Raw genomic sequence first — 115,343 nt, 5'->3', positions numbered from 1 at the left:
AGTAGGCTCTTCAAAGGCAATATGGTGTTCCTGTCCTTTTATCGGACGAACCAGCAATTGTGTCAATCCATTTTTACGTTCGGTCACTACGATATGTGTTTTAAATTCATCAACTCCTTCCAGTAAAACATCTTTGCGGTGAGGAATCACCTCTTTCCAGTTCTCTCTGCCTGGTTTGTCTAGCGGACATTCCATTAGTCGGAAGTTCTTAGCCTCCCAATTGGTTAGAATCAGGAATTTATCATCTAAGGCAATGACATCATATAATACATCTTTTAACCTTGGCTGGAAAACTTTAAATGCTTCATCTGGTCGATCTGCATCCAGAATTCTCATTTCATTGGATTGTGTGGCTTGAGAATAAATGAAAAGGTATTTTCCTGATTTTGACTTCCCAACACCAATATAATTAGACTTGTCTTTTTCTTCATAAACGGTTTCGTCCAATTTAGCATCCGTATTTAACCGATGTTTTTTGATTTTTTCACTCAGTAGGGTGACCGGGTTTTTTGATGTATAGAAAATGGTTTTATTATCGGCAGCCCAAGTCGCATCTCCTTCTGTATTTGGGATGGTATCCTTAAAAAGTGCACCTGTTTCCAGATTTTTAACATGGATCACATATTGACGTCTCGATACTTTATCTACGCCAAAAGCCAGCATTTTATTGTCCGGGCTAATGGTAAATCCTGTTGCAGAGTAGTAGGGTAGGCCTTCCGCCAGTTGGTCTACGTCCAATAAGATCTCCTCTTTGGCCTCGAGGCTCCCTTTTTTTCTACAGTATTTATAATATTGTTTGCCCTCTTCATTTCGGGTATAATAGAAATAACCATTATTAAATACAGGAACGGACTCATCTTTCTCCTTGATCCGGGCTTTCAGTTCTTTAAAAAGATTTGCCTGAAGTTGTTTGGTCCCACTCATCATGGTATCCAGGTATTTGTTTTCTGCGCTTAGGTATTCGACAACTTCCGCACTATCCTTCCCTTTTTTAAAGTAGTCAATCATCCAGTAATAGTTGTCTACTACAGTATCACCATGAATAGTTCTGATATGAGGTTTTACTTCCGCTACTGGTGGAGTAGCATTCGGCCATTTATAGGGTTCCATTTTCTGTGTTTTGTTGTTGCAGGACAAAGCTACGCTGAGTAGTAGTAATCCTGGTAGCGTTTTTTTTATCATAAGTTAGTCAAGCTTAGGTCTAGTTTTATACAAAATAGATTAATTTCTTTAATTTGGGATAATTCCAATTAAAGCTTTATCAAGATGGGAAAGATATTCAATAAATGTAATGTGATAAATGGCCTTTTGGGCATCTTGATTCTGGTGATTCTTTTTGTGCCATCAGCGAAGGCATTAATGATTCAGGGGCTGATGAAGGTGGGCTTATTTGCGCCGGATACTAGCATCGAGCACAGGAAAGCAAGCGAGGCTGAGCAACATACCAGTTTAGAAGGGATAAAGTTTAAAGATGCTTCAGGAAAAGAACTGGATCTGGGAGATTTAAAAGGAAAAGTAATTTTTCTTAATTTCTGGGCCACCTGGTGCCCACCATGTCTGGCGGAAATGCCATCGGTAAACAAATTATATGAGCAATTCAAATCTGATGAAGGAGTGGTTTTCATCATGGTTGATGCAGATAGTGATTTTGCTAAAGCGAAGAAATACATGGATCGGAAGGGATACCAGATGCCAGTTTATGCGGTAGCAAGTCGAATTCCACAACAATTATTTGCCGGCTCTTTACCAACCACGGTAGTGCTCGATAAACATGGTAGAATTTCTTATCATGAAGTGGGTGCTGCGGATTATGGCAATAAGAAGTTTGTTGATTTTATCAAACAGTTAAAAGCGGATTAAACCCTTAATAATTAACATATTTTAACGTTAGGATGGCTCAACTACACCCATTCCTGTTTATCTTTGTATTATAATCCTTGGCATAAATGTTGCCATATTTTTCAGGTCAGATAAAAACATGAAGAAGATGAAAAGAAATTTGATATTTATCTTAGGCTGCATAGCCAGCCTTGTTTATTCTACAATGAGTTATGCGCAAAAATCAGGACTTGTTCATGACCAAAATCCAAGGTATCTGGAAAGTCGTGCGAAATATATGAACCTGGCAGATTCATTAAACCTGACACAGGGAAGCACGGTTCAAAACACCTATAAAGCTTACGACTGGTATACGGCCAGGGAAGAACGTAGACAAATGCGCAGAGAAAGAAACAATAGTGGATGGTACAGCCCATACGACTATAGTAGTTCCTATTATTACCCATCCTTTAATTATTATCCTCGTTTTGGTTATTCTTTAGGACTAGGATATGGTCATTATGGTCGATATGGAGGGTTTAATATTGGGTTAAACAGACATTGGGGTGCCTGGTAAGCTAAAAACACACAGAAAAATTTATCATTTAAATATATGCAGTTCAAAAAGATAATCACCTTAGTGGCGATTGCCGCCTCTGGAATCATGATCAGTTCTTGCTCCAGACAAGTTACACGCGTAAACCCAGATCAAACGATCGATATCAGCGGTAATTGGAACAATTCGGATTCCAGGTTAGTTGCCCAGGAAATGACTCAAAGTATTTTGGGGAGTAAATGGTTACCAGAGTTCTTAGAAGCAAAATCGGGAAAGAAACCAGTTGTGGTAGTGGGTGTGGTGACAAATAAAAGTCATGAGCACATTGATGCAGAAACTTTTGTGAAGGATGTTGAACAGGCCTTTATCCAGAGTGGCCGTGTAAGATTGGTTCAGGGTGGTAAAAAAAGAGAAGAACTGCGTGCAGAGAAAGCAGACCAGCAAGACAATGCTTCAGTGTCTACGATGAAGAAATTTGGATTGGAAAATGGTGCTGATTATATCCTTCAGGGATCAATCAATTCTATTGTTGACTCTCATAAAAGACAAAAAGTGGTTTACTACCAGGTGAATCTGGAACTAACGGATATTCAAACCAATGAAGTTGTTTGGATTGGCGATAAGAAAATTACTAAATATGTTAAAAATTAGTCTGGCTTAACAGGCTAAATGGAATATGGTTAATATCAATAATTATACTTTTAGAGCATCAATCCTCCTGGGGTTGATGCTCTTTCTTTTTAGCTGTTCCAGCTATAATGAGATGATTGCGCCATATTATAAGCAGGTGGCAAGCGGTAACTATACCGAGGCGATGAAAGAGTTGGAAAAGAACAAACTGCTGCAAAAGCCAAGGAATAAGCTCCTATTTTTAATGGAAAAGGGGAAAACTGCCCACCTGATCGGCGATTATGAAAATAGTAACCGGTATTTTAATGAAGCCGACCAGCTCCTGGAAAATGGCCTTGGAGGTACCATGGATGCGGTGGTTGGGACATTAGTTAATCCAATGAACCAGGTGTATAAAGGAGAGGACTTTGAGAAGTTCATGATCCATTATTACAAAGCCCTGAACTATGTGTATCTGGGGAAGCCTGAAGATGCCATTGTGGAGGCAAGACGGATTGGCTTACAGTCGCAGGAACAAGGTGATAAGTTCAATAATAAGGATAATCGTTATAGTAAGGATGCCTTTTCTTTAATGCTTCAGGGATTGATTTATGAGTACGATCGCGATATGAACAATGCTTTTATTGCGTATCGCAATGCTGCGGAAATTTACCTGAACAGTAAGGACCAGACGTATTATGGAACTCCGATGCCGGAAGAATTGAAAAAAGATGTGCTGAGAACTGCTGCTGCAATGGGATTCAGTTCGGAACTGAGTCGTTTTGAGGAACTTTTTCATCTTAAATATACACCTGAACCAACTCCTGAAGGAGGCGAACTTGTCTTCTTTTGGGAAAATGGATTGGCACCAATTAAGCAACAGGAGGAGCTTTTCTTTTCTTTGGTAAAAGGGGAAGATGGCAATTTGTTCTTTATCAATGTTGGAGGCACGATCATCATTCCTTTTGGTGATGGCTATGGTGCTGGCAATGACTTTAATCTCAATGCTGTCCAGAGTTTAAGGGCTACTTATCCAAAATATGTAAGTCGGCCGCCGTTTTACAGTAGTGCAACCTTAAGCGACGGAAAAACTACTGTAAGCTTTGAAAAGGCAGAAGATATAAATGAATTGGCCTATAAAACCTTGCAGCAACGCTTCTTAAAAGAAATGGGTAAGATCTTAACTCGACTGGCAGTGAAAAAAAGCGCAGAATATGTATTAAAGGAAAGTTCGAAAGGGACTGGGAAGAACGGAAAAGACAATTCCTTGCTGGAAGGGCTTGGATTTGGTGTCCAGTTGTACAGCTTGCTTTCTGAAAAAGCCGATACCAGAAACTGGCAGTCCTTACCTGCCAGTATCAATTATGCGCGGATCCCCTTACAGAAAGGAAAAAATATCATTACGCTGAAGTTGAAAGCGTCTAATGGAACAGAAGAAACAAAAATAATAGAAGTGATGGGTACAGGAAGGATGCAGTTTTATAACTATTCGACCTTACGCTAATCAGGATAATAAAATCGATAAATTAGAAACAAACGTTATGCAAGAGCCATTTGATATTGAAATAGGAGAGTTGAGTTACGCGGTTTTTCCGGAAGGAAATGATACTTATGTAATTTTTAAGGAAGGCAAAGAATATGCACATATTCAGAAAGATACGGACCTTCAATGGCTGAAACTGGATGAAGAAACTGCACTTCCTTTATTTGAGTTTGATGAAGAAATCAATAACATAGGTAAAGAGATTATGGCCTATGTTCCTGAGGAAGAAGAGGAAGAAGGTGAAGAGCAGGAAGATGAGGACGATTTTAATTAAATCCGTTATTTCATGTACACAAAACGGTATGGTATATTTTAAGAACCAAGCCGTTTTGTGTACAAACTTAAGAAGCCCAGCTATCACGATCTAAACTCCGGTAATTGATGGCTTCCGCCAGGTGTTCCGATTTGATTTCTTCTGTCCCGGCAAGATCTGCAATTGTTCTGGCTACTTTGAGAATCCTATCGTATGCTCTGGCAGACAAACCCAATCTTTCCATAGCCGTCTTTATCAATGCCTGTCCTTTCGCATTGATCTGACAGACTTGTCTGACCATATTTGCAGTCATCTGTGCATTGCAGTGTAGGTTTGGTTTTTCCCGAAAACGCATTCCCTGAATGGATCTTGCAGCCATTACTCTTCTACGTATTTCCTCACTTTTTTCGGCATGTGCTGCAGAGGTTAACTCTTTAAAGTTGACGGGTGTTACTTCCACATGAAGGTCTATCCGATCGAGTAGAGGTCCTGAAATTTTACTCAGGTATTTCTGAACCAGACCAGTGCCACAGGTACATTCTTTTGTCGGATGGTTGTAGAAACCACAGGGACAAGGATTCATGGAAGCAATCAGCATAAAACTGGCGGGATAGCTCACACTTAATTTCGCTCTGGAAATGGTGATATTTCGATCCTCCAGAGGTTGACGCATCACTTCTAATACACTTCTTTTAAATTCAGGGAGTTCATCAAGAAATAAGACGCCATTATGGGCTAAAGAAATTTCTCCGGGTTGTGGGTTTGCCCCACCACCCACTAATGCCATATCAGTTAAGGTATCAATTATGGGGGCAATTAAAATTTACTGTGAAAGCATTTATAAAAACAAAGAAACACTCCGCCGTTAAGACTACTTACTTTGAAACTATTCCTTGAAGGGTTTAACAATATAACATTTAAGTAATTTGTATTCTGATTTAAAAAGCAGCCATGACGACAGAACAAAACAAGGCCTTCTTATTAAAGGACGTTCACATTTTTTATATGAATACTTATTTTTAATTAATATCTTGAAAGCAAAATGTTGAATTTTTGGTTGGTTAACCATCAGGTAAATTCTACAATCTAAAATTAATATACGCTAGCTCAAAAAATCTAAATGAATGAAACACAATCTGCGCCAATAATCAATCTGCTTAATAAAGTAGAAATTATTGATATGAGGTATCAGAAAATCAATGAAAAAGATAATTTTAACATATTTAACCTGCTCAACAGGAAATTTGATGAAGTTCACTTACACTCTAGATTTTTATATGAACTACTTCATCCTAAAGGTATGCATGGGATGGGAACGGCTTTTCTTGAAAAGCTTCTTGAACTTTTAGAAATTAATGAATTCAGCCTAAAAAATGTTCAAATTCAGAAAGAGCATAGAAATATAGACCTTTTGATCACAAACGAAACTCAGGCGATTATTATTGAAAATAAACTCTGGGCAGTTGACCAACCAGCTCAACTGCAGAGATACTATGACCATATTTCTAGCAAAGGTTTCAAAGATATTAGGATCTATTACCTTTCTATTGATGGTAAAGATGCAGAAGCACATAGCATTGGAAACTTAAAAGATCTTCCTAATTTTAAAGAAATACTTCAAAACCTATCATATGTATTTGACATTAATAAGTGGCTTGAAGCATGCATAAAAGAATCATATGACAAGGCTCCTTTAAGGGAAACCTTAATACAATATCGTTTACTAATACAAGAAATTTCAGGCAAAACAATGGGAAGAGAAGAAGAACTTGAGATGGTTAATTTGATCTCTCAAAATGATAACATTATACAGGCACAAAAGGTTGCAGAAAACTGGAAACATGTGAGGTGGCACACGGAATGGCGATTCTGGACGGACTTAGAAGTTATTATTGCAAAAGACTACCAAATAATGGATTTGCAAAAATATTCTGATCAAAAGATTTCTAGTAACATCCATCAGACCCGTAATCGCAATCCATGGTTCGGGATTATGTTCTCAATTGGTGATTTCTTAGGGGATAATTCTTGTATTTTCATTGAACGAGGAGACGAGGATGTTTATTACGGCCTTACGATAATCCGCAATAATTCCAAAAATTTCAATAATGACCAAAAATATCAACCGCTAACGGCCTTAATTAACAGTTTTTCAGAATGGTCAAATAATGATCATTGGATTGGTGGGAATTATTGTTCTCCTAGAATCAATTTTAATATGTTTTCAGGAGAAGATACACTTCGATTACTTAATGAAAATTATCGTACTATTTACTTGTCAAACCTATGGACGCAAATGAAGTTATTTATTAATCAAGTCAATCAGACCATGATACAAGCAAAGGAACCTAAGCCGTCAGAAAGTATTATTTCAACCACTGAGAGTTAAAATTAATCTTATCGGTGAATGAATTTTTGGCAGAAGTAGAATCATTAAAAAGATGAAATTCAACCTCCATCATTATCTGGTCAGGGGCTTTTTTCCTGATCAGGTTTTGATAATCTCGCCATGTTGTTTTTTTTTTTACTTTTGTTCGAGTTACCATTATTGTCGTTACTTTATTGTTTCAAAACCGTAGTAATTTCAAAGGCAAAAAAACAAAAAATGAAAGACCTTCGCTTTGAGCAACTTGGCTCCTCTTATAATTATGCTTTATCTCAGATATTTAGCACTTCTTTATCTAGTAAAATTCATAGCTGTAATGACGAACAGAAGATTAGGTCATTAATGACAGATTGTGATTTGTACCCCGCTAATGAGGAGTGGGATTTAATTAAAGGGTTAGAAATCGCTTACAATTATTTGAAGAAATATTATAGATGTGAATATATTTATAAGAATGAAATAGCAAACCAAATTTTACTGCAATTTCATAACGATAATTCTGCAACCCTACTGAGGGAAGTTTCATCTGATGCATCTATTGCAGATATTGTAATAATCAATGGAAATACTACTGCTTATGAAATAAAAACAGAACTTGATAGTTTTGAGAGGCTTTCTAATCAAATGAATTCTTATAAGTCTATATATGATCAATTATACATCGTTACTCATCCAGGAGCGTTGAAAAACGTGAACAATAGGATACATGGAGATGTAGGGATTATAATCTTTGATCATGACGGAATTTTGAAGTTGGAACGACAGGCACAGGTGCAAAAGAATGAATTTAATCCTAGGAAGGCTGTATTAACACTTCGTCAATCAGAGTTGATGAGTGCTTACCAACAATATGTTGGTAAGCTACCTAAAATGGGAACTGCCTTAATTTATAATTTTTGTTATCAATGGTATGTAGGGCTAGATTCTGTCGATGCACATATCATATTTGCGCAAGCTTTAAAATCGCGTAGGCCATCCGCGCATCAATTTGAGCTTATAAAGAAATGTATACCCGCCTTAAAAATGATTTTCTTAAGCAAAGAATATTCAAAAAAATATTGTTTAACAACAATGGATAAGTTATGTATATTTGGTTAGTAACTAACCATTTAATTAACGCTCCATGTATTTTCCATTTTTAAGAGGGAAGCAATTTGAAATTGAAGCATTGCTTGAAGTTCCCAATTCTGTTTTCAATAATACACTACCAATAATTGAACCTGTCAATCTACCTAGAAGGAAATTTTATAAGACTTTATCGCAGAGTCTGATTCCTTTTGTTTTAATTACGAATCCTTATCATCCAATTAGCAATCGAGTTTCTCCAACATTGATTCAGGATATGATTGATTCCGACTTGGTTTCACATCCGTCGCTACTTTTAGGTTTTATTGTTGATACAAGATTTAATATAACAGAATTAAACGCATTTCTTACATCTAACCCTACGCGACATAAAGTGTTGATCTTTCACTACGATCCCTTAATAAGTGATCTGTCTGCCATTAAAAGCGCGATTACAAGTCACCCAGTTGAATATTTAGTGTTTGATAGTACAAAATCAAATATCTCAACCCGAACAGCGTTTAATACACATTCAAAACATGTTCTTCTGACGGATGGCTTTCAGCGCCAAAATAGGAATTCTGATTATCCCGTAGCTAGTACCTTTGATTCTAATTTTGATACTTGGAGATCTAATGGCTTCGCTGGAATAGGTGATTATTCCATTATAGGAAATCATTTTAAGGCTGGAGGGGGCGCACAAGTTGTAGTTGTCACACTTCATCTAACGATTAAGGATATAAATGGCCTGGTAGTGCATCATTTTTCATCCACTTTTAAGAACACAAAAAGAGGATTTGCTGCTCAAAAATTTTCTGAAGCCAATGGACTGTTATTGAGCTCTGCACATACTTCATCCATTACTTCTGGAGGGCTAGATATTTATCGTGATTTGGATGCAAGATCGCATAATCCTCAACTTGGTATTGCAAAGAAGGCTTCAATTATTCATCATATTGAACTTCTTTCATCAATTATTTAATTGAATTTTTATAAGATGGGTCTACAGGATCCTTTTTTCATTTTACAACGATTTTAATGTTTAATCAAGTTACTAGTCTTCCTGTGATCGTTAACTTGATTAAACAGCCGTTAAATGCTTTTGAGGTACATACAGTCAGTCTGAGTGTCTAAATAGTCCATAAATGCCTCATCTACTATCGGTCTTTCTAAGCCAATTTTGAAGGTGCTGGTATTGGAATAGAAGATGTCTAAATGATTTTCAGGATGTGTGTGTTCTTTACCCTGGCTTTTAGCACTTAAATAGGATACGGGGTCATTATCGAAGCGTAAATAACCATCCTCCATTAATAATAGTTCTTTCATTAGAAGCCATGTATTTTCCTGATCTTCAATTTCAAGGTCAAAAATGGGTTCTACAAAGTCTAAACAATTTGAGCTATTAAATCTAGGGTCTTTTAAAATCGAAAGTAAATCTGAAATTTTCTTGGAATCTAGTTCAATTTCATTTTTATAACTTATATAAACCACATCATCATTTATTATGAATGTGAATGGGAAATTAATCGAGTAGTATTTTTTTTTAACTATAAAAAATATTCTACTCATTTTTTTTATTTGTAAAACCAACTTCGACTCATCTCTGGACACTTTGGCCTCATTGTATAATAAAAACCTAGTAGCTTCTAATAAAATTGTTAAAACTTGAACTTTAGTCTTAATTCGCTCATGAGGAAAAAAAAGATCTACGTTACTTTCAGTAAGCGAGTATTCGAATTTTTTCATTTTTAATAAAAATCTTTAATTGAATTTATGAATTCAATTGTTCGTTCTTCATCGAATTTTTCAATATTGGCATTAACTAGCGCATCCTCAATTTTTTGGCGTTTTGTGGAGTCAATATCTAAATTATCAAATATTTCAATTAGGAATTCTTTATATGATATTTGAGGGTTAGTCCTAAATGAAACTAATTTATTTTTAATTTCATTTTGTTCCTCTATTGTAGGCTCCGTTGTAACGATTGTTTTGGTTTCGTTGATGGTCTTCAGGCCATTTTCCAAATGCTTGATTAATCCTCCTTCAGTTACGTGTAAAAAAGATTTTATAAAAGACCTAGTAAGCATCGTGTACAATACATTTCTATATCTATATGTGGTCTTGATTGAGTTTGTAATGCATATTACAAATGGAAATTCTAATCCTTTAACATTATTCGGGTTTGATATATATATTGCTCCATCAATTATAGTTTTATTTTCATAAGCCCTATTAATCTTCCACTTAAATTCGTCATTGATTGCTTTGGATAAAGCGTCAATGTAATCATAGATTTTCTTACCATCATCTAGAATGATGATCGCAATGTCATTGGGAGTTATATTTTCGTCTTCACTTACTATGCTTTTGATGACATTAACCACATCGGTTGTCTTGGTAGATTTAATTATTTCAACACTTTCAAATTTGTCTGTATCAATGTCTTCAAACCTTCTCAAGGGTTCTCTTTTGAATTGTATGCCTCTGTTGGGTAGTCTTTTAACCTCGTAGCCAAAAGCATTCCATTCTTGATCTTCAAACCAATTCAATTTTTTTTCTTCAAACAAGCCTAAGCCTACAGAGTGAGCAAACATGAGGGTTCTCGGGTCTGTTCTATAGCACTTATTAAGAACAACATCTACATTCAAAACTTTATCACTAATGTTTTCGAAAATGTCTTGAAATATATCGCCAGCTATGTAAACATTTACTTTTGTTATTTTTTCGCAGACTTTGAAAAATACTTCCGGAAAATCTTGACGCTCATCTATTAATAGATAGTCAAATGCATATTTGAAATCTTCTGGTTCGATTTTATCTAAGTATTCAAGCACCAAAGAAAAGATTCTGTTGTAATCAATTCCGGGACTAAATCTAAGGAATGGGATATCATAAAAATTACATATGTAACTATAAATACCAGAGTGCCTATCCCCTTGTGATCCCCAAGCTCTGTTTACCCATAACCTTTTGTTCCATTCAATTTGTTTTTCTACCTTCATAAAGTTGAAAAATGCAGGAACTCTTTCTCTCAAGGTGTTCGCAAGTGCAATGTTATGGCATGTGAAGAATATTTTACTATCATTCCCATGTACATAAAGATCCTTTAATTTATGTAGTAATAATTCAGTTTTACCTGTGCCGGACAGCCCTTGAATAGTAATGATTTTTTTTGAGAAGTCCTGATACATGAATCTAGTTTGATCCCCATCAAATAGCACAATATTTTTCTTAACCTTTTCTAATAACGTCTCAGGAACTTCTGCGCCAATTTTTTGAATGTCATTAATACTACCTATTAATAATGAAATTAGTAAATCACTAATTCTTTGTAGTTTTTTGTCAGTTAAAAAATTGTCATTTATCAATTCTTCAACGGCGCCGATTTCAGTCCGCTCGACTCTTATTGTATTGTTCTTCTTCCAATCTCTAGGCCTACCAATGTAATCCTTATAATTATACTTATCTGAGATGGAGTTAAGATCTTCAATAAAGTCGTCACAAAAATATTGGAAGGCTTCCAAGTCGTTACCAAGGTTTAAAAAAATGATCTTGTGCTTAGGGATTAAGATCACTAGACAATCATCTTCATAAGTATAATTGTATTTTTCTCCTAAGGGCGAAGTGATAATATATATTTGTTTGTCAGTATGTTTTGCTAAATATTCCTCAATCTCTTTAGCAACGTCTTGAGTTCTGTTATTTTCTTTGAAATGTTTAAATAATTGATTAGTCATTTCTTTGGTTGTTAGATTGTCTTTTTAAGAATACTAAGGACTTTAGTGTTTACGTCCGAAGATATGAAACCAAAACCAAATTAATTGAAGTGACAGCATATTTTGTTTCTAAACTTTGGGTTAGCTGCAAGTTGTCTTTTTACTTATGTATGGGATGAATAAAGATTTTAGTTTCCTTTAAAATCTTCTGAATGTTTAAAAAAGTCATGACTAAAAGTAGCACGTTGATTCAAAATTATTAACATCAATATGGTGTGGAAACGAAATATTTGTAATACTTTTAATGTAAGAATTATTTTATAACATGAAAGTCAAATATAATCGGGTATCGACCTTACAGCAAACGGGAATAAGATTTACTGCTGATAAAGAAGCCTATGATAAAATCTTACTTGATAAAGTTTCTGGATCAATCCCATTTAAAGATAGGCCACAAGCAAAAGAATTGGTGAAACTTATTGATAAGGGGCTTGTACAAGAATTAATTGTCGAAGAATTTTCAAGACTTGGACGTAATACAGGAGACGTAATCAACACTGTAGAATGGCTGGATGAAAAAGGTGTGAATGTTATAGTTAGAAATTTAGGTTTACAATCAAGACCTGATGGCAATAAAAATCCCGTTTGGAAAATGATTTCAACGATTATGTCTTCACTATATGAAATGGAATTGGAGAACATTAAAGAGCGTACTACTGTTGGTAGGATGTTATTTGTACAAAACGGGGGGCAACTAGGCAGACCAAAGGGGTCAAAAGAAAACGATGTGGCCTTTTTGAAGAAAAAAACAACTATATCAGCTATAAATTGTATAAAAAAGGGTATGACCATTAGGGAAACCAGTAAGGTGGCTAATATTTCAATAGCCACCGTAATGAAAGTTAAAAAGCTCTTAAAATCAATTTAAAGGTTATTTGTTGACGTTTTCATTATAAAGTGCAATGCTACAGCTATCGAGGTAGGTATTGAATTCTACCAGCTCTTTTGGACTTTCCTTGTACTTTAGTAATTTCTCTGATAATAAAGCTGTGCATTTTAATCCCCCAACATAATCGGCTGCCGCTTTTGCTGGATCCTTGAGTAAATTTTGATTGCAATCGCAAACTTCCTTGGCGTCTGCTTTAGCTTTTGATACAGCGGTTGATTTAGTCCCTGATATGACGTCTGATATGGTTTTAGATTTAAAGTTATTGCATCCAAAAATTATTAAGGATGGAACTAAAACCAAAGGAAATATTTTTATTTTTTTCATTTATTGAGGGTTAATTATTGGATTTTTAGCGAAACCATTAAATTTATTTAATGTTTACTTATTTGTCTTAAAATGGAATAAGTACTTTTATTACAATTACAAAGAAGTGCCTACGCAATCATGACTGCTCTAGACTATTTTCGAATCGATTAATTATTTTTTATACCGAAACAGAAAACTCAAAAGTAGGCTAGGCTACTTCACCTTAAAATTGAAAACAACAACAGCTATCTGCACATCTGGGGCGGATTCTGATGCTGTAAAGCGAGCGTCCATTACTGCTTCTTCACATCTTTTCCATAGTTCCCTGTCGTTTAGAGTAGTTCCCTTAACACCGGCTATCGCATCAATTACAACTCCGCTTTTATCAATTTTTAACCGTACTGCAATTTTTCCAGTTTTTAATCCGGCATCATGTGGGGTAATTAGGTTAACGAACTTTCTTAAACTTATTGGTGTTTTATACTCCGCTGAATCGTTATGCACTAAATCGGCTTGTCTTGAATCACTATGAACATAATTGCTTATTAAGGTGTCATTGCCCTCCAATTCGTATACATTATATTCATTTTCGTTATTTAAGGTCATAAATTGATTTTTTTTGTATAAATACAAATCGGAAATATATTTTCCATTAGGTTCTTTTGTATATATCTTTCCATTCTTTATATAGCCTGTTGTGATTGTAGGTGTTTTATTTTTATGAACCGTATTATTTTTTCCCGGGTAACACTGAATAACTATTGATTGACCTTTAATTGTAACTACATACTCCCAACTCTGGTCATTATCTAAAAAATTTTTTGTTCCAGTAAAGAAGTAATCTTGTTGATCATTAGTTCCTGCATTTACCTTACTCTTAACAATCTGATTTTTAGAGGACTTTGGTTGATAGAGTGCTCTTATAATTTGTCGTTTTGAACTTTTTATGGTTGATGCTTGAGTTTTGTCTTGGGAATAAGCAAAAGATATGCACATCAGGGTGCATAATGTTGTTGCAATTGTTTTCTTCATCCTGTACGAGTTAGCGTTATTAAGATAATCAAATCTAATAACAAAACGCTTAAATTAAGCATGTATGCCTAAAAGAATTTTATTGTTTCATTTCACCTTTGGCGGATGCCATTAAATCCAATTGAAATAATAACCCTTAAAGATTTCGGAGAAAACATCCGTAGGATTAGGTTGGAAAAGCAATGGACAATGGAGTATCTGGCAAATCAAGCCAATGTAGAATTATCACAAATCTATAGAATTGAAAAAGGTAAAATTAATCCAAAGCTTACCACAATTGTTATTCTTTGCAAGGCCTTGGAGGTTAATCCAGACCAAATAATAAGCATTTAGAATATTTACTTTAAGAGCTCATAAAGGTATTAATCAATGCCAACATCATTTTTATTTTTTAATTTAACTAGAAGGCTCTATTGGCGCTTTAATGAATATTTAAGTTCCAATTAATGAGGTCAGATGAATTGATTCCGACCTCATGAGTTGTACTGCTAATAGGATACTTCTGATAAATTTCTGCAATAAGCCATCCTAATTTTATTATGTAGTTCATTTTCAAGCTTACTGGAAGTACACTGACCAAGATTAATAGAATTGATACACCTATTAATATCATGTCTTTGTTTTGCAGTTACAGATTTATCGGCTAATAATTCAGTAATGTAATCTGTTGCAGTAGATGTTCCTAGAAACTGTTTTAAAGCAAGATTTTTAAGTCCTGAAACACTAATCGATTCAATCTGTGGGAATGCATATTTTTTTTTCTTTTGAATCATTAAATATCGATTAAACCAAGCATCTACAAGTTTCAAGTAGCTGTTTTCATTGGATAATTCTCCAAAACTCAATTTCGATAGGCCTATATCATTTAAACCTTCATTGCGAATTCTCATTTCAAATCTCAGTACGTTTTTTTGTTTAAACGGCTGTGGCAATTTTTTACTTTTGGCTCTTTCTTTTATTTTATCATAAAATGCAACAACAATGCCCTTACGTGTAAACTGCAATGTTTCTCCAGGGTGTATATTTGCCTTAAAACTTTCAGGGCAAACTAGGAAATTGAGGTAATTAAATACTGGTTGATTTAAGATGAAATTATATGCTACATCAACCCTTAGGATTGTTGCATTGTCTAAGTTTAGGCAAAATAGCTGTTTTAATTCATCAATTGCTAACTTAATATCTTCATATGTAGAATTATAAATATTGTTTCTTTTGCTTGCAGTTGTTAAGCTACCTACTATTTTAAAATTAATATCACCAAGGTAAAATACCCAATTTGCATAACTACCAATAAGATTTTTCCCTTTGATGCCATCAAGATATTTAGTGTCAGACTTTAGAATTAATTTATCTTTAAAAAATCCTTTTAATTTTTCCTTGTCTTCCTGTTTGTAAGACTGTCTAATTGTTATCGTGTCTATCATATTATTACTCTTTTAGTAATTATTCTAATCTTATTATAGTTTATGTGGATTGTAGAAGTGTGAGTCTGTTCATTAGTCGACATGTTTAAGACCTATTTTTTTAGCTTTGAAATGGTTTTTCTATGATTTTTGATAAGTTCAAATAACTTTGACTGAATTGAACGATTAGTTGAATGTGAATTGGATGCATATAAATCATACAGCTGATTGATATAATTCTCAATTCTTAATGTTTCATCGGATGTGGTTAAATCAGAAATGGTATTGAACCCAGCTTTCTTTTTGGAAGTTTTAGGGGCGGCTAAAAGAATGTCTGCCATCGGTACTTTCGTATAGGCAAAACCATTCGCTATTATAGGCGATTAAGGTTTTGCTAGTCTGTATTGCTCCTACCAGCATTGTTTTAAGCTGGTTATTGCTCCGATTTTTTGATTAGTCGTTAATAACCCAAGCGATTTATTTATATTTAAATGCAAGTTTTGATCAACTTTTTCAAGGTAAGTTATCTCTTTTGCACTAAAAAATTTTTTTTAAAAATATTAAGCCTTGACAGAATAGTATGAAATTAAAACTTGGTATATACGCTCGACAATCACGGGATAAAGGAGCAGGAGGATCAATTGAGGATCAAATTCTGAAGGGTAAAGAGAAAGCTAAGCAATTAGGCCTTGATTTTGAGGTATATATCGATAAAGGAAAGTCTGCCTTCCATCACAATTTTGAAAATCGACCAGAATTTGAAAGGCTGTTAGATGATATTCAAAGAAAGGTAGTTGGTGAAGTTTTTGTTTTTGATAGTTCACGATTATCCAGACATGAAGAGACTAATTTTCTTATTAAAAAGCTATTTAAGTTTCATAATGTTATTGTTCATACAGTATCAGAAGGGCCAACCGACTTTGCTGATACAGGAGCCGTTTTGATAAATGATTTTAAAGCCCTTTTTAACATGAAGTTTGCTATCGATACCTCGTTAAAAATAAAATCTGTATTGAAAAATAATGCAATGAATGGGAGAGCCCCATCAGGAGTTATTAAACCATTCGGTTATACATCAGATGAAAGTAGGATGTTGATTGTTGACGAAGAAGAAGCTAAGATTGTAGTAGAAATATATAACCTCTGTTTAAATGGACATGGAAGTAGTAAAATAGCTAAAGTTTTGAATGAAAGGGGAGTACATACAAAGACACATAGGCTTATCCTGCAAAAGAAATTAGGTCAGGTTGAGGGATCTTCTTTTAACAACGCAAGTAATAACCGTTTTAAGAAGTGGGCTGGAAATACGGTTCTAAGTATATTAAAGAATCCATTATATAAAGGTAGGCGAATGCATAAAGGGGAAGAATTTAATGCTCCTGCAATTATTGACAAGCATAAATGGGAAGAAGTTCAGATCCAAATAAAGAAGAACCAAAATGCACCCGGGCTTTCAAAACACAAGTATTTATTGAAAAATCTTTGCATATGTGGCCGTTGTGGATCTAACTTTTGTGGTAGAACTCGTCCTAGTAAAAGAGATCACTATTATTATTGCTCATCACGGGTAAATACAAAAGGTAGGTGTGGGATTAGAAGTATAAACATCGATACTTTAGAAGATCTAATCTGGTCATTAATTGCAGGGAAGGGTATAATAATTGATAAGGCTAAGGAAGAGGTTAGTAAGTTAAGTAACCCAGATCATATTCAAAAATTATTGCAGGATAAAGCTACTTACGAAAAGAAAATCAATTCCTTAGTAAGATCAAAAGAAACTATTCTGTCATTTGTTAACGATGAAGACATAACAATGGAGGATGCTAGAAACCAGTTGATTGTAAATAAAAATCAAACTAGAGATTTTAATAAATTGCTGTCCGAAATAGATCTAAAGTTACAGGATCATGATCATCTAACGAGAAATATTGATTTTGCTGGAGAATTTTTAAAACAATGGGACAGACTAGTTTTTAATGATGATTTTGAATCAAAACGTTCGTTGGTAAAGTTGTTTATTGATAAAATCGTAATAGATTTTGACGATTTAGAAGAGATCTATACAATAAATGTTTTTGCAAAATTGCCTGATGCCAATAATTTACATACGTTGAAAGTTGATGTTAATGGAAATTTTAAAGAAGATGAACAGAAAGGTGGTGGTAGCAACGGTAATTCGAATAACGGCTTAAAAAGCACTTCCGATCGGGTGATTAAATTAAAAACTAAAGCAGGAATGGAGGTTCAATTTTCAAAAAGTAGGATGAATATTTCAAGTAATAATTTGCCCCCAAAAGAAACAGTGCAACATCTGAAATGGTATGGTGTGGACAACGGTAAGGCCTACTGGTTAATAAGGCATCCAGGCCATTTAGTTTTCCTGCCACGGAATGGATTTTAGTGGTCTCTAAGGCTTCTGGAATACTCAATGGAGGTAAAATACTTGGGAGTCTTTTTGCTAACATTGTTTTTCCAGCTCCTGGCGGACCAATTAGAATGAGGTTATGGCCACCAGCTGCAGCAATCTCCAGTGCACGTTTGATATGCTCCTGGCCTTTTACATCGGAGAAATCGTGTTCAAAACCGGCACAGTTGGAAAAAGAAGTTTCAATGGGCTCCAACAAGTTTGGAGCTGGTTTTTCTGCACTGGGAAGTTTAAAAAAGGCCACCACTTCCCTGAGATTTTGCATCCCATAAACTAAGAGTGCGCCAACGATTGCCGCTTCTCTGGAGTTACTTTGAGGGAGGATAAAACCTTTGAAACCCGCTGTCTGTGCCTGTATGGCGATGGGTAAAGCTCCTTTGATGGGCTGTAATCCTCCGTCTAAGGATAGTTCTCCCATAATAAAGTACTGATCGGTATCGCTCAGTTCAATTTGTCCTGAGGCCGCAAGAATGGCGATCGCAATTGGAAGGTCGTAGGCAGAACCTTCTTTCCTGATGTCAGCAGGAGCCAGATTGATGACGATCTTTTGTCGGGGCATTTTTAAACCTGCCGATTGGATGGCACTTTCTATTCTTCTCAGGCTTTCCCTGATGGCATTGTCCGGTAATCCTACAATGTGATATTTATTGCCGCCGCCAATGCAGACTTCAATCGTAATGGTGAGTGCATCTACACCAAAAACGGCACTACCATAAGTTTTTACCAGCATAATTAACAGATCAAGGTTCTGGTCTAATCTATGCGTATAACCTATAAAGTGGTGAGCATCCGACAAATAAAAGGGAAATAAAATCAAATAAAAAACCCGACACATTCAGGTCGGGTTTTCCATATTTATCAAAAAATATTCTTTTTTAATTGGCGTATTTTACATTCTGCCCATTGGCATTTTAGGCATATTCTTCATCATTTTAGCTGCTGCAGCTGGATTAGAGAATTGCTTCATTACTTTACGCATATCTTCGAACTGTTTGATCAGTTTCGTTACATCTTCAATTTTGTTTCCTGAACCTTTTGCAATTCTTGCACGTCTGCTTTGTTGGATGCTATCAGGATTTTCTCGCTCGTATTTGGTCATCGATTGAATGATGGCTTCCACATTCTTGAAAGCATCATCTTCGATCTCCACGTTCTTCATCATTTTGCTGACACCAGGAATCATGCCCATCAGGTCTTTCATGTTACCCATTTTCTTGATCTGCTGGATCTGGCTGTAGAAATCGTTGAAATCGAATTTGTTTTTGCGGATTTTCTTTTGAAGTTCTGCAGCTTCTTTCTCGTTGAATTGCTCTTGTGCACGCTCAACAAGGGAAACTACGTCACCCATACCTAAAATACGTGAAGCCATTCTGTCTGGATAAAATACATCCAGAGCTTCCATTTTCTCACCAGTACCTACAAATTTAATCGGTTTGTTTACGACTGATTTGATCGATAGGGCTGCACCACCACGGGTATCACCATCCAGTTTGGTTAACACCACCCCGGTAAAGTCTAACCTGTCGTTAAAAGCTTTGGCCGTATTTACCGCATCTTGTCCAGTCATGGCATCTACCACAAACAGGATTTCATGAGGTTTTGTATGTTCTTTTACGGCAGAGATTTCATTCATCAGTTCTTCGTCTATTGCTAAACGACCTGCCGTATCGATAATAATTACATTATTGTGCTGTTTTTTACCTTCAGCAATACCTTCCATCGCAATGGCTACCGGATCTTTGGATTCAGTATTTGCATAAACAGGTACGCCAACCTGCTCTCCAAGGATCTGCAACTGATCTACCGCTGCAGGGCGGTATACGTCGCCAGCTACCAATAAAGGCTTTTTGCCTTTACTTTTCAGGTAATTAGCCAGTTTTCCGGTGAAGGTAGTTTTACCTGCACCATTTAGTCCGGCGATCAATATGATGGTTGGGTTGGTTTTAAGATCTAACTCTGTTACTTCACCACCCATTAAGGCAGTCAGTTCATCGTTCATTACTTTGGTCAGCAACTGACCTGGAGAAACAGCAGTAAGTACATTTAAGCCCAGTGCTTTTTCCTTCACTTCATCTGTGAAGCTCTTGGCTGTTTTGTAATTTACGTCGGCATCTAACAAAGCCTTACGGATTTCTTTCATGGTTTCAGCCACGTTGATTTCTGTAATACTGCCTTGTCCTTTTAAAACTTTAAATGCACGGTCTAGTTTATCCTGTAAATTTTCAAACATTTTCTTTAATGCTTAGTGATCAATTTTTTGTGAAAGCCAAAGTTATTAATTTTGGCTGAATGATATGGGAATATTTGTAAAGTATTACCTCGGGAAAACAAACATTACGCCAATAGCAAGAGTTTGGTTCGCCTGGATCTTCGGATTGGTATCCTTATCCAACAATCCAACACCGTTTATGCTCACATTCATTAACCTGTTTAATTTCGAGGTAAGGGTGACATCCAGACGGTGATCAATGTTGGCCAGAGATCTATCGTAAGGAATAAACATCTGATATCTTGCTTTCAATACGGTATTTGTGAAAATTTCTTTCTCAAAATTACTCACGATCTGAAAAGCCAGCTCATTTCTGAATTTTTTCCCCTTAGGCACCCCATAATTAGTCAAACTACGGTTTACTGAATCAGGAGGGGTAATGAACAATTCCTCTGGCGCAAGCACGAAAGTTTGTTTCGCTGTACCTGTACCAATTCGAGTGGAGAAATATTTATTTGGTTTATACTCAAAACCCATGGATTCAGTTAAGTAGCCTGGCGACATAAATTTGGAAGTCAGTATTTCTCTTTCTACACCTGAGGCATCATTATAATATCTAAAGCCTTTATCAAATTGAGATTCAAAGTTGATGGATCCGAAGAAATACCAGTTTTTAGAAAGCTGAATTGCGGCTTTATTATCCCAAAATATACGATCTCTAGTTTTTTTCTGCAGCTGTCCTTTATTTCTCACCTTTCCGTATTCCAGGATCAGTTCGCTGACATAACTTAAGTTCTCTTTGCTGTATTCTGCTTTGTAATTGATTAGGCCACCTAAAGCGATCGAGTTCACTCCACCACCTGTCCAGTTGTTGGAGAAAGCAGCCTGGGAGAAATTAATGCCTACAGAAGTTCTGGTTTTCCAGTAATTTACTTTAGCATCTACCACCACTGGGCTAAGGGGCACAGGTTTAAAGATCAGGTTTCCCGTTCTGGAAGGCAGAGGGCTACGTTTAAGTTTAATGTCTAAACCTTTAGTATCAATTGGAATGCTATCTACTTCCTGGGCAGATGCGGAATTGAGGGACACGACTAAGGTCAATAAGAAACTGGCGTAAAAAATCTTCATTCCTACAAAGAAAAACAAAAATGTTGCTTATTAAAAGTTTAATAGCAAACTAATTGCAGAAGCAGAGGGATTTACGGCTTTTCTGCCCGGTAAAGCCACCAGGAAAATAGTTTCCGTTTTTTTAAATAGCCTAAATCGGCTTCATTTGCATAGGCTTCACGCTCAAAGCGGATGTTAAAGTAAGCCAGGTAATGGTTTTTAAAACGATACAGGTTTAACAAATAGTTCAGGCCATATAAAAGGTAAAAAGGCAGGATCAGGAGTTCCAGCTGCTGACGCAGGTGAATGCGTTCATGATTGATCAGGCTGGGGTTATTCTTTTGATGTTTAGCTTGCAGAATGATAAAGGGAAAGATGGCCATTGCATTTGCAGACATCCGGGGCCATATCAAAAAGAAATACCTCAAAACTCCTCAATGGTTAGTTTTGGCAGGGATGGTAGCCGGAATGCTGCTGGATTTCGCTTGTAACTGGCATAACTGTTTTTTAAGAATACCACAAAAGCATAATCGGAGGCATTGAGTACAAACTGGTAAGTAGGCCGGTATTGCTGCATAAAATCTGCCGCTTCATAATCCCCGATATGTAATACTTTTTTGACATATTCCGGCTTGAAGCGGTAGTCAATGATGGCTTCTTTATAATCTTTTTCCAGGATCTTTTGCAGGTGCCGGGCATTTTTACCTTCCCGGCTCAGCAGGTTGTAAATGGCATCAATGCCAAGTCCAACTCCGCCTGTTCCTAAATTTAGGAGGTCTTTGGCTTTGCCTTTGTCCAGCGCGTACTTGTACTCTTTTAAAGTAAGCTCATGGCGCTGCTGTGGAGTGTATTTCTCGCCAAGAATAGCTACTTCTCGTAGATTGATTCCCAATGATTTCAATTGAAAATAAACGGCTTTCTGGCCTTTATAAACAATTGTATCCAGGGCATAGCCTTGTAAAACAGCAAATAAAGTATCTCCTACGGCTGCTTTAATGCTAAATTCTCCCTTGGGGTTGTTGTATATCCCTTCGTCTTTACTGGAATTATAGACATACACTTTTGCCAGACGCAATTTTGATTCTTTGTCAATAACAAATCCCTGCACAACAGGTTGCTGCGCAAAAATTCTAAGGCTCAGAAAAAAAAGTATAAGGAAAAAACCTAACCGCTTCATTGAAAACAAAATTACAAGATATCTAGCCTTTGGGATTAAAGATTAACATTATTTAACTAAGATCAGTTTTTGTCCGATTTTAATTCCTTCCTCTGCAAGACTGTTTAGCGTTTTAATGTCTTCAATGCTAATATTGAATCTTTTGGAGAGGTTGTATAGGGTATCTCCTTTTTGTACGGTATAAGTCCTACCAAGGCCTGAATTGTCCACTGAATCTGCTCTGGCGGAGATCGTTCCTGTGGTATCGGTTGGTGTTTTGATGACCTGTTTAGAAGCTGGGGTCGCTACGGGTGTGAATTTTTTCTTTTCCTGGCTGATGCCGGCATTGATTTCAGAGAATACCTTGTCTTCTCTTTTTAGTTTTTCTCTTTCTGTTTCCGACTGGTCATATTGATTCAGTTGGTACTTTTCAATGATGTTGATCAGCATGGTCGGATATTTTGGATTAGTGGCATATCCAGCCTGTTTTAGGCCATAAGCCCAGTTTTTATAGTCATTTTTGTCTAACTCAAAAAGAAAACTATAGCGTTTTCTTTTGAGAAACTGAGAATGGTCTTTATAAGACTCTCTCGCATCTTTATAGACACGAAAGCAATCATCACTTTTATCGTCGTCTTTATAATAAGCTTTTCCTTTCCATTCAGAAGTACATTTGATCCCAAAATGGTTGTTGGCATATTTCGCCAGGCTGCTGTTCCCGCTACCCGATTCAATAATCCCCTGTGCCAGCGTAATACTTGCAGGAATCCCAAAAGCATTCATTTCTTCAATCGCTACTGCTTTAAACGATTCAATATAGTTTAAAGTAGTATAAGAGGGCATATTTGGATTTGCTTTATTGGCTGCTTTCTCTATTTGCTTGTTATTGCGACTGTATTGTTTGGTTTTACAGGCAAAGAATAAAGGCAGGATCAGGGCAAGGAGTCCTATTCTACTTTTCATTAGAAAGTTATTGTTCATTAGATTCTTATTTTTTGTCCGGGTTTCAGCTTGATGCTTTTCAATCCGTTCTTTTTCATAATTGCTTTTGTGCTGGTGTGGTAACGTTTGGCGATGGTACTTAAATTATCTCCACTTTTCACCGTATATCGTCTTCCTGTAGTGCTGGCGGTCTTTCTCTTGGCCGTCCGTACCACAACCGGGGGCTCTATATAATCCTCCGGTCTTTCATCGTACTGGTAAAGTTCGTATTTTTTGACAAGACCAACGATTTGCGATGCCCAGGAACGACTGGCAGCATAGCCTCCACGCTGGATTCCTCTGGCCCAGGCCCGGTAATCATACTGATCGTACTTTTCAAACAGTGGGCTGAAAGTTGCTCTGCTTTTCAAAAACTCAATAAAATGATCATATGATGCTTCTACAGTTTCATAATCGCGATAGGCTGATCGGATTTCCGTATTGCTATTTGGTCCTTTGATGCCAAAATGGTTGTTCATATAGCGGGCAATTTTGCTTTGTCCGGCGGCTGATTCATGAATGGCAACAGCAATGATGACGCTTGCCGGGATGCCATTTTCGCGCATTAACTCTTGTGCATGTTCTACGCGATCAGTAATATAATCTTCTGTACTTTGGGCCTGCGCAGCAAATGTAAAAAGTGTGATGCTGAGCAAAATCGACCATAGTTTTTTAATCATATTTTATTTTTTTCTGATGATAAAAAGTCCGTCCCTAATGGGGAGGATCAGTTTTTCCACACGGTTGTCGGCCGCTATTTTATCATTAAATGTACTTATATTTTTAGTTCCTTTATCCTGGTCTGGCTTTAGCACTTTTCCACTCCAAAGCACATTATCTACGATAATTAGTCCACCAGGACGCACCCGGTCAAAAATCTGATCATAATAAGTACCATTATTTTTTTTATCGGCATCAATAAATACCAGGTCGAAAGTCTCGTCCAGTTCATTGATCGTTTGTGTGGCATCGCCTAAAATGTAGCGGATTTTTGAAGGCTCGGGAGCCGCAGCAAGGTTGCGGATCACCATTTCTTCCAGCTCCTCATTCTTGTCCAGTGTATAAATAATTCCATCCTGGCTCAGGCCTTCTGCCAGACAGATGGTGGCGTATCCTGTAAATGTACCAATTTCTAAAATTCTTCTCGGGCTGATCATTTTACTTAAAAAACTCAATACGCGACCTTGATAATGGCCGGAAATCATTCTCGGCATCAATACTTTCAGGTTAGTTTCGCGGTCTATTTTCTTCAATAAATCCGATTCAGGTTCGCAATAATTGAGCAGCAACTGCTGCATATCGTCATTAATCAGGCTCATAATCTATTTAATCAGCATTTTTATTCTTTAATTGGATGAGGTGTACCATGCTATTATTGCACTATAAACGGGGCTGTTCCATAAAATATTGCAGGATGATAGTCGCCGCAATGGTATCCACACGATCTTTATCTCTACGGTCTTGTTTTTTAAGTCCGCTTTGCATAATGGCCTGATGGGCCAGTTTAGAAGTAAAGCGTTCATCAATCCAGAACTGAGGGATATCAGGAAAGGTTCTTCTTAAGATTTTTGCAAAACCTTTCACATGCTGTTTGGACTCGGAAGGTGTTCCGTCCATTTGTATTGGATCTCCCAGCACAAAAGCTTCCACAGCTTCTGTGAGCATGTATTTTTTCAGGTATTCGATGATGTCTTTCGGGTGTATGGTGTCTAACCCGGTAGCAATAATTTGCAGGGGGTCTGTAACGGCAATCCCGACCCGTTTTGTTCCGTAATCAAAAGCTAGAATTCTCGGCATAAATGCAAATATGCAAATCAATAATCTAAAAAATTGTTATTTTGCACCAAATGCAATTTAAAGACATCATCGGACAGGAACAGATTAAGGCGCAGTTGGTACAGACAGTTGCCGAAAATAGGGTGAGTCATGCTCAGTTATTTTTGTCTGCCGAAGGGAGTGGTGCTTTACCCCTGGCCATTGCTTATGCGCAATACATTAATTGCCTTGATAAGCAGCATGATGATAGCTGTGGAGCCTGTTCTTCCTGCAGGAAGTATGAGCGTTATATCCACCCTGATTTGCATTTTTCTTACCCATTTTTTGCTTCAAAGGATGCCCGGATTGCAGTTGATGTGATCGACGAATGGCGTAGCATGCTTCTGGAAGATCCATATTTTGATATGGATATCTGGCGTTCTAAACTGAATGCAGAGAATAAACAAGCGAATATCAATATTGCCGAATGTCACGACATTATAAAAAAGCTGAGTTATAAAGCTTTTGAAGGAGAGACCAAGGTTTTGATCATGTGGTTGCCGGAATATCTGGATAGAGAAGGAAACTCTTTGTTAAAAATCATTGAGGAACCGCCTGCAAACACTCTATTTCTGTTGGTGGCCAACAATCAGGAGCAAATCCTGTCGACTTTGTTGTCCAGAACTCAAATTGTAAAAATTCCGAAGTTACCACATGAGACCATAGAAAACTACCTTTGTGAAAAGCATGGTATGCCGGAGGAACAGGCGATAGAGTATAGTTTCCTGGCGGATGGAAATTTGATTGAGGCAAAGTTATTATTGGCCAATACCCAAAATGGCAATGCGGATAAATTTGCAGAGTGGTTGAGGATGGGATATGGTAACCGTGTGCTGGAACTGACTACCTTTGTGGAACAGGCCGCTGGTTGGGGAAGAGAAAATCAAAAGAATTTTTTAAAATACGGAATTAATTTTCTGAGGGAATGTAGTCTGCTGTTGAGCGATGCAGAAGTTCTGGTAAAACTGCCCGCAAGAACATTAGATACTGCAAAAAAGCTAAGTGAAAAGGTCCTGGATCTACCGATGGCGGAGGCCATTATTCAGGTGTTGGAACGTGCTCATTACCATATTGAAAGGAACGCCAACCCTAAAATTCTGTTTTTAGATGTATCTTTACAATTGGTAAAAATAATTAAGTTTAAAACGCTCCCGAAAGGGACTCAATATATATACAATTAACTATGGGATGTGGAAGTTGTTCTACAGGTGGCGGTTGCGCCCCCTCAGGCTGCAAAAGTAATGGCTCATGCCTTACCGGAGGCTGCCAGAAATTAGAAGTTTACGATTGGCTGTCGAATTTGGACATGCCCTCAAATTATATACCTTTTCAAGTAGTAGAAGTTAAATTTAAAGGTGCCAGGAAAGAATTTTTCCTGAACAATGACAACATCTATCTTGAAATTGGCGAATTGGTAGCCGTAGAAGGCCCAACAGGTGGTTACGACGTAGGTCACATTTCTCTTACCGGGGAATTGGTGCGTATACAGATGAAACGTCGTAAGACCCCAATTGATCAGGTAACCAGGAGGATTTACAGAAAAGCTACGGAAGCGGATGTAGAGAAATGGAAATTGGCAAAAGGCCTGGAATGGGAAACCATGCACAAAGCCCGTACGCTGGCTTTGGACTTGCGTTTGTCGATGAAAATCTCTGATGTAGATTATCAGGGTGATAAAACCAAGGCGACTTTTTTTTATACTGCTGAAGGGCGTGTAGATTTTAGGGAATTGATCAAGAAAATGGCAGAAACGTTCAGGATCAGGATTGAGATGCGTCAGATTGGTATGAGACAGGAAGCAGGCAGGCTGGGCGGAATTGGCTCATGTGGCCGTGAATTGTGCTGTTCTACCTGGTTAACAAACTTTAAGACAGTATCTACAGCGGCTGCCAGGTATCAGAACTTGTCATTGAACACTTTAAAACTTGCCGGACAATGCGGAAAGTTGAAATGCTGTTTAAATTATGAACTGGATACTTATCTGGATGCTTTGAAAGATATTCCAGATCGCATAGAGAACCTGCAAACGGAAATTGGCGTTGCCCGTCATCAGAAAACAGACATCTTTAAGAAGCTAATGTGGTTCAGTTATCCTAACATGGAAGATTGGATTCCTTTAAAAGTGGACCGTGTGAAAGAGATCATGGCCATGAATAAGAAAGGATTGAAACCAAATAACCTGAAGGAAGAAGCGGTTGAACTGGTGTCGACTACAGTGATTGAGAAGATCCCTGATTATGAGAATGTGGTTGGTCAGGATAGCTTAACACGTCTGGACGATAAGCCTAGAAATAAAGGCAACCGCAATAATAACAACAGAAATAACCCGCCTCGTACTGGAGAGCAAAGGCCAAACAATCATCAGAATAGAGGTGATAAAACGGCCAGACCAGAGAAGCAGGCAAGACCTGGACAGCCTTCTAAGATACGTCCAGAGGGCAATAAAAACACCCAGTCTGGTCAACCTGCAGCTCAACAACAGCCAAAGGGCCAGGGTCAGGCTGGAAATGCAAACCCTGCTAAAGCTCAGCAAAGGGCTGCTCAAGGTGGACAGGCAAAGGGTCAGTCTAAAGGACCAGGTAAGGGACAGGGCAATCCAAATAAACCTGCTGGAACACCTGGTAATGCAGGGCAAGCTCATTCCGGACAGCCTAAGGGGCAGGGACAGCAGAAAGCTGCTGGACAGCAAAAAGGAGCGCCAGCCGCTCAAACACCAGAAGCAACAGGAGCTGCTGCTGAAGGGGCTAATCCTGGAACACCAAAGCCGAGCCGTAATAACAGAAACAGAAATAATAACCGCAGAAAAAAACCAACGGATAAGCCTGCAAATGAATAATTTTAAAGCCGTTTTAGTGCTAATTACGGGGATCTTAACTACTCTTTTGAGTGGTTGTGATCCCCATAATGTGATTGATAATAATGTTTCTATGCCTTCCAGAAACTGGAGCTATGACCATAAGGTAAAAGCGGTAATTGAGATTACCGACAGCAGTAAGCCTTATGATATTTACTTCAAACTTCGCCATACCGCTGATTATGGTTATTCCAACATTTTTGTGTTAATGCACCTGCGCAAGCAAGGTGAAAAAAAGCAGAGCAGACGATACGAATATCGCCTGGCTCAACCTGATGGACAATGGAATGGTTCCGGTTCTGGTAATCTTTATACCTATACTTTGCCTTTACTGACCAATTATAAGTTTCCCGCTCCGGGAAAGTATGAGTTGGAACTGGAGCAAAACATGCGCGACAACCCACTGAAAGAAATCAGTGATGTGGGTATTAAGGTTTCCGAAATCATACCTTAGCCTAAATCCTCTTCAGGGTCATTTAATGTTCCAAGATATTTGCTGTCGGATACCTGAGTTCCATCAGCGCTTCGAAGGGCAATATAGATGGCGGTAGGCAGTAAAATTTCCTCCTCATTTATTAATAAAAATACCTGCCCGTCACTTCTTTTGGCCGCATTTAGATGCTCTTCCACTCGCTTTTTGTTTTTGAAATAAAGTAAGATCATGACCAGATCATCATGTTCCTCCCGCTTATAATTCAACTTCGGATCCCAGCTGAACTGAATGCCTGTAGAAAGTTTCTCCACTTTGATATCTGTGATGACTGATAAATCCCCCTGACTCAGCATTACTTTCGCATAATCAACTTCAATATTTGGATAAACTCCTTTTAAAGCATACTTTTTATGATAAGCAGTTGCCAGGTTGTGCGGATGCTGATCAGTCCCTTTTGCTTGTAAGCCATAACCCAGATTGATGAACTTCAGCATATGCCGAAGCAATGTTGTTGTCACCGACATGGCTTGGCAATTGGCCAGTTGTAATGGGCTCAATTGTGCAGTCTTTCCAATTGTTTTGCAAATGGTTTTTCCCTTTCTCTGATAGAAAACCATGTCTCCGATTTTTCCATTGGGCACGCCAAGGATGTTCTTAATGATTGCCATAAATTTGTATTTACAGAAACAATTCATTTTGTTTCTTTAAATACAAGAATAGTTAATTTTTACCGTGGTTTTTATGCAGGGCAATAAGATGAACTGGGTTAGAGCTCTGATAGACAGGTGGGAAATGGCTTCATTTCCAGGGTTTTTATCAGGGTTTCAAAGCCCGGTTGGCCCTAGCAAGCCCTAGCAGAACCCTACAAAATTACCAATAGAACCCTTATCGCCTAAGCGGCAATATCAGTCATGTCATCACTCTAATGTCTGTGTAATTGTTACAATATGGGAAGCAGTTGTTCCAGCGCCATACCTCTTGAACCTTTGAGTAAGATCAGGCTATCTGTAATGGATTCCTTTTGTAGGAAGGCTGCTGCTGCTGCTGGATTTTGGAAAAAGTGTCCCCTGTGGCCTTCTTTTTCTTCATAGAAGTGTTTCCCGATGAAAATTAATGTGTGAACTGCTGTTTTTTCCGCTGTGGAGATGATCAGTTGATGTTGTGCGGCGGACTCATTTCCCAGCTCAAACATATCCCCAATGATGACTACTTTTTTGGCTGCTGAAAGTGATTCAATATTGGCTAATGCTGCGATCATACTACTTGGATTGGCATTGTAGAAATCACAGATCACCGTATTTTTATCTGTTTTACTCAATTGTGAACGGTTGTTTTTAGGCTGGTAGCCAGATAAACCCAGATTAATTTGATCCGCACCTAACCCAAAGAAATGACCAATACAAATTGCTGCAAGGATATTTTCAAAGTTGTAAGCTCCGGTTAGCTGGGTATGTAAGTCATGGATTTCTTCCTGATCTGTCCAGGCAAGCTCCAGAAATGGGTCTGTTTTTAGTAGCTTTCCTGTGATGGTATTGTTGGGTTCAGTCCCATAGTAAACGATTTTTGTTAAGCCTTTGGCCATTTGCATCTCCATTAGGTAGGGATTATCCTGGTTGATGAAAGCCAGGCCATCTTGTTTTTTCAAATACTGAAAAAGCTCTGATTTTCCTTTTTTAACGCCTTCAAAACCGCCAAATCCATCAAGATGTGCCATGCCAATATTGGTAATCAGGCCATGTGTAGGTTGAGCGAGTTCGCAGAGAAACTCGATCTCTTTCTGGTGATTTGCGCCCATTTCAATCACTGCAATTTCTGTTTCTTTAGTCAAAGAAAGTAAAGAAAGTGGTACACCAATGTGATTATTTAAATTGCCTTTAGTGGCAAATGTTTTATATTTTTCAGCAAGTACGGCATTGATGAGTTCCTTTGTCGTGGTTTTTCCATTGCTTCCCGTGAGCCCAATCACCGGGATGTTCAGTTGTTCCCTATGATGTTTAGCCAATTGTTGTAAGGCAGTCAGTACATCCGGGACTAAAATACTGCGTTGATCAACTGCATATTCAGAATTATCAATAATCACATATGCCGCACCTAGATTTAAAGCTTGTGCTGCAAAGGAGTTGGCATCAAAATTCTCTCCTTTAAGCGCAAAGAACAGGCAGTCTTTGGTAATGCTCCTTGTATCGGTGCATATGGTTGGGTAATTTAAAAAATGTTGATACAGGGAATCGATGGTTGACATATGCTTAAATCTAAATGATATGGTAAAATTACACTATGAAAGAGAAACAAAAAATATTCTTTAGTATTTTGGAGTCTTAATTCCTGATTATGAAGTATTATTTACTCTCATTTCTACTATTGCTGATTGGACTAAAGCCAGCGGAAGCGCAGCTCAAGTCGCCGGAAGAGTTTTTAGGATATCCTTTGGGTAGCAAATTTACACCTCATTATAAAGTACTGGAATATATTAAATATCTCGGCCTTGCCAACAAGAATATAAAAATTCAGAAATATGGGAAGAGCTATGAGGGGAGAGAGCTGCTGGTTGCGATTGTCTCTGCGAAAGAGAATATGGACAATCTGGAAGGGATCAGGAAGCAAAACTTAAGCCTGAGTAATGCAGAAGGCCTTACTAATCCCGAAAAGCCTCTTATTAAAGGAAAACAGCCTGTGATCCTGTGGTTTAGTTATAATGTGCATGGTAATGAAGCCAGTTCTACAGAGACGGCACTAAAAACCTTGTTTACCCTGGCAGAGGCGAAATCAGCCCAGATTCAGAACTATTTAAAAAATACCCTTGTGATCATCGATCCCTGCCTCAATCCGGATGGAAGGGAGCGTTATTTAAATTTTTTTGGCTCAACAATGGGCTTTCAGCCGAATCCGAATCCGAATGCGCGAGAACATATTGAGCCATGGCCAGGAGGCCGGTCTAATCATTATTATTTCGATCTGAACCGGGATTGGGCCTGGCAGTCACAGCTGGAAACTCAGCAACGTCTGGACTTATATCAGGATTGGATGCCACAGGTACATGTAGATTTTCATGAGCAGAGTTATAATGAACCCTATTATTTTGCGCCTGCAGCGGAGCCAATTCACCAGGACATTACTCCCTGGCAAAGGAGTTTTCAGGTGACGGTAGGGAAAAATAATGCAAAGTATTTTGATCAACATGGCTGGCAGTATTTTACTAAAGAACAGTTTGATCTGTTGTACCCTTCCTATGGCGATACTTATCCTTTATATAATGGTGCGATAGGGATGACCTATGAGCAGGGAGGGATTGGCGCTGGCCTATCGGTTATCACATTAGATGGAGATACCCTGACTTTAAAAGATCGGATTGAGCATCATTTTACTACGGGAATGGCCACTTTGGAAACTGTTTCCATTCATGCAAATCGCTTGCTGGAGGAGTTTGCGAAGTATTTTGAAAAAGGGCTCTTAAATCCGCCCGGAATTTATAAAAGTTATGTGATCAAGGCACAGAACAGGTATAGACTTCAAAAATTGGCAGAACTTTTAAAAAGAAATCACATTCAGTTCGCCTATGGTCTGGATAAGGAATTTACGGGATATAGCTATGAAAGCGGAAAAACTGAGCGCTTTAAAGTGGAGCGTAATGATCTGGTAATTCCTTTAAATCAAGCCAGAGCAGTATTGGCCAATGTGCTGATGGAACCACAAACGAAAGTGAGTGATTCCAATACTTACGACATTACCGCCTGGGCCTTGCCTTATGCATACGGTTTACCTGCTTATGCTAGTATGGAAGCGATCAAAGGCCAGTTTCCGGATCCGGAAGATGTTCGGGATGTTTTTCCTCCGCTGAGCAGGCCTTATGCCTGGATTTTGCCCTGGAAGGGGCTGCCGGATGCACAGGTATTGATGGCATTGCAAAAAGAGAACATTAAAGTTAGAATTGCAGAAGAAGCTTTCACTGTAGGCGGACGTAAATTCGAACTGGGTTCTTTATTGATTTACCGGATGGAAAATGAGCGCCTGGTTCCAAATTTAAGCACTAAAATAGCGGGCATAGAGAAAAAGATGAAACAACCTTTTTATCCGGCTGCAAGTGGATTTGTAGACCGAGGAAAGGATTTTGGTTCCTCTGCCTATCGGGTGTTGAATTTGCCGAAGGTGGGCATTGTGGCGGGCACAGAAAGTTCCTCACAGAGTGTAGGAGAGATCTGGCATTATATGGAACAGGAATTAAATTATCCGGTGACTCTGATGGCTTTACGAAATATTGAAAATCTTAACCTGAGTAAAATCAATGTACTCATCCTGCCTGATGGGACCTATCCGCTGGAAACTATCGATAAACTGGAAGACTGGATCAAACTCGGTGGAAAGGTCATTTTGTTGGAAGATGCTGTTCAAAGTGTGACCGATTCCAAGGTTTTCGAAGTGAAAAAGAAAGAAGAAACAAAAGAGGATGAAGTCCTAATCAATACAGTATCCTATGCCAACCGGAATTCGATAGACCTCTCTGATGCGATTCCCGGGGCAATATTTAAAGTTCATTTAGATACAGCTCATCCGCTTTCCACAAGTTTGGGTAAGTATTATTATGCCTTAAAAACTGACGACCATGTTTATGCTCCCCTGAGTAGGGGATGGAATGTAGGTTTATTTATGCGGGGTAGTTATGTGGCTGGAGTGGCTGGATCAAAGGTGCTTAAAACGCTAAGTTCCGGAATGACATTGGGTGTACAAAGCTTAGGTAAAGGGACTATTGTTTATATCGGAACGGATGTACTTTTCCGCTCTTTTTGGGAGAATGGAAAGCAATTGTTTTTAAATGCGCTTTTTTTGGTGAATTAATCAGCGGGTTTTGCCTTCCTTTCTGCCTTGTTTTTCAAATATTTGATGATTTAAACTGCTTTGAAGATGTTATTTTTCGGTTTCTTTAAAATAGAAAAATAACTCTTCTTAAGAAGTTTTGAAACAGGCTGTATTTCCCTTCTTATTATCGGTCTGCGCAGGTTTTATTTTGTGAAGCTTTAAAAATAAGGCTGGATTGAATGTAATTGCATCCGGGTCTTTTTTACAGGCTAAATTTTAAAAATCTGATATTCTCCTAAATCATGAGGCTTTGACAAATTTTTAATCATTAATTAAACGGTCCTTTTTATTACCCGGCGTTTATGATGGTCGGTTTTTCTATAATTTCATCGCTTTACTTTAAATTGAAATGCCTTTTGTTTTCTTATTGCGGAGGGGCTCTTAAAAAAATGAGCTAAATTTTTTATGGCTTGCTGAGCAAAGCAAAATAGGAAAGCAAATGCTAAGGTTGTTCTGACAAACGAATCAAATATTATTTTTATGTTGTTTTTGGAAATTTTATATGGCTTCAGACATAGGCAACAAAATTATTGCCATTAAAAAATGTCACAGAATTGTCATTTATATTTTGTGCTAATTTTCTTTGAACTCCTGAGCCATAACAATACTTAAATTTAAGTAATGATTTAACAACCTAAATTTAATCAACTTATGAAAAAACTTGTACTAAGTTTGCTCATTTTGATTTTTATCGCGGGAACTGCGATGGCTCAAAATCGAACAATTACGGGTGTAGTTACAGACAAGGAAGACGGCAAGCCGCTTCCCGGAGTAACTGTCAGAGTGAAGGGCACTAAAATAGGTACGCAAAGTAATAGCGACGGAAAGTATGCTATAGAAGCACCAAGTACTGCTACGGAACTCGAATTCAGTTATCTGGGTTATTTAACTCAGGTAAAACCCATTTCTTCAGGAAATGTAAATGTTGCCTTAGCTTCTGATTCCAAAGCACTAAATGAGGTGGTCGTAACCGCATTGGGAATTAACAAAGCAAAGAAAACAATCGGTTATGCGGAAACAACTGTTAAATCCGAAGAAATCAATAAAGCTGCTCCGGTGAGTATGCTTGGAGGTTTACAAGGTAAAGTTGCCGGTGTAACGATTTCGAACTCTTCAGGTTCTCCAGGTGGTTCTACGAAGGTTATTCTGAGAGGTTTCACCTCTATCGGTGGAAGTAATCAGCCTTTGTATGTAATTGATGGGGTGCCTTTGGACAACTCAAGTATTGGTTCCGACAGTAACTACGACTTTGGAAACAATGCGAATGACATTAACCCGAATTCGATCGAAAGCATGAGTATTTTGAAAGGATCGGCGGCAACCGCATTGTATGGTTCAAGAGGTTCGAATGGTGTCATCCTGATTACCACCAAAAAGGGTGCTGCAGGAAAAACAGTGATCGACTTCTCTCATGCCAGTACAATCACTCAGGTGGCTACTTTATTTAAGGTTCAGGATGTATTCGGTCAAGGTTGGGATGGTACTTTTATCCCTTCTGAAAACGGTAACTGGGGGCCTAAATATGATGGTGTCGTACGTCCCTGGGGAGCAATCGTAGACAATTCACAACTGTTAAAGCCTTTTTCTTACATTAAAAACAATGTAAGAGATGCTTTAGACAATGGTTTGGAGTTAAACAGTAATATTGCAATTAGTGGTGGAAATGACTTGAGTACATTTTACTTCTCTTATGGAAATGTATTTAGTGATGGCTATCTGCCAACCAATGCGGATTCTTATAAGAGGAATAACGTGACCTTAAAGGGCTCAACTAAACTTGGTGGCTTTTCCATTGATGCGAGTATGAACTATGTGACTAAAACACAAAGATTTGTGGCACAGGGTCAGGGGATATCAGGCGTGGGTTCTTCTTTTTATGAGGATATTCTCCAAATTCCAGGAGACATTCCAATCAGGGATTTACAGGATTATAAGAACAAGTTCTTTAACGTAGACAATTATTTTACGCCATATGCGGAAAACCCTTACTATTCTATTTATGAGAACGGTAGCCGTTATAAAAACGACCGTATCTATGGAAATGTAAATATGGGCTATAAAGTAAACGACTGGTTGTCACTACAATTCCAACAGGGAGCTGATGTTGACAACGCGGGCGATAAACAATGGCACAATAAAAATGCACCTTCCGTGGGTAGTTACAATGCAGGAGGAAATGTGGAAGGACAATCCAGAGCAGCCGACGTAGGTCGTGTCATAGAAGAATCGATTAAAACGTTCGAGTATGATTCCAAGTTTAATGCCATTTTCAAGAAAACCTTTTCGAATTTTGATTTGGATGGATTAATTGGGGTGAATTATAACGATAGAGGTTCCAGATTCTTAACTACTGCAGTGGAAGATCTGGCTATTCCAGGATTCTTTAATTTGAGTAATAGTGCCAATAAGCCAACGAGTGCGGAAGTGGAATCCCATCGCAGGTTATTTGGAGCCTATGCTACCGCAACTTTAGGCTACAAAAACAATTTGTTTCTGACCGTAACGGCAAGGAACGACTGGACTTCTACACTTGCACCAGGAAATAATAGCTATTTCTATCCGGCAGTGAGTTTAGCATATGTGGTATCTGATGCGTTTGACTTGAAAAAAACACCAATTAGCTTCTTAAAATTAAGAGCCAGTTATGGTGAAACAGGTAGTGATACACAACCTTACCGCATCAATGATGTGTTAAACCCGACCAATGTTCCTTTAGGATTTGGAAATATCAGTTTTCCAATCTTTGGTGTGGCAGGATTTACCATCGCGAATACTTTAAATAATAAAGATCTGAAACCAGAAAGAGTAAAAGAGTACGAATTCGGTATGGACATCAGGTTCCTGAATGAAAGAATTGGTTTGGATGTTACTTATTTCAACAGAAATAGAAATGACCAGATTCTTCCAGTGCCAATTGACCCCTCGTCCGGTTATCAGTTCAAAATATTAAACTTCGGTAAAGTAAGAATCCGCGGTATTGAGATGGCCTTAAATCTGAAACCGGTAGTGAGTAAAGACTTCAACTGGAACATGACTTATACTTTCTCAAGAGCGCGTAATACCGTATTGGAATTACCGGAGGGATTAGATAAAGTAATTATTAATAATGCCTATGAAGCAAATTTAATTGCTGAAAAAGGACAACCATTAGGGGTGTTGGAAGCTCCGGGTCCGGAATATTCACCAGATGGTCGTATTGTAGTGGATGCTACAGGATTTCCTGTCGTGGCTAGCGAGAATAAGAAATATGGTAGTATTCAACGTGATTTTGCCATGGGTTTAACGAATATGTTTTCTTATAAACGCTTCGGTCTTGGCTTTACCTTTGATTATCAAAAAGGAGGTGTATTCTATTCCGGAACGGCGGATTTGTTAAACTTTGTTGGTGCAGATAGAAAGACACTTTACAATGATCGCAGGCCTTTTATAGTACCTAATTCGGTACAAAAGGTGACAGATGCAAACGGAAATCTAATCAGATATGAAGAAAACGTAACGCCTATCCTGGAAGGAAAAATAGATGATTATTATTATCCAACCACCAATAAAGCCTTAGTTTATAGCAACCGTATTCTGGATAAAACCTTCCTTAAATTAAGAGAAGTAACCTTGAGCTACAGTTTACCTGAGGCTATTGCCGGAAAGATACTTGCAAAAAGGGCAACTGTTTCCGTATTTGGCAGGAATCTGATCACATGGCTTCCTAAATCTAACACCACCATTGATCCAGAGGTTTCCAATCAGGGAAATGACCTTGCCGGTGAGTTTGGTGAGTTTAGAACGGCGCCACCGGTTAGGTTCTTTGGGGCATCATTAAAAGTTTCATTTTAATTATTTGAGCGATGAAAAATATAACTAACTATATACGGCCATTGATCCTATCTGGTTTATTCTTGCTGACCTTTGGGTGTAAGAAGACACTGGATGTCAATGTTGATCCAAATAATCCAGCTATTGAATCGGCTTCTCCGGAAGTATTGCTTCCATCTGCTGTCATGTCTACCGCTGGCCGCGTAGGTGGTGATATGGCAATTTTAGGAGGGATTTGGTCACAATATTGGACGCAGTCTTTCGCCTCCAATCAATATAAAACCATTGATACCTACAACTTAACCAGAACTGATTTTAATGGCGCATTCGATCAGCTTTTTGCCGGGGCACTTGCTGATTATCAGTTGGCAATTAAAAAAGCACAGGCTGCCAGCGATTGGCGCTACAACCTGATGGCCACAATTATGAAAGCTTATACTTATCAGGTATTGGTGGACCTTTACGATCAACTCCCTTACACGGAAGCTTTTCAAGGTTCAGCCAATCTGCAGCCTAAATATGATGATGGCTATTTTATTTATCAGTCTTTGCTGACAGAGATCAATACAGCCTTAACGAAAGATTTTACAAGTGTTCCTTTAACAGCAAGTCAGAAAAAAGGTGATTTTCTTTTTGCGGGAGATATGGGGCGTTGGGTGCAATTTGCCAATACGCTGAAATTGAAAATGTATTTACGAATGGTTAATGCAAAGCCTGCAGAAGCAGAGACCGGTATTAGGGCACTCTATACGGCAGGTGCTAATTTCTTATCCGTTGGTGCAGGTATCGCTAAATTTGAAGATAGTCCGAACAACAGTAATCCAATGTATGAGTATAATGTGAGACGCTTAAATACGACTACAAATTTAAGGGCAAGTTATACCTTCAGCAGTTGGTTAATTGAAAATGAGGATCCTCGTGCTACTAAATATTTTGGTACCGCAAGTCCTATCGGACAAAATCAAGGTGATTTTGCCGCTACACAGCAAGAACAGCCAACCTATGCAAATGCAAGCGTAGCTGCCCAGTCAGCAATCGACCCGGTTTGGTTTATCTCAGATTCTGAGTCTTTCTTTATGCAGGCAGAGGCTTTGGAGCGTTATTATGGAGGTGCAGGTGCCGAAGCTCTATATGATCAGGGTGTTCAGGCATCCTTTACTGCCTCAGGTGCATCATCTGCAGGTTTCGTAGGATCAACCGGATTGTATGCCTATCCAACAGGCGGTAGCTTTGAGACAAAACTAGAGGCGATCATTGTGCAAAAATGGGCTTCTTTGCCAGGTTCACATGCTTTGGAAGCATTTTTTGAACAGCAACGAACTGGCTATCCGGTAACTTCTCCAGTATATTCGACAGTAGATAGTTATATTCCAGGACAGTGGGTTTACGCGAAAAACGGTGTTACCGGTAGCAATAGGTTCCCTAAACGACTGGTTTGGCCAGCTTCCTCAAGGGATAGAAACATCAATGTTCCTACGGAAGTTCCAATCTATGTTAAAGTGTGGTGGGGTAAATAAGTGTTTGATTTTAAATTTAAACCAGAGTCATGAAAAAATATTTAAATATCATAGTAATAGGGATTCTAGGCATGACGGTCTTGTCGTGTAAGAAAGAATCCTTTAATTATCCTCCTGGGACGGTAGGGATTTCCAAGATCACGTATTTTCCTATCATTACCATGAAGGGGGAAAAGTACTTTATAGTTGCCAAAGGTGGAACTTTTACTGATCCCGGAGCAACGGCAAAAGTAGGGGCAGATGATTCACCAGTAGTGGTGTCTGGAGCTGTAAACACTGCGGTGGCAGGCATCTACGGAGTGACCTATTCTGCTGAGAATGCAGATGGTTTTTCTGCTAAGGCTACCAGACAGGTGATTGTATACGATACACAGCCAGATGCTGCTGCCAGAGATTTCTCGGGTAAATACCTGCGATCTTCAAATAGCGTAGCCTCTAACTGGAGTAAAATTGGTCCGGGAGTTTACCTGGTGGCAAATCCAGGCGGTGCACCTGGCGCTGATGGAATTCTGGTTGTTGCCGTAAATCCTACTGGTTCTGTTATTTCCATTCCAGCGCAGAATACGGATTCGGGAGCATGGGCTTCAAAAGATGAAAGTTATAACCTGGCAGGAAACTCTTATTCATGGGTAGTGTTAAATTCAGGCTATGGTACTGCATTAAGGGTCTTTGTTAAACAGTAATTTAAAACAGCGCAACATGAAAAAATACATATATATACTCTCGTTATTTATGATTAGCCTTTCTGCTTGTAAGAAGGAAGAACCAGTTGGAGGAACTGCTGTTCAGGAACTCTCCGGCGAGTGGTGGGTTCAGGTAAAAATTGGTGGGCAGTTTAGCCCCAGTTATGGAGAGGATTACTACAAGGTCATCACTTACAACACTTCAGATAATTCGGCTACGCAAATGTGGCTGGATGTGAGCTCCATTTGGGCAAATCCGAATAATAATGAAAAGGTTTTTGCAAAAGTTAATACAAATGTGGCAGATCTTTCCTTTTCTGCGGATAAAGCAAAAAATGCCGGACCTTATTATGATCCAACAATGACCTTTAATGTAACTAAAGGTAAGGTGACTAAAAATACTTACGTAGGAGCAGTATCAAAGGCAGTATCCGATGGTATTTCATTTGAAATTGAGTTTTCTGATGATCCGGGAACGATTTACCAACTTTCAGGTTATCACCGAACTAAATTCCCGGAAGATGACCACTAAACTGGCTTAGTGGAATCGTAAAGGAAAAGGTTGGCTCGTCATTTAGGATGAGCCAACCTTTTTTTTTAACTTTTATAAATAAGATTTTTAGGTAGATGTTTGGTTTTTTGTCCCTCCACAGGACTTTAATTAACAGGCAGTAGTTCAGTGTGTTGTATTTTATTGTCTTTTTTAAAAAAAAAGACAATAAAATGATAAACGACTCAAATACATCAGAAATATTACATATCTTTTGGAAACTATTAACTAACCTAAATTTTAATTTTTTATGAAGAAACTTCTACGGAGTTTGTTCATTCTGTTGTTTATTGCGGGATCTGCAATGGCACAGGAGCGGACAATTACAGGAACAGTTACGGATAATGGCGACGGAAAGCCATTACCAGGAGTAACAATTCGACTAAAAGGGGCTAAGGGTGGCACACAGTCGGCAGCAGATGGACGTTATTCCATCAAAGTACCTTCAGGAATAACCGCCCTGGAGTTCTCCTATCTTGGCTATGTTGCGGTTACAAAACCAATAGGGAGCACGAATGTGGTCAATGTAGGCATGAGTAGCGATTCGAACGACCTCAACGAGTTGGTGGTGGTTGGTTATGGTACCCAAAAGAAAGGGGAAGTTACCGGCAGTACCGCCTCTGTGAATGGGGCTGTTATTGCGGAGAAGCCAGTTCAAAGTTTTGAAGCTGGTTTAGCCGGACGAGCATCTGGTGTACAGATTACGGTTCCTACCGGAGTATTAAATGCGCCTCCGGTATTTAGGATTCGTGGAACAAATTCGGTTTCATTGAGTTCTCAGCCATTGTTTGTAATAGATGGAATCGTAGCAACTACAGGAGATCAGTCATTAACAGCTACGGCATCTAACCCATTGGCCAGTATCAATCCGAATGACATTGAAAGTATCGACATCGCAAAAGACGCGGCTTCAACGGCCATTTATGGTAGTCGTGCTGCAAATGGAGTCGTTTTTGTAACGACCAAAAGAGGAAAAACCGGAGTACCTAGGGTAAATTATGATGCCTGGGTGGGCTGGTCGAGTCCATATCGTTTGCCAGAACTTTTAGATGCTTTCCAGTATACGGATTACAAAAATGAAGCAGTTGCCAATGCAAACGCGATTAGAGCAGGAAGTGTGAATATTACGGTGGGTGGAGTTTCTACATTGCCAAAGTTTGCATTAACAAATGGACCTGATGGCCAACCGATCAATACAAATTGGCTGGATTATGCTTATCGTACAGGATTCTCTCAAAGCCATAACCTCAATGTATCCGGTGGAACAGAAAACACCAAATATTACCTGGGTACAGGATACACGAATCAGCAAGGGATTTATGAAAAGAATGCTTTCAAAAGAATGAATGCCTTGTTTAATATCGATAGTAAGATCAACGATTACTTATCTATTGGTGGTAAACTTTCTTATTCCAATGAGCAGAATTTAGCTGCAATCAGTAGCGGATCACTCTACGGAGAGGCTTATGGAACAGCTGGTGTGGCAAGAACAGCAGTTGTAAATGCACCCAATGTTTCACCATATAACAACGATGGCTCCTATAATTTGGGAGGTACTTTTGTTGGGGCGATGAATAACATTGTGGCCAGTAATCAGGTTGGATTTTACAATTTCGTTCAGATTCTTGAAAAAAACAGAGAAAATAATGAAACAGACCATGTGCAATCCAATGCTTACATACAGGTGAATCCATTCAAATGGTTAAATCTACGCTCTGTGTATGGTATTGACTATATTGGTAGTGATAATGATATTTTTTATAATCCAATTCACGGGACAGGACAGGGCCCTAATGGAGAAGGCATCGGTGCTTATAGAAAAAGGAAAAACTGGACCTGGACCAATACTGCGCAGGCGGTATATAGCGTAAGCAAACATAATTTCAACCTTTTACTGGGTCAGGAGCAGCAAAGAAATACTGTTCGTGGCTACGGGATAGATCGTCAGGGATTAACAGATCCTGGTTATGATAATGTTCAGGCAGGTTTTACGTTGAACAATGCATCAGGTATGGCGAGAGGTGAAAACTATTTGCTTTCCTATTTTGGCCGTTTAAATTATAATTATGAAGGGAAATATTTCCTGAGTGCTAATTTAAGACAAGATGAGTATTCTGCGCTTGGCCAGAAGAAAGGAACTTTCTGGGGGGCATCTGCAGGCTGGGAGATCACCAAAGAAGACTTTTGGATGAATTCAGGTATGAGTAATGTTTTCAGCAGTTTCAAATTAAGAGGAAGTTACGGTAAAGTAGGTAATATCGGAGGAATTGATAATTATGCGACCTTTACGACCTTTAGTCCTGGCTTATACGGCGGGGTTCCTTCCTCAGTTTATAGTGCAGCGGGTAATAAAGAGTTGAAATGGGAAACCAGTAAGAAAACAGACATTGGATTTAATTTTGGGGTATTAAATGACCGTTTAACGGCTGAGGTCGCTTATTATAAAAACAATATTGATGGTTTAATCATCAATGTTCCTCAGGCTCCTTCGGCTGGTGTACCTTCCAGTATTTTATTGAATGCAGGAAGTATGTATAATAAAGGTTTTGAGTTTGCCATTTCAGGTAAACCGGTTATGACAACTGATTTTAGCTGGACAAGTAATTTTAATATTTCATTTAATAAAAATGAAGTTACTGCGTTGGCTCCAGGTTTGAATGAGATCATTTTTGCAACAGGTAGTACGGCTACAGGGGAGAATGTAAACAGAACTACACCGGGCTATTCTCTTGGTTATTTATATGTGGTACGAACCGGAGGAGTAGATCCGGAGACTGGAAGAAGAATATTTATTGATGCTGCTGGACGAAAAGTAACTTATCAGCACATTAATCCTGCTTTCCAGCCTAACTGGAGATATTTAGACAATGGTACTGTTGCCCCTGCAATAACACAGGCTGCCGATGCAGTGATGTACAAAAATACTGCACCAAAAGCTTATGGAGGTTTTGATAATACTTTTCGTTATAAAGGGTTTGACCTAAATGTGATGTTGACCTATCAACTTGGGTTTTATGTTTCTTATGGAACGAATGCAGGTTTACATGACCAACGTTTCTGGAATAATGCGGTTGATGTATTGGGCCGCTGGCAACAACCAGGTCAGGTAACGGAGTTTCCAAGACCAGTGTATGGTGATAATGTGTCTTACGGGAATACCATTCCATTAGATATCAATGTGTTCAAAGGAGATTTTGTAAAGCTTAGAAATCTTTCACTGGGCTATACGATTCCACAGCATTTATTGAGTAAGTACAAGCTCAGTAATTTAAGGTTTTATGTGTCAGGACAGAATCTGGCCATCATCACAAAATATCCAGGACCGGATCCAGAAGTGGCCTCAAATGGTGTGAATGCTGCAGGTCAGGGTTCAGACCGAAATTCCGGACCTAATGCAAGAACGTACACAATGGGGCTAAGTCTAGGTTTTTAAGGCTTAAAAATTATCAATCATGAAGAAAAGAAATTTATATATAGCGGCACTGACCTCAATAGCGGTCTTGTCTGGCTCCTGCAAAAGGGAGTTGTTAAATCCTGTTCCTGAAACTACCGTTTCAATTGACTTTGCTTTTGATACTCCCTTTCGTATAGAGAGTCAGGCGATTTCTTTATATACCTCATTAAAATCCGGAACATTATACGGAGGACGCTACCTGGTTTATGGAAATGTGAGAGGAGATGATTTTATCAATGAGACTTCCAATTTGGTGACGGCATCAGATGTATGGAACATGAACGTGGCCAACAGTGCAACTGCTGTAAAAACCTTGTGGGCACAGGGTTATCTGACGATTAACCGCTGTAATGTGTTTCTGGATGGAATGGCAGCAAAAGGAACAAGTGTAGTGGGAGCAACTTTAGCCCCAGGGTATATCGCCGAAGCGCGATTGATTAGAGCGCTTACTTATTATAGTTTGTTGCAATTGTATGCTCGTCCCTATGTGGATGGTGATGGCAGCAAGCCTGGTTTGCCATTGAGGTTGACCGGGGTAATCAGTCAGGGTTTCTCAGATCTGGCCAGAAGCTCTGTCGCGGATGTTTACAAACAGATTCTTGCTGATTTGGATTTTGCAGAGACGAATTTAAAATCAACGAATGCAAATGCGACCTTAAATACGACAAGAGCTCATAAAAATACCGCGATTGCTTTAAAAACTAGGGTGTATTTATCAATGGGTAAATATCCGGAAGTGATTCTTGAAGCCAATAAAATTGTGCCTGCGGTAGCACCTTTCAAAGCGATTTCAGGAGTAGCAAACGAGATGCAACCGGATATTACGACCGTTTTTAAAAGCCCTTATACCAGTACAGAATCTGTGTTTTCTTTGCCAATGGGTACTAGTGCCTCGCCTTTGGACTATCCAGGCACTCAAAACTCACTGGCTAGTTATTTCTATTTCACGAATGCTACACCGGGAACTACAGAATTCTCTCTTAATGCCAATGGTGTTGTTGCAGATGTAAATTGGAAAGCAACTGACAAGAGAAGGAGTCTGGTATTTAAGGCTAGCAGCGGAAAACAATTTGTATCAAAATTTATTTCACCGAATCCTTATACGGATTGGGTTCCAGTGATTCGTTGGTCTGAAGTATTGTTAAATCTTGCTGAAGCAAGAGTCAGAAGTACAAATTCTATTGATCCTCAGGCATTACTTTTGTTAAATGCAGTTCGTCAACGTTCAGATGCAACTACTACATTGGCGCCAGCCTCAGTTGCTGATTTTACAACAGCTTTGTTAAACGAAAGAAGAATAGAGTTTTTAGGGGAAGGACTAAGAGCCCCTGATCTAACGCGCTTGTTATTGCCTATTCCTGCAAAAGGTGGTGCACCAGGTAAATTACCAACTGAGAGTGGGTATATCTGGCCAATATCTTCTGATGAATTATCATTGAATAAACTGATGACTGACAATAATTAATATTTTCTAAAAAACGGAGGTTGACGCGCTGATTTATAGCCTGAAAACCTCCGTTTATTTCCAAAAGTCTGAATTGTTCTTTTGCCTATGAAGATTGTTTTTTTAGTCGGCAACATCTGAAGTTCCCAATCAATTTTTCAAACCTTAAGTAATTGTTTTCACATGAGTCGTTAAAAAGTGTTAAATATTGTCTGACTTCTGCCTTTTCATTTTTTATTCAAAATAAATGTAAACAAAACAGGGGTTATCGTAAAAATAATGCTGTTTTTGGTGTTTTTTTGGGCAAAAAAACATCCTTCTACTACTGTCATTTTACTGTCATTTGTTTTTCTATATACCCATTTTTAGTATGTTGGCATACTAAATCGCCTATATTCAGTCATTATTAACTAACCTAATTTTATTTTTTATGAAAAAACTTTTACAAAGTTTGTTCATTTTGATGTTCGTCGCAGGATCTGTGATGGCCCAAGATCGGACAATTACTGGTACAGTTACAGATCAAGAAGATGGTAAGCCGCTACCTGGTGTAACCGTTAGAATTAAAGGTACTAAAGTGGGTACACAAACCTCTGGAAACGGAAAGTACAGTATCACTTTACCAAACGGGACTACCACAATCGAATTTGCTTACCTAGGATATTTAACACAGTCAAAAGCAGTAGGTGCTGGGAATGTGATCAATGCATCCTTGGTTTCAGATTCAAAAGCATTATCCGAAGTTGTGGTAGTTGGTTATGGAACTAAAGCATTGAAAGATGTGAATGGTTCTATATCTTCTATTAAAGGAAGTGAAATTGCTGATCAGCCGGTCGAGAGTTTTGATAAAGCTCTATCAGGAAAAGCTGCTGGTGTTCAGATTTCTAGTTCAGGTGGTACACTAGGAGATGGAGTTTCAATCAGAATCAGGGGTGTAAACTCAATTTCTACTAGTTCATTGCCTTTAGTAGTAATTGATGGTATTCCAACAACCAGTGCTGAAAACGTAAACTCTTTCAATAGTGGTAACGGTACACGTTTTGATCCATTAGCTTTAGTAAATCCAAATGATATCGAGTCAATTGAAGTATTAAAGGATGCAGGTGCTGCTGTATTATACGGTTCACGTGCGGCAAATGGTGTAATTTTGATCACCACCAAAAAAGGAAAAAGCGGGACTTCAAAAATTAATTTAAGTTCCAAATTAAGTTTTGCTTCAGCTGCAGCTAAACCAAATGTATTGGGTGCTGAAGATTTCATGACCATCAACAATGAAAAAGTAAAAAACAAATATGGTGCAAATGCTCCTATCGTTGCAAAAGATAGCGATATTGATGGCGATGGTGTACCAGACAGAACGAACTGGATGGATGAAATTTTCCAAACTGGAACCACTTATGACAATAACCTTTCCCTTTCTGGTGGAAGTGAAAAGGCTACTTATTATGCATCAGTAAGATATGCAGATCAGAATGGTATTCTTTATGGTAACAGATTGAAAACTGGTTCTGCTCGTCTTAATTTAGATGTTAAACCTAAAACATGGTTGCGTTCAGGTGTAGAATTGTCATTCACAAAATCTCTTAACTATGGTTTATTAACTGACAATTATTTAGCGGGTGTTGCTATTGCTGGTTACAATGCTCCTCCTAACGTTTCTGTTTACAATCCTGCAGGTCCTAAAGGCTATAACTTAACTACGGGAACACTTGCTGGTTATTTAGGATTAGGAAATAACATTACTACTGTTAACAATACAAGTTTAATCGGTAACAGGGTTTATAACCCGATTGCTACTGTAGATCTACAGAGAAATCAAAATACTCCTCAACACATTGTGGGTAATGTTTACATGGAGGCATCTCCAATCCCAGGATTGAAAGTAACTTCAAAATTCGGTATTGATTACCTTTCAAACTTTGAAGATCAATACTCTAACCCACTTATTGCTGGTTTAGGTTTATCTTATGGTGGATTGGTTCAGGATAATATCTACAATAACAACCAATGGGTTTGGCAAAACTTTGCAACTTACGATAAAACAATTGCTGAGAAACACAGAATCAGTTTAACTGCTGGTGCGGAGTATCAGTACAATAAATTGACTGAACTTTATGCTTCTGCAAACAATTTCGCAGATCCATTTTTCCAAAACATTCTTGATGGTACTTATACTGGTACTATTCCAGGTGGAGACCAAATATTATTGGCTTCAGGCGGTGGAATGGAAAGCAGAGGTCTTGAGTCTTATTTTGGGCGTGCAGGTTATACTTATGACAATAAGTACTTTATCGAGGGTGCATTTAGAGCGGATGCATTCTCTGGTTTTGGTATTGACAACAGATGGGGTAAATTCCCAAGTGTGTCGGCAGGATGGGTAGCTTCAGAAGAATCATTCCTTAAGGAAAATAAAATTGTAAATTACCTGAAAATCAGAGGTAGTTACGGTCTTGTTGGTAATTCAAGAGGTGTAGGTCCATATGCTGCAAGAACACTTTATAGCGGTGGTTCATACACTAGTTTGAATGGATTCTCTAGTTACCAGTCAGGAAATACAAATCTTAAATGGGAAGCTTCGAAAAAATTCAACATTGGTTTTGACATGAATTTCTTAGATAAGAGAATTGGTTTAACTGTAGATTATTTCAATACAAACGTATCTGATTTGATTTTAAATGCACCAGTGTTATATTCTGTTGGTGTACCAAACTCAACAATTACTTCGAATATTGGTAGTATGAGAAACAGAGGTATTGAGTTTACAGTAAATACTGTGAACATTAAAAATGACGATTTCTCATGGTCTACTTCATTCAACTATACTTATGTTAAAAACAAGGTATTGTCATTAGTTGCTACTAATAACAATGCTGATATTGCTTCTGCTGCAACTGTTGCAAGTGTTGGACGTCAGTTAGGTACTTATAAAATGTACAACTGGGCAGGTGTAAATCCAGACAATGGTTATCCAATGTGGTATGCTGCCGATGGAACAACTAGAACCTGGGATCAAGTGGCATTAAGATATGTTAATGCTGATGGAACACCAGCTACTGCACTTACTGCGGCTGATCAACAATATCAGGAAGGTAAAACAGGGACTCCAACTTTCTACGGTGGTATGGATAACAATTTTAAATACAAAGATTTTGATTTGAGTTTCTCATTGGTATACCAAGGTGGTAACTATTTGTATAACGCAACACTATCTGGATTATTAACAAACCAATTCCAAAACAATGAGGCTCGTATCATGGATCGTTGGACTACTCCAGGTCAGATCACAGACGTACCAAGAGTATCAAGTGGTGATAACCCTTCAAACCAGGTTTCGACAAGATTCCTTGAAAAAGGTGATTTCTTAAGAATGAGAACCATCTCTCTAGGCTATAACCTGAAACCAGTTTGGGCTGCAAAAGCAGGCTTATCTAATTTGAGAGTTTCTGCTCAGGTTTATAATGCCTTCGTAATTACTGGTTACAGTGGTATTGACCCAGAGGTGAACTCTAACAGGAACAATACAAACATTGCTACAGGATACGATAACCGTGCAATTCCTCAACCGAGAACATTCACCTTAGGTTTAAATGCATCATTTTAATTAGAAGATCTTATGAAAATTTTTAATAGACATAAAACAATCAATATTGCATTAGCTCTTGCCATGATCATGACAATGGGATCTTGCAAAAAGGCACTCTTTGAAGAGCCTTTTGAATACCTTTCTCCAGAAGCGGCTTTTGAAAGCCCTGAGCGTATAGAGAAAGCTGCAATTGGTATGTACGACCAATTGCAGAATGCAGAGTTTTTCGGAGGGAGAGCATTGGTTTACGTAGATCAGCGCGGAGCAGATGTAAATCCAGCTACCTTCTTCGGAGATATCGCATTATTTACGCCAGTAACGGCAAGTAATGCTTTCGCAGCATCTAACTATCAAGGTGCTTACAGAACGATTGGTGAAACGAACTTGTTCTTAAAGAACATGACAAAAGCTGGATCAATTGTAGATCCAGCCAAAGCGGCTCAATATACTGGAGAAGCGAAATTCATTCGTTCATTGTGTTATTTTTACTTGGTTAATTTGTATGGTCAACCATATAAATTTACTGCTGGAGCCACTCATTTAGGTGTTCCATTAGTATTATCAAGTGCAGATGTTCCTTTTGCAGAAAGCAATATGCTTCCTAGAGCTACTGTTGGAGAAATTTACAATCAAATGGAAACTGATTTGAAAGCGGCAGAAGCGGCTCTTCCTGTTGGTTATAATGATGCAGCAGTGCAAAATGTTGCCCGTAGTACAAAAGGTGCTGCACAGGCTTTATTAGCAAGACTTTATTTATATAAAGGTGATTATCCAAACGCATTGCTTTATGCAAATAAAGTGGATCCAGTTAAATATAAATTAAATGCTGATCCAGCAACTACATTCCGTGCTTACAACACAGCTGAAAGCATTTTCTCTGTGGCAATGAACGGTGGTGATAACCCTAATACTAACCATGCATTAGGTCAACATTATTCACCATCTAAACGTGGTGACATCACGGTAGCTACTAATTACATTGCATTAATGGATCAGACAAAAGATTTAAGGTTCAAAAACCTGATCATCAGTCAAGGTGGAAACTTCTGGACTACAAAGTATACTAGTGTTATTGACTGGGTTCCTGTATTGAGATATGCGGAAATCATGTTAATTAAAGCTGAAGCTTTGGCAAACATTGCTACTGGTGTAGATGCAACGGCATTGGCGTTGGTAAATGAACTTAGAGCAAGATCATTAGCTGATCCTATCACTGCTACTGACAAAGCGGATTTAATTGCTAAAATTCTTATTGAAAGAAGAATTGAATTAGCCTTTGAAGGTCAGGGTGAATTTGACTTTATCCGTACTGGACGAAATATCCCTGCTCATGCTACGGTAAAAGAACAAGTTTATGGTTCAGACTATATCGTATTCCCAATTCCTTTCCGTGAAACTCAGATCAATAAAAATCTGGTTCAGAACAAAGGATACTAGTTTTTAAATTTTCAAGAAGGGGTTAGGAATATTTTCTAACCCCTTTTTTATGTCCAATTGAATTTGTAGCTGAAGTATATGAATAGAATTTGTCAATTTTTTTGCCTAAGTTTTTTAATACTACTACTTGCTGATGATGCCAAATGCCAGAAGGAAGTTCCAATTGGCACCTTATTAACAGGAGTACCACTCAAAACAAAGTCCTATAAAGAAATGGTTGGCTCTCCCTATCTTTATGAAGCATGGTTTAAGGGGGCAGTTAAACTTGCGGATGGCAAGCTTTATAACAATATGAAATTGAAATATGATCAGGTAGAAGATCAGCTCATTTTTAAATATGGTGAGGAACCGGAGATGAGCTTTACTTCTGAAGTAAGAGCTTTCAATATATATAGTTATACCATAGATGGGGAAAAGATCGAGGTAAATTTTGTGAATGGTTTTCCACCAATAGATGAGGGTACTGAAAAGTCTTATTATCAAGTTTTCGATCCCGGAAAGCCTGGGAAAATGGAACTGGTTAAAAGAAGTGTTAAAAAGGTTTATGAGCTAAGATTGTATAATTCGGCTACTACAGAGCAGAGGGTAGAAGTGAAGAATTATTATTATGTATTGATAGATAATCACTTGTTGAAGTTGAAGCGGGATTATCGTGCATTATTGGAATATATGAAACCACATGAGGAGAAAATAATAAAATACATCAAGACAAATAAATTATCTTTTAAAGAAGATGCTGATTTTGTGACTCTAGTTAAATATTATAACACTCTCTAAGCTGAGCTTAATTTATTTGTTATCCCTATATGGTATATTTACAATAACGCTTTATCTGTGATAAATGGCAAATTGCCTTCAATTTTGGATTCTTTAAATTATATTTTATGAATAAGTTTAGATTTATGTTTGTGGTGTTTGCTGTGCTGTTATCTTTCACTCTTGTATCAAAAGCTCAAGAGGAAGTAGAGAAATCGGAACAGACCTATATTTGGAGCAGTACTGGTTTTGACAGAGCGCCTACTTATACCGAAGTGATTGGTTCTCCCTATCTTTTTGAAGATTGGCGCATGGGGATAGTGAGACTTGAAAATGGAAAAAACTATGATGGGCTAAAAGTAAAGTTTGATCAATTGACGGATCAACTCGTTTTCATAGGCGATAATAAAAAGGCTATGGATTTTAGCATGGCCGTAAAAGCATTTGATATTATTTCTTTTGATCTGGAAGGGAATAAAGTTGTTTATAGCTTTATCAATGGATTTCCCCCAATTGATGGTGCTACTGAGAAATCATTCTATCAGGTTTTTGATCCGGGTACCTCTCCTAAAATAGAGTTTGTAAAGAGGGTAAAGAAAGTTGTTTACGAGCGGTCTGTTTACAGTTCTGCCGTTAAAGAGAAATTGATTGAAGAAAGAACCTACTACTATCTTTTGATGAATAAGCGACTATTTAAAATCAAACTTAACCAGAAGGAGTTAATGAAATATATGCAAGACCATAAAACTGAGCTGAATGACTTTGTTGCAAAAAACAAATTGACTTTTAAATCGGATGGAGATTTTGCAGAGGCTGTTAAATACTACAACTCTTTGAATTAAAAAGCTTTTTAGTCCTCCATTGTCAATTTGAATGGCACTGTTAGGACCTTTATTACTGCTTGAGTATAACTTTTTTGCGTTCAACCTCCATGTTGACGGAATTGCCTATTGTCATTGCCATGTTGCCGTCGATATGACCTGAGGGAAAATTATAACAAACTGGGAAATCGTAATCTTTTACGATTTCTTTTATAATCTGCTCCGGACTTTGTCCGAAAGGCAATTCCTCTATTTCATATCCATTAAACGCAGCTACAATTAACCCTTTTAATTTGGCCAGTTTACCACTCCTTTTCAGAGTGCGCATCATTCTGTCTATCGCATATTCGTGTTCCCCTACATCTTCTATAAAAAGGATTTTATCGGTATAATCGAATGCTGATCCTGAACCTTCAGCAGCGATGAGCAGGGTTAGGTTCCCGCCTATTAAAGTACCTGTTGCGCTCCCAGGGCGGTTCTCAAATTCGCTGTCATATACATAGGTTAGTGCTTCGCCAAAAAGTGCTTTTCTTAAGGATTCCAGTGATTCTTCTGTGCCATTTTCGAAGGTTTTGGGCATTTGTCCGTGGACACTTTGCGTATTGGTTTGGGTTAAGATATGGGACAGTAAAATGGTAATATCACTGAAGCCAACCACCCATTTCGGTTGCTGCTGAAAATTTTGAAAATCAAGATCATCTAGAATTCTGATTGTTCCATAGCCTCCTCTGGACGCAAAAATTGCTTTGATTTCTGAATCGTCTAAAAAGTTTTGAAGGTCTTCTCGTCTTTGCTCGTCCGTACCTGCAAACTGATGATGTGCAGCATAAACGTGGTTTCCTAAAACCACTTTTAATCCCCAGTGCTCTAAAATGGAGATTGCCTTGCTCAAGTCTGTAGTTAATTTCTTTGCCGGAGAGCTGATTCCAACTTTGTCTCCTTTTTTTAAATATGGCGGCTGCTTAATCATGGGTAAAACACTTATATTTGACAAAATAATAAAAATAGTTTTGGATAGCAGTAAAATAAAGAGATATACGGTTACGGCCGCTTTGCCTTATACAAATGGGCCAGTGCATATTGGACACCTTGCAGGTGTTTATTTGCCTGCGGATACCTATGTAAGGTATTTGCGTTCGAATAAGAGAGATGTGAAGTTTATTTGTGGATCGGATGAGAATGGTGTACCTATTACCCTTAAAGCTAAAAGGGAAGGGGTAACTCCTCAGGTGATCGTTGATAGATACCATAAAATCATTGGAGATTCTTTTAGGGATTTCGGTGTTTCTTTTGACATTTATCACCGTACTTCGTCTTTGATGCATCATCAGACTGCTTCCGACTTTTTCGAAAATCTGTACAATAAAGGGATTTTTACGGAAGAGGTAACTGAACAATATTATGATGAAAAGGCACAGACTTTTCTGGCAGATAGATACATCACCGGAACTTGTCCGAAATGTGGCAATGAGAATGCTTACGGGGATCAATGTGAGAGCTGTGGAAGCACTTTAAATGCCACTGACCTGATTAATCCAAAATCTACACTTTCTGGTGAGAAACCAGTTAGAAAGGAAACTAAAAACTGGTTCCTGCCGCTGGACAAATATGAGGATCAATTGAGAACCTATATTGAAAGTCATAAAGAATGGAAACCAAATGTTTATGGTCAATGTCAGTCCTGGTTAAATGCGGGTTTACAGCCACGTGCAATGACCAGAGATTTGGATTGGGGTGTAAAAGTACCAGTTAAAGATGCTGAAGGCAAAGTCCTTTATGTTTGGTTTGATGCGCCTATCGGTTATATTTCTGCCACTAAGGAGTTGTTTGAATATGCCCGCCTGGATGTATGGAATCCTAAAGCAGAAGAGTATTATATCAATAAAAACGGATTGTCTAAAGGCAACTGGGAAGATTATTGGAAAGATGAAGAAACCAAACTGGTTCACTTCATTGGTAAAGACAATATTGTTTTCCATTGTGTGATTTTCCCAGCGATGTTAATGGCGCATGGAGGTTATACTTTAGCCGATAACGTGCCTGCAAATGAGTTTTTGAATCTGGAAGGAGAGAAAATCTCGACTTCTAAAAACTGGGCGGTTTGGTTGAATGAATACCTGGAAGAGTTTAAAGACAAACAGGATGTGTTGCGTTATGTATTAACGGCAACAGCTCCGGAGACTAAAGACAATGACTTCACCTGGAAAGACTTTCAGGCAAGAAATAACAATGAATTGGTGGCCATTCTTGGGAACTTCGTGAACCGGGTAACTGTATTGACGCATAAGTATTTTGCGGGTAAAGTGCCAATGTGCATGGAGATCACTCCGGTTGATCAGGCGGTAATTGATGAGCTTGCTGCTTATCCGGCGAAGATCAGTGCTTCTATTGAAAACTATCGTTTTAGAGAAGCTTTAATGGAAGTGATGAATGTGGCTCGTTTAGGTAACAAATACCTGGCGGAAACTGAACCATGGAAAGTGATCAAAACAGACGAAGATAGGGTGCGTACAATCTTAAACATCAGTTTACAGATTGCAGCGAATATCGAGATTCTGATTGAACCGTTCTTACCTTTTACAGCCGATAAGCTGATGAAGATGCTGAATTATGGTGGTCATCAGTGGGAAGATGCCGGTAAGGTGAATTTATTACATCGTGGCCATCAGTTGAATGAACCTCAGTTGCTGTTCGAAAAAATCGAAGATGAAGAGGTGCAGGCTCAGATTGACAAGTTAAACAAGAGCAAATCTGATAATTTGGTCAGCAATGCTGAGGTTGCTCCTGCAAAGGAAAATATTCAATTCGAACAGTTTGGAGCGATCGATATTCGCGTGGCAACCATTATTGCCGCTGAGAAGGTAGAGAAAACTAAAAAATTGTTGAAATTAACGGTGGATACAGGGATCGACCAACGTACAGTTGTATCTGGTATCGCAGAGTTTTTCAAACCGGAAGAGATTGTAGGTCAGCAGGTCAGTTTGGTGGTCAACCTTGCTCCAAGGGAAATAAAAGGAATTTTGTCACAAGGAATGATTTTAATGTCTGAAAATTCAGAAGGAAAACTTACTTTTGTGGCTCCTGTAGCAAACCATGGTAATGGTAGTGTAATCAGGTAGGTTCTGGTCCCGTAGTTCAACGGATAGAATAGAAGTTTCCTAAACTTTAGATATGAGTTCGATTCTCGTCGGGACCACTTATTTAGCCAGTAGTTATACATAACTGCTGGCTTTTTTGCTTCAAAGGGCTAGAAAAGGGGCGAGTAAATTTGAATCTTGGGTAGACTTCAGATGATTTGATTTGAGCTTTGGGGTTGATATTTTTAGCTTCATCAAATGGGTTCTTCAGAGCTCAAGAAATTTAAATCTCTGTATAGATAAAAATTATTTTAAAATATTTTTCTGACAGATTTCTTTTTCAAAGTGACTATTATATAATGTTAAGCGTTTGAAGCACTTTTCTCTGTGAACAAGCAGTTACAAACATTTCGCCAAGCTGTGTCAGGATATGATCGTCATGATCAGCGTGAATTTCAATATCTAAATCTACAGTTAAGTATTTACTATCCGGTTCATTGGGAATCTCCAAAGACTGTGAACTGGCATAAGGTTTAGGGATAGCTTTAACAATTCCGAGCCTTATCAAGTTACCTAGTTCATAGTCTTTTAAGGATTGTTCGTTAACTGGCTCTGGACTTCTCAATTTTGTTTCAATATCGCTTTGATGTTTTCTCAAAGCTTCCAACTCAAATTGTATTTGAAGTAGGGAGTTTTCTAAGTTATGTATTGGAATATATTCTCCTTTTCCGCTAATGTTATGCCGTTTTCTAATAGCAATTTCTTTATCAATCCCAATTCGTTCTTCTTTATATTCTTGAACTTTTGTAGGATATTCTGTTTTGAAGTTATTCAGATCTCCGCTTAGGAGAGCTATTCTTTCTTTTTTTGATCTCACCGTATCTTCAAGCACTACAAATTCAGTTATGGAGATTTGACTTAATAGGTAAGGAAAAACGTGATTATCGATGTTCTGTTCTGAATCAACCATGTTAGCTAACAAATTCGCCCATTTATCCTGAAGTTTTTCATCATCTTCAAGTGCAGCATAGTCAAGGAGGGGACATAATAATTTTAACGAAATGGTTTTAGGAGAAATATTATGCTTTTCACAATAAACCATGGCTTTATTCAGCATATTAACTTGATTCTTAAACTTCCACATCATTACATGGTCTTTGGCTAATAAACCAACCTCATCAATCGCAGGGCCAATTAACTTGCTTAAAAAACTTTTTGCTAGATCAATGCTTTTTTCAATCATTGATGAGGTAATATCTACTTTCATGTATTGATAAACTAAAAAAATTATACTCTAGTGGTCGGTACTAGATTCATTAATAACTAAACAATATAATCAAATTACTTTTACGGTTTAATTTTCAACTAATATTGTACAAATGAAATAGCTGATTTTGAAATTTCACAGGTTATATTGTGCTGTTTTGTCATAATTTCTAACGCTTCTTTTATCTTGTCTTGATGAACTGTTGGACCGATTAAAATCTGTTTAATACTTTTTTTGTTGAAGCTTTGATCATAAAAAGGAACAATCATGGAGTTCTTCACATAATAATCTATCTTTTGGTTGGTTCCGAATGAAACGCCTCTCCATTCATTCTCGCCTATAAAACCTTCACTTTTAATATGTGCAAGATCATAGGTAAATTGAATATGCTCTCTGTCTTTATATAATCCCTCAATATTTTTGAATTTGCTTTTTATTCTTTGATAATTTGAATCTCCTATTATCCCTTTGTACGGATTTCCGTACTGGCATTTGTTAACTATAACATCCTTATCTGGAAATAATGTGCTTTTATCAAAACCTATTGCGATACCACCTTCTTTTGGGCAATATCCTCTCCAAAGGTTAAGATCATCCCTGTTTTCACAGAAGGATATTGTATAGAGTTTATTTAAAAAAGTAAACCTGTTTACTAACGAGGTGTCAAATTTCTCAACAAACCCGTTTTTATCCTCGAACTCTTTAAGGGCTTGGGTGAAAAGATTCAGACCATATTGATATTCCATGGAGTCGTTAAGAAACCCAATGTTGGTAAATCGTAGTTTTTGATTACTTATAATACTACAAAATGCAGCAAACGATGTATAGTGAAAAAGTATCTGTGACATATATAAAAATGAACCACAAGATAAAACTCAAAATTGATTTAAAAGAATGCTATATTAATGGATTAGTCGACTTCGGACTAGAACGAAAGGCAATTGTTTGTTATTAGAAATCATATTTCATAAAAAATCCGCTCCATAGGTAAAGTAATAGGGCGGATTTATATAAAATACTGGAAATATTATTGTCTTTCCCATTTTGCTTTTAGTGCGGATGGTTCGGTAAGGGTAGTGTAATTAACCTTCCATTGGATAGCCTTTGGTGCATCATAAAAATTTGTTTGGGCACTAAGAAAGTATTTTGTATTTCCTTTGTCTTCTACAATGATTTCAACAGCGTTTAATATGTAAACTTTTAAAATCAGGTCACCATTTTCCTTTAAAAGTTTTAGAGTCTTGCTCTGATTTTGATATTGCCAAACTCCTTCCTCTACATCACTGGCTTTTGTTGTTAAGGGGCCAGCCAATAAAAATAAACCGTTTGGGAAAAACTTGTAACTTGAAAACATCGATACAGGATGAAGCTCATTATTTGAGTAGGTTGCCATTAAATACCAATGTGAAGGATCGGATAGTGTTTTAGCGATATTCTGTTTTGTTATTTCAATTTTGCTAGAGCTTAAGGATTCAATTAAGATCTTTTTTTGGTTCGCTGTTTGTCCAAGTGCTACAATAGGACTGAGCGCAAAAAGTAGAATAATAAAATTTTTCATTGAAGGTTTGGTCTATACCTCCAGTTCCGAAAGGTGGATTAGAAAAAGCAGAGGTGGAACTGTAGCCTATCTGCGGAAGAGGGACTGGTATCCCGGTGCACAAATAAAACTATAGCCCACCTCATAGGTGAGCGAATAGTTGTTATCTAGTGCACGTTTAAAAATTACCAGTTTTATGTCTATAAAGTTGGCAAAAAATATTATATATGAAGACAAGACATCAGTTTGTTGGAAAATATCCTATTCTTACCAAAAGTGAAAAATTGATATTAGGCACGATCCACCCTCATTTTACAGAAAAGTTTGAGGTGCAATTTTTTTATGGGAATAGATCAAGTATCTGGAAAATCTTAAATGAGGCGTTTGATAATGAAATTGGAGACCCTATTACGGTAGAGGGTATAGTGAATTTCTTAAGAAGTCGAAAAATAGCGATTTCTGATACAATATTAGAATGTCTGAGAAAGAATCAGAATGCATTGGATAGTGATTTAATTCCGGAAAAACTTAACTATGGTCTTATTGATCAAATCAGAAACTCAACCATTAATGAGATTTTATTCACTAGTGGATTTGGTAAGAATAATGCTTTCAAATTATTTTATGTTGATATTTTAAAACAAAAAATCACTAAAAAAATAAGAGAGGAAAAATTCGTTTTACTTGATCCTGTTCATTTTGGGAGGCCGGTACTCCTCAAAATATTGGTGTCACCTTCTGGTAGTGCTAATATTCAACTATCCAGATCAAAGGATTATTTGGATGTCAAGGATAATTATGTGGGATATAAAACACCTGTTAAACAGTTTAAAGTTGATCTCTATAAGGACATATTTAAAAATACCATATGATTATTTATAGCAAATAATTTAATATTATGAGCCTCTTGCCAATTGAATTTGAAAAACTGACCGAAAAGCATGGTGCTTGGGCAAGCTGGGCTATTTGGGAATATGAAAAATCAAGAATAGGAGAAAAATCTACTGATATAATATATTCAAATATTGAAGCCCTCAATGTCAGGAATGTTATTATTGGATTAAACATTTCTAATGGGGTTGAAGTATGGGGAAACTTTAGAGGAGGAAAGCATGACCGAAAATTGAAATATGCTTTTAATGATACCGCAATACGTGGGGCTTACATGACAGACTTATTCAGAATTAAAATGAAAGAATCTACTAGTCTTGCAAAAGAGCTTAAAATCAACCCTGAGCTTATTCCAGAAAACGTCTTGAGGTTTGTTGATGAAATGAGAGATTTAAAAATCACCTCAGAAACTCGTTTTATTTTAATGGGAACTGAAGAAAGTGTATTGGGGAAGTATTATAGGCGTGAATTTCAGAAGTACTTTAAAGACAACCCTGTAACTTATCATCGTCACTATTCTAGTAGAGGAACAGATAAGACTTGGGTTGAGAGTATGAGAGAAAGTTTAAATATCAATGGCAACTTTGATGAAATACTACTTAAGTACAAAGTAAAAGATTAGAAATGCTGCGTTACAGGGGTAAATAAAAGGGTAACTAATTTGATCAGATCTGACCAAATATGACTTGAATTGAGGCTGTTTGACTCACAAAAACCACTGTTTTTTCTATCGTCGGGACCACTTATTTAGCCAGTAGTTATACATAACTGCTGGCTTTTTTGTTTTAAGGCATGATTAAATTAGAAGGGCTGTATTTTCGACTTTACTATTGCTAGGTGTGGTCTTTGGGCTTGGTAAATAGTCATAAGGTTTTGAATTTATTCGCTATTCAAAATATATACAGATTTCCGTTCCGGATTTTCTATTTTTTGTAGACGCTTCATCTTCTCCAATTTCTTAAGGTTGAGGTAAATGGAACAAACGCACATACGGTGCCCTTGTTCCCTAAGTTTTAGCCACAGCGCTTCTGCATCTAAAGCATTGTCATTTTCCTCCAGGTACTGGAGAATGACCTTGCTAATTTTTGATATTCCATGCTTAGCTCCCATGGTCTTTACATTCTTCCCTTTAAGTCTTCACTGCTAGTACTTCTTTCATTTGATGGTGTGCCCTTTGTACCAAAACGGTAGGTAAAGGATAACATCCCATATCTGCTATCGGATTGACTACGGCTTAAGAAGGTTATGTTTTCGTACAACATCCTTCTTTTGATGTGGTAACCTTCGAAAATATCATTCATCATAAATTTCAAACTCCCTTTTCCTTTAAGTACTTCTTTCTGGATACCGGAAGAAATGATGCTATAAGATTGAGTGGTGCTGATTCCTGATACTTCTTCTGAAATGTAGAAGGCACTTAATTCCGTTTTCCAGCCTTTACCGAGGTTAAAGGTGTTCTGGGAGTTCAAACTTAAGGTGGTACCACTATTCACCATAGGATGCGTATTGCTGTTAATTTTGTACCTATTGTGATATAAGTTCAGAAATTGGCTACCTGTCCACCATTTGAATAGTTGAGTAGATGCGGTAATACTCAGGCCAAAATTATCAAAAGTGCCAATGTTTTCCGGGCGTTGGAAAGTGGTGCTTCCGGCATCGAGCTGACCTAGTTGTTCAGCGATGACATTCCCGGTATGATTATAACTCAGTGTAGCGAAATAGCGTGATTTAAACCCATAACCTAACTCAATCGCGTTTACGATGGCTGGTTTTAAATATGGGTTTCCTTCATAGAAAGCAAAAGGATCGTCATACACCCGGAAAGGATTTAAGTCCCAATAACTTGGACGCTTAATTCTTCTGCTGTAACCTGTTTTTAACTGATGATTTTCGTTAAAATCCCGGCTAATAAACAGGCTTGGAAAAAGACCAATATAATCTTTCTTAAAGACTTGGTTTGAAGTGATCTGATTGCCTTTGGTGTTTGTATATTCTGCCCGTAATCCTGCTTGCAGCTGATATTCAGACCAGGCTGTATTCAAATTAATGTAAGCAGCCTGTATCTGTTCTTTATAGATAAAATGGTTGCTGGTACTGGCATCTGGCAGGTAGGTATTGTTTTTCAGCGTATCATATTGGAGGTTATTTTCTGTACGCACATAACTGCCTTTCCAACCTGCTTCTAATATAGATTTTTTGGTCAGGGGCAGGATGTAATCTATTTTAGCAGCATAGACATCATCATCTGAAGGAATATCTCCTCTACGACCTGAGGGTAGTCTGGTTATGCCTTCATTTGGAAAGAGATATCGAGTATCTAACTGCTGTCTCATTTTGGAAGTATGATAAACATAATCAACATCTGCCTTCAGTTCATGCCCATTGTTATTAAACCTGTGGACATAGTTTGCGTTATAAAGAAGATCCGTCCAGTTTTCCTTATTATTCGTTTGGGTAAGTGCTGTCCAGGAAGTTTCAGCATTTGCATTTCTTAAGACACTGGAGCTAGGCTGTTGTGTGGGATATTTACCAATAGCACCATTTACTAAAAATCCCAGTGTATTTTTTTCATTTAGATTTAAGTCTACTCCAAATCTAAAGTTATGTGAGCGCAATTTTGCTTTCTCTAATGTTTCCTGCTGGATACTTTGTAATAAAGTATGGTTGTCGTTATAAAACAGACGTTCGGCATTGCGGTTACTCTCCAGATTCTGATTGTTGGCATTATAGCTTCCATAGGTATTCAGTAGGGTCGTATTGTAACTTAGTGCAATGCCTTGGCTGTTTCTGATATCCTGACCCGCACCTATGCTTCCATTGATGCTGCCGTTAAAACCAATTAAGAGGTTCTTTTTGATGATTATATTTACAATCCCAGCGCTGCCAGAGGCATCAAAATTTGCGGTAGGATTAGACATGATTTCAATCCTTGAAATAGAAGAAGAGTTTGTTCCTCTCAATAAGTTCGCGAGCTGATCACCAGAAAGGTAGGTCGGTTTTCCATTAATCATCACCGTTGTTCCTGATCTTCCTTTGAGTGAGACCTCTCCATTCTCTGTTACTGTTAGCCCAGGTGCTTTGTTTAATAACTCCAGAGCTGTATTTCCCTCGGCAAATATGCTTTTCTCAATATTCATCACTGTTTTATCCAGAGTTTGCTCAATTAATGGGCGTTGGCCACTGATCGTTACGGCGTTTAACAATCTGCTATCAGTATTTAAATGAATGGAACCCAGATGGTGTAAGTTTCTGGCATCGCTGAGTTCTATCACCGGGGAGTAATAATCTACATAACCGATATAGCTGATTTTCACTAGATACTTGCCATTTTTAACCCCAGTAAGCATGAAGTTTCCGGCTGTATCCGTCATCACCGCATAAGCTTTTACTGAATCCACAGAACGCAATACAGTGACGGAGGCAAAAGGAATGTACTGTGCTTTTTCATCCAGTAATTTACCGTAGATTTTTTTTTGAGCGCTGGCAGGCATCACAAAGTAGAGCGGACAAATAAGGGCAAAGAGATATTTTTTTATCATGTTAAGGAATGCTTAGCACCTGTTCAGGCTGTTTTTTGACTTGGGCAGGTTTTTTTGTTTTTTTCTTTTTTCCCCACCAGATATAAAAGCCGGTGATTGGTAAACTGGCACAAATTAAACTGGCCAGGAAGTATAGAATTTTTGTAGTAAGGCCACCAATGGCACCAACATGGATTGCATAATTGAGTTTTCTTACCTGATCCGGAAATTTCATATCTTCCAGACGTTTGGTCGAATTTGGTAAAAGTTCGAGGGTTAAAGGATCAAAATTGAGGTCTCTCCAAAAGCCTTTGGTCATATCTGTACAGGCATAGATGGCTTCATCTGGCTCTTCTGCAAAATGTATGATCACCTGATCCTTATTGTACCGTGCAATTTCATTGACTACTTTATGCCAGATGAGATCTGCATTTTGTAATGAGGTATTTACTGAAGGGCCGGAGACTTCAACTTTTTGTCTTTTTTGACGAGGTTTATTTTCGCCACCTGTTAACCAGTAGACTCCTTGACTAAACCAGGAGAAGCTCATGACTAAACCGGTAATGGCCATCAATAGTGCAATTACTAAAGAATAAAACCCAAGAACATTATGTAAGTCGTAGTTTACGCGTTTAAATTTTGCCTTCCATTTGATTTTAAAACTCTGATCCCTACTTCTTTTATTCCATTTTTTTGGCCACCATAGGATGATCCCACTGATGGTCAGCAAAAAGAAAATAAAAGTAGACCAGCCTACAATCTGGCGCCCGATTGCACGTGGCATCCAAAGGTGTCGGTGGCCTTCATCTATAAAATGAAAAAAATCTTCATGGTCTACCATGGCTACTACTTCGGCAGTATATGGATTTACATAGACCATTGAATCCGACTCATGGACACTAAAATGTGCAGTACGACCAGCGCCATGATACCATACGGACTCAATATGTTTTCCAGGTAAGGCTTGTTCTACTGACTGGTGTAATACAGATGGAGGCAATATTTTTGCATTTGCAGGTTGTTCTGCATGAAGCCATGGAGAGGTCAGGCTTTTGAGCTCCTGCTCAAATACCAGTACACATCCGGTGATGCTTAGAATAACCACTACAATTCCTGAGGCCAGTCCCAGCCAAAGGTGTAGCCATGCGTTTATTTTGTTGAACATAAAGTTTTAAGGGTAATAGGAGGGATAAAACCCCGGAGTATTCGCGATGAATTCCGGGGTTTGTATCAACGTTAGCGGAGAAAGCTTTTAGTTTAATTTATAAAGGATTGGTGTATTATCGGATCCACCTTCAATCCTTAAACCTTTTTTAAGTGTATCAGCAATTGGATCGTATTGATAAACATAGATCGCATCTGCTTTAGGGTCATTTACTGCAATGTAAGCCTTACCATCCAGTACAATCGCTGAGCGAGAATTTAATAGAGGCGGAAAGTCCAGTCTTTTGATTACTTTTTGTGCATTAACATCTACGACAAGGTATTCCCACATGTCTGCATACCACCAGTCGTCTTTTACTTTTACTCTGTTCTTCGCATCTTTTGCATTTGCAAGAATCGCTTTTCCATTCCCAACATAACATACTCCTAATTGGTTATCACCATTGGTTAGCGCCGATACATTGAAGAAATAGTTCGCATCAAAGGTGTCAGTACCAGCCTTAATTCTGAAGAAACCTGTTGGCATATTCGGCTTATTACCACCTAACATAGGCATAGGATGTGTTAACAGGTAGTCGTTTCCATTGTCAGTAAACTGACTGAAATATCCATTTCTTAAAGGCCCTGCAGGAGCTGAACGCCCGTCTTTGCTGGTTACTTTAAAATTGCTTAATGATGGTAGATCCATTGAAGCCAGGTAAGACTCATCATTGGTGAGTTTAGTCACCTCATTGTACAGACCATAACCGATCATTACCTTATTTCCACTGGTAAATGCAGAATATACTCTTCTGCTGTGATCTGCAGGCACACTTGGTAAATCGAATTCACCGCTTTTTACAATGCTCATGTTTTTGACATTGATGATGGCGTAAAGGTTACTGCCTCTTGGACCAAACATCAGTTGGTTATCATCTAACCATAGAGACCAGCCAACATATGGACTAGGAAAAGAGGTAAAAGGAATTTCATCTTCTTTAGTGAGCTTGCCATCCTGATATAAGTGCTTGCTAAACCTTCCTGTAGGGTTAAGGAAATAGAAGTGTCTTCCTTTTTGCATGATGTTTTCACCCCACGTAAATATGGTTGAAACATCTATACCACTACCAATCGGGCTGATTTTTCCTTCAGATAATGAATTGATATTTAGCAGATAGCTATTGTCTCCAACAGAATAGATCACGGCATATTCACCATTTTCTTTTTCTTTACCACCGGAGTTGTTATTGTCTTTTTTACAGGAATGTAGGCCAGTCATAAAGACTAATGCTGTGGCCAGCACCAGTAGTCTTGTTTTAATTGTAGTAAACATATTCATAGATTTTATTTATTTTAATTGAATTGTGAAATGGCGTAACGGAGTTTAACAAAGAATGAAGTGCCTGGCTTTTGTAACTTAAACTTATCATAAGCAATGACATTGGTTAGGTTTCTGCTTTCCAGAGAGACATTGTATTTGCCCTTATGCATAGAATAAGTCAGGGTGGCATTGTGTATAAACTGACGAGGGATGTATGCTTTAGTGTCTTTGTCACCGAGTTTTGACCAGGTTACGGAATAGTCATTAATGAATTGGGTGAACCAGTTGAATTGAACTCTTGTGTCTTTGCCAATCAGGTTGTCTTTACCGATACTGAAATCCGCATTTCCATATAGCCATGGCTCATTAGGTACCCTGCTTAGGTACAGTGGGTTGATGCGAATGGTTCCCTTTTCATATTCTTGTCTGTTTACGGCATCCTGGTAGGTCATGTTTAGGAGCACCGAGAATAAATTGTTGTAATCATAACGTACTTCAGTTTCAAATCCCCGGATGATGATTCCATCAGTATTGCTATACTCTGCCGAAGCCCCCTCGCTACTTGCTGCTGATTGGCCGGTAGAGATGTAATCATTTGCATCACGGTAGTATGCAGATGCTTCTGCCCAGATCTTTCCTTTCCCCAGTTTCTTATCGAAGAATAAACCCAGGTTATAATTGTTGCTGCTTTCAGGTTTCAAATTTGGATTTCCTCTTACTACTTCACGGTCTCCAAACAATTCAACTAATGAAGGAAGCCTATAGGCACGTTCATAGGAGGCTTTTAAACCTATAATAGGTGTGATTCTATAACTACTGGCCATTCCATAACCATAATATTGTTTGCTATTGTTGGTGGCATTGCCGTTTTTGTCATAGGTTTTACCACTTAAGCCGTACATTTTACCAAAAATGTTATTGGTCATTTTACCATTAAACACCTGTTGTTGATAGCTAAGTCCGGTAATGTTTTTATTTAAGCGATTGGACTTATCGTACAAATGATTGTAGGGATCGATTTCGTTATAGCTTTCTCTATAAGAGCTGTTATAGTTGTTATTCAGGTTGATCATGTGGTTTTCTGAAATGGTATAGCCAAGATTCAGCTGCGCCAGGACATTATAACCTGTAAGGTGGGCAATAGACTTTTTCTCTCCGGAAAGCTCAGATCCAATTTTGCCTATAGTTCTTGCTTCTGAGGTACCATCCCAATAGAAAATCCGGTCACTGGTATCGGTTAGGACATTTTTATTGGCAGAATAATTGGCAAATGCACTCGCAGACAGTCCTTTAATCAACAAATTCTCTTTACGGTAACGAATGGAGGGGATGATGTTATGGCCTTCATTCGTCATTTTGCCAATCACCTTTTCCTGTGTAGCACCCGTTTGTCTTTGTTTATAATTGGAAGTATAAGTAACACCAGCTACAAATACATCCGCCCATTTTTTATTGGAAACTCCTGCTTCAACCTGTCCCATAAAAGACTCATAGTTATCGTGAAAACGACGGAGCTTCTCGACCTCTTTAAATTTTCCATTATAGGGAACTTCTAAAAGTGCATTGGCGGAAGGATTGTTATACATGTAATAATTATTGTCAGAGTAATTGTAATAAGAACTCACGTTGGTGGTTATACCAGTTTTTGCGTCGGTAAAACTCCCTGTTAATCCTGCCCGATGGGTATTGAAAGATCCTGCGCTATAGCTCAGGTCAAGAGATTTTCCTTTGTTCTTTTTGGTGATGATGTTTACTGCGCCACCCAAAGCATCTGAGCCGAGGTAGGCAGGAACCACTCCTTTATAAACCTCCACACGCTCTGCGAGGTTGACCGGGAAGTTGTTTAAGGTCATGCCACTTCCATAAGACTCCATAGGAATACCATCAATAAAAAATTTGATATGTCCACCTGATAATCCATTAATCGAGAATTCGAAATCAGAGCCGAGGCCTCCTTGTTCTCTCACCTTAACCCCTGCTGAGCGATTGAGGATCTGGTTTAGATCATTTGTTGTATTTGCATACGGCTTTAAATCAATGGAATTTACTGCGAAGCCCGCTTCTTTAGCTTTACGGGATTCAGTTTTACCGCTAATTGAAACATTGCTCAATTCATTCTGAGCTTCTTTCATCGAAAAATTTAGGCGGAGGTCCTGATTTTCTTTGATGCTGACTTTCTGCTCTATCTTTATAAAACCAATGGCAGAAATCTGTATGGTATAGGTTCCAGCTGCAAGATCTGAAAGATCATACATCCCTTTATGATCGGTCGCCTGGGTTCTGTTGATGGGCAGTAAACGGATGGTAGCGGTTGGTATACCCTCTTTTTGATCATCAGAGACCTGTCCTTTGATACTGCTTTTGTTTAATTTTTGTCCTTGCACACAAAATACGCTAGCGCATAATATGCCCATTAGCAAGATTTTCTTAATTTGCATTACTTTTAGATGTTTCGATTTAAGAGTGACCCTTTCTTAGGGTTTGGGTCATACAGGTACGAACTGTATGACCCTCTATATACTAATTAGCATAAGTCGGACTTTTCCCCTATGCTATTTAGAATATTTTTAAATAAGCCTTAAATGTTTAGTTTTCTAACCGGTTTATACGAAAAACAGCGCCCTTAATCAGCAAACCTTTTTTCAGGATTCCATCTTTACGGTTGTATTGCCAGATCTGGCTGTTGCCATCTTTTTGGTAGACGGAAACATAGGCGAAATGATCATCCCAAATGGTATTAAAGACCCAATCTAATTGGACATCTGGAAGATTAAGTTTGGTTTTAGTTTGATTTTTAAGATCTAAAAGCACATAATTGGCCACTCTATTGATCATGTAATTTTCGAAACTATGAATTTTATTTAGTTGTACCACTGAACTAATGGCCATCCCATCCCCAATATTATGGAGTGTATAGGCTTCTTCATGTAAACCATCTGCAACTTGAAAATCATATAAAGGATCAAATTTGTTCTCCTGGCTGTCCATTTTTAAAATAGACGAAGGAGTCCCCTTTCTGTTACCGGTTCTTCCCCCTGGTTGACCTAAAATGTAGATGTTGTCTTTATACACCAATGAATTGGGAGCTAAAATGGCATAAGATCCAGGCCAGGTGGTTCGGGAATCTTGTGTGGTACTTTCCAGTTCTAGATCAGGATAGCTGAATTGTGCCACATACATGGTATCCTCGCAAGGTACAATATGATCTCTCATCATTCCCTTTTGAAAAGTATAGCTGACAAATAATTTGTTGTTAACCAATTGTCCGGAAACACCAACGTAATTGTTCTCCGCAGAAGTTTCTGGAACAGCTAGAAAGCCCTTTCGATTGATCTTCATCTCATCCAGATCAATTTCCAGATAATTGAACTTCTGTTGGTTTACTGTTCCTATCAGGATGGTATGTGTATCTATCCAGTTTACCCATGACATATAAGGCTCCCAGGGGATGTCCTTCATGGAGATCATACTGACCGGCTTAATTCCACTTTTATCTATTTGATAACAAACAAAAGATTTTTGTTCCTGATCCATTACGAAATATCTGGAATCTTTTTGAGCGAGAATAAATCCATTAAAGTTTACCTCATTCCTGGGACCGATATCTTTAGGATCCATTAAAGAATTGACTTTAGTTAAATGAGCTTTGTTTTCCAGACTGTCGTAGCTGAGGAGCGCATATTTATATTCTGGCTCTTTAGTGTTATGCTGACAAGCCAATAAAATTAGCAGACCTACAAATAGCAATGAAATACCAAAAAAAGCTTGCTGTTTTGAAGATGGAAAGTTCACAGTTATAAAGTTAGAGATCGAATTGTTGTTGCATGTTCATGGCAAGTGCAGGAGGAATTTCATTCATACTCTGCTTGTCTACCATGATTATTTCTTCAAATTTAAAGTTTAAGTAACTCAAAAAATAGGAATGTCCTTTGCGAAGGCAGATTTTTTTTAGCTCATCTTTATGGTTTTGAACGGTAATGTGTTGATCTTCAGAAGAACGATTACTCAACATCACTGATCCTAAGAAATGAAGGTTGATGTTTGCATTTTTTTGTTGGTTTAAACTAGCCTGACTATTTTTTGCCAATTGTACAATGATCCCATTAAAGTTATTTTCTGATTGCGAGGATTGGTCTTCATATCTGAACACCTGAGCCTGTTGCAATTTTGTTTCTGCATGAAATAGCACAGAAAGGTACAATACACAAAATAAACTTGCTGCAATACCAGTGGCAATACTGATTGTTCTTTTTCTATTGATTTGAATGCGGTGTTGTTCTTTTTTCTGCAGGATTTTTCCCAGGATGCTATTCTTTATAGGATTAGTGTCCTGGTCCAGCTCTGCGAGATCATTTTCCAATCCATCTCCATTCATCCAGGAGAGATAGGATTCCCACTCTGCGTTAGATGCCTTGCCAGATAAACACTTTTTTAATAACTCAGGATTCATGGCTTAGTTTTATATATATTATCAAATGGGCTGATTTCCCCCTATTCATGTTATGTTCTTGGGTATTTTTTAAGACCATTTCGGATGAATGATAATGCTTTTGTCAATTGATTTTCTACTGTTTTTTCAGAAATGGAAAGATCTATGGCAATCTCCTTATTGTTAAGGCCTCTCTCGCGACTTAAATTATAAATGTCTTTACATCGTTCTGGTAGTAAAAGGACGAGCGTTTCTATGTCTTTTTTTAAAAAATGATATAAAACCTGTTTCTCTGTATGGTTGTTAAATGAAACCTGTTGTTCTTTTAGTTCGTTGATCTTACCTGTTTTCCTGATTTCATCTTTGTACATCCTTGCAATCTTAAAGCGAACTGATCTTACCAGATAGTTCTCCAGAGTATCCTTTTGCAAAACTAAGGTATCTTTACGTTGCCATATAGAAGTGAATAATTCCTGAACCACTTCTTCCGCTTCAAAGCGGTCTCCCAAATATTTTAAGGCAATTTGATACAACTTTTGCCAATAGCATTCATATAATTGAAAAAAAGTCTTTTCATCAATTATAATAGATTCGCTGAAATGATATGTGGTTGATTCTGACAAAATAAATGCGAGTGCCTGCAAATATAGAGTTATTTATAATTGATCCAAATAGTTTGTTGGCCTGCTGTTTTACGCGGGCCAATTCAAATTATTATTTCTATTTTGTTTATCTGATGGTTTTCGCAATAGAAACCGAAGGTATTAGAAATGGGATACTTAATATAAATTTAATTCATGAGATATATTCTGGGAATAGACATTGGAACAGGGAGCACAAAAGCTGTCGCCTTAAATCTTAACTACGAGCCTATCGATTCAGTTCAGCAGCATTATCCTTCATTTTCAACTTTACCAGGGTATCATGAGCAAGATCCTTTATTGATCTGGGAGGCTTTTAATCAATGTCTTTTAGAAATGAAGGAGCGCATGGGGGGGCCGCCGGAGGCAATAGGACTAAGCAGTGCCATGCATAGTTTAGTCAGTGTGGATGAAAACGGGATGGCATTGAGTCCAATGATGACCTGGGCGGATGCCAGAAGTTCAGCCATAGCAAAGAGAATTATTGGTTCTGAGTATGGGATAGCTATTTATCAGGAAACAGGTACTCCTATCCATGCCATGTCTCCCTTATGCAAGCTGATCTGGTGGCAGGAAAATCAGCCTGATTTGTTACACCGGACTTTTAAATTTATCTCGATTAAGGAGTACATCTGGTATCGGTTATTTAAAGAGTTTAAAATAGACCATTCCATTGCTTCCTGTACAGGATTGTTTTCCTGGAAGACACTCAGCTGGAGCGAAGAATCATTGCAGCTGGCCGGAATTACAGCGCGTCATTTATCTGAACCCGTAAGTACGAGTTATCAAAAGAAGAATTCGGAAGGAACTGTTTTCGTAATTGGCGCCAGTGATGGCTGTTTGGCGAATCTTGGTAGTGATGTTAATGGAAAAGGAATGGCTGCCTTAACGATTGGAACGAGTGGCGCAGTACGGATTTCCAGCCCGGAACCAATTTTTAACAAACAGGCCATGACTTTTAGCTATATCCTGGATGAACAGACTTTTATTTGCGGCGGTCCTGTTAACAATGGAGGCATTGCATTACAGTGGCTCTTAAAAAATATACTGGGTAAGACGGAACTATCAATTACCGACTATGCGAAGTTGTTTGAGCAGATCAGGGCTACAGTAGCAGGAAGTAAAGGATTAATTTTTCTTCCTTATCTCAGTGGAGAGCGTGCACCTATATGGGATTCGGAAAGCTGTGGCTCATTCTTTGGGCTGAAACTTCATCACGACCAGGGCGATTTATCAAGAGCGGTAGTGGAAGGAATTTGCTATGCGCTGAATCAGGTGCTAATTGCATTGGTACCCGATAAGAGAGAGATTGTTCAGCTTCATGTGAGTGGAGGTTTTGTACATGCAAAGATATGGATGGAGATCCTCGCAGATATTACCGGGAAAGAGATTGTGTTGTTGCAAACGGAGGATGCTTCGGCTATTGGCGCGGCTTACATGGCCATTAAAGCTATTGGATTAACTCAGTCTTATCCGCTTTCTTCGGGAGAGAAGGAGCGTGTTAAACCAAATGCGGATCACCATCTCGTTTATCAGGAGTTGTTTAGCATTTATGCGCAATTGTATCCTGCACTTCAGCAGAGTATGCATCAATTGGAAAATTTTACCAGCCAGTTGAGCAGATAACAGCTAACTTGTTTGATATAGAACAATTTGTCCGATATCGAACGTTTTTTGTTTTAAAAAATCCGTCAATTAGTTGTTTTTCAGTCGCTTGTATGTGGCATGTCCTTTGGAATTACAAGTGAAAACAAATTCAATGGACAAAAATATCGAACAGGCTGTTTCATCGAGTAGGAAAAGGAAACTTTTCTTTTATCTCCTGGTTGGGCTTGTCCTGCTGATCGTAGGCGTTCTTGTGTTGAGGAGGGTATTCAAAACCACACTTTATGCTTCAGAAATTACCACTGCGATTGTAGATCGAGGGAACATTGAAAATACGATCAATGCAGTTGGGGAAGTACTGCCTGAGTTTGAAGAGGTGATCAGTAGTCCGCTTGCCGCTTCTATTCAAAAGGTATTGCTGGATGGAGGAAGTCATATTAAGGCTGGACAATCGATTTTGACCTTAGATAAATCCGAAGCGCAAATGGATTTTGAAAAACTGAAGTTTCAGTTGGAATCTAAAAAGAATGATATCCGTAAAATTAAGTTGGATCTGGACAAAAGTTTTTACGACATCAAGTCGAACAATGACATCAAACAATTACGTATTAATAGTCTGAAAGCTGCTGTTGATCATGCAAAGCGTCTGTTAAAAGCTGGCGGTGGTACCCGTGAGGATGTGGAGCAGGCTGAATTGAACCTGAAAGTTGCTCAGTTAGAAAAGCAGCAGTTGGAGAATGAAATCAACAGCAAGCAGCAAAGTATGCGCTTGCAAATGAAAGAGGTGGAGCTGGCAGCAAGTATTCAGGAAAATGACCTGGACCTTTTGCAGCGAAAACTACAACAAGCAGATATAAGGGCTAGCAGAAACGGGGTTGTGACCTGGGTTAATAAAAATATTGGTGCTGCAGTGCAGCCAGGGGAAGTGTTGGCTAGAATTGCAGACCTTGCCAGCTTTAAAGTAAAAGGAACGATTTCTGATCAACACATCAATCTTCTGAAAAATGGAATGAGCGCGATTATTCGGATAGGCGACCAGCAGGTAAGAGGTAAGGTAGTCAACATCTACCCGGCGGTTCAAAACGCAACCGTATCGTTTGATATCAAACCAGACAGTAGCAATTATAAACTCTTCAGACCTAATCTAAAAGCTGATGTTTTTCTGGTCACCGATATACATCAGCAGGTATTAAGAGTGAGTAATGGTCCAGCTTTTATGGGGAGCCCTTCTCAATCAATTTACGTGCTAAAAGATGGGGTCGCTACTAGAAAAACGGTGCAGATTGGCTTGAGTAACTTCGATTTTGTAGAATTAAAAGATCAGGTAAAGGAAGGTGATGTTATCATTACTTCAGATTTGAGGTCTTTTAAAAACAGCAGTCAAATTGGTATTAAGCAATGAAGAAAATGAGTATAAAATATATGTTTTTCTTTCTTGCTGCTCTTCTCATACAAGCTTCCCTTTCAATAGAGCTGGTTAGGGCACAAGTTGTAGATACCCTGAAACTCCAGTTGAAAGAAGTGGTGGCTATGGCAAAAGCGCAATCAATTGCATCAAAACAGGCAGCAACATTAAAAGAAACCCGTTATTGGGAATGGATGACTTTTAAATCCAATTACCAACCGCAGCTTTCATTAAAAGGAATTTTACCAGGTTATAGTAAATCTTCTATATCGGTTCAACAACCGGATGGTACAATAGATTTCCGTTCAGTACACAATAACAACTCCTCTCTGGATTTGTCCTTTAGCCAGCGTATTTCCCAAACTGGAGGTACCGTTTACGGCAGTACTTCGCTACAAAGATTTGACGATTTTGATAGGAAAAATACACTTTACAATGGGGTTCCGTATGGTGTTGGGCTCATTCAACCGCTCTTTCAATTTAATGCTTTGAAATGGGACCGTAAAATAGAGGCTTTGAAGTATAATGAGAGTCAACAGGCCTATATTGAAGCCATGGAACAGATTTCGATCAATGCCAGCACTTATTTTTTCGCATTGTTGCTAGCACAGGTAGATTTACAAATTGCAGAAACAAATTTGACAAATACCAATTCCATCCAGAAAATTGCAGATACCAAGTTTGAAATGGGGAAAGTTTCTAAAAATGAGATTCTACAATTAGAACTGGAGGCCTTAAAAGCCGAAAAGGCAGTAGGTGTTGCAAAGCGGGATATGGAAGTTGCAACCTATAACCTTAAGGCCTATATCGGCTTACAAAATAACGATAAGATCAAATTATCTTTGCCTGAATCAACGGTGGACATGAAAGTTGTTACTGATAAGGCATTAACTGAGGCTTTTCAAAACCGCTCTGATGCCATTGCTTTTGGCAGAAGGTTAGAGGAAGCAAAACGGGATGTAGCAAGGGCAAAAGGAGATAACGGAGTCAATGCCACTTTAAATGCAAACCTGGGTTTTGCAAGAAGTGGAACCAGCATTGGCAGTGTGTATCAGCACCCGAGAGACCAGCAGCTGCTGGAACTCGCCATTGAAATTCCCATCCTGGATTGGGGTCGACAAAAATCAAGAAAAAAAACAGCGATGGCCAATCAGCAATTCACACAATATGCTGTAGCTCAGGATCAGCAGAACTTTACACAGAAAATTATCACTGAAGTCAACTTGTTTGAGATGATGAAAGGTCAACTGGTGTTAAATACAAGGGCAGAACAGATTGCCTCCGAGAAATACCTCATTGCTAAGGAACGCTATGTCCTTGGAAATTTAAGTATTACGGATTTGAGTATCGCTTTCCAGGAAAATGATCAGGCAAAGCGAGATTATATTTACTCTTTGCGTGATTTTTGGGGCGCCTATTACCAGTTACGTTACTTATCACTGTTCGATTTTGAGAAGAATGAGAAGATAAAACTATAACCTAAATATAGCTATGATAGAACTAAAAAATATTGAAAAAGTATACCGTACGGATACTGTAGAAACGCAGGCTTTAAATAGCATCAGCCTCAGGGTGGCCAAGGGAGAGTTTTTATCCATTATGGGGCCATCCGGCTGTGGGAAAAGCACTTTACTCAACATCATGGGTTTATTGGATGCCCCTTCAAAAGGAAATATCCTGATTGATAATCAGCAAACCTTATCCTTGAATGATCGTAAGCTGGCAAATTTTAGAAATAATAAGATTGGCTTTATATTCCAGAGTTATCATTTGATCAATGATTTAAAGGTGATAGACAACGTGGAATTGCCTCTCTTGTATCGTAATTCAAGCGCAAAGGAGAGAAAAATGCTGGCAACGACTGCACTGGAGAAAGTAGGATTGAGTAACAGGATCCATCATTTTCCGACACAACTTTCCGGCGGACAAAAACAGCGGGTGGCTATTGCCAGAGCGATTGTGGGCCGACCAGAGATAATCCTTGCGGATGAGCCTACAGGAAACCTGGATAGCGCCATGGGTAACGAGATTATGAATATTCTTTTGGAATTGAATCGGGTAGATGGTACCACCATTGTAATGGTGACGCATGATCCGAATATGGCACAGCGCACAGATCGCCTACTACGTTTATTTGATGGTTCACAAGTACAATAAGGAAGAGAGAAATGCTTAAGAATTACTTTAAAATTGCGATAGCAGTGTTGAAAAGAAGGAAGTTTTTCACCTTCATCAGTTTGTTTGGAATCAGCTTTACCCTGACCATACTCATCGTATTGACTGCTTTTTTGGAAGTTTTGTTGAGTCCGGGCTACCCAGATGTAAATCGGAAACGTGAATTGTTTATCAATAGCGTAGAGCTGACGAATAAAGATCGGAGTTACATCATGAAGGCTTGGGCAAGCTTCTATTTTGTGAATAATTTTGTCTCCAAAATGAAAAGCCCGGAAATGATGACGATGCATTCCGGCAGGAGTACTACTAATGCTTATCCCAACAATAGAAAATTATCTGTTGATCTCATGTATTCCGATCTTAATTTTTGGGAAGTTTACCAATTTCAATTTTTGGAGGGCAAACCTTTTAATGAACAGCAACTGAAAAATGCAGAACAGGTGATTGTGATCTCTCAGGACATGGAGCAGAAGTATTTCGGAGAAGGAGAGTCTGGCATTGGAAAAGATGTGGAAGTCAATAATTTAAGATACAAAGTGATTGGTGTGGTTAAAACCGTTCCCTCAACGGTAACCTACATCCATTCCGATATTTATCTTCCTTATACATTGGCAGCAAATACTTTGAAGGGGACTTCATTGACAGGCAATTATATCGTGACCATACTTGCCCGTTCTCCTGCCGATATACCAGCTATTCAGGAAGAATATCAGCAGTTGTTAAAAAAGGTTCCCCACCCGGAAAAGTATCATGATTTGCTATTCAGTTATGCAGATACTTATCTGGAAAGCTTTACACGTGAATTATTTGGCAGATCTGCAGGTTCCGGGAGTTCTGGAAGGGATCGGTTTTTTCTGGTCATGGTTATGATGATCTTAGTATTCCTCTTGTTACCAACGGTAAATCTGATGAACATTAATGTGAGTCGAATCATGGAAAGATCTTCGGAAATTGGCCTTAGGAAAGCTTTTGGTGCATCCAGCAGGACACTGGTGGGACAGTTTTTGGTAGAAAACCTGATTCTGACCATTCTTGGCGGGTTGATTGGGTTATTAATGGCTCTTTTGGTGATCAGTATACTCAATTCCAGCAACCTCATCTCCAATTTGAACTTAAAAATTAATTTCACTGTTTTGTGCTATAGTCTGTTGGCTTGTTTGGTTTTCGGGTTGATTTCTGGCGTTTATCCCGCCTGGAGGATGTCGAAATTAAATGTAGTTACTGCTTTAAAAGCCAATAATTAAAATATAAAAGATATGTTAAAGCACTTATTCAAATTGATCTGGAATAAAAAGAAGGAAAATTTCCTGCTCATCTCTGAAATCCTGATTTCCTTTATGGTCATTTTCGCTGTTTTTACTTTGTTAGTGTACAATTATCAGAACTATAAATTGCCTGCGGGTTTTGATGAGGAAGATGTATGGGCTGTTGAGCTGGGTGAAATGAATGTCAGTAAGCATAAAGATTCAGCAGGTGTCGTACATGAAAATTTGAGGAACGTTATAAAAGGCTTGCCGCAGGTAAGAAGCATCAGTTTTGCCAATGGGAATGTTCCATTTGCTAATAATATAATTACTATGGGCCTGAATTATAAGAAAAAGGAAGTAAGCGCAGACATCTATTCTGTTGAGGATAGTTATAAAGATGTACTTCGGTTAACCTTAGTGGAGGGAAGATGGTTCTCTCCGGAGGATAATGGCCTTTCAAAATCGACTATCATTATTAATGAGGAGACTAAACAACGGTTGTTCGGTTCTGAGAAGGCAATTGGAAAAGTAATTACTCAATTTGATGATCATATGAAAGTGATTGGTGTGGTTCAAAACCTGAAGGATAAGAGCGATTTTAAAACAGCCACAGCAGGTGCTTTTCAAAGAATAGATACTGGAGGAATCAGGGATATGTCCAGAATGTTGATACGAATCGCAGCCGGAACAGATGCCGCATTTGAAGGTAAAATGTATAAACTGATCGCTTCAACTATAAAAAGCACAAATCTGGAAATCAAACACCTTGTGGATATGAAAGCAGAGAAAAATAAAGAAACAATCATTCCCCTGATCATCTTTTTCATCGTCGCAGGATTTTTAATCATCAATGTGGCCCTGGGAATTTTTGGGGTACTCTGGTACAATATCAACAAAAGAAGATCCGAGATTGGACTTAGGAGGGCAATTGGAGCCACTTCGGGCTCGGTTTCCGGTCAGCTGGTTGGTGAAGCTTTGGTGATTGCCACTTTTTCTTTAATCATCGGCTCTTTCTTTGCGATACAGTTTCCATTGTTAAAGGTATTTGATTTACCGGCCTCAGTTTACCTCCAGGCGCAGTTCTTTGCCATTGTCTTTATTTACCTGCTGGTCATTATTTGTGCTTTATATCCTGGTAAACAAGCGGCATCAATTTACCCTGCTGTTGCTTTACATGAAGAATAAAGATATTTTTGATTTGCCTTATAAATTTTTAGCCGATGATCCTGATAATTGATGATGACATAGCCGTTCGTACCTCACTGATGCTTCTGCTTGAGCAAAAGAGTTATCAGGTTAAGGCTGCTGCTAATGCTGCGGACGGAATCGAATTGCTGAAAAATGAAAGGATTTCGTTAGTGATCCTGGATCTTAATTTTTCAATTGACACCTCTGGCGAAGAAGGAATGACCTTGTTGAAGGAAATCCGGTTATTTAATTCCAGTTTACCAGTAGTGCTCATCACAGGCTGGGCTAGTATAGATTTGGCTGTTCAGGGTATGAAGCTTGGCGCAAATGATTTCATTAATAAACCCTGGAATAATGAACATCTGTTGCAATCTATAAAGACGCTGATCAGTTTAGAGGATCAAAAAAAAGAACAGGCTCAGTTGAAATCTATACCTGGTAGAAAGCAACTTGATAAAACATATGATTTTCAATCGATCGTATCTGCAGATAAAAAAATGCTGGAATTATTGGAAATCGCAGGTAGAGTAGCGAAAACCGATGCTTCAGTATTGATCACCGGGGAAAGTGGTACGGGTAAAGAATTGATCGCAGAAGCGCTTCATCAAAATAGCCTACGTAAAAACCGGCCATTTGTGAAGGTAAATTTAGGTGGCATCTCTACTTCTTTGTTCGAAAGCGAGATGTTTGGTCATGTGAGGGGAGCATTTACCGATGCCAGGACTGACCGTATTGGCCGTTTTGAAATGGCCAATAAAGGAACAATCTTTTTGGATGAAATCGGTGATCTTGATGCCAGCAGTCAGGTGAAATTGCTGCGGGTATTACAAGACCGCAGCTATGAGGTGCTGGGAAACAGTAGAACCAGGACGGTAGATGTACGCGTAATTTGTGCAACCAATAAAAATCTCGCAGAAATGGTTCAGAAAGGATTATTTAGGGAGGATTTATTGTACCGCATAAACCTGATTACCTTAAAACTTCCTCCTTTAAGAGAAAGAGTAAAGGATATTCCCTTACTGCTGGATTTCATGGTGGCTAATTTAAGGCAACTTTATAACCGACCCGATCTTGAGGTTAGCCCTGAAGCGGTTAAATGGTTAAAAGAATTGCCTCTGCCTGGAAATATCCGCCAGTTGAAAAACATGGTGGAAAGATCCGTTTTAATGAGCAGAACAAATATATTGGGGCTTGCTGATTTTAATCATCAGTTGGAAAATTCAGTTGTTGTAGCAGAAACAAAACTTCCTGAGGTAGGCGCAATGACGCTGGAGGAAACAGAAATTTTAATGATTAAACGCGCCTTAGAATTTCATCAAAACCGTATTTCTAAAGCTGCGCAGGCTTTAGGGATCACCAGAAGCGCATTGTACCGCAGGCTGGATAAATTTAATATTCCTTATGATGAGCGGACTCCCTACGATGAGACTTCGGACTAAATACCTTCTGTTTGTCAGTGTTTTACATGTGATTGCTTTGTTTCTAAGCTATTTTGTTTTCGAGAAGAACAAATTCTTTTTCCTATTGTCTGAAGTGTTGATCCTGATTTCTATTTTGATCTGCTGGCAACTTTATAATCAAATGATTCGGCCATTGAATTTATTGGTTCAAGGAGCTGATGCGATTAAAGACAGGGATTTCAACATTAAATTTGTGAAAACGGATACGTATGAGATGGATCGATTGATTGAAGTGTACAATCAGATGATTGATCAATTGAGGAGAGAGCGAACATTACAGCAACAACAACACTTCTTTTTGGATAAGCTGATTGATCATTCTCCGGTCGGTATTATTATTCTGGACCATGAAAATAGAATTCAGATGGTCAATCCAGTCGCAAAGAAAATACTGCATGCAATCCCAGTCGAAGGTTGGTTGTTAAAAGACATTACCCATCCTATCATAGAAGAGGTTAGGATATTATTAAAGGAAAGACAAAAATCAGTTACGCTAAAAGGAGGAGCCGAATCATATAAGATTCAGGTGTCCGAATTTATAGACCAGGGCTTTCCGAGGAACTTCGTGATCATCCAGGAACTGACGACCGAACTATTGCTGGCAGAAAAGCAGGGCTATGGAAAGGTGATCCGAATGATGGCCCATGAAGTAAACAATACAATCGGACCAGTTAACTCCATACTGGATTCTGCCTTACAGATGGAAAAGGATAGAAGGCTAGATAGCACATTGGGCAATGCGCTTCAGGTTGCTATAGACCGGAACTACAACCTGAATATATTTATGCGAAATCTCGCAGACCTGGTTCGTTTACCAGAACCTGACAAAAAATACATGGACCTCCATGAGTTAATTTTTTCAGTAGCAACCTTATGGTCTGAAATCATTAAAGAGAAGGATATTCGCTTTGAATTTAAACTGAGTCCAGTCCCATTGATCATCTTCGCAGACCAATTGCAAATGGAGCAAGTCTTGATTAATATCGTTAAAAATGCAATCGAAGCAATTGGAGGCAACCCACAGGGAATCATTACCTTTGTGACGGAAAACCAGCCAAAAATACTGCGCATTATAGACAATGGAAATGGTATTTCTGAAGCGGCAGCACCGTTTTTATTTAGCCCGTTTTTTAGCACAAAATCGGATGGACAAGGTATTGGGCTTACCCTAATCAAGGATGTCCTTCTTAAACATGAGTATGCTTTTTATTTGTCTGATAATGAGTGCAGAGGAGCTGAATTTTCTATAAACGTTTCTTGATTGATAAAAAACCCATTCCATTGCATTTAAACACTACGCAAACGTTTGATTTTTTCATGTTAAATGAAAGGATTGTAAGATTTCCTGCTGTTTTATCAATGGCAAAAGACGTGTTGTAATGCGTTTTTAATATAAAGGCAAATTTTTGTTTTAATTTCTCCGAAATCCTCTTTCAGGCTCAACTGGCCAGGTTGCAAATATCAAACGTTTGCGTGAATTTAATAGGGCCTCCTTCAGGAGCATGATCCATTAAGTCTCTAACTTTCGAGCGCTTAAAAATGTCTAGCGCCAATGTTAGGCAAATCAGACAAATAACTTATTTAACCAGAATAATTCATGACCAAGAATTACAATTTTTCTAACTGGATTCCTTACTTCAGGAAGTCCTTAATGACACTAATCCTGGTGGCACTATCAGTGTTTTCAGGGATGAGTCAGACCACTATCCCGAAAACCGGAACGGTGATCGACGAAACCGGATTGCCTTTACCGGGTGTTTCTGTGAGAATCAAAAACACAACAGGTGGTACTATGACAGATAACGACGGGAAGTTTAGCATCAAAGCTGATGACAATGCAACCCTTCAGTTTTCTTATTTGGGTTATGATACCCAGGAAATCAGCGCAGCTGGAAAAGGGCCTTTCAAAATTAGCATGAAACCAACCGACAACCTAATGAACGAAGTGGTAGTAGTTGGTTATGTAACCAAAAACAAATCACAGTTGGTGAGTTCTGTTTCTACGGTTTCAGCAAAGAAATTACTGGATGTAGCTAGTAACAGTACTTCTGCGATGTTACAAGGTAAAGCTTCTGGCGTTAACGTAAGTGTTCCTTCCGGACAGCCAGGCTCATCAACAAGCATTCGTATTCGTGGTACCGGAACGTTAAGCTCTGGATCTGAACCATTAATGGTGGTAGATGGTGTGATTGGTGGGACTGCAAATCCACGTGATATCGAATCGATAAGTATCCTGAAGGATGCTGCTGCAACAGGCCTTTATGGTTCAAGAGCAGCAAATGGAGTGATTGTGATTACCACTAAACAAGGTAAAGCAGGTAAAACTAAAATCGATTATAGTGGTGCTTTTGGTCTAAATACAGCTTCAGAAGGGAACTTTAAAGTGATGAACGGACAGCAGTTGTATGATTATAGTGCTTACATGTATACAAACGACTATAATGGAAAACGTGCTGCATTCATTCGTGAATTACAAAAAACGATTCCAAATCCAACTCCTCAACAGATTGATGATTTTCTGGCAAGCAAAGATTTTGCATTAACACTTCCCGGTTATTTAGGAGGATTTATGCCAGTTACACCAGGTAATACAGATTGGAGAGATTTAGCGTTCAGACAAGGAATTACCAATAACCAGGCATTGAGTATCTCTGGTGGTGACGATAAAACGAAGTTTTATATTGGAGCTAACTATTATGATGAGCAAGGGACTTTAGTAAATACGGACTATAAGAGCTTTAACTTCCGTACCAATTTGGAACATAAAATTAATGATCGTTTTAAAGTAACTGCAAGACTTAATGCTGGTTTCACAAAAACAAACAACGATCCAAGTGGCGCCTTAGATCAATCTTATACCAATATGCCATGGGACAATCCATTTAATGCCGATGGTTCTCCGAAATATGTAGATGCTAATTCTAACTGGTATGGTAGAGATAAAAGCAACTTCTTGTTTTTAAGTCAATATAACAGAGATAACTCTCGTGGCCAAAACCTTTCGGCTGATGTTAAATTGGAATATAAAATCACGGATTGGTTGAATTTTGCAACCTCTAATCGTTATACAGTAACCAATTCACGTGCTGAACGACTAATTGATCCTCGTACACCAGCAGGTAAAGCCAACAGAGGAGAGCTGTATAATGGTTATGGTTATACCAACTCTTTTATTACCTCTAACTTGTTTAATGCTGCGCATAGCTTTGGGAAGCATAACCTGTCGGGTATCGCCGGATTTGAATATCAGCAAAACTATGTGGATGGACTTAACGGTACTGGAACAGGTATTCTGCCTGATTTAAGTTCAATGGACGCAACCGCAATTGCAAAAGGACTATCTGGAAACAGATCTATGAGTAGATTTGTTTCTGAGTTGTTTATGGGAGATTATAACTATGATAATCGTTATTTTGCCACCGTTTCCCTTAGAAATGACGGCTCTTCGAAATTCGGCGCCAATAGCAGATATGGTTTATTCTACTCTTTCGGAGCTGGATGGAACATTGCTAATGAAAGCTTCTTTGAATCTAAAGTTATCAATAATTTAAAATTACGTGGTAGTTATGGGGTAACAGGTAACACACCAGGTGGCGATTATGCCCATTTGGACCTTTACCTGGCAAATGTACAATACGGTGGTGTTCCTGGAGCATTTCCTCGTAGTTTGCCAAATCCTAATTTAACATGGGAAACCCCTACAACGATCAATGCAGGTCTTGATATCGGGTTTTTTAACAGAATTGACTTAAGTATTGATGCATACCAGCGTACGAATAAGGATTTAATTCTTGATGTACCTTTACCTTCAGAAACAGGTTTCTACTATTCTACAGAGAATATTGGATCTGTAAGAAACAGAGGTATTGATATTGAATTAAATACTAAAAATTTAACTGGTGATTTTAAATGGAATACTTCATTTAACATTGGTATCAACAAAAATAAAGTGTTGGGACTTTACAGAGATCAGCCTATCGATAGAGGATACCAAAGAATTGCTGTTGGGCGCGACTTAAATTCTTGGTACATGGAGGAATGGGCTGGTGTAGATCCAAAAAATGGAGATCCATTATGGTACATGACAAAAACAGATGCTAATGGTGTAGCCTCAAGAGTAACCACAAATAATCTAGATAATGCAGACAGACAATTTGTAGGGACTTCAACACCTGATTTTATTGGTGGTGTTGGTAATGAGTTCTCTTACAAGAATTTTACTCTGAATGCTTTCTTCAACTTTGTTTCAGGAAGTACAGTTTACAACTCAGCACGTGAGCTTTTTGATGCAGATGGTGCATATCCTCAATACAACAGTATGATACTGAAAAGTGGGTGGAACCGTTGGGAAAACCCAGGTGATATTGCTACACACCCTAAAGCAATAGCTAATGGCAATAGAAATTCCAACAAAAGAAGCTCAAGATACCTGGAAGATGGTTCTTACATCAGGTTACGTAACATAACTTTAGGTTATAATTTACCTGATAAAGTGACTGAGAAGTTAAAGTTGTCTAACGTTCGCTTCTTTGTAAGTGGAGACAATCTGATTACGCTGACTAAATTCTCTGGAATGGATCCTGAGGTTTCATTGGTTTCAGAAGGAGCTAATGCTGTTGGTGTGAGTGGTACTAAATATCCAATCAGTAAGAAGGTGTTATTCGGTGTAAATGTTAGTTTCTAATAACTATTTAAAGAGAACAATAATGATGAAGAAATATAAATTGGCTGTAGCAGTATTATTGACACTGACTGCTTCATCCTGCAAAGAGGACCTGGATTTAAAACCTTATAATGCTTTAACAACAGAGCAGATTGTAAATACCGTTGAAGGACTTACTGCAGCAACAATCGGTACTTATAATTATATCAAAGATCCTTATTACATGCGTAATTACCATATGCTTTCTGAGTATGCAAGTGATAACGTATCCTTAAGTGGTACTACTACTGACGATCTGTTTTATGCGTACAACTATCGTCACCTGAAGAATCAGGGTAACACAGAAATGATCTGGCGTAAGGGATACCAGGCAATCTATAGTGCCAATGTGGTAATTGAAAAAGCAACAAGAGGTGATAACCCGGTAATGAATCAATTGCTTGGTGAAAACTACTTCCTAAGGGGAATGATCCATTTTGATTTGGTGCGATTCTTTGGTCGCCCATATACGGACGATAATGGAGAATCCTTAGGTATCGTAATCAAAACTAATAGTGATGTTAAAGAACGTGGTTCACGTGCGAAAGTGAAGGATGTTTATGCAGTAGTTATTAGTGATTTGTTAGAGTCGATCAAGTTAATGGGTAGTACCAAATCTAATATTTATGCTTCAAAAGAAGTCGCAATGGCGTTATTAAGTCGGGTTTACTTGTACATGGGTGACTATGATAATGCGTATAAATATGCAGATGAAGTGATTAAATCAAATAGATATGCCTTGGTGAGTTCTGCAAATCTTGGTAGTTACTTTACAGTAGCTCCAGGTGGTGACAGTAAACTACAGGAAACGATCTTTGCTATCAAACATGAATTAAAAGATGATCGTGGTGATGATTCTATCGGATCGATGTACTTTACTTCAGGGGGTATGGGTTATGGGGAGATGTATGCCTCTGAAAGTTATAGAAACCTTTTAGATAAATTTCCTAATGATTTACGTCATGCCTTTGTTCGCCCTAATTATGAAAAAGATAAAGATGGAAATGTGATGCTGGATGGTAATGGCAATCCAATTATGGCAAAACGTAACGGATATCCGATTTATTATGTGATGAAGTATTCTTTCCAGGACGGTGTGGAAACACTAAGTTCACCGGTGATTGTACGTCTTGCAGAGATGTACCTGACCAGGGCTGAGGTTTCCGCTGTAAGAGGTAACACAGCTGATGCCTTAGCAGATGTTAATATTATCAGGACGCGTGCTGGTTTAAAAGATAAGGAGCTGTTTGCTGTTGACAATATGATGGGATACACCAATGTATTAGACGTGGTATTAGATGAAAGAAGACTGGAACTGGCTTTTGAAGCACAACGTAAATTTGATGTGTTCAGAAACAAACGTACCATGGTTAGAAATTATCCAGGAACACATTTACCTTCGGGACAAGTTACTCAGGAGATTCCTTATACTTCTCCTCGTGTGATTTATTATATTCCTCAAAGTGAGTTAACCGCAAATCCTAATCTGGTTCAGAATCCAGAATAGCAGGATCAATATTATTTGATATTTTAGGAAGGCCGGTTTTACCGGCCTTCTTGCGTTTATAGGCTTTTCTTTGCCTACAAATCTGCCTTTGAAAATTTATTTTAGATTTCTTTGGTAAAAATTCGATTTCCCCTCCACTTGTAGGTATAACCAAATATCAAACCCGAATGAAATATACTGCTTACGCTGTAGAGGACTTTTTAACTGAAGATACTTTCCTGAACTATTGTCTAGGGAATGATCAGGAAGCAGTGTTGTTTTGGGAGAATATTATACAGACCCATCCTGAATTAGAAGAACGTATCCTCAAAGCGAGAACACTTTTCTATTTGCTGGCGGTAAAAGTAGATCCTCAGGAAAAAGAACAGGAATTACAGAAATTAAAAATGGTGATCGAGCAATTGGGAGAAGCATTGCCAGAACAACATCTACCGGCCAACCAGCCTCCAAGCAGAAAACTATCCTGGATTTCTATCGCCGCAACAGTTTTAATTGCAGTTGGCGTTTATGCCCTATTCAATAAAAAGGAATATGGAACCATCATTCCTTCAACCATAGAAACCAGCAAGAATCTCCTAATCAAAACTGCCTATAATGAACGTAAAACGATCACTTTAAGCGATGGCAGTAAAGTTACCCTCAATGGGCTGACCGAGCTAAAGCTGGATCCGGATTACAATGAAAAAAGCAGGATAATCTGGTTAACTGGAGAAGCGTATTTTGAAGTGGAGAAAGACAAAAACAAACCATTCATCGTCATTACCGGAAAAACCGCCACTACCGCACTGGGGACTTCATTTAAAATCAACAACTATAACAGGAGAAAGGAAACTTCGGTTATGCTAAATACCGGAAAAGTAAGTGTAGGTACTATTGTCAATAGTATGGTCAAAGAAGAACTGGTATTGTCGCCGGGAGAACAGGTCGATATCAGTTCCAGTCAGGATAGATTTGTGAAGACTACTTTCAACCCTCAGAAAATTGACGATTGGTACAACAGAAATCTCGTCTTTTCAAAAGCTTCTCTTCAAGAGATCAAATCACGCTTAAATGAAACTTACGGAATAGAAATCATTGCTAAAAACGAACCTAAAAATCCGATTGCCTTTACTGGGAAATTTTACGGAAAAGGCCTGACGGAAGTATTGAATGCCATCGGTTTCTCTAACCATTTTACCTATGTCATCAAGGGAGATCGCGTAGAGCTCCAATTCGTAGAATAAGCAGCTAATCATAACCAAATAAACTAACCTTTAACCAGCATGAACAAAAACTTACCATGTTATTACTATTTCTATGGGCTTTTATTTAAAGTATGCCTATGTTTTATCTGTGTTATTTCCTTGACAGGATTTGCGCAATCGAAAGAAAAAGTCTACTCTTTTAAATGGAAACAAGCTACTTTATTAACGGCTTTTAAACAGATGGAGAAAGAAGCAAATGTGCATTTCTCCTATAACCCACTTGATCTTGATGAAAGTGCTAAAATCAATCTGACCGTTGAGAAATGGAAAATCAACCAGGTATTGGACGCAATTTCCAAACAGGTAGATATCCGCTATCAAATCAATGGAGAAACGATTATGCTTCGTTCAAATAAAGACAAGGCCACACAAAAAAGAGCATTTAACCTCAGTGGGAAAGTTACTGATCAGAGCAATAGTGCAATCCCTGGTGTAGCAGTCTCAAATAAGTCTACCGGAAAAAGCACAATGACTGCCAGTAATGGAACATTTACCATTGCTGCAAGTAATGGTGATGTCATTCACTTTAAAATGATTGGTTTCCAATTGTCCTCAATTACCGCCAATGAACAGGATAAAAATGTCAATGTGGTATTGAAAGAAGAAGTCACAGAACTTCGGGAAGCGGTAGTTACCGCACTGGGAATTAAAAGAGAAGAACGTTCATTAGGCTATGCCGTTTCGCAAGTAGATGGAGAGGAGCTTAAAAAAGCCCGTGAAACCAATGTGATCAACTCATTGGCAGGAAAAGTACCGGGACTGATTATCAATAGTACTTCTGGTGGACCAGCAGGATCTTCAAGGGTAATCATCAGAGGAAATACCAGTATCACCGGTAATAACCAACCCTTATATGTGGTCGATGGGATCCCTATGGACAATTCCAATTATGGACAGGCAGGAAGTAAAGAGAATCCCGGAGGAGTGGATTTTGGGGATGCCATCTCGGCGATCAATCCCGATGATGTTGACAAGATCAGTATCCTGAAAGGCCCTTCAGCTTCTGCACTTTATGGCAGTAGAGCGGCTAATGGGGTCATCCTGATCACCATGAAAAAAGGAAAAGGCGATAAGGGATTGGGAATTGAGTTTAATAGCACCTCTACCCTGGAAAATCAGTTGACTTCTTTTGATGGTTATCAGACTCAATACGGACAAGGAAATAACCAATTGCTAAATATAACACCTGATCAGGCGAGAACCAGTTTACAGCAGAATTTTGGGCCTAAAATCGACCCGGGATTGATGACGGCTTCTTTTGATGGCATCGACAGACCTTATGCATTGGTCAAAGATAACATCAGTAATTTCTTTAGAACCGGTTCAACATTCACTAATACCATCTCCTTTTCGAATTCTAACGACGTCTCCTCATTCCGCCTTTCTGCTTCAGATCTTAGAAACAAAGACATTGTTCCGGAATCAAACATGAGAAGAAATTCCTTCACTTTTAACGGGACTTCAAAATTTGGATCTAAACTGACCGTGGAAGCCAGGGCATTCTATATGAATGAAAAGGTGAACAACAGACCAGCTTTGGCTGATGATGCCTCAAATATTGGAAATAGTTTTATCGGTTTGGCGAATACACTCGATCAAAACATGTTTAAAAACGCCTATAAAACATCAACAGGAGATTATCTGGAATGGGGCGGCGGGGTATACAACATCAACCCATACTGGATCATTAACGAAATGAAAAATAAAACTAGCAAAAACAGGTTTATGGGTTCGATACAATTGAACTATAATATATTGAGCTGGTTAAATTTGCAAGGACGAATAGCTACAGACCAGATGGATATGGGCTATGAAAAGTTTGCGCCACCCACCACCCCAAGGTTGATTACTGGTCAGCTGGACTTATTAAATCGTAATTTTACCACCACAGAATCTGATGTGCTCCTGACTGCTCAGAGACAGGTGACCAAAGATTTGCACCTTTCCGCCAGATTAGGAGGAAGTATTTCAAGGGTCAGTAATAAAGGTGAGGCAATGGTTTTCTCCAATATGACCGTAAGAGATGTGGTGACTCCAAACAGTTTTACAGATAAATCAATTATTCCTACACATTATAGAAAGCACTTGAATTCAGTGTATGGTTTATTTAGTGCAGGATACAAAAGCTATTTATATTTGGATGCAAGTGTACGTCAGGATGCTTCTTCTACTTTGCCAGTAAATCACAACAGTTATACCTATCCTTCAGTAGCGACCAGTTTTGTGTTTTCTGATGCTTTTAAGATCGACAATCGCATTCTTTCTTTTGGTAAATTAAGATTATCTGCTGCAGAAGTTGGTAATGATACCGATCCTTATCAGCTGGATCTTTATTACGGATTGAATCCTTTATCTTTCAATGGCTCATCACAAGGGGGGATTTCAGGTGATATCCTGCCTAATAAAAATTTAAAACCAACCCGTACACGTTCTTACGAAATGGGTACAGAGCTTCGCTTTCTGAACAATAGAATTGGATTGGATGTCACCGTTTATACACAAAAATCAAGAGATCAGATCAATAAAGTACCCGCACCAATATCCTCCGGCTTTGCCTATCAGATTGTAAATGCGGGGGTGATTTCCAATAAGGGAGTTGAGGTAATGTTGAATACCAAGCCAATTGTTGGTAAAGACTTTAACTGGGATTTTAGTATCAACTTCGCCAGAAATGTCAATAAAGTGGAATCCCTTGCTGATGGAATTCCTTACCTCAGTCTTTCTGATGCAAGATGGTTAGGTATTTCTGTGGTAGCGATGCCTGGTGCAGCCTATGGGTCCATCCTTGCCTATAAAGAATTGAAAGATCCTAATGGCAATACCATTCTGGATCCTAAATTATCATTGACTCCTAAAAGAAATACCTACCGTGAGGTGATTGGAAAAGGAACTTTTAGTTGGACCGGTGGGGTTTCCAGTGTGATGAATTATAAAAACTTCGGCTTAAACTTCGTAGTCGATGTAAAGCAAGGTGCCGATCTTTTCTCCATGACAAATCTGTTTGCTGCGGTTAGGGGCAGTCTCAATACCACATTGGAAGGTAGAGAGGAATGGATTAAATCAGAAGAGGAAAGACTCTCGGCCGGTAAAACCTTTGAAGAGTGGAAAGCAGCAGGAAATGTCCGTGGATATGTGCCGAAAGGTGTAGTCAATGTGGGTACCGAGGAGAAACCGGTATATGTAGAAAATAAAGAAGCTGTAAATCCAGCCTTGTATTGGGCTAGCGTTTATCCCAGCGATGCGGGGGTCGGAAAGCCTTATGTATATGATGCGACCTATGTAAAAATGAGAGAAATTACCTTGAGCTATAGAGTCCCTGCTTCATTTTCTTCCAGACTAGGATTAAAAGATATTCAGGTAGCAGTGGTGAGTAGAAACCCTTTCATCATTTATAAAAACGTACCTAATGTAGACCCGGATTCTAATTATAGCAACGGAAATGGGCAAGGTCTGGAATATGGATCATTGCCAACAAGAAGAAGCTGGGGCTTTAACCTAAACTTCAGATTTTAATTCAAATCATACGAACATGAAGAAATATTTTAATCAAATGATACCCGCTGTTCTGATCTCGATGCTGATCCTTAGCTCTTGTAAGAAATTTGGGGATGTCAATACCGACCCCAACAGATCAAGCGGTCTTGACCCGGCCATTCAACTGGCAAACGTGCAGTTGCGCTATTCCGGCAATTTTGAGGTCAACGAAAAAATCAGTACCATCCTGACCATGCCTTTTATTCAGCATACCGCAGGAATATATTTGGTGAAAAGCGGACAGTTTTATATTAAAAACAGGGTTTATACTTCCGCTCTTTGGAATGTAAATTATGGGAATGATATTTTAAATATCGTTGATGCGGTAGAAAGAAGCCAGGGAGATCCCACAAAAACCAATGTCAACGCAGCCTGTCGGATTATGAAGGTGCTGCTGTTTGCGAGGATGACAGATATGTATGGTGATATTCCTTACAGACAAGCAGGAAGAGGCTATAAAGAAGGGGTCATCAGACCAGAGTTTGATACCCAGGAGTTTATCTATAATGATTTCTTTAAAGAACTCACAGAGGCTTCCGCACAACTTGATCCCTCAAAAGACCAGTTGAAAGGTGATTTATTCTATAATGGAAATATTGCTTCATGGAAAAAGTTTGCCAACTCGCTCCGTTTAAGGTATGCCATGCGTCTGGTGAAACGTAACCCGGAAAAAGCAAAAGCAGAAGCCCAGGCCGCTTTTGCCGCAGGATTAATTTCCAGTCATGAAGACATCTGTAAATTGATGCATGAAAATGTGCAATCCAAAGACGATGACGCCAGGGGTAATTCAGTTTCCGTAACCATTAATAGTGCAGAATTGCCTCCAAAAGTAACGACTACCTTAATCGATCAGTTTATAAAAACGAACGATCCTAGATTAAGAAATATGGTTCGTTGTTATACTCAGGTCAATTCCAAACCCTTCGATCGTATAGACGTGACGGATCTGGTTGTTTCCCAAATTGGATATGTAGGAGTAAAACCAGCTAGCTTCAGTTATGATGATTGGTTGAATACCTTGCCTGTGCAGATTCCTGGAGTAGGGGAACGTCGCTTAACAAATGCAGAGCAAAAGGCCGAATTCGCGAATTATCTGTTTAAAAGTGATGCGCCATTTTTGCATTTTACGCATGCTGAAGTAGAATTTTTACTTGCAGAAGCAAATATCCGTTTTGGATTAAATATGGGTGGAGATGCGGCAAGCCATTATGAAAAAGGAATTGCAGCAGCCATGAAGCAATTGACACTTTTCCAGGGTTCCCCGGAAATCTCTAATACTGCAGTGACCAATTTTATCAATAGCAATAAATTGATTCCAGGAAAAGAGATTGAAATGATCAATACACAATTGTGGTTGGCTTTAATCTTTAATGGCCAGGAAGCTTATGCGAACTGGAGAAGAACAGATTTTCCAAAACTGATTCCAGGAGTAATGAGCGAATCTAATAGTAAAGAAATCCCAAGAAGACTGGAGTATCCATTAGAAGAGACTGAACAAAATGCCGCGAATGTAGCAAAGGCGGTACAGGCATTAGGTGGACTTGATGATTGGACCAAACGCGTGTGGTGGGATAAACAATAATTTCTTAATCCAAACTAATAAACGATGAACAACATAAAATATATCCTGTTATCCGCTTTCTTTTGCCTCTCCATTATTTCTGGATGTAAAAAGGACGATACTGATACGGGAAATGAAGGGGAATTTTACCCTAGGATTTTTGATAGAAGCGGGGCATTTCAACTCGCAAACAGGATCATTGCAGAAGGTCAATCTGCCGTTTTCAGCGGTTTGCAATTCTCGCCATCCGATCGTGCAGAAGTAGTATGGAAGGTTAACGATAAAGTTGTTTCCTCAGATACTGCATTCGTTTTTAAACCAACTTCCGGAGGTGAATATAAGGTAACCGTGGAAGCTTCTTTCAATGGACAAATGACTTCCAGAACTTCTAATATTCTGGTAAATCCAAATACTTACAGCTTTAAGCCATTTACAAATGTGGCTTTAGCTTATTTGTCGGTAGATGGATTGGCAAAGGATGTAGACTGGACTAAAGTTACGCATGTGGCCTTCAAATGTGCCTGGGTAAATTCAGACGGATTAGATGTATCTGCCGGACAAAAAAACCAGGCCGCAGATGAATTGGTTGCAAGAGCACATATCAATAAAACCCCGGTTATACTCGGAATTTCAGGGAATTTAAGTGGAATAGATGGCTGGTCCAGGTATGAAAGTAATGATTTTGGGGCAGTGATTATTGACCCAGCAAAAAGGGCAGTACTGGTAAAACAGGTCGTTAATTATGTCACCGCCAGAAAAATGGATGGGGTAGATGTGATGATGACCGACATGAGTATTGGGGCCGATAAAAATATTGCTGCTGTGGATCCATTAATCAAAGAATTAAAAGCCGCCTTACCTGCTAACTCGATCGTAACGGCCACGGTAACCACAAACTGGTTGCGTTGGGGTTATGGAAAACTTGCTGCTGCGGATTGGGTGAATGTACATGCTTTTGAAGATGGTGCGGTGAGCCCGGGTGCGGCCAGAGCCCAGCCCTCCAGCTATGATTACATGCTAAGTTGTGCGGCAAATTGGGTATCTATTATACCGAAAGATAGAATTGTATTGGGGATCCCTGCTTTTGGCTTACGTTACACCGCAATTGATGCCAATGGAAATAACCTGAGCTGGGGTTCTTATGATTATGTGAAATATTTCGATATTCTAAAACATGATCCACAGGCCTTTAGTAAAGAAACCACTGATATGTCCTTCGGTGTATTTTATAATGGCATTCCATTGGTAGAGAAAAAAGCAAAATATATTAAATCGGCAGGATTTAAAGGTGCTTACCTCTGGGCCGCAGATTATGATGTATTAGGAGAGCAATCTTTGATGGCAACCATCGCTAAGGACCTGAAATAACAACAGGGATCAAATATTGATGAATTCTGGCATTGATTCATCAATGATAGTTTACTCGTGTACAGAAGGAGGGGAAACCCTCTTTCTGTTTTTGTAGTCAATGCTGAGGAGCATCATGCAGCTACCAGGGTTCTCTAGGAAGAACCAGACACAAAAACAATAGCAATTCCCGCAGCACATTTACGGCATTGTGGAGAGTATTGTATACCGTCCGTTCCGTTAATGAAGTCCGTTCAGCAATCTCTTTAAAGGATAGGCAATCGAAATATCGCATTTGAATGATCTCCTTTTGTCGGGGTGTTAAACAACTCAGTGCATACTGTAATCTTTTTTTCAAATGCTCGTCCTCCTGACTGGCTATTAAGATGCTTTCATATGAACTTTCTGAAATAAAGCGTTCTTCTATGTCGTCTAAAGAAACTTTTTCTGTAACTGTTGTACTGATAAAAGTTTGACTGGTTTTGAAAATAATCCGTTTATATATGGTAAATACATATTGTTGGATATTGTTCACTTCTTTCAATTTTTCGCGAATCTGCCATAGCTCTATAAATAGATTTTGTATGCTCTCCTTGATCAATTCGGGGTTTCTGTATAAAGAGAGTCCAAACCGATATAGGTCATCATAGAAGTAGCTGAAACAAGCATAAAGGCCTTGTTTCTCACCTTCTGCTAATAATTTCCAATTTTTTATAAATTGCTGCTGCTGATCGTCCATTGATTAGGGCTTACTGTATCGTGAAGAAGCGTCTTGTAAGTTAAACGAAAATAAGAAAAAAATTACAATATATTTGTTTTATGTCATCACATCACATCGTTAGAGAAAAACAAGAACCAGCATTATATATCCATGATCTGGGCGAGTTCAATGAGGAATATTTGGGTCAGCTTTTAGAGTGGAGCCCAACCCTAATCGTCAATGCCGCGATTTATGAGAAAATGATCAGTTTGGGTTTAAAAGTAGATATCGTGGTGAACTCCGCCGGACAAGATTTTTTTCAGGAGAATACAAAAGTAATCCCAGCAAAAGGAGAGGCGCTGGATGCGGTTTTGGATTACCTGATCGCAGAAAAGTATGCGGCAGTTAATGTCATTGATACCAAAGCTAAGCTCCGGGAGTTGGGGAGCTATATTGATGAAATTAATATTGTGGTATTCACCTCAACAGAAAAAGCCTATGCGATAAAGTCTGGATTCTCGGTTTGGAAACCCAAAGACAGTGTTTTCCATATTGAGGTGTTGTCTTATTTTGAAACCAGCAATCTGAAACAAAATGAAAACGAAGAATTTGTAGTCATTAATGATGGTTTCGTGACCTTTAACTTCAATACCGCTTATTTATTTATCAGTGAAAAATTATGATCCTGTTAAGAAAAGGTAGAGAAAAAGACCTGAGCTCCATACAAGAGATTGCAAAAAAAACCTGGGGGCCGACGTATTCCGGGATCATTAGTCAGGAGCAAATCGATTACATGTTGGAAAAGATGTACAATAAGGGTGTTTTGCTCGAGCAATTGCTGGCTGGATATGTCTTCCTGATTGCAGAGCTTGAAGATAAGGACGTTGGTTTTGCCTCTTATTCAAAGTTGGGAGATAGCAATGTGGTTTATAAATTGCATAAACTATACGTATTACCTGAGGCCCATGGTAAAGGGCTGGGTAAACTACTGATCAACGAAGTATTTGATAAGGTAAAAGAAGCAGGAGGGAAAAGCCTTGAGCTAAATGTGAATCGTGCCAATAAATCCACTGAATTTTATAAAAATGCAGGGTTTAAAATAAAAGAAACCGTTAACCTGGATATTGGTAACGGTTTCTTTATGAATGATTATGTATTAGAAAAGGCCATCTTATAAAAAGAAGGCCTTTTTCAGTTTATTGACCACGTATCGGATCTTTAGGTTTATTTACATTCGGATATTTATAAGATTTCATCTCCTCCTGTAGCACTTTAATGGTGCGGTCTAATTGAGGATCTCTGCCTTCCAATAGGTCTTTAGGTGTTTGCTCTACGAAATGATCTGGTGCTACACCTTCATTCTCGATGATGTATTTCCCATCAGTATCATACACACCGAAGTTAGGAGAGGTGATGCTTCCCCCATCTAACAACCTTGGATAACCGCTAATTCCTACCAGGATGCCCATGGTCGTACGACCAACTAATTTACCAAGACCTTTCTTCTTGAACATATATGGCATCATATCACCTCCAGAACCAGCATTCTCATTGATCAACATGGCTTTCGGACCAAAGATTCCGTTACCTGGCGTAGTGAAACTTTTACCGTCTCTAATCGCCCAGTAACTCATCAACTCGCGGCTCAGTAGATCAATCACATAATCTGCAACCCATCCGCCACCGTTGTTTCTTTCGTCTATCAACAAGGCTTTCTTATCCATTTGCGAGAAATAATACCTGTTGAAATAAGTGTAGCCATCAGGACCTGTATTTGGCATATAAACGTAAGCGATTTTGCCATCACTTTGCTTATCCACACGCTTACGGTTGTTTTCTACCCAGTCCATTTTTCTCAATTCGAACTCCTGACCAACCGGAACAGGTACCACTACCACTTCTCTCGCACCCTCAAGGCTTGGCTTACTGTTCACTTTAATGGCCACTTGCTTCCCTGCTTTGAAATCAAAAACACTGTAGATCGAAGTTTTTGAGGTCAGCGGTACACCTTCTACCGCCACGATGTAATCCCCTTCTTTGATGTTTAGTCCAGGTTCCGCCAATGGGGCTTTAAAGGTTGGATTCCAATCCAGACGCGTGAAAATCTTTTTGATTTTATAAAGTCCGTTGTCAATCTCATAATCCGCACCCAACATTCCTACTGAAACAGAAGGGGCTCCAGGCTCATCACCAGGATAAATATAATTGTGTCCAACAACCATCTCACCCATCATCTCATTGAAAACATAAGAAAGATCAGAACGATGGTTCACATAAGGAAGGAATTTTTCATATTTCACTTTCATTGCCGGCCAATCAGTGCCATGCATGTTTTCTGCATAGAAGAAGTCTTTTTCCATACTCCATACCTCGTCAAACATTTGTTTCCACTCCGCTGTAGGATCTACCAATAGCTTAATGCCATCCAGTTTTAGCTTTCCACTTTCTGAACTACCTGGTTTCTTCCCGGCATCAACGATATAATAATTTCCTCTGGAACCATAAAGCATAGATTTTCCATCCGCACTCACACTCAAACTGGAAATTCCATTAATTAATGTACTGGTTTCCATCTTTTTCAGATCTAGTGTACCCAGTTCTCCATTTTTAAAATAAAGCAACTGCCCTTCAACACCTCCATCAATTCCCTGAAGTCCGCTGGAAGGAATAGGGAGCGAAATAATGCGGCTACTCAAACCATCAAGATCAATCTCGGTAATTTTTTTTGCCGGAGTAGCTGATGGTTTCTCTTCTTCTTTTCCTTTCTTATCTTTTTTTGAAGAGTCTTTCTTTGGTTCTTCTGTTTTCTTTGCCGGGCTGTCTTCTGGTTTTATCGTTTCCTCATCACTTTCGGTTTTATATAGTGAAGGCGTTTTCTTAGACAGAATCAAAGCATAGGCATTGTAATTTACCGGACGCTGGTAAGCAGACATGTGTAATCCGCTATTGGTTAATCCAACATCTGTACTTGCCAGGAAGAATAAGTATTTACCATCTTTACTAAAGGATGGACCATTAACATCACTCATTCCATCAGTGACCTGAGCATGTTTTTCTGTTTCCAGATTGTATAGATAGGCAGCATTCACTCCGTTTGGCAAAGTGGCTACATAAGAAATCCATTTAGAATCCGGCGACCAGGTCGGTTGTAAAGCACTAAACGACCTGCCAGGACTTAATCCATCTTTATTTGCTTTCACCAATACTGGTTTGCGGTCGTTGATGTCGATATAGAATAAATTCAGGTGGGCATCACCATAGTACAGTTTTTTACTATCCGGCGACCATACCGGTTGATAATAAAAAGGCGTTTTTCCCAGAGGGATATAAATTGGCGCGGCTTTCGTTGCCTGATTCAGCAGGACCAATTGATAGCTACCGTTTTTATCAGACAAATAAGAAATGTACTTTCCGTCTGGCGACCAGGCTGGAAATTTTTCATAACTACCCGGCGAGTTGGATAGGTTTCTGGCATCACCTTTTTCTTTAGGCACAGAAAAGATTTCCCCGCGACTTTCAAACAGGGCTCTAACTCCACTTGGAGAGATTTCTGAATTGCGGATATCACTGGCCATATCAATATAATGAGGCCTTTTATAAGGCGCATCTGCCTGAATGTGGATGGAAATATCACGAACCTTGTTGCCTGCAGTCTCTAAAATATGCGCTTTACCAGCCTGTTCAAAAGCAAGTAGGCCAGGGCCAACACTCAGGGTTTTAATATCATAGTCCTTGAAATTGGTCAGCTTCTCTGTTTTTTTACTTTTAACATCATAACTAAACAGGTTCATGGTGAGATCCCTGTCGGATAAGAAATAAACCTTATTACCCATCCATTGTGGTTTCACATTATTGGAACCAACACCCGGAATCACTTCTATGTCATTGGTTTGTGTATCAAAAATCCAGATTTGTGGCATACCACCACCACGATAGCGCTTAAAAGCGACATTGGAGCGTTCCGTAGGATCCGTGTTTTTAATATAAGCCCAGTATCGTTTGTCTGCAGAAGGCGTTCCCTGAACAGCTTCCGGCATAGGCAAAGCTTTCTCAGCAGTACCGTCAATATTGATCTGGTGCATCCTCGGACTTAATGCAAATTGAAAATCTCTGGTAGAAGTGTAATACAATTGGTTATTGTCCAGCCAGCCTCTCAGCACATCTGGCGCAGGGTGAAAAGTCACACGCTTTGGATCACCACCTTCAATAGGGATGACATAGATGTCTGTGTTGCCGTCGTAGTTTCCAGTAAAAGCGATTTGCTTTCCATCAGGAGAAAACAATGGATTTTGCTCCACTGCCGGATTTACGGTTAGTCTTCTTGGGTTACTTCCATCTTTATCGGAAATCCAGATGTCGCCACCATACACAAAAGCCATATGGTTTGCACTTACTGCCGGACTACGGATTAAAAGAGTTTCTTGTTTTTGTGCATTCGAAGGGAGTGTAAATCCCAAAGTCATCGAAACCGATAGTGCAGTAGCGGCCAGGAATGATAGTTGGTTAGGTTTAAGAAAGGTCATAAATGGTAGATAGTTAGTTACTTAATTTAGGGATTCGGCTAGGGGTATCAGTACCTTTTACAATGGTGATGGCACTTTTGGCAATCCCTTTAATGGTAGATAAAATGTTATCAACATCCAGGGTCACAAATTCGTCTTTTACCGTATGGTAAAATTTATCACTGTCGATCTGATCAGTACTAATGGTATGGGCAGGAACACCCAAAGCGGCTAAAGTCGCATTGTCGCTTCTGTAAAATAGGTTTTGTTGTGGATAAGGATCTGGGTGGAAAGTGAACTCTGTACCTTCCAGGTTTTTCTGTAAGATTTTTCCAAAATCCGATTTATCGAATCCGGTGATGAAAGCAGTATTCTTACCAAATTTGCTGTCTTTACCGATCATTTCAATATTGAACATCGCCACCACTTCATCTGGATTTAATTTTTCTGAGAAGTGTTTTGCACCAAAACCACCGATTTCTTCCGCAGTGAAGGCCACAAAAATAAGTGTGCGCTCGTTGTTATTGAGTTTTTTATAATATTTCGCAAGGGCTATCATAGCAGTAGTTCCTGAAGCGTCATCGTCCGCACCATTAGCAATGCTATCTGTGCCTTCTGATTTCATGATTCCCAGGTGGTCGTAATGACCTGAAAACACCACAATTTCTTTTGCTTTTGATTTTCCGGGGATTACTCCAGCTACGTTAAACAAAGGCAATGTTTCCAGTTTATTCTTTAATTCTACTTTAAAATCATTAGCTACAGTGTCTACACCCAATACGAATACAAAAGCAGTACTCGCATTATTTAGGCTTTTGTCATCCACATCTGCCCCTTGAGCGAAATAATCACGAATTCTTTTGAAAGCATCAGCAAATTTTGGATCCACCAGTACCAGTTGTTTCTTATTTTCTTTGCTGAGTGTTCTAAACTGAGCCATGAATGCTTTTTCAGGATCCATTTTGATCCAGCCAGCGCTGTTACTTTTATCGAATACCTGATTTTCTGCGGTATTTCCATAAACCAGAATATCTGCAGCAGGAATCTCTTTGCCATCAATGATTACTTTCGTGCTTACAGGCTTTAGTTTTTTCTTCGTGAAGGACTGTCGGTAGCTGGTTCCTTCCAGAGGTTTCAGTCTAATACTTTTAAATTCAGCAGAAATAAAATCGGCTGCTTTTTCAATGCCGGGAGAGAAAGTGGCACGCCCCTCCATTTCATCGCTACTCAGCGTTTTAATCAGACGTTCTACATAAGGTCTGGTAATGATTTTATCAATGTCCTGGGCAAAAGACTGCTGCGCCAGAAATACTACAAATAAAGTGTAAATGGTTTTTTTCATCAGAATATAATTGTTTTTTTATGGTTCATGTAGCGATCATTGCCATTTGCAGGCAAGCATCAATGGTGCTGCAACTTAGAGTAATGAATTCAGGAAATTGTTACGACCTCATTTATATCTTACTCTCCTTCCGAAGGATGTGTGAGCTGCCTTTTTCTCCGTGTGATTTCTGTCTCAATCCGTGTTTCCTGAATCCCATCTATGACGGCAATCTCGTATTCCCTGTCCTTGTCGGAAGCATATACCTGGGTGCTTTCAAGATTTAGTATAGAATGGTCATAAGGCCCGCTATCGCTCATCAATTTCACAAATACGGGTAAACATTCAAAGAAGATAAAAAGAAGGCCTATGAAAGTGACAGCAAGGGAGGTGTTCACATCTCTTGTGCCGTCGGTATTGAAACTCAATTGCCCTAATGCCCAGTTTCTGTCTGCAAACCCCGCAATATTACTCAGGCTGTCCAGCTGTTTTCCAGTATAGAGTTTTTCCGTCATGAGGCCATCAAATTGTTTTCTTCCATCTATGAATTTCTCTAATGCCCTGACATCTGCAGTTAGTGTATCCAGATTTTGCTCTCGTTGCTTCAATTCTGCTTCTTTACGTTTCGCATATGGCCCATAGCCCATCACACCGGATGTCTCTAATGTCTTATTCCCGAAGATCTCAAAGTTTAATTTCTGACGATCTGTTTTGATGGCGCTGGCCAAAGAATCGCGCTCCGCTTTGGCTTCGTTTAGTTTCCCAATTTCAATCTTATACTTATTTCCAAAAGAAGCATTTAAAGTGTCGATTTTTGAACGTTGGTTGTTCAGGTAGCTGACTTTAAGTCTTTCCTTAATCTCTTTGTCAAATATTTTCAATTCCAGAGGACGGGAGATCACGAGTCCAATCATAATGGCCAGCAAAATCCTGGGCGTGGCCTGGAGAATTTGTTTGTTGGTACTGGCGTTTTTATTGATACTCGCTACAATGTACCGATCCATATTAAAAATGGCCAATCCCCAGATTAAGCCAAAAAATATGGCGAAAAGTACCGCCGCAGTATCGCCTTTAAAAACGAAGTACATGGCATAGCCACCAGATAAGGCAGCAAACAGACCTGTAAAGAAAATGGTAGCACCAATTCCAAGGTATTTATTATGTTCAGTGGGGTGTTTCTCCAGTGTGGAAATGTGTGCTCCCGAGCAAAACCAAAAGAAGCGAGATATAGAATTCATGATGTAAAATTCAAAGTTAATAAAGACTAACTATTAAACGCGCAGCTCACCTAGTTGTTACAGTAATTTCCTATAAATAACCTTCTTATATTCATCTGAATGTGATTTTGTGGTTTTTTTACCTTTAATATTTTGAGCATTGCTTATCTTTGAAAAAAGCTAAAAATATGATAAAGGAAATAACCGTTCAGGAATTAAAAGAAAAGATCGACAATAAAGAAGACTTTCAACTGATTGATGTAAGGGAAACTTTCGAATATGAAACTTCGAATCTTGATGGTTTGAACATCCCTTTAGGAGGTATTCTAATTGAAGCAGATCAGATTGCTCAGGATAAACCGGTAATTATTCAATGCAGAAGTGGTAAAAGAAGCGCAGCAGCAGTTATGCAATTAGAGCAAATGCTTGGATTAACCAATTTATATAACCTTAAAGGTGGTATTGTTGCCTGGAAAGAAGCTTTCGATCCTAACATGCCTGTATACTAAATCATGGGAAAGAAAATAGCATTAAACGTTTTTTATAATCTTGGACTGATCATCTCCATTTTCGGTGGAACATGGGGCTTCAATAATAAACAATACCTTGCCCTGGCGCTGTTTGTAGCTACCGGTATCTTCTTCCTTTATGTGAAACTGCAACTAATGAAAGAGATGCGTGCCACACTTAAGAAAAAGGAAGCTGAATTGAAGGGCTAATTCCTGCTAAACCTAATCCAGGCAAATTGGTCAACTGATATCTCCCCTCAACGATTTGAGGGGCATTGAAAGGATTGTTCCTGGTTAGCCAGGGACCATCCAGATCAGCCCAATCGCATAAAGGAGCCAGTGCCATTCCAGCTTGTGTAGCACAAGAGGTTTCACTCATACAGCCGATCAGTACCCTCATTCCAAAAGAACGTGCTTTTTTAATCATCAAAGCGGCTTCATACATCCCTGCACTTTTCATGAGTTTGATGTTGATGCCATGATAAGCCCCTCTTATTCCATCAATATCACTTAGTCTTTGCACTGCTTCATCTGCAAGAATAGGAATAGGGCTTCGTCCGGTTAACCAGGCATTGCCTTCCAGATCGGACTTGTCCATCGGCTGTTCAATCAATACCGCGCCCTGGTCATGTAGCCAGTAGATCATGTCTATTGCCTGTTTTTTATTGTTCCAACCTTGATTGGCGTCGATGTATAAAGGAACATCTGTCAGGCTTCGAATGGTTTGGATGAGTTCTTTATCATTGTCTCTACCCAGCTTTACTTTTAAAATGCTAAAATTTTTAGCGTCTAGTACTTTTTCTCTTATAACCGGTGGTTCATCGATGCCAATAGTATAGGAGGCCATTGGCATTTTCGAAGGATCAGCCCCATAAATTTCATAACAGGCCCTTTGCTGGAGTTTTCCACTTAAATCGTTCAAGGCAATGTCTATCGCTGCTTTTATTGCGCTATTCCCAGTGTCGATATCATCCAGATATGCCATGATTTCTTCAAACTTGAAAGGAAATACAAAACGATTCCAATCTACTTTTGATAAGAAGGCCTGAGCCGTGTTTACATTCTCTCCCAGATATGGAACCATAGAAGCTTCTCCATAACCTACCTCATTTTCAAGCCCAAGTTTCAAAAGCATCACAGGTGTGCTGGTTCTCGAAAATTTAGCAATGGTAAAAGGGTGTTTTAATTCCAGTTGATAGGATTTGTAGGCAACCTGCATGGACATAAATGGGCTATTAAGTAATATCAAAGTTAAAAAATGAGCGCTGCAGCGAATGTAAAAATAATATACTTAATATTGTACCCAGTATGAATAGCACGATATATCAGCCATTTAAAAATTTCGATTTTAAATACAAAAACTGCTTTTTAAGTGGTGACCATTTTAATGCTCCTATAGAGGAAATCAATATTTTGCCAGAATGGCTGTTGAAGGTTGCGAACTTTTCAGGAGAAGAGCAAATTAAGCTGCTGGACGAGAGTGTCCGTGCTTACAATACTTTGAAGGTGCCTTGTAGTACGGAAGTAAATGAGCAGTTTATTCAACCTCTGGAAGATAAAATTGCTGCTGCTTTCGCCGAAGGTTATTCTGGAGTTTCCGCATTACCAGAGGAGGAGCTATTTAAATGGATTGGGAAGTTTATGTACAGCCTGCTTTATGTTGAAATGAATGCTGCGGTACGTTTACAACAGATTTCTGCTGATGGGATTAATATGTCGCAAGGACTGATGCATAAATTCGGAAATCTAAATACGATGCTGCAAAGTATTTACAGGCCAGTAGTCTATGAAGATTTTACACCCTGGTCTATTATAGTCCTGCCTTTAGAAGATCAAGATACCAGTTTCAGCTTCAGAGATGAGATCAATACCATGACTTTCTCAATGAAACTAAAAGATTTCGGGATCATTGCTTGCCTGCAAGACAATGGAACGAATAAGATATTTCACCGGGAGCTCCTGGAGCAGATCGGTAACAAACCACTTTCTCCACAGCAATTTGAAGAACTGTGTGCGCGTTTCTATTATTCTGCCTATCTGTTTAACAGATTACCGGAATATACAATTATGCCTGTAGAGGGAACGATTTATATTGATGCGATGCCATTGAGAGGAACGATGAATAAAGCACTTTTCGACCATTGGCAACATAAAACGTATGCCCAGGTATTACAGGATTTCTGGAAACCTTGGGGACATACGTTATTTGAAATTATTAAAGACCCAACAAGCCCGATTAGTTATTTTGAGCCGGCTTGTTTGCCGCTTACCCAATAAGTCGACTAATAAAATTAGGAATGATCCCCGGAACAAGTAGTACGGTCACGATCATTCCTGTTAGTGCACCGAAGAAATGGGCATCATGGTTGATATTATCTTGAGACCTCTTCGACATCTGCCAGCAGTAAGCTAAATACAGCAATCCAAACAACCAGGCCCAAATTGGAATAGGTAAAGGGAAGATGATCATTTTAGACATCGGATCAAATAAAATAAAGCTGAACAATACAGCACTGATGGCACCAGAAGCCCCCAGACTATTGTACCACATGTCATCTTTATGCTTGATCACCGAAGGGATGTCGCTCAGAACCAAGCCTAAAAAGTACAGTAAGCCGAATTCCCAGGAACCGATCATGGCCTCCAGTCTAAAGGCAAAGAAGTAAAAAGTCATCATGTTAAAGATCAGGTGCATCCAATCTGCATGAATCAATCCACTCGTAATTAAGGTGTATAATTTGTGCTTTCTTGATACACTATAAGGGTGTAGCATAAATTTGCCAAATAGGGTATGATCATTGAAAGCATAAATGCTGGTAATGATGGTGAAAAGAAAAATGATCGAGGCAACAGGGGTTTGGCTCAGGTATTCCATTGTTATTTTAAATTTAGTTTTTGTGCTTGTCGCAATCTCCCAATAGGATATCGCAAATGTGTTTTTTCGTAATAAACGGAATTTTTATAAATAAAGTCGAGTTGTGCCTCCGCATTTTTTAACAATTCTGGTTTTGATGACTTTTCCTGCTCTAGTTTCGCCTTTAATTCAGGATCTTTTTTTAACAATTCTGCCGCGGTATCTTCAAAGACATACGCAGAAAAATGTTCTTTCATGCCAAGTATCGAATCAAAGAAATTCCAGTTGAAAAAGGAATCCATAGCCTGTGGTTCCAGTGTTTCTACGATATAGCGATTTACTGACTGATTTACATAAATCACGTAATCTCCTTCATAATAAAGAAGGTTCTCCTGAATCGGATTTACCTGTAGGCCACTATGAATATAATGCCCTTCATACGGACGTGTTGCCGTTTTGTAATCACGTATTTCATATAGCTCTACCGGAATAGTGGTGTCTTTTGCCAGTTGTTGCATTTTTACCCGGTTGAGCTTTAATAATGCGATGACCTTTGTCCAGGCCTGGGGAATGATATAAGCAATGGGTTTCTGAATGCTAACCGAAGGAATAAAAGTATTCCAGGATTTAATCTCTTTGGTATAAGGAGACTGCCGGTCATAATATAACCGAGGAAGTCCGCTGACTTCGCTGGGTTTATACTTTGCGGTATAACCTCTAAATAAAATTTGACTTTCCTGGCTTTTATCCAGCGTCCAGCTGATTGGAAATTCCTGTTGTAAGGCCACAGCGGCATCTGCCTTTTTCTTATTCTCGCCAATAAGTACAGCATCCCTTTGAACAATATCAATATAAGTTTGCAGTAGTTTATAGGTAGCATCCACCCTTTTATCATAAGCTTTAAGCATATGAGTTTCCGGCATAAAACCAATGGTATTGTGTAAAGTTGTATAACCTGTAGAATAACGTGGACTTTCCAGGAAGCCGGTGATGCCTTGATCCGGACTTTCTTCTATAGAATTTACATAAGGCGTCATCTCGTAGCCCTTGCTGTTCATTTGCTCATATAGGTAGGGAAGCATGGTCTTTGTCAGGTAGGCTGAAAGTTCCACTTGCAATTTATCCTTTTGAGTAGGAATGAGCGTCATGGTATAGGAATAGTCGGCTCCATTACTCGTATGGGTATCAACAAATATCTCTGGTTGCCAGATGTTAAAAATCTGTTGGAAGGCTTCAGCGTTACGGGAATCAGTTTTTATAAAATCACGGTTCAAATCGTAATTCCTACTATTGCCTCTGAATCCGTAAGCCACTGGGCCATTCTGATTTGCCCTTGAGGTTCCGCTGCGGTTAAAAGCACCATCAATATTATAAATGGGAATGATGCAAATGACCACATCTTTTGGCAATAGCTCTTGCTTTAGGAGATCTCTCGCTAACATCATGCTGGCGTCGATACCTTCCGGCTCCCCGGGATGGATGCCATTATTGATCAACAAAATCCTTTTGTTGCTTTTTCTGATGGCAACAGGATCAAATATTTTGTCTTTCGACAATACCAGCAGTTGTAAAGGTTTGCCAAAATCGGTGTCTTTATAAGTAAGTAATTTCGCTTGGGGATAGTTTTTCGATAAAGTCTGATAAAACTGGATGGCTTCCGAATAAGTTGTGGTTGCAATTTTTCCACTCTTTTCATATGGACTTTCCTGTGCAAGACTATTTAGCGATGCAAAAAGAAACAACGATGGTAGCAAGGCTCTCATAGATGTGAATTTAAAAGAAGGTTTTATTATTGAGGCCGATGCTGCCAAACTGATATCTCAATCCCGCAGAAAAATAGGTGTAGATATCAGGACTCCCGGTTTTAAATTTAATGGAAGAGTTGTCATAGCCATCCAGACCTTCTCCCAAAGTAAGGTTACTCTGATAATTGAAGTTTAGAATGTATCGGGTATAACCGGATTTGTCAGCAAAATAAAAATTAATCCCCAGGTTGATGGGAACTACCATGTCATTGGATTGGTTTTTACCAGGAAATGGCTTCTCCTGTTCCGGCGTAGCTCTTCGGACATTACTCACCGAATTCATCACCAGCCCCAACCCGGCACCCAGGTATAAGCCCTTGATCTTACTCACAAAGCTTCCAGCGCTGTAATCCATGATTGCACCTAATGCGAATTTGGTGTTGAAATTTATCGCTTTATAGGAATTGATAAATTGCCTGCCTGCAGGATCGGTCTTCACATCTCCACCATTAATTTCCCCCATTTGCCCCTCTAAGCCCGCACTGATAAAGGGACTGAAATAATAATCAATTACCCCATAGCCCGCCAGGCCAAAGTCATGTTTCCTGAGATCTGTAAAAGATTGGGTAAGTCCAAAACCGCCACCGGCACTGATTTTATAGAAATTGGACTGAGATTTGGCAGAAATAAAGAATAGAAGTGACAGGCATCCGGTGATAATTGTTTTCAAATTATTTAGCTTTGTTTTTTTTAAGACTATGCTAAATTATCAAAATAAAAACAATTCCCTTCAGAATCGATTTGCTAAATATGTGCAAATTGACACGCAATCAGACCCAACGTCAATCACTGTGCCTTCTACAGAAAAGCAAAAGAACTTAGGGAAGGTTCTTGAGGAGGAATTATTAGAAATGGGAATCTCTGATGCCCATCTGGATGATTTTGGCTATGTATATGCAACTATCCCTTCAAACTCGGATAAAGATGTGCCTGTAATTTGTTTTTGCTCACATATGGACACTTCGCCAGACTGTAGTGGAACGAATGTAAAGCCGATTATTCATGCCAATTATCAGGGTCAGGATCTTGTTCTTCCTGATGACCATAGCATCGTATTGAAAATGTCTGAACACCCGGATCTAAAACACCAGATCGGAAATGACATCTTCACCGCAAGTGGAACAACATTACTGGGTGCAGATAATAAAGCGGGTCTGGCAGAAATTATGGAAGCAGCATCTTTCCTGATGCAGAACCCAGGTTTCAAACATGGAACCATAAAGATTTTATTTACTCCAGATGAAGAAATTGGCAGAGGTGTAGATAAGGCCGATCTGAAAAAATTAGGCGCTCAGTTTGCATATACAGTAGATGGAGAAACTTTAGGATCTATTGAAGATGAGACTTTCTCCGCAGATGCTGCAGTCCTGACCATTACGGGGGTAAGTGCTCACCCTGGATTCGCAAAAGATAAGATGGAAAGTGCCATCAAGATTTTATCAGATGTGATCAGCTCATTGCCTTCAGATTGTCTTTCTCCGGAATCTACAGAAGGAAAAGAAGGTTTTATTCATCCGGTAACAATTAGTGGAAATGTAGAACAGGCAGAAGCACGTTTTATTTTGCGCGCTTTTGACGATGAACAATTGGAAGCAAATGCTGGGTTGCTGGATGCTACAGTAAGAAATATCATAGAAGATTTTCCAAATTCTACTTACGAGTTGAAAATTACTGAACAGTACCGAAATATGAAAAAGGTATTGGATGAATATCCAGAGGTGATTGCTTATGGTATTGAAGCTATTGAAAGAGCAGGAATCACTCCAAAAAGACAAAGCATCAGAGGGGGTACCGATGGTTCACGTCTTTCATTTATGGGCTTGCCTTGTCCGAATATTTTTGCAGGTGAGCATGCTTTCCATGGTAAACAAGAGTGGGCTTCGGTTCAGGATATGGAGAAAGCAGTAGAAACGATTATCAATATCGCCGCAATCTGGGAAGAAAAAGCTTAAGGTATTAAGCGATTTAAAATAAAAAGGCGCAGTCATTTTCATTAATGACTGCGCCTTTTTTATGGATTAAACTATGCTTTAAGGTTTCATCACAAGTCTGGCAAGGTACTGATCCTGTCCGTCATCAAAGATAATTTCCGCTTCCCAGCCATTGGCTTTCGCAATTTCAATCAACGTGTTTTGATCTACATATACCCATTTGAACCAATTTCCCTTTAGTCCTTTATATTCATATCTGAAACTCACCTCGCCAAAGTACCCATGACTAGGGAATGGGATTTCCTGGTAAAGGTAGGAGAGGTCTGAACTGTCGAAAACCAACTGTCCGCCTGGATTCAACAGGCTTTTTACCTGTTTTAAAAAGGATTTCAGACCGGAGATGGAACCTGTTAGTCCAATTCCGTTCATCATGAAAAGAAGGGTGTCATATTTCTGATCTTTGTAGCTGAGGATATCTCCTGCTATTGCCTGCTTCAGACCACGGGCTTTCATGATCTCTACCGCAGGAATTGAAATGTCCATGCCTGTCACATCGAAACCCCTGTTTTGAAGAACAAGTGCATGACTGCCCACACCTGCACCTACATCCAGAACTTTTCCTTTGCAAAGTGCCATGGCCTTGAGCTCAAGCTCAGGCATTTCATCCTCATCTCTAAAATAAATGTCGACCGGCATCTCTTCCGGTTCATCATAAGAATTGTGTACCCACAGCGTTTCCGCAGGTGGTTTTCTAAACTGATCTTTTAAGGCTTCACCAAAAACGTCCATTCGGCAAAGATAAAAAAACCTTTAATGCTACACCTCAAATTCCTGATGTGGTTCCGGAATGGTCACATGTTGGAAACCTTTATCCTGTAAATGTTGAGCGAATACCTGTTGAACTTTATATTCTCCATGAACCAGAAATATCTGCTTTACCAGATCCGGCTTTTGCCCGGATAAGAAATGTAATAAATCCTCATAATCGCCGTGAGCACTCATCGATTTGATTGAACGGATGTCTGCAAGTACTTCATAATCCTGGCCAAAAAGCCAAACCTGTTTTTGTCCAGCCAGTAATTTTCCTGCTAAGGATCTAGGCTCTGCATAGCCAACCATCAGAATAGTGTTCTTTTGATCGCTAATGTTATTCCGGATGTGGTGTTTTACTCTTCCTCCTTCTGCCATGCCGGAAGAAGAAATGATTACACATGGACGAGGGTCATTATTGAGCGCTTTAGACTCTTCTACACTTTCAATAAATTTTAAACCTTTAAACCCAAAGATGTCACCGTCTACCTTCATCACTTCCTTAACACCATTATTGTATACTTCAGGGTGATTTCTTAGCACTTCAGTCGCCTCTAAAGACAATGGACTATCTACGTAGTATTGGATATCGGGTAATTCGCCTTTTAGTTCCATGGCATTCAGGGCGTATAGTAACTCCTGAGTACGGCCCACACTAAAGGCAGGAATGATCACCTTTCCTTTTCTATCAAGGCAGGTTTGCTCAATGATGGTACGTAAAGTGTTCTCCATCGGATCAACATCCTGGTGCAGGGAATCACCGTAGGTAGATTCAATAATGATGTAGTCTGCCTGAGGGAAGGACTGGGGGCTTTTCAAAAGCAAATCGCCATACCTGCCCACATCCCCACTGAAAGTAAGGTTTATTGCTTTTCCATCTTCATTAATTTTCAAATGTACTGCTGCGCTACCCACAATATGCCCTGCGTCAGTAAAGTTTAAGATTACATTTGGTTCGATTTGAAAATCCTGGTTATAAGGAACGACTTTAAATTGCTCCAGGGTTTGCAGTACATCTTTCTCTGTATACAATGGCATTTCTTCAGGCTCGCCTTCCCGTCGTTTCTTATTTGCGTACTCGGCATCCTGCGTTTGAATCTTTGCAGAATCCAGTAATAAAATCCGACAGAGGTCTTTGGTGGCGGGGGTACAGAAAATATTGCCTCTAAAACCCTCTGCAACCAATCGCGGCAGTAAACCGCAATGGTCTATATGTGCATGAGACAAAACCAGGCAATTGACCTGAGCAGGGTCAAACCCGAAAGATTCATTGAATCCTTCAGTAAGGTTACCCAGGCCCTGAAACAGTCCGCAGTCCAATAATATTTGAGTGTTGTTCTTTAAAGTAATCAGGTGCTTACTGCCTGTAACGGTACGTGCCGCCCCATGAAATGCAATCTTCATTAATTTCCTTAAGCTCTAACTTTAGCAATAGTGTCTTTTACCTGACTCGCGGCATCTACCAGTTTCTCTTTCGAAGAATCTAATAAGTCACAAAACCAATCCGATACTTTGTCTTTCATTTCTCCATCTTTATCTGATGAAATAATTAACGCAATGGCAGCACCAAGTGCAGCTCCAGCTAGTATTCCTGCAATTATTTTAGTCTCCTTTTTCATAAATGTAGTTTTTGATTTGTGATCCGGATTCAGTCCTCTTCCTGCTGAAGAGACTGAAACCGAAGTGTTCAATTAATTATTTTATCTCCTCAAATAGTTAACAAAGACGGTGCCGAATAATTTGTTTGTTGCGGCAAATAAGGAGTTTATGGATTAATTTATGTGTAGATAATGTTGTAAATTAGTGGTAATGTTAAAACAATTATCCTATCTGAATATCCTTCTGAGCATGACTTACCTGTTGTGCTTTGTAACAGGAGGTAATTTTCTGATTTTTGCTGGGATTGCTGTTCTATTGCTATTTAACTCCCTTGTGATTAAAATGATACAGGAAGATCGGAATTTTCATTTGTTCCATGCTGTGTTAGGGATATGTTGTCTTTGTTTTTGGGCATATCTGACCTGGGGATGTATCTATATTGTACAATCTGCCTTCTCACATCAGTATTTCGCCAATATCTGGGCTTATCTGATTCCAACCTCCCTGTTTTCATTGGCGATCTTGTTACAGCTGTTTTTCTGTTGGCGGTATTTTAGGGATTATCAAGTTCCTGACTAAAGGTTTTCTGGTGTTTTTCTAGTCTCAATCATGAAGTTTTTCAGGGAAATGGAAACAAGAATTTGAAGGGAAAGAGATGCGGGTTCGGTAGGAGTTGAGTAGGAGTTCAGTAGGGGTCTGGTTAGGTAAAGCCTACATCAACTCCTACTCAACTCCTACTGAACCTGTAGGGAACCCCTACCGAACCCGCATCTCTTCCCGAACTCAACCCCTTCTCTTTCTCTGTTCTACAAATCAGCTGCTGCTGTTTTCATTTCAGAAATAAATGCATTAAGATTTCTTGTTTACCTTTGGAGATATCAGGCCCTTTAATGTCCTTTAGGAGGGGATCCTTTCCATGGCTGCGGTTGCTTTTTTTTAATCTTCATTAAATAAACAAACTATCTTCCTCCAACTGTTTGGTATTTAAATAATTCTATCTATCTTTGCAGTCCCTAAATCCTAGGGAGAATAAATAATTGTTTAACAAATTAAATACAAGCAAGTGAATACGTTAAGTTACAAAACTGTCTCTGCCAATGCAAAAACTGTTAACAAACAGTGGGTTGTTGTTGACGCACAAGGCGAGATTTTGGGGCGCTTGTCATCGAAGATCGCTATGATCATCCGTGGTAAAAACAAGCCTGAGTATACCCCACACGTAGACTGCGGTGATAACGTTATCGTTATTAATGCAGATAAGGTTAAATTGACAGGAAATAAATTCAGCGACAAACGCTATATTTCTTACACTGGTTACCCAGGTGGTCAGCGTTTCATTTCTCCAAAAGAGTTAATGGCGAAACACCCTAAGCGTGTTATCGAGAAAGCGGTACGTGGTATGTTACCTAAAACAAAACTTGGTGCTAAATTATACACTAACCTTTTTGTTTATGCAGGTGCAGAACATCCTCATGCAGCACAATCACCAAAAACCATTACACTTTAATTAAAGGAAGAAAGAAATGTCAGTTACTAACACTTCAGGAAGAAGAAAAACTGCTGTTGCGCGCATCTATTTAAAAGAAGGCAACGGCACTATTACCGTAAACGGTAAAGATCATAAAGTATATTTCCCAACATTACCTTTACAATACATCGTTAACCAATCATTCGAAGTTACTGAATTGAATGGCCAATATGATGTTAACGTGAATGTAGCAGGTGGTGGTATCAAAGGTCAGGCAGAAGCAGTTCGTTTAGCTATCGCTAAAGCTATTGTGGAATTGGATGCTGAGAAAAAACCAGCATTACGCGCTAAAGGGTTAATGACCCGTGATATGCGTATGGTTGAACGTAAGAAACCAGGACGTAAGAAAGCACGTAAGAAATTCCAATTCAGTAAACGTTAATCTTAAGGAGACAAACACAATGGCAAGAACTACATATCAAGACTTATTGGATGCAGGTGTACACTTCGGTCACCTTACCCGTAAATGGAACCCAAAAATGGCGCCTTACATTTTCATGGAGCGCAATGGAATCCACATTATAGATTTAAATAAAACTTTAACTAAAACTGAAGAAGCTGCTTCAGCAATCAAACAGATCGTTAAATCTGGTCGTAAGATTCTTTTCGTAGCTACTAAGAAACAAGCTAAAGAAATCGTTGCTGATCAAGCAAAAAAAGTAAACATGCCTTTCGTAACTGAACGTTGGTTAGGTGGTATGTTAACCAACTTTGCTACAGTTCGTAAGTCTATCAAAAAGATGTCTAACATCGACAAGATGACTAAAGACGGAACTTACTCGATCCTTTCTAAGAAAGAGCGTTTAATGATCCAACGTGAGCGTATTAAATTGGAAAGCTTATTAGGTGGTATCGCGGATCTAAACCGTTTACCAGCTGCTATCTTCTTAATTGACGTTAAAAAAGAGCACATCGCTGTTAGCGAAGCGTTGAAATTAAACATTCCAACTTTCGCAATGGTTGATACTAACTCTGATCCTTCTAACATCGATTTCCCAATTCCAGCGAATGATGATGCTACTAAATCTATCTCTTTAATCACTGATGTAATCATCAAAGCTATTGAAGAAGGTTTAGATGAGCGCAAACGCGAAAAAGACGAAGAAACTGAAAAAGAAGCTGTAGCTGCTAAAGCTGCTGCTGATGCTCCTGAAGCTGCTGCTCCTGGTGCAAGAAGAAAAAAAGTAAATGCTGATACTGAAGAAGAAGGTACTAGCGAAGAAGCTTAAATAATATAATATGGGTTGTATGTTGTGCGTTGCGGGTTCTTCCTTACAACATACATCGTACAACCCATCATTTTTTAAATAAAAACTTAAAAAGAAATAAGATGTCTACAGTACAAATTTCTGCAGCAGACGTAAATAAATTACGCCAACAAACCGGTTCTGGTATGATGGATTGCAAAAAAGCATTAATCGAAACTAACGGTGATTTCGAAGCAGCGGTTGATTACTTACGTAAAAAAGGTGCTAAAGTAGCAGCTTCTCGTCAGGACCGTGATTCTAATGAAGGTGTTGTGATCGCAAAAGCTACAGCAGACGGTAAACGTGGTGTTGTTGTTGAATTAAACTGCGAAACTGACTTCGTTGCTAAAAATGCTGATTTCGTAGCTTTAGCTAACAAATTTACTGACCTTGCTATCGAGAAAAACCCTGCTTCTTTAGAAGAACTTTTATCTTTAGAAATTGATGGTCAGAAAGTTTCTGAGATCATTATCGAAAACACTGGTAAAATCGGTGAAAAAATCGGTATCTCTAAATTTGAAACTGTTGCAGGTGAAAAAGTAATTCCTTACATCCACGGTAACTACCGTTTAGGTGTATTGGTTGCTTTAAACCAAGCATTTGATGGTGCTGACGAAGCAGGTAAAGACGTTGCTATGCAAATCGCTGCAATGAACCCAGTTGCTTTAGATAAAGCTGATGTTGACGCAACTACTATTGAGCGTGAAACTGAAATCGCTAAAGAACAAATCCGTGCTGAAGGTAAACCTGAAGAAATGGTAGAAAAAATTGCTGCTGGTAAATTGAACAAATTCTACAAAGACAGTACTTTATTAAACCAGGAATTCGTTAAAGATTCTTCTAAAGACGTTCGTAAATTCTTAAATGATACTGCTGCGGGTCTAACCGTTATCGCATTCAAACGTGTACAATTAGGAGCTTAATCCTTCTTTAATCATAAAAAAAATAGGGTGTCCAAAAGGCACCCTATTTTTTTATGTCGTTTTTTAAGCTTTCTCTCTGCTTAATTTTTCTGTTTTATTGCCTTTTGGCTAGGCTTTCTTCCCTGAATTTTTCCCTTCCAGGCTATTTTGGCATTCATCCGCCTGATGCACTTAGCCTGAAATCTCATGTCTTTGTCGATTATGTTTTTTTCCGGTTGAGGAAGAGCAGGAGCAATAAAGATATGCTGAGCAGCATTCCTACTCCCTGGTGAAATAGGGCATAACTCTTGTACGCGTTATTTAGACTATGAAGTAATGCTGTAACTCCCGATATGATTTGTATCAATACCAATAGAACGGGAGCGATTCGAATATAGGCTAGATCCTTGTTGATTTTCCAGGAAGATGTTCTTACGTAAAGCATAAGGATGAGGAGGCAAATGGTGTAAGCGAGAAAGCGGTGGACAACCTGTATTACCAAAAGGTTTTCAGTGAGCTGATGTAAAGAAAAGATCTTTTCTAATACATTTGGAGGTACAATAGTTCCGTTCATATCCGGCCAGGTTGGTGCAGCAAGTGCCGCATGCGTCCCTGCCATCATTGCGCCATAGATCAATTGAATGAAAAGTAATACAAGTATGGCGATGTTTAGTTTTGGAAACTGTAAACGATGCTTCATTTTTAAGTGATCAAGACTTAATTCAAAGGCCAGCCATAGGGTATAGCCGAGTAATATAATGGCGGAAATAAAGTGTATTGCAAGTCTGATGTGACTTACACTAACGTCCGTGTCATTTAATCCACTTTTTACCATGAGCCATCCGATCACCGCCTGAAGTAAACCCAATAGAAAAAGCACAAAAATGGGTACAATCAGTCTCCGATCTATTTTTCTTTTGATGAGGAAGTAAACAAATGGAAGCAGAAAAGCGAGGCCAATGAAACGTGCCCAATTTCGATGAAACCATTCCCAGAAAAATATCGATTTATAATCATCCAGCGAAAAGTGCGCATTCAGCAATTGAAATTGTGCAATTTTTTTGTACTGATCAAAGCTGTGTTGCCAATCATCCTCACTTAATGGAGGGAGAAAGCCCATCAGGGGCTTCCATTCTGTAATGGAAAGTCCAGAGCCACTTAGTCGGGTGATTCCGCCCAATAAAATCTGAATCATGATACAAAAAGCACCGAAATATAGCCATATGGCTATTGCACGATCTTGACTAGCCTTCATAAATCACTCCTGTTCCTGGTGTTTCATTCAGTTCTATTTTACATAAACCTGGAAATATAGGCTTGATTTTCTTCCATAGCCATATACTCAGCTGCTCTGCTGTCGGATTCTCTAAGCCGGAGATTTCATTTAGAAGTTTATGGTCCAATAAATCTATAATTGGACGTATGCCGTTTTTCAAATCCGTATAATCTAGGATCCAACCGCTCTCTATTTCGGGAGTTCCAGCCAGAAAGACTTTTAAGGTATATGTGTGGCCATGCATACCACCACATTTATGGCCTGCTGGCACATGAGGCAGATAATGCGCCGAATCAAAACTGAAGGTCTTGTATATGATCATGTCTAATGAATAAATGTTCAAATTTCCATATTGGGGAACAATTCGGAAATGATGGAGATCATATTTGGTCGGAATGTCGCTGTAATCTTAAAAGAAAGGTCTACTTTTTGTTTTTTTTGAAGATTTATTAGCTCTATGACATGTAGTTAGGAGTAGGATACAATTATAAGGTTGTAATTGTTTGCTGTGCTGTTAAATTTTCGTATTTTTGCATCCCGCTTCGGAGGAAGGGTTTGTGCGAAGGCTACAGAAGAGAAGGATTTGAAAGATTGCAGTAGAAGGATGTTACAGTCGGTTTGTCTGGTTTACGAACCAGAAGAACAAAAAGAATTATTTTCAAATAAATCTTGACAATAACAAAAAGATTTCTACCTTTGCAGTCCCAACAAAAACGGGGGTTGCCAAACGGAGTTTGGTGACAAAACAAAAAAGACTGAAACAATCGAGATTCGAAACCGGCCCAGGAGGATAAGACCTGCGGAAAACAGAGAAGCCA

At 38.7% G+C, this 115,343-nt stretch carries 94 protein-coding genes, 1 tRNA gene and 3 pseudogenes (1 of these 98 running past the window's edge); 54 read left to right on the top strand and 44 right to left on the bottom strand.

Annotated elements, in window-relative coordinates; translation table 11 throughout:
• Positions 1–1,110, bottom strand: partial view of a S9 family peptidase gene (locus tag R2Q94_RS00480; protein WP_316819469.1) — the 5' portion only. It extends 969 nt beyond the left edge of the window; the window shows 1,110 of its 2,079 coding nt (coding positions 1–1,110); its start codon is at positions 1,108–1,110; its stop codon lies off the left edge, out of view.
• 156 nt (positions 1,111–1,266) lie between these two features.
• Here R2Q94_RS00480 and R2Q94_RS00475 point away from each other — a divergent pair, with 156 nt between their 5' ends.
• The 5 genes from R2Q94_RS00475 (at position 1,267) to R2Q94_RS00455 (ending at position 4,800) form a co-directional block, all read left to right on the top strand.
• Complete coding sequence (locus R2Q94_RS00475) at positions 1,267–1,860, top strand: TlpA disulfide reductase family protein (RefSeq protein WP_316819468.1); 594 nt, start codon at positions 1,267–1,269, stop codon at positions 1,858–1,860.
• Between the two features lie 127 nt (positions 1,861–1,987).
• Complete coding sequence (locus R2Q94_RS00470) at positions 1,988–2,395, top strand: hypothetical protein (RefSeq protein ID WP_316819467.1); 408 nt, start codon at positions 1,988–1,990, stop codon at positions 2,393–2,395.
• 36 nt (positions 2,396–2,431) lie between these two features.
• A complete protein-coding gene (locus tag R2Q94_RS00465; RefSeq protein ID WP_316819466.1) occupies positions 2,432–3,025 on the top strand; it encodes a penicillin-binding protein activator LpoB in 594 nt (197 codons plus the stop codon).
• Positions 3,026–3,050: 25 nt separating this feature from the next.
• A complete protein-coding gene (locus tag R2Q94_RS00460) occupies positions 3,051–4,487 on the top strand; it encodes a hypothetical protein (protein ID WP_316819465.1) in 1,437 nt (478 codons plus the stop codon).
• A 37-nt stretch (positions 4,488–4,524) separates the two neighbouring features.
• On the top strand, positions 4,525–4,800 hold the full coding sequence (locus R2Q94_RS00455) for a hypothetical protein (protein ID WP_316819464.1): 276 nt from the start codon (positions 4,525–4,527) through the stop codon (positions 4,798–4,800).
• A gap of 67 nt (positions 4,801–4,867) precedes the next feature.
• On the opposite strand, the pseudogene R2Q94_RS00450 reads toward R2Q94_RS00455, so the two are convergent.
• Positions 4,868–5,578, bottom strand: a pseudogene (locus R2Q94_RS00450) (YifB family Mg chelatase-like AAA ATPase); the annotation flags it as partial.
• A gap of 321 nt (positions 5,579–5,899) precedes the next feature.
• Between R2Q94_RS00450 and R2Q94_RS00445 the strand changes: the two are divergent.
• The 3 genes from R2Q94_RS00445 (at position 5,900) to R2Q94_RS00435 (ending at position 9,212) form a co-directional block, all read left to right on the top strand.
• Positions 5,900–7,168, top strand: a complete 1,269-nt coding sequence (locus R2Q94_RS00445) for a PD-(D/E)XK nuclease family protein (protein WP_316819463.1) — start codon at positions 5,900–5,902, stop codon at positions 7,166–7,168.
• A gap of 216 nt (positions 7,169–7,384) precedes the next feature.
• Entirely contained in the window at positions 7,385–8,263 is an 879-nt protein-coding gene (locus R2Q94_RS00440; protein WP_316819462.1) for a sce7726 family protein, read from the top strand.
• Positions 8,264–8,288: 25 nt separating this feature from the next.
• Positions 8,289–9,212, top strand: coding sequence for a sce7725 family protein (locus R2Q94_RS00435; RefSeq protein WP_316819461.1), 924 nt, complete (start codon positions 8,289–8,291; stop codon positions 9,210–9,212).
• Positions 9,213–9,322: 110 nt separating this feature from the next.
• Here R2Q94_RS00435 and R2Q94_RS00430 read toward each other — a convergent pair whose 3' ends face one another.
• Both R2Q94_RS00430 and R2Q94_RS00425 read right to left on the bottom strand, forming a co-directional pair.
• Positions 9,323–9,976, bottom strand: coding sequence for a hypothetical protein (locus tag R2Q94_RS00430; protein ID WP_316819460.1), 654 nt, complete (start codon positions 9,974–9,976; stop codon positions 9,323–9,325).
• A 2-nt stretch (positions 9,977–9,978) separates the two neighbouring features.
• Positions 9,979–11,967: a DEAD/DEAH box helicase gene (locus tag R2Q94_RS00425; RefSeq protein ID WP_316819459.1), complete on the bottom strand. Its 1,989-nt coding sequence runs from the start codon at positions 11,965–11,967 to the stop codon at positions 9,979–9,981.
• Between the two features lie 304 nt (positions 11,968–12,271).
• On the opposite strand from R2Q94_RS00425, the gene R2Q94_RS00420 reads away from it, so the two are divergent.
• Positions 12,272–12,874: a recombinase family protein gene (locus R2Q94_RS00420; protein WP_316819458.1), complete on the top strand. Its 603-nt coding sequence runs from the start codon at positions 12,272–12,274 to the stop codon at positions 12,872–12,874.
• Between the two features lie 3 nt (positions 12,875–12,877).
• Here R2Q94_RS00420 and R2Q94_RS00415 read toward each other — a convergent pair whose 3' ends face one another.
• Both R2Q94_RS00415 and R2Q94_RS00410 read right to left on the bottom strand, forming a co-directional pair.
• The gene (locus R2Q94_RS00415) at positions 12,878–13,219 is read right to left on the bottom strand and encodes a hypothetical protein (protein WP_316819457.1); all 342 of its coding nucleotides are present in this window, start codon (positions 13,217–13,219) and stop codon (positions 12,878–12,880) included.
• A gap of 195 nt (positions 13,220–13,414) precedes the next feature.
• Positions 13,415–14,233, bottom strand: coding sequence for an energy transducer TonB (locus R2Q94_RS00410; RefSeq protein ID WP_316819456.1), 819 nt, complete (start codon positions 14,231–14,233; stop codon positions 13,415–13,417).
• 105 nt (positions 14,234–14,338) lie between these two features.
• Here R2Q94_RS00410 and R2Q94_RS22140 point away from each other — a divergent pair, with 105 nt between their 5' ends.
• Positions 14,339–14,566: a helix-turn-helix domain-containing protein gene (locus R2Q94_RS22140; protein WP_410478514.1), complete on the top strand. Its 228-nt coding sequence runs from the start codon at positions 14,339–14,341 to the stop codon at positions 14,564–14,566.
• A 155-nt stretch (positions 14,567–14,721) separates the two neighbouring features.
• Here the strand turns inward: R2Q94_RS22140 and R2Q94_RS00405 are convergent, their stop codons facing one another.
• Together R2Q94_RS00405 and R2Q94_RS00400 are read right to left on the bottom strand one after the other, a co-directional pair.
• Positions 14,722–15,657, bottom strand: a complete 936-nt coding sequence (locus R2Q94_RS00405) for a phage/plasmid replication protein (protein ID WP_316819455.1) — start codon at positions 15,655–15,657, stop codon at positions 14,722–14,724.
• Positions 15,658–15,749: 92 nt separating this feature from the next.
• Positions 15,750–15,977: a hypothetical protein gene (locus R2Q94_RS00400; RefSeq protein WP_316819454.1), complete on the bottom strand. Its 228-nt coding sequence runs from the start codon at positions 15,975–15,977 to the stop codon at positions 15,750–15,752.
• Between the two features lie 239 nt (positions 15,978–16,216).
• Here R2Q94_RS00400 and R2Q94_RS00395 point away from each other — a divergent pair, with 239 nt between their 5' ends.
• On the top strand, positions 16,217–18,037 hold the full coding sequence (locus R2Q94_RS00395; RefSeq protein ID WP_316819453.1) for a recombinase family protein: 1,821 nt from the start codon (positions 16,217–16,219) through the stop codon (positions 18,035–18,037).
• On the opposite strand, the pseudogene R2Q94_RS00390 reads toward R2Q94_RS00395, so the two are convergent.
• The 9 genes and pseudogenes from R2Q94_RS00390 to ruvX form a co-directional block, all read right to left on the bottom strand.
• Positions 17,919–18,791 (bottom strand): annotated as a pseudogene (locus R2Q94_RS00390) (YifB family Mg chelatase-like AAA ATPase); the annotation flags it as partial. The gene R2Q94_RS00395 and the pseudogene R2Q94_RS00390 overlap by 119 nt on opposite strands.
• 159 nt (positions 18,792–18,950) lie before the next feature.
• The gene (ffh, locus tag R2Q94_RS00385) at positions 18,951–20,291 is read right to left on the bottom strand and encodes a signal recognition particle protein (RefSeq protein WP_316819452.1); all 1,341 of its coding nucleotides are present in this window, start codon (positions 20,289–20,291) and stop codon (positions 18,951–18,953) included.
• An 84-nt stretch (positions 20,292–20,375) separates the two neighbouring features.
• On the bottom strand, positions 20,376–21,398 hold the full coding sequence (locus R2Q94_RS00380; protein ID WP_316819451.1) for a DUF3078 domain-containing protein: 1,023 nt from the start codon (positions 21,396–21,398) through the stop codon (positions 20,376–20,378).
• A gap of 71 nt (positions 21,399–21,469) precedes the next feature.
• On the bottom strand, positions 21,470–21,775 hold the full coding sequence (locus R2Q94_RS00375) for a hypothetical protein (protein WP_316819450.1): 306 nt from the start codon (positions 21,773–21,775) through the stop codon (positions 21,470–21,472).
• A 26-nt stretch (positions 21,776–21,801) separates the two neighbouring features.
• A complete protein-coding gene (locus R2Q94_RS00370) occupies positions 21,802–22,554 on the bottom strand; it encodes a hypothetical protein (protein ID WP_316819449.1) in 753 nt (250 codons plus the stop codon).
• 48 nt (positions 22,555–22,602) lie between these two features.
• Positions 22,603–23,496, bottom strand: a complete 894-nt coding sequence (locus R2Q94_RS00365; RefSeq protein ID WP_316819448.1) for a glucosaminidase domain-containing protein — start codon at positions 23,494–23,496, stop codon at positions 22,603–22,605.
• A 17-nt stretch (positions 23,497–23,513) separates the two neighbouring features.
• Positions 23,514–24,194 carry a glucosaminidase domain-containing protein gene (locus tag R2Q94_RS00360; RefSeq protein ID WP_316819447.1) on the bottom strand — a complete coding sequence of 227 codons (681 nt, stop codon included), beginning with the start codon at positions 24,192–24,194 and terminating at the stop codon, positions 23,514–23,516.
• Positions 24,195–24,197: 3 nt separating this feature from the next.
• A complete protein-coding gene (locus R2Q94_RS00355; RefSeq protein ID WP_316819446.1) occupies positions 24,198–24,833 on the bottom strand; it encodes an O-methyltransferase in 636 nt (211 codons plus the stop codon).
• A gap of 61 nt (positions 24,834–24,894) precedes the next feature.
• Positions 24,895–25,311 carry a Holliday junction resolvase RuvX gene (gene ruvX, locus R2Q94_RS00350; protein ID WP_316819445.1) on the bottom strand — a complete coding sequence of 139 codons (417 nt, stop codon included), beginning with the start codon at positions 25,309–25,311 and terminating at the stop codon, positions 24,895–24,897.
• 50 nt (positions 25,312–25,361) lie between these two features.
• On the opposite strand from ruvX, the gene R2Q94_RS00345 reads away from it, so the two are divergent.
• From R2Q94_RS00345 to R2Q94_RS00335, 3 genes and pseudogenes are all read left to right on the top strand, one after another.
• A complete protein-coding gene (locus R2Q94_RS00345; protein WP_316819444.1) occupies positions 25,362–26,510 on the top strand; it encodes a hypothetical protein in 1,149 nt (382 codons plus the stop codon).
• Between the two features lie 2 nt (positions 26,511–26,512).
• Positions 26,513–27,334: pseudogene (locus tag R2Q94_RS00340) on the top strand (stage 0 sporulation family protein); the annotation flags it as partial.
• Positions 27,335–28,157: 823 nt separating this feature from the next.
• A complete protein-coding gene (locus tag R2Q94_RS00335; protein WP_316819443.1) occupies positions 28,158–28,637 on the top strand; it encodes a gliding motility lipoprotein GldH in 480 nt (159 codons plus the stop codon).
• On the opposite strand, the gene R2Q94_RS00330 is transcribed toward R2Q94_RS00335, so the two are convergent.
• A complete protein-coding gene (locus R2Q94_RS00330) occupies positions 28,634–29,284 on the bottom strand; it encodes a DUF6266 family protein (RefSeq protein ID WP_316819442.1) in 651 nt (216 codons plus the stop codon). The genes R2Q94_RS00335 and R2Q94_RS00330 overlap by 4 nt on opposite strands.
• Positions 29,285–29,556: 272 nt before the next feature.
• On the bottom strand, positions 29,557–30,858 hold the full coding sequence (locus tag R2Q94_RS00325) for a UDP-N-acetylmuramoyl-tripeptide--D-alanyl-D-alanine ligase (protein ID WP_316819441.1): 1,302 nt from the start codon (positions 30,856–30,858) through the stop codon (positions 29,557–29,559).
• Positions 30,859–30,947: 89 nt separating this feature from the next.
• Here R2Q94_RS00325 and R2Q94_RS00320 point away from each other — a divergent pair, with 89 nt between their 5' ends.
• The 11 genes from R2Q94_RS00320 (at position 30,948) to R2Q94_RS00270 (ending at position 51,546) form a co-directional block, all read left to right on the top strand.
• Entirely contained in the window at positions 30,948–33,449 is a 2,502-nt protein-coding gene (locus R2Q94_RS00320) for a M14 family metallopeptidase (protein WP_316819440.1), read from the top strand.
• Positions 33,450–34,121: 672 nt separating this feature from the next.
• Positions 34,122–37,301: a SusC/RagA family TonB-linked outer membrane protein gene (locus R2Q94_RS00315; protein ID WP_316819439.1), complete on the top strand. Its 3,180-nt coding sequence runs from the start codon at positions 34,122–34,124 to the stop codon at positions 37,299–37,301.
• An 11-nt stretch (positions 37,302–37,312) separates the two neighbouring features.
• Positions 37,313–38,797: a SusD/RagB family nutrient-binding outer membrane lipoprotein gene (locus R2Q94_RS00310; protein ID WP_316819438.1), complete on the top strand. Its 1,485-nt coding sequence runs from the start codon at positions 37,313–37,315 to the stop codon at positions 38,795–38,797.
• Positions 38,798–38,826: 29 nt separating this feature from the next.
• Entirely contained in the window at positions 38,827–39,480 is a 654-nt protein-coding gene (locus R2Q94_RS00305) for a DUF5011 domain-containing protein (protein WP_316819437.1), read from the top strand.
• A gap of 16 nt (positions 39,481–39,496) precedes the next feature.
• Positions 39,497–40,012 carry a lipid-binding protein gene (locus R2Q94_RS00300; RefSeq protein WP_316819436.1) on the top strand — a complete coding sequence of 172 codons (516 nt, stop codon included), beginning with the start codon at positions 39,497–39,499 and terminating at the stop codon, positions 40,010–40,012.
• Between the two features lie 268 nt (positions 40,013–40,280).
• Entirely contained in the window at positions 40,281–43,463 is a 3,183-nt protein-coding gene (locus R2Q94_RS00295; RefSeq protein ID WP_316819435.1) for a TonB-dependent receptor, read from the top strand.
• A gap of 19 nt (positions 43,464–43,482) precedes the next feature.
• Positions 43,483–44,949: a RagB/SusD family nutrient uptake outer membrane protein gene (locus R2Q94_RS00290; protein ID WP_316819434.1), complete on the top strand. Its 1,467-nt coding sequence runs from the start codon at positions 43,483–43,485 to the stop codon at positions 44,947–44,949.
• Between the two features lie 409 nt (positions 44,950–45,358).
• Positions 45,359–48,529, top strand: a complete 3,171-nt coding sequence (locus tag R2Q94_RS00285; RefSeq protein WP_316819433.1) for a TonB-dependent receptor — start codon at positions 45,359–45,361, stop codon at positions 48,527–48,529.
• Positions 48,530–48,541: 12 nt separating this feature from the next.
• The gene (locus R2Q94_RS00280) at positions 48,542–49,948 is read left to right on the top strand and encodes a RagB/SusD family nutrient uptake outer membrane protein (RefSeq protein ID WP_316819432.1); all 1,407 of its coding nucleotides are present in this window, start codon (positions 48,542–48,544) and stop codon (positions 49,946–49,948) included.
• A gap of 78 nt (positions 49,949–50,026) precedes the next feature.
• Entirely contained in the window at positions 50,027–50,725 is a 699-nt protein-coding gene (locus R2Q94_RS00275; RefSeq protein ID WP_316819431.1) for a hypothetical protein, read from the top strand.
• Between the two features lie 107 nt (positions 50,726–50,832).
• A complete protein-coding gene (locus R2Q94_RS00270) occupies positions 50,833–51,546 on the top strand; it encodes a hypothetical protein (protein ID WP_316819430.1) in 714 nt (237 codons plus the stop codon).
• A 52-nt stretch (positions 51,547–51,598) separates the two neighbouring features.
• Here R2Q94_RS00270 and R2Q94_RS00265 read toward each other — a convergent pair whose 3' ends face one another.
• Positions 51,599–52,495, bottom strand: a complete 897-nt coding sequence (locus tag R2Q94_RS00265) for an LD-carboxypeptidase (protein WP_316819429.1) — start codon at positions 52,493–52,495, stop codon at positions 51,599–51,601.
• Here R2Q94_RS00265 and metG point away from each other — a divergent pair.
• Together metG and R2Q94_RS00255 are read left to right on the top strand one after the other, a co-directional pair.
• The gene (metG, locus tag R2Q94_RS00260) at positions 52,494–54,644 is read left to right on the top strand and encodes a methionine--tRNA ligase (protein ID WP_316819428.1); all 2,151 of its coding nucleotides are present in this window, start codon (positions 52,494–52,496) and stop codon (positions 54,642–54,644) included. The genes R2Q94_RS00265 and metG overlap by 2 nt on opposite strands.
• 5 nt (positions 54,645–54,649) lie before the next feature.
• Positions 54,650–54,721: transfer RNA gene (locus R2Q94_RS00255), tRNA-Arg, on the top strand.
• 233 nt (positions 54,722–54,954) lie between these two features.
• On the opposite strand, the gene R2Q94_RS00250 is transcribed toward R2Q94_RS00255, so the two are convergent.
• From R2Q94_RS00250 to R2Q94_RS00240, 3 genes are all read right to left on the bottom strand, one after another.
• Entirely contained in the window at positions 54,955–55,869 is a 915-nt protein-coding gene (locus R2Q94_RS00250; RefSeq protein ID WP_316819427.1) for an Abi-alpha family protein, read from the bottom strand.
• Between the two features lie 98 nt (positions 55,870–55,967).
• Positions 55,968–56,615: a DUF2971 domain-containing protein gene (locus R2Q94_RS00245; protein ID WP_316819426.1), complete on the bottom strand. Its 648-nt coding sequence runs from the start codon at positions 56,613–56,615 to the stop codon at positions 55,968–55,970.
• Between the two features lie 281 nt (positions 56,616–56,896).
• Positions 56,897–57,427 carry a hypothetical protein gene (locus R2Q94_RS00240; RefSeq protein WP_316819425.1) on the bottom strand — a complete coding sequence of 177 codons (531 nt, stop codon included), beginning with the start codon at positions 57,425–57,427 and terminating at the stop codon, positions 56,897–56,899.
• Positions 57,428–57,633: 206 nt separating this feature from the next.
• On the opposite strand from R2Q94_RS00240, the gene R2Q94_RS00235 reads away from it, so the two are divergent.
• Both R2Q94_RS00235 and R2Q94_RS00230 read left to right on the top strand, forming a co-directional pair.
• Positions 57,634–58,278: a hypothetical protein gene (locus R2Q94_RS00235; protein ID WP_316819424.1), complete on the top strand. Its 645-nt coding sequence runs from the start codon at positions 57,634–57,636 to the stop codon at positions 58,276–58,278.
• A 26-nt stretch (positions 58,279–58,304) separates the two neighbouring features.
• Positions 58,305–58,919 carry a hypothetical protein gene (locus tag R2Q94_RS00230; protein WP_316819423.1) on the top strand — a complete coding sequence of 205 codons (615 nt, stop codon included), beginning with the start codon at positions 58,305–58,307 and terminating at the stop codon, positions 58,917–58,919.
• Between the two features lie 257 nt (positions 58,920–59,176).
• On the opposite strand, the gene R2Q94_RS22135 is transcribed toward R2Q94_RS00230, so the two are convergent.
• From R2Q94_RS22135 to R2Q94_RS00195, 8 genes are all read right to left on the bottom strand, one after another.
• A complete protein-coding gene (locus R2Q94_RS22135) occupies positions 59,177–59,407 on the bottom strand; it encodes a transcriptional repressor (protein ID WP_410478513.1) in 231 nt (76 codons plus the stop codon).
• Between the two features lie 5 nt (positions 59,408–59,412).
• Complete coding sequence (locus R2Q94_RS00225) at positions 59,413–61,836, bottom strand: TonB-dependent receptor domain-containing protein (RefSeq protein ID WP_316819422.1); 2,424 nt, start codon at positions 61,834–61,836, stop codon at positions 59,413–59,415.
• Position 61,837: 1 nt separating this feature from the next.
• Entirely contained in the window at positions 61,838–62,980 is a 1,143-nt protein-coding gene (locus R2Q94_RS00220) for a PepSY-associated TM helix domain-containing protein (RefSeq protein WP_316819421.1), read from the bottom strand.
• A gap of 87 nt (positions 62,981–63,067) precedes the next feature.
• Entirely contained in the window at positions 63,068–64,291 is a 1,224-nt protein-coding gene (locus R2Q94_RS00215; protein ID WP_316819420.1) for a DUF4374 domain-containing protein, read from the bottom strand.
• Between the two features lie 20 nt (positions 64,292–64,311).
• Positions 64,312–66,693 carry a TonB-dependent receptor gene (locus R2Q94_RS00210; protein ID WP_316819419.1) on the bottom strand — a complete coding sequence of 794 codons (2,382 nt, stop codon included), beginning with the start codon at positions 66,691–66,693 and terminating at the stop codon, positions 64,312–64,314.
• A 172-nt stretch (positions 66,694–66,865) separates the two neighbouring features.
• The gene (locus R2Q94_RS00205; protein WP_316819418.1) at positions 66,866–68,071 is read right to left on the bottom strand and encodes a hypothetical protein; all 1,206 of its coding nucleotides are present in this window, start codon (positions 68,069–68,071) and stop codon (positions 66,866–66,868) included.
• Between the two features lie 10 nt (positions 68,072–68,081).
• Positions 68,082–68,729: a hypothetical protein gene (locus tag R2Q94_RS00200; protein WP_316819417.1), complete on the bottom strand. Its 648-nt coding sequence runs from the start codon at positions 68,727–68,729 to the stop codon at positions 68,082–68,084.
• Between the two features lie 50 nt (positions 68,730–68,779).
• Complete coding sequence (locus tag R2Q94_RS00195) at positions 68,780–69,331, bottom strand: RNA polymerase sigma-70 factor (protein WP_316819416.1); 552 nt, start codon at positions 69,329–69,331, stop codon at positions 68,780–68,782.
• Positions 69,332–69,505: 174 nt separating this feature from the next.
• Between R2Q94_RS00195 and R2Q94_RS00190 the strand changes: the two genes are divergently transcribed.
• From R2Q94_RS00190 to R2Q94_RS00125, 14 genes are all read left to right on the top strand, one after another.
• Positions 69,506–70,975 (top strand): gluconokinase, encoded by a 1,470-nt coding sequence (locus R2Q94_RS00190; protein ID WP_316819415.1) that lies wholly within the window; start codon positions 69,506–69,508, stop codon positions 70,973–70,975.
• Between the two features lie 133 nt (positions 70,976–71,108).
• Positions 71,109–72,356: an efflux RND transporter periplasmic adaptor subunit gene (locus tag R2Q94_RS00185; RefSeq protein WP_316819414.1), complete on the top strand. Its 1,248-nt coding sequence runs from the start codon at positions 71,109–71,111 to the stop codon at positions 72,354–72,356.
• A gap of 5 nt (positions 72,357–72,361) precedes the next feature.
• Complete coding sequence (locus tag R2Q94_RS00180) at positions 72,362–73,837, top strand: TolC family protein (RefSeq protein ID WP_316819413.1); 1,476 nt, start codon at positions 72,362–72,364, stop codon at positions 73,835–73,837.
• Between the two features lie 13 nt (positions 73,838–73,850).
• Complete coding sequence (locus R2Q94_RS00175) at positions 73,851–74,516, top strand: ABC transporter ATP-binding protein (RefSeq protein ID WP_316819412.1); 666 nt, start codon at positions 73,851–73,853, stop codon at positions 74,514–74,516.
• Positions 74,517–74,527: 11 nt separating this feature from the next.
• Positions 74,528–75,778: an ABC transporter permease gene (locus R2Q94_RS00170; RefSeq protein WP_316819411.1), complete on the top strand. Its 1,251-nt coding sequence runs from the start codon at positions 74,528–74,530 to the stop codon at positions 75,776–75,778.
• 12 nt (positions 75,779–75,790) lie between these two features.
• Positions 75,791–76,966 carry an ABC transporter permease gene (locus R2Q94_RS00165; protein ID WP_316819410.1) on the top strand — a complete coding sequence of 392 codons (1,176 nt, stop codon included), beginning with the start codon at positions 75,791–75,793 and terminating at the stop codon, positions 76,964–76,966.
• 35 nt (positions 76,967–77,001) lie between these two features.
• The gene (locus tag R2Q94_RS00160) at positions 77,002–78,408 is read left to right on the top strand and encodes a sigma-54 dependent transcriptional regulator (protein WP_316819409.1); all 1,407 of its coding nucleotides are present in this window, start codon (positions 77,002–77,004) and stop codon (positions 78,406–78,408) included.
• On the top strand, positions 78,374–79,690 hold the full coding sequence (locus R2Q94_RS00155; protein WP_316819408.1) for a sensor histidine kinase: 1,317 nt from the start codon (positions 78,374–78,376) through the stop codon (positions 79,688–79,690). The genes R2Q94_RS00160 and R2Q94_RS00155 overlap by 35 nt, the downstream gene beginning before the upstream one ends.
• A 336-nt stretch (positions 79,691–80,026) precedes the next feature.
• Positions 80,027–83,113 (top strand): TonB-dependent receptor, encoded by a 3,087-nt coding sequence (locus R2Q94_RS00150; protein WP_316819407.1) that lies wholly within the window; start codon positions 80,027–80,029, stop codon positions 83,111–83,113.
• 22 nt (positions 83,114–83,135) lie between these two features.
• Positions 83,136–84,638 (top strand): RagB/SusD family nutrient uptake outer membrane protein, encoded by a 1,503-nt coding sequence (locus tag R2Q94_RS00145; protein WP_316819406.1) that lies wholly within the window; start codon positions 83,136–83,138, stop codon positions 84,636–84,638.
• A 167-nt stretch (positions 84,639–84,805) separates the two neighbouring features.
• Positions 84,806–85,861, top strand: a complete 1,056-nt coding sequence (locus R2Q94_RS00140) for a FecR family protein (protein WP_316819405.1) — start codon at positions 84,806–84,808, stop codon at positions 85,859–85,861.
• 39 nt (positions 85,862–85,900) lie between these two features.
• The gene (locus R2Q94_RS00135) at positions 85,901–89,395 is read left to right on the top strand and encodes a SusC/RagA family TonB-linked outer membrane protein (protein WP_316819404.1); all 3,495 of its coding nucleotides are present in this window, start codon (positions 85,901–85,903) and stop codon (positions 89,393–89,395) included.
• A 16-nt stretch (positions 89,396–89,411) separates the two neighbouring features.
• Entirely contained in the window at positions 89,412–90,998 is a 1,587-nt protein-coding gene (locus R2Q94_RS00130; protein WP_316819403.1) for a SusD/RagB family nutrient-binding outer membrane lipoprotein, read from the top strand.
• Between the two features lie 24 nt (positions 90,999–91,022).
• On the top strand, positions 91,023–92,345 hold the full coding sequence (locus R2Q94_RS00125; protein ID WP_316819402.1) for a glycosyl hydrolase family 18 protein: 1,323 nt from the start codon (positions 91,023–91,025) through the stop codon (positions 92,343–92,345).
• Between the two features lie 121 nt (positions 92,346–92,466).
• On the opposite strand, the gene R2Q94_RS00120 is transcribed toward R2Q94_RS00125, so the two are convergent.
• The gene (locus R2Q94_RS00120) at positions 92,467–93,063 is read right to left on the bottom strand and encodes a sigma-70 family RNA polymerase sigma factor (protein ID WP_316819401.1); all 597 of its coding nucleotides are present in this window, start codon (positions 93,061–93,063) and stop codon (positions 92,467–92,469) included.
• Positions 93,064–93,143: 80 nt separating this feature from the next.
• Here R2Q94_RS00120 and R2Q94_RS00115 point away from each other — a divergent pair, with 80 nt between their 5' ends.
• Complete coding sequence (locus tag R2Q94_RS00115) at positions 93,144–93,707, top strand: thiamine pyrophosphokinase (RefSeq protein ID WP_316819400.1); 564 nt, start codon at positions 93,144–93,146, stop codon at positions 93,705–93,707.
• Positions 93,704–94,201, top strand: coding sequence for a GNAT family N-acetyltransferase (locus R2Q94_RS00110; protein ID WP_316819399.1), 498 nt, complete (start codon positions 93,704–93,706; stop codon positions 94,199–94,201). Before R2Q94_RS00115 ends, R2Q94_RS00110 begins: the two co-directional genes overlap by 4 nt.
• Before the next feature lie 19 nt (positions 94,202–94,220).
• Here R2Q94_RS00110 and R2Q94_RS00105 read toward each other — a convergent pair whose 3' ends face one another.
• From R2Q94_RS00105 to R2Q94_RS00095, 3 genes are all read right to left on the bottom strand, one after another.
• Positions 94,221–97,547 carry a PDZ domain-containing protein gene (locus tag R2Q94_RS00105; protein WP_316819398.1) on the bottom strand — a complete coding sequence of 1,109 codons (3,327 nt, stop codon included), beginning with the start codon at positions 97,545–97,547 and terminating at the stop codon, positions 94,221–94,223.
• 13 nt (positions 97,548–97,560) lie between these two features.
• Positions 97,561–98,868: a M20/M25/M40 family metallo-hydrolase gene (locus R2Q94_RS00100; RefSeq protein WP_316819397.1), complete on the bottom strand. Its 1,308-nt coding sequence runs from the start codon at positions 98,866–98,868 to the stop codon at positions 97,561–97,563.
• Between the two features lie 119 nt (positions 98,869–98,987).
• Positions 98,988–100,085: a DUF4407 domain-containing protein gene (locus R2Q94_RS00095; protein WP_316819396.1), complete on the bottom strand. Its 1,098-nt coding sequence runs from the start codon at positions 100,083–100,085 to the stop codon at positions 98,988–98,990.
• Between the two features lie 170 nt (positions 100,086–100,255).
• Here R2Q94_RS00095 and R2Q94_RS00090 point away from each other — a divergent pair, with 170 nt between their 5' ends.
• The gene (locus R2Q94_RS00090) at positions 100,256–100,573 is read left to right on the top strand and encodes a rhodanese-like domain-containing protein (RefSeq protein ID WP_062551225.1); all 318 of its coding nucleotides are present in this window, start codon (positions 100,256–100,258) and stop codon (positions 100,571–100,573) included.
• Between the two features lie 3 nt (positions 100,574–100,576).
• Complete coding sequence (locus R2Q94_RS00085; protein ID WP_316819395.1) at positions 100,577–100,783, top strand: DUF6358 family protein; 207 nt, start codon at positions 100,577–100,579, stop codon at positions 100,781–100,783.
• Here R2Q94_RS00085 and R2Q94_RS00080 read toward each other — a convergent pair.
• The gene (locus R2Q94_RS00080; protein WP_316819394.1) at positions 100,752–101,798 is read right to left on the bottom strand and encodes a dipeptide epimerase; all 1,047 of its coding nucleotides are present in this window, start codon (positions 101,796–101,798) and stop codon (positions 100,752–100,754) included. The genes R2Q94_RS00085 and R2Q94_RS00080 overlap by 32 nt on opposite strands.
• Positions 101,799–101,881: 83 nt before the next feature.
• On the opposite strand from R2Q94_RS00080, the gene R2Q94_RS00075 reads away from it, so the two are divergent.
• Positions 101,882–102,850 carry a hypothetical protein gene (locus tag R2Q94_RS00075; RefSeq protein ID WP_316819393.1) on the top strand — a complete coding sequence of 323 codons (969 nt, stop codon included), beginning with the start codon at positions 101,882–101,884 and terminating at the stop codon, positions 102,848–102,850.
• Here R2Q94_RS00075 and R2Q94_RS00070 read toward each other — a convergent pair.
• Genes R2Q94_RS00070 through R2Q94_RS00060 form a run of 3 tightly spaced genes read right to left on the bottom strand, consistent with a single transcriptional unit; the run spans position 102,840 to position 105,902 of the window.
• Positions 102,840–103,448: a rhomboid family intramembrane serine protease gene (locus R2Q94_RS00070; RefSeq protein WP_316819392.1), complete on the bottom strand. Its 609-nt coding sequence runs from the start codon at positions 103,446–103,448 to the stop codon at positions 102,840–102,842. The two genes, R2Q94_RS00075 and R2Q94_RS00070, sit on opposite strands and share 11 nt — an antisense overlap.
• A gap of 2 nt (positions 103,449–103,450) precedes the next feature.
• Complete coding sequence (locus R2Q94_RS00065; protein WP_316819391.1) at positions 103,451–105,190, bottom strand: M14 family metallopeptidase; 1,740 nt, start codon at positions 105,188–105,190, stop codon at positions 103,451–103,453.
• 10 nt (positions 105,191–105,200) lie between these two features.
• Positions 105,201–105,902 (bottom strand): hypothetical protein, encoded by a 702-nt coding sequence (locus R2Q94_RS00060; RefSeq protein ID WP_316819390.1) that lies wholly within the window; start codon positions 105,900–105,902, stop codon positions 105,201–105,203.
• Positions 105,903–105,930: 28 nt separating this feature from the next.
• Between R2Q94_RS00060 and pepT the strand changes: the two genes are divergently transcribed.
• A complete protein-coding gene (pepT, locus tag R2Q94_RS00055; protein ID WP_316819389.1) occupies positions 105,931–107,184 on the top strand; it encodes a peptidase T in 1,254 nt (417 codons plus the stop codon).
• Between the two features lie 78 nt (positions 107,185–107,262).
• Here the strand turns inward: pepT and R2Q94_RS00050 are convergent, their stop codons facing one another.
• Genes R2Q94_RS00050 through R2Q94_RS00040 form a run of 3 tightly spaced genes read right to left on the bottom strand, consistent with a single transcriptional unit; the run spans position 107,263 to position 109,664 of the window.
• Positions 107,263–107,952 (bottom strand): class I SAM-dependent methyltransferase, encoded by a 690-nt coding sequence (locus R2Q94_RS00050; protein WP_316819388.1) that lies wholly within the window; start codon positions 107,950–107,952, stop codon positions 107,263–107,265.
• 27 nt (positions 107,953–107,979) lie between these two features.
• A complete protein-coding gene (locus tag R2Q94_RS00045) occupies positions 107,980–109,377 on the bottom strand; it encodes an MBL fold metallo-hydrolase (RefSeq protein ID WP_316819387.1) in 1,398 nt (465 codons plus the stop codon).
• An 8-nt stretch (positions 109,378–109,385) separates the two neighbouring features.
• Positions 109,386–109,664, bottom strand: coding sequence for a YtxH domain-containing protein (locus tag R2Q94_RS00040; protein WP_316819386.1), 279 nt, complete (start codon positions 109,662–109,664; stop codon positions 109,386–109,388).
• Positions 109,665–109,782: 118 nt separating this feature from the next.
• Between R2Q94_RS00040 and R2Q94_RS00035 the strand changes: the two genes are divergently transcribed.
• The 5 genes from R2Q94_RS00035 (at position 109,783) to tsf (ending at position 113,270) form a co-directional block, all read left to right on the top strand.
• Complete coding sequence (locus R2Q94_RS00035; protein WP_316819385.1) at positions 109,783–110,151, top strand: hypothetical protein; 369 nt, start codon at positions 109,783–109,785, stop codon at positions 110,149–110,151.
• 484 nt (positions 110,152–110,635) lie between these two features.
• Complete coding sequence (gene rplM, locus R2Q94_RS00030; RefSeq protein ID WP_008240173.1) at positions 110,636–111,079, top strand: 50S ribosomal protein L13; 444 nt, start codon at positions 110,636–110,638, stop codon at positions 111,077–111,079.
• 16 nt (positions 111,080–111,095) lie between these two features.
• The gene (gene rpsI, locus R2Q94_RS00025) at positions 111,096–111,482 is read left to right on the top strand and encodes a 30S ribosomal protein S9 (RefSeq protein WP_316819384.1); all 387 of its coding nucleotides are present in this window, start codon (positions 111,096–111,098) and stop codon (positions 111,480–111,482) included.
• A gap of 19 nt (positions 111,483–111,501) precedes the next feature.
• Positions 111,502–112,329, top strand: a complete 828-nt coding sequence (gene rpsB / locus R2Q94_RS00020; protein WP_062550776.1) for a 30S ribosomal protein S2 — start codon at positions 111,502–111,504, stop codon at positions 112,327–112,329.
• 101 nt (positions 112,330–112,430) lie between these two features.
• Positions 112,431–113,270, top strand: coding sequence for a translation elongation factor Ts (gene tsf, locus R2Q94_RS00015; RefSeq protein ID WP_316819383.1), 840 nt, complete (start codon positions 112,431–112,433; stop codon positions 113,268–113,270).
• 199 nt (positions 113,271–113,469) lie between these two features.
• Here tsf and R2Q94_RS00010 read toward each other — a convergent pair whose 3' ends face one another.
• Both R2Q94_RS00010 and queD read right to left on the bottom strand, forming a co-directional pair.
• On the bottom strand, positions 113,470–114,504 hold the full coding sequence (locus R2Q94_RS00010; RefSeq protein ID WP_316819382.1) for a COX15/CtaA family protein: 1,035 nt from the start codon (positions 114,502–114,504) through the stop codon (positions 113,470–113,472).
• Positions 114,494–114,847 carry a 6-carboxytetrahydropterin synthase QueD gene (queD, locus tag R2Q94_RS00005; protein WP_316819381.1) on the bottom strand — a complete coding sequence of 118 codons (354 nt, stop codon included), beginning with the start codon at positions 114,845–114,847 and terminating at the stop codon, positions 114,494–114,496. Before queD ends, R2Q94_RS00010 begins: the two co-directional genes overlap by 11 nt.
• Positions 114,848–115,343 lie beyond the last annotated feature (496 nt).

The organism is Pedobacter gandavensis, from assembly GCF_032678465.1.
Classification (GTDB): Bacteria; Bacteroidota; Bacteroidia; order Sphingobacteriales; family Sphingobacteriaceae; genus Pedobacter; species Pedobacter gandavensis_B.
Note: the sequence above shows the minus strand (reverse complement) of the source record. Positions and strands in the feature narration are given on the sequence as shown.

Coding starts and splice junctions, on each gene's coding strand:
- R2Q94_RS00475 (WP_316819468.1), top strand. CDS start 1,267: ATGGGAAAGATATTCAATAAATGTAATGTGATAAATGGCCTTTTGGGC.
- R2Q94_RS00470 (WP_316819467.1), top strand. CDS start 1,988: ATGAAAAGAAATTTGATATTTATCTTAGGCTGCATAGCCAGCCTTGTT.
- R2Q94_RS00465 (WP_316819466.1), top strand. CDS start 2,432: ATGCAGTTCAAAAAGATAATCACCTTAGTGGCGATTGCCGCCTCTGGA.
- R2Q94_RS00460 (WP_316819465.1), top strand. CDS start 3,051: ATGGTTAATATCAATAATTATACTTTTAGAGCATCAATCCTCCTGGGG.
- R2Q94_RS00455 (WP_316819464.1), top strand. CDS start 4,525: ATGCAAGAGCCATTTGATATTGAAATAGGAGAGTTGAGTTACGCGGTT.
- R2Q94_RS00445 (WP_316819463.1), top strand. CDS start 5,900: ATGAATGAAACACAATCTGCGCCAATAATCAATCTGCTTAATAAAGTA.
- R2Q94_RS00440 (WP_316819462.1), top strand. CDS start 7,385: ATGAAAGACCTTCGCTTTGAGCAACTTGGCTCCTCTTATAATTATGCT.
- R2Q94_RS00435 (WP_316819461.1), top strand. CDS start 8,289: ATGTATTTTCCATTTTTAAGAGGGAAGCAATTTGAAATTGAAGCATTG.
- R2Q94_RS00430 (WP_316819460.1), bottom strand. CDS start 9,976: ATGAAAAAATTCGAATACTCGCTTACTGAAAGTAACGTAGATCTTTTT.
- R2Q94_RS00425 (WP_316819459.1), bottom strand. CDS start 11,967: ATGACTAATCAATTATTTAAACATTTCAAAGAAAATAACAGAACTCAA.
- R2Q94_RS00420 (WP_316819458.1), top strand. CDS start 12,272: ATGAAAGTCAAATATAATCGGGTATCGACCTTACAGCAAACGGGAATA.
- R2Q94_RS00415 (WP_316819457.1), bottom strand. CDS start 13,219: ATGAAAAAAATAAAAATATTTCCTTTGGTTTTAGTTCCATCCTTAATA.
- R2Q94_RS00410 (WP_316819456.1), bottom strand. CDS start 14,233: ATGAAGAAAACAATTGCAACAACATTATGCACCCTGATGTGCATATCT.
- R2Q94_RS22140 (WP_410478514.1), top strand. CDS start 14,339: ATGCCATTAAATCCAATTGAAATAATAACCCTTAAAGATTTCGGAGAA.
- R2Q94_RS00405 (WP_316819455.1), bottom strand. CDS start 15,657: ATGATAGACACGATAACAATTAGACAGTCTTACAAACAGGAAGACAAG.
- R2Q94_RS00400 (WP_316819454.1), bottom strand. CDS start 15,977: ATGGCAGACATTCTTTTAGCCGCCCCTAAAACTTCCAAAAAGAAAGCT.
- R2Q94_RS00395 (WP_316819453.1), top strand. CDS start 16,217: ATGAAATTAAAACTTGGTATATACGCTCGACAATCACGGGATAAAGGA.
- ffh (WP_316819452.1), bottom strand. CDS start 20,291: ATGTTTGAAAATTTACAGGATAAACTAGACCGTGCATTTAAAGTTTTA.
- R2Q94_RS00380 (WP_316819451.1), bottom strand. CDS start 21,398: ATGAAGATTTTTTACGCCAGTTTCTTATTGACCTTAGTCGTGTCCCTC.
- R2Q94_RS00375 (WP_316819450.1), bottom strand. CDS start 21,775: ATGTCTGCAAATGCAATGGCCATCTTTCCCTTTATCATTCTGCAAGCT.
- R2Q94_RS00370 (WP_316819449.1), bottom strand. CDS start 22,554: ATGAAGCGGTTAGGTTTTTTCCTTATACTTTTTTTTCTGAGCCTTAGA.
- R2Q94_RS00365 (WP_316819448.1), bottom strand. CDS start 23,496: ATGAAAAGTAGAATAGGACTCCTTGCCCTGATCCTGCCTTTATTCTTT.
- R2Q94_RS00360 (WP_316819447.1), bottom strand. CDS start 24,194: ATGATTAAAAAACTATGGTCGATTTTGCTCAGCATCACACTTTTTACA.
- R2Q94_RS00355 (WP_316819446.1), bottom strand. CDS start 24,833: ATGAGCCTGATTAATGACGATATGCAGCAGTTGCTGCTCAATTATTGC.
- ruvX (WP_316819445.1), bottom strand. CDS start 25,311: ATGCCGAGAATTCTAGCTTTTGATTACGGAACAAAACGGGTCGGGATT.
- R2Q94_RS00345 (WP_316819444.1), top strand. CDS start 25,362: ATGCAATTTAAAGACATCATCGGACAGGAACAGATTAAGGCGCAGTTG.
- R2Q94_RS00335 (WP_316819443.1), top strand. CDS start 28,158: ATGAATAATTTTAAAGCCGTTTTAGTGCTAATTACGGGGATCTTAACT.
- R2Q94_RS00330 (WP_316819442.1), bottom strand. CDS start 29,284: ATGGCAATCATTAAGAACATCCTTGGCGTGCCCAATGGAAAAATCGGA.
- R2Q94_RS00325 (WP_316819441.1), bottom strand. CDS start 30,858: ATGTCAACCATCGATTCCCTGTATCAACATTTTTTAAATTACCCAACC.
- R2Q94_RS00320 (WP_316819440.1), top strand. CDS start 30,948: ATGAAGTATTATTTACTCTCATTTCTACTATTGCTGATTGGACTAAAG.
- R2Q94_RS00315 (WP_316819439.1), top strand. CDS start 34,122: ATGAAAAAACTTGTACTAAGTTTGCTCATTTTGATTTTTATCGCGGGA.
- R2Q94_RS00310 (WP_316819438.1), top strand. CDS start 37,313: ATGAAAAATATAACTAACTATATACGGCCATTGATCCTATCTGGTTTA.
- R2Q94_RS00305 (WP_316819437.1), top strand. CDS start 38,827: ATGAAAAAATATTTAAATATCATAGTAATAGGGATTCTAGGCATGACG.
- R2Q94_RS00300 (WP_316819436.1), top strand. CDS start 39,497: ATGAAAAAATACATATATATACTCTCGTTATTTATGATTAGCCTTTCT.
- R2Q94_RS00295 (WP_316819435.1), top strand. CDS start 40,281: ATGAAGAAACTTCTACGGAGTTTGTTCATTCTGTTGTTTATTGCGGGA.
- R2Q94_RS00290 (WP_316819434.1), top strand. CDS start 43,483: ATGAAGAAAAGAAATTTATATATAGCGGCACTGACCTCAATAGCGGTC.
- R2Q94_RS00285 (WP_316819433.1), top strand. CDS start 45,359: ATGAAAAAACTTTTACAAAGTTTGTTCATTTTGATGTTCGTCGCAGGA.
- R2Q94_RS00280 (WP_316819432.1), top strand. CDS start 48,542: ATGAAAATTTTTAATAGACATAAAACAATCAATATTGCATTAGCTCTT.
- R2Q94_RS00275 (WP_316819431.1), top strand. CDS start 50,027: ATGAATAGAATTTGTCAATTTTTTTGCCTAAGTTTTTTAATACTACTA.
- R2Q94_RS00270 (WP_316819430.1), top strand. CDS start 50,833: ATGAATAAGTTTAGATTTATGTTTGTGGTGTTTGCTGTGCTGTTATCT.
- metG (WP_316819428.1), top strand. CDS start 52,494: ATGGGTAAAACACTTATATTTGACAAAATAATAAAAATAGTTTTGGAT.
- R2Q94_RS00265 (WP_316819429.1), bottom strand. CDS start 52,495: ATGATTAAGCAGCCGCCATATTTAAAAAAAGGAGACAAAGTTGGAATC.
- R2Q94_RS00250 (WP_316819427.1), bottom strand. CDS start 55,869: ATGAAAGTAGATATTACCTCATCAATGATTGAAAAAAGCATTGATCTA.
- R2Q94_RS00245 (WP_316819426.1), bottom strand. CDS start 56,615: ATGGAATATCAATATGGTCTGAATCTTTTCACCCAAGCCCTTAAAGAG.
- R2Q94_RS00240 (WP_316819425.1), bottom strand. CDS start 57,427: ATGAAAAATTTTATTATTCTACTTTTTGCGCTCAGTCCTATTGTAGCA.
- R2Q94_RS00235 (WP_316819424.1), top strand. CDS start 57,634: ATGAAGACAAGACATCAGTTTGTTGGAAAATATCCTATTCTTACCAAA.
- R2Q94_RS00230 (WP_316819423.1), top strand. CDS start 58,305: ATGAGCCTCTTGCCAATTGAATTTGAAAAACTGACCGAAAAGCATGGT.
- R2Q94_RS22135 (WP_410478513.1), bottom strand. CDS start 59,407: ATGGGAGCTAAGCATGGAATATCAAAAATTAGCAAGGTCATTCTCCAG.
- R2Q94_RS00225 (WP_316819422.1), bottom strand. CDS start 61,836: ATGATAAAAAAATATCTCTTTGCCCTTATTTGTCCGCTCTACTTTGTG.
- R2Q94_RS00220 (WP_316819421.1), bottom strand. CDS start 62,980: ATGTTCAACAAAATAAACGCATGGCTACACCTTTGGCTGGGACTGGCC.
- R2Q94_RS00215 (WP_316819420.1), bottom strand. CDS start 64,291: ATGTTTACTACAATTAAAACAAGACTACTGGTGCTGGCCACAGCATTA.
- R2Q94_RS00210 (WP_316819419.1), bottom strand. CDS start 66,693: ATGGGCATATTATGCGCTAGCGTATTTTGTGTGCAAGGACAAAAATTA.
- R2Q94_RS00200 (WP_316819417.1), bottom strand. CDS start 68,729: ATGAATCCTGAGTTATTAAAAAAGTGTTTATCTGGCAAGGCATCTAAC.
- R2Q94_RS00190 (WP_316819415.1), top strand. CDS start 69,506: ATGAGATATATTCTGGGAATAGACATTGGAACAGGGAGCACAAAAGCT.
- R2Q94_RS00185 (WP_316819414.1), top strand. CDS start 71,109: ATGGACAAAAATATCGAACAGGCTGTTTCATCGAGTAGGAAAAGGAAA.
- R2Q94_RS00180 (WP_316819413.1), top strand. CDS start 72,362: ATGAGTATAAAATATATGTTTTTCTTTCTTGCTGCTCTTCTCATACAA.
- R2Q94_RS00175 (WP_316819412.1), top strand. CDS start 73,851: ATGATAGAACTAAAAAATATTGAAAAAGTATACCGTACGGATACTGTA.
- R2Q94_RS00170 (WP_316819411.1), top strand. CDS start 74,528: ATGCTTAAGAATTACTTTAAAATTGCGATAGCAGTGTTGAAAAGAAGG.
- R2Q94_RS00165 (WP_316819410.1), top strand. CDS start 75,791: ATGTTAAAGCACTTATTCAAATTGATCTGGAATAAAAAGAAGGAAAAT.
- R2Q94_RS00160 (WP_316819409.1), top strand. CDS start 77,002: ATGATCCTGATAATTGATGATGACATAGCCGTTCGTACCTCACTGATG.
- R2Q94_RS00155 (WP_316819408.1), top strand. CDS start 78,374: ATGAGCGGACTCCCTACGATGAGACTTCGGACTAAATACCTTCTGTTT.
- R2Q94_RS00150 (WP_316819407.1), top strand. CDS start 80,027: ATGACCAAGAATTACAATTTTTCTAACTGGATTCCTTACTTCAGGAAG.
- R2Q94_RS00145 (WP_316819406.1), top strand. CDS start 83,136: ATGATGAAGAAATATAAATTGGCTGTAGCAGTATTATTGACACTGACT.
- R2Q94_RS00140 (WP_316819405.1), top strand. CDS start 84,806: ATGAAATATACTGCTTACGCTGTAGAGGACTTTTTAACTGAAGATACT.
- R2Q94_RS00135 (WP_316819404.1), top strand. CDS start 85,901: ATGAACAAAAACTTACCATGTTATTACTATTTCTATGGGCTTTTATTT.
- R2Q94_RS00130 (WP_316819403.1), top strand. CDS start 89,412: ATGAAGAAATATTTTAATCAAATGATACCCGCTGTTCTGATCTCGATG.
- R2Q94_RS00125 (WP_316819402.1), top strand. CDS start 91,023: ATGAACAACATAAAATATATCCTGTTATCCGCTTTCTTTTGCCTCTCC.
- R2Q94_RS00120 (WP_316819401.1), bottom strand. CDS start 93,063: ATGGACGATCAGCAGCAGCAATTTATAAAAAATTGGAAATTATTAGCA.
- R2Q94_RS00115 (WP_316819400.1), top strand. CDS start 93,144: ATGTCATCACATCACATCGTTAGAGAAAAACAAGAACCAGCATTATAT.
- R2Q94_RS00110 (WP_316819399.1), top strand. CDS start 93,704: ATGATCCTGTTAAGAAAAGGTAGAGAAAAAGACCTGAGCTCCATACAA.
- R2Q94_RS00105 (WP_316819398.1), bottom strand. CDS start 97,547: ATGACCTTTCTTAAACCTAACCAACTATCATTCCTGGCCGCTACTGCA.
- R2Q94_RS00100 (WP_316819397.1), bottom strand. CDS start 98,868: ATGAAAAAAACCATTTACACTTTATTTGTAGTATTTCTGGCGCAGCAG.
- R2Q94_RS00095 (WP_316819396.1), bottom strand. CDS start 100,085: ATGAATTCTATATCTCGCTTCTTTTGGTTTTGCTCGGGAGCACACATT.
- R2Q94_RS00085 (WP_316819395.1), top strand. CDS start 100,577: ATGGGAAAGAAAATAGCATTAAACGTTTTTTATAATCTTGGACTGATC.
- R2Q94_RS00080 (WP_316819394.1), bottom strand. CDS start 101,798: ATGTCCATGCAGGTTGCCTACAAATCCTATCAACTGGAATTAAAACAC.
- R2Q94_RS00075 (WP_316819393.1), top strand. CDS start 101,882: ATGAATAGCACGATATATCAGCCATTTAAAAATTTCGATTTTAAATAC.
- R2Q94_RS00070 (WP_316819392.1), bottom strand. CDS start 103,448: ATGGAATACCTGAGCCAAACCCCTGTTGCCTCGATCATTTTTCTTTTC.
- R2Q94_RS00065 (WP_316819391.1), bottom strand. CDS start 105,190: ATGAGAGCCTTGCTACCATCGTTGTTTCTTTTTGCATCGCTAAATAGT.
- pepT (WP_316819389.1), top strand. CDS start 105,931: ATGCTAAATTATCAAAATAAAAACAATTCCCTTCAGAATCGATTTGCT.
- R2Q94_RS00050 (WP_316819388.1), bottom strand. CDS start 107,952: ATGGACGTTTTTGGTGAAGCCTTAAAAGATCAGTTTAGAAAACCACCT.
- R2Q94_RS00045 (WP_316819387.1), bottom strand. CDS start 109,377: ATGAAGATTGCATTTCATGGGGCGGCACGTACCGTTACAGGCAGTAAG.
- R2Q94_RS00035 (WP_316819385.1), top strand. CDS start 109,783: ATGTTAAAACAATTATCCTATCTGAATATCCTTCTGAGCATGACTTAC.
- rpsI (WP_316819384.1), top strand. CDS start 111,096: ATGTCAGTTACTAACACTTCAGGAAGAAGAAAAACTGCTGTTGCGCGC.
- rpsB (WP_062550776.1), top strand. CDS start 111,502: ATGGCAAGAACTACATATCAAGACTTATTGGATGCAGGTGTACACTTC.
- tsf (WP_316819383.1), top strand. CDS start 112,431: ATGTCTACAGTACAAATTTCTGCAGCAGACGTAAATAAATTACGCCAA.
- R2Q94_RS00010 (WP_316819382.1), bottom strand. CDS start 114,504: ATGAAGGCTAGTCAAGATCGTGCAATAGCCATATGGCTATATTTCGGT.
- queD (WP_316819381.1), bottom strand. CDS start 114,847: ATGATCATATACAAGACCTTCAGTTTTGATTCGGCGCATTATCTGCCT.